103 protein-coding genes and 2 pseudogenes (1 of these 105 running past the window's edge) are annotated in these 113,093 nt (G+C 70.0%); 55 read left to right on the top strand and 50 right to left on the bottom strand.

The features are described from left to right. Positions 1–1,146, bottom strand: partial view of a glycosyltransferase family 1 protein gene (locus tag KTR66_RS14015; RefSeq protein WP_213613392.1) — the 5' portion only. Its footprint begins 195 nt before the window's first position; the window shows 1,146 of its 1,341 coding nt (coding positions 1–1,146); it begins with the start codon at positions 1,144–1,146; its stop codon lies off the left edge, out of view. 97 nt (positions 1,147–1,243) lie between these two features. Between KTR66_RS14015 and KTR66_RS14010 the strand changes: the two genes are divergently transcribed. The 12 genes from KTR66_RS14010 (at position 1,244) to KTR66_RS13955 (ending at position 15,961) form a co-directional block, all read left to right on the top strand. Further along, positions 1,244–2,668, top strand: a complete 1,425-nt coding sequence (locus KTR66_RS14010; RefSeq protein WP_213613390.1) for a mannose-1-phosphate guanylyltransferase/mannose-6-phosphate isomerase — start codon at positions 1,244–1,246, stop codon at positions 2,666–2,668. 14 nt (positions 2,669–2,682) lie between these two features. Further along, positions 2,683–4,458 (top strand): glycosyltransferase, encoded by a 1,776-nt coding sequence (locus tag KTR66_RS14005; RefSeq protein ID WP_213613388.1) that lies wholly within the window; start codon positions 2,683–2,685, stop codon positions 4,456–4,458. A 62-nt stretch (positions 4,459–4,520) separates the two neighbouring features. Then, a complete protein-coding gene (locus KTR66_RS14000) occupies positions 4,521–5,717 on the top strand; it encodes a M20 aminoacylase family protein (RefSeq protein WP_213613386.1) in 1,197 nt (398 codons plus the stop codon). 81 nt (positions 5,718–5,798) lie between these two features. Further along, complete coding sequence (locus KTR66_RS13995; RefSeq protein WP_213613384.1) at positions 5,799–7,586, top strand: peptide ABC transporter substrate-binding protein; 1,788 nt, start codon at positions 5,799–5,801, stop codon at positions 7,584–7,586. A gap of 93 nt (positions 7,587–7,679) precedes the next feature. After that, positions 7,680–9,479, top strand: a complete 1,800-nt coding sequence (locus KTR66_RS13990; protein WP_213613382.1) for a peptide ABC transporter substrate-binding protein — start codon at positions 7,680–7,682, stop codon at positions 9,477–9,479. A 7-nt stretch (positions 9,480–9,486) separates the two neighbouring features. Next, positions 9,487–10,446 (top strand): ABC transporter permease, encoded by a 960-nt coding sequence (locus KTR66_RS13985; RefSeq protein WP_213613380.1) that lies wholly within the window; start codon positions 9,487–9,489, stop codon positions 10,444–10,446. Positions 10,447–10,471: 25 nt separating this feature from the next. Next, on the top strand, positions 10,472–11,344 hold the full coding sequence (locus tag KTR66_RS13980; protein ID WP_371819127.1) for an ABC transporter permease: 873 nt from the start codon (positions 10,472–10,474) through the stop codon (positions 11,342–11,344). A gap of 62 nt (positions 11,345–11,406) precedes the next feature. Continuing rightward, on the top strand, positions 11,407–12,318 hold the full coding sequence (locus tag KTR66_RS13975) for an ABC transporter ATP-binding protein (protein ID WP_213613497.1): 912 nt from the start codon (positions 11,407–11,409) through the stop codon (positions 12,316–12,318). Beyond that, positions 12,315–13,289 (top strand): ABC transporter ATP-binding protein, encoded by a 975-nt coding sequence (locus KTR66_RS13970; protein ID WP_213613376.1) that lies wholly within the window; start codon positions 12,315–12,317, stop codon positions 13,287–13,289. Before KTR66_RS13975 ends, KTR66_RS13970 begins: the two co-directional genes overlap by 4 nt. A gap of 41 nt (positions 13,290–13,330) precedes the next feature. After that, the gene (gene yghU, locus KTR66_RS13965) at positions 13,331–14,209 is read left to right on the top strand and encodes a glutathione-dependent disulfide-bond oxidoreductase (protein ID WP_213613374.1); all 879 of its coding nucleotides are present in this window, start codon (positions 13,331–13,333) and stop codon (positions 14,207–14,209) included. A 58-nt stretch (positions 14,210–14,267) separates the two neighbouring features. Further along, positions 14,268–15,077 (top strand): exodeoxyribonuclease III, encoded by an 810-nt coding sequence (locus KTR66_RS13960; protein WP_213613372.1) that lies wholly within the window; start codon positions 14,268–14,270, stop codon positions 15,075–15,077. Further along, a complete protein-coding gene (locus KTR66_RS13955; RefSeq protein ID WP_213613370.1) occupies positions 15,074–15,961 on the top strand; it encodes a PhzF family phenazine biosynthesis protein in 888 nt (295 codons plus the stop codon). Before KTR66_RS13960 ends, KTR66_RS13955 begins: the two co-directional genes overlap by 4 nt. Here KTR66_RS13955 and holA read toward each other — a convergent pair. From holA to leuS, 3 genes are read right to left on the bottom strand one after another with little or no spacing between them, the layout of a single operon-like run. Next, positions 15,958–16,971, bottom strand: coding sequence for a DNA polymerase III subunit delta (gene holA, locus KTR66_RS13950; RefSeq protein ID WP_213613368.1), 1,014 nt, complete (start codon positions 16,969–16,971; stop codon positions 15,958–15,960). The genes KTR66_RS13955 and holA overlap by 4 nt on opposite strands. Before the next feature lie 2 nt (positions 16,972–16,973). After that, positions 16,974–17,519, bottom strand: coding sequence for an LPS assembly lipoprotein LptE (gene lptE / locus KTR66_RS13945; RefSeq protein ID WP_213613366.1), 546 nt, complete (start codon positions 17,517–17,519; stop codon positions 16,974–16,976). Continuing rightward, positions 17,509–20,085, bottom strand: coding sequence for a leucine--tRNA ligase (gene leuS / locus KTR66_RS13940; RefSeq protein WP_213613364.1), 2,577 nt, complete (start codon positions 20,083–20,085; stop codon positions 17,509–17,511). The genes lptE and leuS overlap by 11 nt, the downstream gene beginning before the upstream one ends. A gap of 98 nt (positions 20,086–20,183) precedes the next feature. Here leuS and KTR66_RS13935 point away from each other — a divergent pair, with 98 nt between their 5' ends. The 7 genes from KTR66_RS13935 to KTR66_RS13865 all read left to right on the top strand — a co-directional run bounded on the left by KTR66_RS13935 (position 20,184) and on the right by KTR66_RS13865 (position 37,348). Next, positions 20,184–21,278, top strand: a complete 1,095-nt coding sequence (locus KTR66_RS13935) for an alpha/beta hydrolase (protein ID WP_213613362.1) — start codon at positions 20,184–20,186, stop codon at positions 21,276–21,278. A 358-nt stretch (positions 21,279–21,636) separates the two neighbouring features. Next, positions 21,637–32,415, top strand: coding sequence for an SdrD B-like domain-containing protein (locus tag KTR66_RS24835; RefSeq protein WP_305799134.1), 10,779 nt, complete (start codon positions 21,637–21,639; stop codon positions 32,413–32,415). A 145-nt stretch (positions 32,416–32,560) separates the two neighbouring features. Beyond that, on the top strand, positions 32,561–33,889 hold the full coding sequence (locus tag KTR66_RS13885) for an aspartate aminotransferase family protein (protein ID WP_213613360.1): 1,329 nt from the start codon (positions 32,561–32,563) through the stop codon (positions 33,887–33,889). Positions 33,890–34,038: 149 nt separating this feature from the next. Then, positions 34,039–35,013 (top strand): GTP-binding protein, encoded by a 975-nt coding sequence (locus KTR66_RS13880; protein ID WP_213613358.1) that lies wholly within the window; start codon positions 34,039–34,041, stop codon positions 35,011–35,013. Next, positions 35,010–36,041: a WD40 repeat domain-containing protein gene (locus tag KTR66_RS13875; RefSeq protein WP_213613356.1), complete on the top strand. Its 1,032-nt coding sequence runs from the start codon at positions 35,010–35,012 to the stop codon at positions 36,039–36,041. Before KTR66_RS13880 ends, KTR66_RS13875 begins: the two co-directional genes overlap by 4 nt. Then, positions 36,038–36,874 (top strand): aldo/keto reductase, encoded by an 837-nt coding sequence (locus KTR66_RS13870; protein WP_213613354.1) that lies wholly within the window; start codon positions 36,038–36,040, stop codon positions 36,872–36,874. Before KTR66_RS13875 ends, KTR66_RS13870 begins: the two co-directional genes overlap by 4 nt. 66 nt (positions 36,875–36,940) lie before the next feature. Beyond that, complete coding sequence (locus tag KTR66_RS13865) at positions 36,941–37,348, top strand: DUF3775 domain-containing protein (RefSeq protein WP_213613352.1); 408 nt, start codon at positions 36,941–36,943, stop codon at positions 37,346–37,348. A gap of 19 nt (positions 37,349–37,367) precedes the next feature. On the opposite strand, the gene KTR66_RS13860 is transcribed toward KTR66_RS13865, so the two are convergent. From KTR66_RS13860 to KTR66_RS13835, 6 genes are all read right to left on the bottom strand, one after another. Further along, positions 37,368–37,964: an SIS domain-containing protein gene (locus KTR66_RS13860; protein ID WP_213613350.1), complete on the bottom strand. Its 597-nt coding sequence runs from the start codon at positions 37,962–37,964 to the stop codon at positions 37,368–37,370. 24 nt (positions 37,965–37,988) lie between these two features. Next, positions 37,989–39,062 carry a hypothetical protein gene (locus KTR66_RS13855; RefSeq protein WP_213613348.1) on the bottom strand — a complete coding sequence of 358 codons (1,074 nt, stop codon included), beginning with the start codon at positions 39,060–39,062 and terminating at the stop codon, positions 37,989–37,991. Next, positions 39,059–40,324 (bottom strand): FkbM family methyltransferase, encoded by a 1,266-nt coding sequence (locus KTR66_RS13850; RefSeq protein WP_213613346.1) that lies wholly within the window; start codon positions 40,322–40,324, stop codon positions 39,059–39,061. The genes KTR66_RS13855 and KTR66_RS13850 overlap by 4 nt, the downstream gene beginning before the upstream one ends. Before the next feature lie 31 nt (positions 40,325–40,355). Beyond that, positions 40,356–41,045 carry a DUF1194 domain-containing protein gene (locus tag KTR66_RS13845; RefSeq protein WP_213613344.1) on the bottom strand — a complete coding sequence of 230 codons (690 nt, stop codon included), beginning with the start codon at positions 41,043–41,045 and terminating at the stop codon, positions 40,356–40,358. Positions 41,046–41,145: 100 nt separating this feature from the next. Continuing rightward, positions 41,146–42,300, bottom strand: a complete 1,155-nt coding sequence (locus tag KTR66_RS13840; protein WP_213613343.1) for a DegT/DnrJ/EryC1/StrS aminotransferase family protein — start codon at positions 42,298–42,300, stop codon at positions 41,146–41,148. A gap of 80 nt (positions 42,301–42,380) precedes the next feature. Then, a complete protein-coding gene (locus KTR66_RS13835; RefSeq protein WP_213613335.1) occupies positions 42,381–44,309 on the bottom strand; it encodes a nucleoside-diphosphate sugar epimerase/dehydratase in 1,929 nt (642 codons plus the stop codon). Between the two features lie 112 nt (positions 44,310–44,421). On the opposite strand from KTR66_RS13835, the gene KTR66_RS13830 reads away from it, so the two are divergent. Next, on the top strand, positions 44,422–45,621 hold the full coding sequence (locus KTR66_RS13830; RefSeq protein WP_213613333.1) for a Zn-dependent hydrolase: 1,200 nt from the start codon (positions 44,422–44,424) through the stop codon (positions 45,619–45,621). Further along, the gene (locus KTR66_RS13825; RefSeq protein WP_213613332.1) at positions 45,614–46,813 is read left to right on the top strand and encodes a Zn-dependent hydrolase; all 1,200 of its coding nucleotides are present in this window, start codon (positions 45,614–45,616) and stop codon (positions 46,811–46,813) included. The genes KTR66_RS13830 and KTR66_RS13825 overlap by 8 nt, the downstream gene beginning before the upstream one ends. Positions 46,814–46,860: 47 nt before the next feature. On the opposite strand, the gene KTR66_RS13820 is transcribed toward KTR66_RS13825, so the two are convergent. The 11 genes from KTR66_RS13820 to KTR66_RS13770 form a co-directional block, all read right to left on the bottom strand. After that, positions 46,861–48,225, bottom strand: coding sequence for a CoA transferase (locus KTR66_RS13820; protein WP_213613323.1), 1,365 nt, complete (start codon positions 48,223–48,225; stop codon positions 46,861–46,863). Then, entirely contained in the window at positions 48,222–49,967 is a 1,746-nt protein-coding gene (gene atzF, locus KTR66_RS13815; protein ID WP_213613321.1) for an allophanate hydrolase, read from the bottom strand. Before atzF ends, KTR66_RS13820 begins: the two co-directional genes overlap by 4 nt. Next, positions 49,964–50,800, bottom strand: a complete 837-nt coding sequence (locus tag KTR66_RS13810) for an alpha/beta hydrolase (RefSeq protein WP_213613319.1) — start codon at positions 50,798–50,800, stop codon at positions 49,964–49,966. The genes atzF and KTR66_RS13810 overlap by 4 nt, the downstream gene beginning before the upstream one ends. Then, a complete protein-coding gene (locus KTR66_RS13805) occupies positions 50,797–51,663 on the bottom strand; it encodes a polysaccharide deacetylase family protein (protein ID WP_213613317.1) in 867 nt (288 codons plus the stop codon). The genes KTR66_RS13810 and KTR66_RS13805 overlap by 4 nt, the downstream gene beginning before the upstream one ends. Continuing rightward, positions 51,660–52,424, bottom strand: coding sequence for an ABC transporter ATP-binding protein (locus KTR66_RS13800; protein ID WP_213613315.1), 765 nt, complete (start codon positions 52,422–52,424; stop codon positions 51,660–51,662). Before KTR66_RS13800 ends, KTR66_RS13805 begins: the two co-directional genes overlap by 4 nt. After that, positions 52,414–53,214 (bottom strand): ABC transporter permease, encoded by an 801-nt coding sequence (locus KTR66_RS13795; RefSeq protein ID WP_213613313.1) that lies wholly within the window; start codon positions 53,212–53,214, stop codon positions 52,414–52,416. Before KTR66_RS13795 ends, KTR66_RS13800 begins: the two co-directional genes overlap by 11 nt. Next, positions 53,211–54,170 (bottom strand): ABC transporter substrate-binding protein, encoded by a 960-nt coding sequence (locus tag KTR66_RS13790; RefSeq protein WP_213613311.1) that lies wholly within the window; start codon positions 54,168–54,170, stop codon positions 53,211–53,213. The genes KTR66_RS13795 and KTR66_RS13790 overlap by 4 nt, the downstream gene beginning before the upstream one ends. A gap of 146 nt (positions 54,171–54,316) precedes the next feature. Continuing rightward, entirely contained in the window at positions 54,317–55,273 is a 957-nt protein-coding gene (locus tag KTR66_RS13785; RefSeq protein WP_213613310.1) for a D-2-hydroxyacid dehydrogenase family protein, read from the bottom strand. 16 nt (positions 55,274–55,289) lie between these two features. Beyond that, positions 55,290–57,086, bottom strand: a complete 1,797-nt coding sequence (locus KTR66_RS13780) for a heavy metal translocating P-type ATPase (protein WP_213613309.1) — start codon at positions 57,084–57,086, stop codon at positions 55,290–55,292. Next, entirely contained in the window at positions 57,083–57,517 is a 435-nt protein-coding gene (locus KTR66_RS13775; protein ID WP_371819125.1) for an acyl-CoA thioesterase, read from the bottom strand. Before KTR66_RS13775 ends, KTR66_RS13780 begins: the two co-directional genes overlap by 4 nt. Beyond that, on the bottom strand, positions 57,514–58,413 hold the full coding sequence (locus KTR66_RS13770) for an ABC transporter substrate-binding protein (RefSeq protein WP_213613308.1): 900 nt from the start codon (positions 58,411–58,413) through the stop codon (positions 57,514–57,516). The genes KTR66_RS13775 and KTR66_RS13770 overlap by 4 nt, the downstream gene beginning before the upstream one ends. Positions 58,414–58,538: 125 nt before the next feature. Between KTR66_RS13770 and minC the strand changes: the two genes are divergently transcribed. Genes minC through KTR66_RS13735 form a run of 7 tightly spaced genes read left to right on the top strand, consistent with a single transcriptional unit; the run spans position 58,539 to position 65,563 of the window. Next, positions 58,539–59,297 (top strand): septum site-determining protein MinC, encoded by a 759-nt coding sequence (gene minC / locus KTR66_RS13765; RefSeq protein WP_213613305.1) that lies wholly within the window; start codon positions 58,539–58,541, stop codon positions 59,295–59,297. A gap of 30 nt (positions 59,298–59,327) precedes the next feature. After that, the gene (gene minD, locus KTR66_RS13760) at positions 59,328–60,149 is read left to right on the top strand and encodes a septum site-determining protein MinD (protein WP_213613303.1); all 822 of its coding nucleotides are present in this window, start codon (positions 59,328–59,330) and stop codon (positions 60,147–60,149) included. Continuing rightward, positions 60,146–60,430, top strand: coding sequence for a cell division topological specificity factor MinE (gene minE / locus KTR66_RS13755; protein WP_213613301.1), 285 nt, complete (start codon positions 60,146–60,148; stop codon positions 60,428–60,430). The genes minD and minE overlap by 4 nt, the downstream gene beginning before the upstream one ends. Further along, entirely contained in the window at positions 60,427–61,467 is a 1,041-nt protein-coding gene (locus KTR66_RS13750) for a serine hydrolase (protein ID WP_213613299.1), read from the top strand. The genes minE and KTR66_RS13750 overlap by 4 nt, the downstream gene beginning before the upstream one ends. Positions 61,468–61,508: 41 nt before the next feature. Further along, a complete protein-coding gene (locus tag KTR66_RS13745; protein ID WP_213613297.1) occupies positions 61,509–63,023 on the top strand; it encodes a YifB family Mg chelatase-like AAA ATPase in 1,515 nt (504 codons plus the stop codon). Between the two features lie 59 nt (positions 63,024–63,082). Beyond that, complete coding sequence (gene ggt, locus KTR66_RS13740) at positions 63,083–64,771, top strand: gamma-glutamyltransferase (RefSeq protein WP_371819124.1); 1,689 nt, start codon at positions 63,083–63,085, stop codon at positions 64,769–64,771. 6 nt (positions 64,772–64,777) lie between these two features. Then, complete coding sequence (locus KTR66_RS13735) at positions 64,778–65,563, top strand: FkbM family methyltransferase (protein WP_213613284.1); 786 nt, start codon at positions 64,778–64,780, stop codon at positions 65,561–65,563. On the opposite strand, the gene KTR66_RS13730 is transcribed toward KTR66_RS13735, so the two are convergent. After that, positions 65,560–66,279, bottom strand: coding sequence for an aspartate/glutamate racemase family protein (locus KTR66_RS13730; RefSeq protein WP_213613282.1), 720 nt, complete (start codon positions 66,277–66,279; stop codon positions 65,560–65,562). The two genes, KTR66_RS13735 and KTR66_RS13730, sit on opposite strands and share 4 nt — an antisense overlap. A 136-nt stretch (positions 66,280–66,415) precedes the next feature. Here KTR66_RS13730 and KTR66_RS13725 point away from each other — a divergent pair, with 136 nt between their 5' ends. The 6 genes from KTR66_RS13725 to KTR66_RS25100 all read left to right on the top strand — a co-directional run bounded on the left by KTR66_RS13725 (position 66,416) and on the right by KTR66_RS25100 (position 72,506). Further along, positions 66,416–68,029 (top strand): ABC transporter substrate-binding protein, encoded by a 1,614-nt coding sequence (locus tag KTR66_RS13725; RefSeq protein WP_213613280.1) that lies wholly within the window; start codon positions 66,416–66,418, stop codon positions 68,027–68,029. 151 nt (positions 68,030–68,180) lie between these two features. Then, positions 68,181–69,134, top strand: a complete 954-nt coding sequence (locus KTR66_RS13720; RefSeq protein WP_213613278.1) for an ABC transporter permease — start codon at positions 68,181–68,183, stop codon at positions 69,132–69,134. 2 nt (positions 69,135–69,136) lie between these two features. Then, a complete protein-coding gene (locus KTR66_RS13715; RefSeq protein WP_213613276.1) occupies positions 69,137–70,036 on the top strand; it encodes an ABC transporter permease in 900 nt (299 codons plus the stop codon). 40 nt (positions 70,037–70,076) lie between these two features. Next, on the top strand, positions 70,077–71,042 hold the full coding sequence (locus tag KTR66_RS13710) for a tripartite tricarboxylate transporter substrate binding protein (RefSeq protein ID WP_213613274.1): 966 nt from the start codon (positions 70,077–70,079) through the stop codon (positions 71,040–71,042). 2 nt (positions 71,043–71,044) lie between these two features. Beyond that, positions 71,045–71,899, top strand: a complete 855-nt coding sequence (locus KTR66_RS13705) for an MBL fold metallo-hydrolase (protein WP_213613272.1) — start codon at positions 71,045–71,047, stop codon at positions 71,897–71,899. Positions 71,900–71,957: 58 nt separating this feature from the next. After that, on the top strand, positions 71,958–72,506 hold the full coding sequence (locus KTR66_RS25100) for a lipid-binding SYLF domain-containing protein (protein WP_213613270.1): 549 nt from the start codon (positions 71,958–71,960) through the stop codon (positions 72,504–72,506). A gap of 8 nt (positions 72,507–72,514) precedes the next feature. On the opposite strand, the gene KTR66_RS25305 is transcribed toward KTR66_RS25100, so the two are convergent. Together KTR66_RS25305 and KTR66_RS13690 are read right to left on the bottom strand one after the other, a co-directional pair. Continuing rightward, positions 72,515–73,153 carry a glutathione S-transferase gene (locus KTR66_RS25305; protein WP_213613268.1) on the bottom strand — a complete coding sequence of 213 codons (639 nt, stop codon included), beginning with the start codon at positions 73,151–73,153 and terminating at the stop codon, positions 72,515–72,517. Between the two features lie 215 nt (positions 73,154–73,368). After that, the gene (locus tag KTR66_RS13690) at positions 73,369–74,781 is read right to left on the bottom strand and encodes a short-chain fatty acyl-CoA regulator family protein (RefSeq protein ID WP_213613266.1); all 1,413 of its coding nucleotides are present in this window, start codon (positions 74,779–74,781) and stop codon (positions 73,369–73,371) included. Positions 74,782–74,969: 188 nt separating this feature from the next. Between KTR66_RS13690 and aceA the strand changes: the two genes are divergently transcribed. Both aceA and KTR66_RS13680 read left to right on the top strand, forming a co-directional pair. Beyond that, positions 74,970–76,250, top strand: a complete 1,281-nt coding sequence (aceA, locus tag KTR66_RS13685; protein WP_249732117.1) for an isocitrate lyase — start codon at positions 74,970–74,972, stop codon at positions 76,248–76,250. A 67-nt stretch (positions 76,251–76,317) separates the two neighbouring features. Next, positions 76,318–76,488 carry a hypothetical protein gene (locus KTR66_RS13680; RefSeq protein WP_213613262.1) on the top strand — a complete coding sequence of 57 codons (171 nt, stop codon included), beginning with the start codon at positions 76,318–76,320 and terminating at the stop codon, positions 76,486–76,488. Between the two features lie 5 nt (positions 76,489–76,493). Here the strand turns inward: KTR66_RS13680 and KTR66_RS13675 are convergent, their stop codons facing one another. Genes KTR66_RS13675 through KTR66_RS13660 form a run of 4 tightly spaced genes read right to left on the bottom strand, consistent with a single transcriptional unit; the run spans position 76,494 to position 79,057 of the window. Continuing rightward, the gene (locus KTR66_RS13675) at positions 76,494–76,922 is read right to left on the bottom strand and encodes a GNAT family N-acetyltransferase (protein WP_371819123.1); all 429 of its coding nucleotides are present in this window, start codon (positions 76,920–76,922) and stop codon (positions 76,494–76,496) included. Then, positions 76,919–77,521, bottom strand: a complete 603-nt coding sequence (tsaB, locus tag KTR66_RS13670; protein WP_213613260.1) for a tRNA (adenosine(37)-N6)-threonylcarbamoyltransferase complex dimerization subunit type 1 TsaB — start codon at positions 77,519–77,521, stop codon at positions 76,919–76,921. The genes KTR66_RS13675 and tsaB overlap by 4 nt, the downstream gene beginning before the upstream one ends. 26 nt (positions 77,522–77,547) lie before the next feature. Then, the gene (locus KTR66_RS13665; RefSeq protein WP_213613258.1) at positions 77,548–78,399 is read right to left on the bottom strand and encodes an ABC transporter permease; all 852 of its coding nucleotides are present in this window, start codon (positions 78,397–78,399) and stop codon (positions 77,548–77,550) included. Further along, positions 78,392–79,057, bottom strand: coding sequence for a cell division ATP-binding protein FtsE (locus KTR66_RS13660; protein WP_213613256.1), 666 nt, complete (start codon positions 79,055–79,057; stop codon positions 78,392–78,394). The genes KTR66_RS13665 and KTR66_RS13660 overlap by 8 nt, the downstream gene beginning before the upstream one ends. Before the next feature lie 83 nt (positions 79,058–79,140). Here KTR66_RS13660 and KTR66_RS25300 point away from each other — a divergent pair. Further along, positions 79,141–79,233: pseudogene (locus KTR66_RS25300) on the top strand (zinc-ribbon domain-containing protein); the annotation flags it as partial. 445 nt (positions 79,234–79,678) lie between these two features. On the opposite strand, the gene KTR66_RS13650 reads toward KTR66_RS25300, so the two are convergent. The 3 genes from KTR66_RS13650 to KTR66_RS13640 all read right to left on the bottom strand — a co-directional run bounded on the left by KTR66_RS13650 (position 79,679) and on the right by KTR66_RS13640 (position 83,144). After that, entirely contained in the window at positions 79,679–81,625 is a 1,947-nt protein-coding gene (locus tag KTR66_RS13650) for a RiPP maturation radical SAM C-methyltransferase (RefSeq protein ID WP_213613252.1), read from the bottom strand. Positions 81,626–81,644: 19 nt separating this feature from the next. After that, positions 81,645–82,505, bottom strand: coding sequence for a hypothetical protein (locus tag KTR66_RS13645; protein WP_213613250.1), 861 nt, complete (start codon positions 82,503–82,505; stop codon positions 81,645–81,647). 204 nt (positions 82,506–82,709) lie between these two features. Further along, entirely contained in the window at positions 82,710–83,144 is a 435-nt protein-coding gene (locus KTR66_RS13640; protein WP_213613248.1) for a DoxX family protein, read from the bottom strand. A gap of 118 nt (positions 83,145–83,262) precedes the next feature. Here KTR66_RS13640 and KTR66_RS13635 point away from each other — a divergent pair, with 118 nt between their 5' ends. Further along, the gene (locus KTR66_RS13635; protein WP_213613246.1) at positions 83,263–84,171 is read left to right on the top strand and encodes a LysR family transcriptional regulator; all 909 of its coding nucleotides are present in this window, start codon (positions 83,263–83,265) and stop codon (positions 84,169–84,171) included. On the opposite strand, the gene KTR66_RS13630 is transcribed toward KTR66_RS13635, so the two are convergent. The 5 genes from KTR66_RS13630 to gloB form a co-directional block, all read right to left on the bottom strand. Continuing rightward, the gene (locus KTR66_RS13630) at positions 84,168–85,148 is read right to left on the bottom strand and encodes a tripartite tricarboxylate transporter substrate binding protein (protein ID WP_213613245.1); all 981 of its coding nucleotides are present in this window, start codon (positions 85,146–85,148) and stop codon (positions 84,168–84,170) included. The two genes, KTR66_RS13635 and KTR66_RS13630, sit on opposite strands and share 4 nt — an antisense overlap. Before the next feature lie 52 nt (positions 85,149–85,200). Then, the gene (locus KTR66_RS13625; protein WP_213613243.1) at positions 85,201–85,806 is read right to left on the bottom strand and encodes a cyclopropane-fatty-acyl-phospholipid synthase family protein; all 606 of its coding nucleotides are present in this window, start codon (positions 85,804–85,806) and stop codon (positions 85,201–85,203) included. 65 nt (positions 85,807–85,871) lie between these two features. After that, the gene (locus KTR66_RS13620; RefSeq protein ID WP_213613240.1) at positions 85,872–86,309 is read right to left on the bottom strand and encodes a cupin domain-containing protein; all 438 of its coding nucleotides are present in this window, start codon (positions 86,307–86,309) and stop codon (positions 85,872–85,874) included. Further along, positions 86,306–86,893: a glutathione S-transferase N-terminal domain-containing protein gene (locus KTR66_RS13615; protein WP_213613238.1), complete on the bottom strand. Its 588-nt coding sequence runs from the start codon at positions 86,891–86,893 to the stop codon at positions 86,306–86,308. Before KTR66_RS13615 ends, KTR66_RS13620 begins: the two co-directional genes overlap by 4 nt. Then, positions 86,890–87,618 carry a hydroxyacylglutathione hydrolase gene (gloB, locus tag KTR66_RS13610; RefSeq protein WP_213613236.1) on the bottom strand — a complete coding sequence of 243 codons (729 nt, stop codon included), beginning with the start codon at positions 87,616–87,618 and terminating at the stop codon, positions 86,890–86,892. Before gloB ends, KTR66_RS13615 begins: the two co-directional genes overlap by 4 nt. A 55-nt stretch (positions 87,619–87,673) precedes the next feature. On the opposite strand from gloB, the gene KTR66_RS13605 reads away from it, so the two are divergent. Continuing rightward, complete coding sequence (locus tag KTR66_RS13605) at positions 87,674–88,402, top strand: methyltransferase domain-containing protein (RefSeq protein ID WP_213613234.1); 729 nt, start codon at positions 87,674–87,676, stop codon at positions 88,400–88,402. Here KTR66_RS13605 and KTR66_RS13600 read toward each other — a convergent pair. Both KTR66_RS13600 and rsmI read right to left on the bottom strand, forming a co-directional pair. Then, positions 88,377–88,700 carry a hypothetical protein gene (locus tag KTR66_RS13600; RefSeq protein ID WP_213613232.1) on the bottom strand — a complete coding sequence of 108 codons (324 nt, stop codon included), beginning with the start codon at positions 88,698–88,700 and terminating at the stop codon, positions 88,377–88,379. The genes KTR66_RS13605 and KTR66_RS13600 overlap by 26 nt on opposite strands. After that, positions 88,697–89,593 (bottom strand): 16S rRNA (cytidine(1402)-2'-O)-methyltransferase, encoded by an 897-nt coding sequence (gene rsmI / locus KTR66_RS13595; RefSeq protein WP_213613230.1) that lies wholly within the window; start codon positions 89,591–89,593, stop codon positions 88,697–88,699. Before rsmI ends, KTR66_RS13600 begins: the two co-directional genes overlap by 4 nt. On the opposite strand from rsmI, the gene KTR66_RS13590 reads away from it, so the two are divergent. From KTR66_RS13590 to KTR66_RS13580, 3 genes are all read left to right on the top strand, one after another. After that, complete coding sequence (locus KTR66_RS13590; protein ID WP_256437578.1) at positions 89,575–90,714, top strand: penicillin-binding protein activator; 1,140 nt, start codon at positions 89,575–89,577, stop codon at positions 90,712–90,714. The genes rsmI and KTR66_RS13590 overlap by 19 nt on opposite strands. Before the next feature lie 74 nt (positions 90,715–90,788). Then, positions 90,789–92,075: an ATP-binding protein gene (locus KTR66_RS13585; RefSeq protein WP_371819130.1), complete on the top strand. Its 1,287-nt coding sequence runs from the start codon at positions 90,789–90,791 to the stop codon at positions 92,073–92,075. Continuing rightward, positions 92,072–92,527, top strand: coding sequence for a GNAT family N-acetyltransferase (locus tag KTR66_RS13580; RefSeq protein ID WP_213613224.1), 456 nt, complete (start codon positions 92,072–92,074; stop codon positions 92,525–92,527). Before KTR66_RS13585 ends, KTR66_RS13580 begins: the two co-directional genes overlap by 4 nt. Before the next feature lie 3 nt (positions 92,528–92,530). Here the strand turns inward: KTR66_RS13580 and KTR66_RS13575 are convergent, their stop codons facing one another. The 3 genes from KTR66_RS13575 to KTR66_RS13565 are packed head-to-tail and all read right to left on the bottom strand — an operon-like array spanning position 92,531 to position 94,905. Then, complete coding sequence (locus KTR66_RS13575) at positions 92,531–92,974, bottom strand: PaaI family thioesterase (RefSeq protein ID WP_213613222.1); 444 nt, start codon at positions 92,972–92,974, stop codon at positions 92,531–92,533. A gap of 21 nt (positions 92,975–92,995) precedes the next feature. Continuing rightward, positions 92,996–93,862, bottom strand: coding sequence for a flagellar motor stator protein MotA (gene motA, locus KTR66_RS13570; protein ID WP_213613221.1), 867 nt, complete (start codon positions 93,860–93,862; stop codon positions 92,996–92,998). Next, the gene (locus KTR66_RS13565) at positions 93,859–94,905 is read right to left on the bottom strand and encodes a flagellar motor protein MotB (RefSeq protein WP_249732111.1); all 1,047 of its coding nucleotides are present in this window, start codon (positions 94,903–94,905) and stop codon (positions 93,859–93,861) included. Before KTR66_RS13565 ends, motA begins: the two co-directional genes overlap by 4 nt. A gap of 302 nt (positions 94,906–95,207) precedes the next feature. Here KTR66_RS13565 and KTR66_RS13560 point away from each other — a divergent pair, with 302 nt between their 5' ends. Genes KTR66_RS13560 through mltG form a run of 3 tightly spaced genes read left to right on the top strand, consistent with a single transcriptional unit; the run spans position 95,208 to position 97,740 of the window. Beyond that, the gene (locus tag KTR66_RS13560; protein ID WP_213613217.1) at positions 95,208–95,450 is read left to right on the top strand and encodes an acyl carrier protein; all 243 of its coding nucleotides are present in this window, start codon (positions 95,208–95,210) and stop codon (positions 95,448–95,450) included. A 40-nt stretch (positions 95,451–95,490) separates the two neighbouring features. After that, on the top strand, positions 95,491–96,774 hold the full coding sequence (fabF, locus tag KTR66_RS13555) for a beta-ketoacyl-ACP synthase II (protein WP_371819122.1): 1,284 nt from the start codon (positions 95,491–95,493) through the stop codon (positions 96,772–96,774). A gap of 6 nt (positions 96,775–96,780) precedes the next feature. Further along, on the top strand, positions 96,781–97,740 hold the full coding sequence (gene mltG / locus KTR66_RS13550; RefSeq protein ID WP_213613209.1) for an endolytic transglycosylase MltG: 960 nt from the start codon (positions 96,781–96,783) through the stop codon (positions 97,738–97,740). 8 nt (positions 97,741–97,748) lie between these two features. Here the strand turns inward: mltG and KTR66_RS13545 are convergent, their stop codons facing one another. The 3 genes from KTR66_RS13545 to KTR66_RS13535 all read right to left on the bottom strand — a co-directional run bounded on the left by KTR66_RS13545 (position 97,749) and on the right by KTR66_RS13535 (position 99,591). Continuing rightward, on the bottom strand, positions 97,749–98,453 hold the full coding sequence (locus KTR66_RS13545) for an AzlC family ABC transporter permease (protein ID WP_213613207.1): 705 nt from the start codon (positions 98,451–98,453) through the stop codon (positions 97,749–97,751). After that, positions 98,450–99,013 carry a regulatory protein RecX gene (locus KTR66_RS13540; protein ID WP_213613205.1) on the bottom strand — a complete coding sequence of 188 codons (564 nt, stop codon included), beginning with the start codon at positions 99,011–99,013 and terminating at the stop codon, positions 98,450–98,452. Before KTR66_RS13540 ends, KTR66_RS13545 begins: the two co-directional genes overlap by 4 nt. A 131-nt stretch (positions 99,014–99,144) precedes the next feature. Next, entirely contained in the window at positions 99,145–99,591 is a 447-nt protein-coding gene (locus tag KTR66_RS13535) for an Rrf2 family transcriptional regulator (protein ID WP_213613203.1), read from the bottom strand. Positions 99,592–99,693: 102 nt separating this feature from the next. Between KTR66_RS13535 and cysK the strand changes: the two genes are divergently transcribed. Together cysK and KTR66_RS13525 are read left to right on the top strand one after the other, a co-directional pair. After that, positions 99,694–100,656, top strand: coding sequence for a cysteine synthase A (cysK, locus tag KTR66_RS13530; protein WP_213613201.1), 963 nt, complete (start codon positions 99,694–99,696; stop codon positions 100,654–100,656). 110 nt (positions 100,657–100,766) lie between these two features. Continuing rightward, positions 100,767–103,208 carry a DNA translocase FtsK gene (locus KTR66_RS13525; RefSeq protein ID WP_213613199.1) on the top strand — a complete coding sequence of 814 codons (2,442 nt, stop codon included), beginning with the start codon at positions 100,767–100,769 and terminating at the stop codon, positions 103,206–103,208. A 55-nt stretch (positions 103,209–103,263) separates the two neighbouring features. On the opposite strand, the gene KTR66_RS13520 is transcribed toward KTR66_RS13525, so the two are convergent. The 6 genes from KTR66_RS13520 to KTR66_RS13495 all read right to left on the bottom strand — a co-directional run bounded on the left by KTR66_RS13520 (position 103,264) and on the right by KTR66_RS13495 (position 107,950). Then, positions 103,264–104,241: a UDP-glucuronic acid decarboxylase family protein gene (locus tag KTR66_RS13520; RefSeq protein WP_213613197.1), complete on the bottom strand. Its 978-nt coding sequence runs from the start codon at positions 104,239–104,241 to the stop codon at positions 103,264–103,266. 85 nt (positions 104,242–104,326) lie between these two features. Continuing rightward, positions 104,327–104,653, bottom strand: a complete 327-nt coding sequence (locus tag KTR66_RS13515) for a YdhR family protein (RefSeq protein WP_371819121.1) — start codon at positions 104,651–104,653, stop codon at positions 104,327–104,329. A gap of 5 nt (positions 104,654–104,658) precedes the next feature. Continuing rightward, positions 104,659–105,510 (bottom strand): fumarylacetoacetate hydrolase family protein, encoded by an 852-nt coding sequence (locus tag KTR66_RS13510; RefSeq protein WP_213613195.1) that lies wholly within the window; start codon positions 105,508–105,510, stop codon positions 104,659–104,661. Positions 105,511–105,579: 69 nt separating this feature from the next. Beyond that, on the bottom strand, positions 105,580–106,332 hold the full coding sequence (locus tag KTR66_RS13505) for an SDR family NAD(P)-dependent oxidoreductase (RefSeq protein ID WP_213613193.1): 753 nt from the start codon (positions 106,330–106,332) through the stop codon (positions 105,580–105,582). 63 nt (positions 106,333–106,395) lie between these two features. Then, entirely contained in the window at positions 106,396–107,262 is an 867-nt protein-coding gene (locus KTR66_RS13500; RefSeq protein WP_213613191.1) for a tripartite tricarboxylate transporter substrate binding protein, read from the bottom strand. 76 nt (positions 107,263–107,338) lie between these two features. Next, the gene (locus KTR66_RS13495) at positions 107,339–107,950 is read right to left on the bottom strand and encodes a pyridoxamine 5'-phosphate oxidase family protein (RefSeq protein WP_213613189.1); all 612 of its coding nucleotides are present in this window, start codon (positions 107,948–107,950) and stop codon (positions 107,339–107,341) included. Positions 107,951–108,019: 69 nt separating this feature from the next. Between KTR66_RS13495 and KTR66_RS13490 the strand changes: the two genes are divergently transcribed. From KTR66_RS13490 to KTR66_RS13455, 8 genes and pseudogenes are all read left to right on the top strand, one after another. After that, positions 108,020–108,763 (top strand): YebC/PmpR family DNA-binding transcriptional regulator, encoded by a 744-nt coding sequence (locus tag KTR66_RS13490; RefSeq protein ID WP_213613187.1) that lies wholly within the window; start codon positions 108,020–108,022, stop codon positions 108,761–108,763. A gap of 1 nt (position 108,764) precedes the next feature. Continuing rightward, complete coding sequence (gene ruvC / locus KTR66_RS13485; RefSeq protein WP_371819120.1) at positions 108,765–109,277, top strand: crossover junction endodeoxyribonuclease RuvC; 513 nt, start codon at positions 108,765–108,767, stop codon at positions 109,275–109,277. Between the two features lie 55 nt (positions 109,278–109,332). Next, positions 109,333–109,956: a Holliday junction branch migration protein RuvA gene (ruvA, locus tag KTR66_RS13480; RefSeq protein ID WP_213613185.1), complete on the top strand. Its 624-nt coding sequence runs from the start codon at positions 109,333–109,335 to the stop codon at positions 109,954–109,956. Further along, entirely contained in the window at positions 109,949–110,980 is a 1,032-nt protein-coding gene (gene ruvB / locus KTR66_RS13475; protein WP_213613183.1) for a Holliday junction branch migration DNA helicase RuvB, read from the top strand. The genes ruvA and ruvB overlap by 8 nt, the downstream gene beginning before the upstream one ends. Beyond that, positions 110,977–111,405: a tol-pal system-associated acyl-CoA thioesterase gene (ybgC, locus tag KTR66_RS13470; protein ID WP_213613181.1), complete on the top strand. Its 429-nt coding sequence runs from the start codon at positions 110,977–110,979 to the stop codon at positions 111,403–111,405. Before ruvB ends, ybgC begins: the two co-directional genes overlap by 4 nt. Positions 111,406–111,482: 77 nt before the next feature. Then, positions 111,483–112,229 carry a protein TolQ gene (gene tolQ / locus KTR66_RS13465; protein ID WP_213613483.1) on the top strand — a complete coding sequence of 249 codons (747 nt, stop codon included), beginning with the start codon at positions 111,483–111,485 and terminating at the stop codon, positions 112,227–112,229. A gap of 4 nt (positions 112,230–112,233) precedes the next feature. Next, on the top strand, positions 112,234–112,767 hold the full coding sequence (gene tolR / locus KTR66_RS13460) for a protein TolR (RefSeq protein ID WP_213613179.1): 534 nt from the start codon (positions 112,234–112,236) through the stop codon (positions 112,765–112,767). Between the two features lie 78 nt (positions 112,768–112,845). Further along, a pseudogene (locus tag KTR66_RS13455) lies at positions 112,846–113,093 on the top strand (hypothetical protein); the annotation flags it as partial.

Raw genomic sequence — 113,093 nt, 5'->3', positions numbered from 1 at the left:
CAGCGCCGCATCGCCCACCACCTCGGGCATGCAGGAGGTGTTGGAGGTCAGCACGGCGGTGCCCGCCTGCATCGCCTCCACCGCCGGCAGTCCGAAGCCTTCATAGAGCGAAGCGAAGCAGAGGGCGCGGGCGTGGCGCACCAGGATCTCCACGTCGAGCTGCGGCACATAGCCGACGTAGCGGATGCGCCCATCGGCCGAGCGCGTTCCGCCCGCCTCGGTCAGCAGCCGCAGCTCCTGCTTGCCGTGATGCGCCATGCCGCCCACGATGATGAAGGGCAGCTGCGAGCCGGAGGCGATGTAGGCGTCCAGCATTCGAGCCAGGTTCTTCCGCGGCTCGATGCGCGAGAGGAACAGGAAATAGCCGCGCGGCTCCAGCTGGTGGGCGCGCCGCAGCCGTGCCACCGACATCTCCTCCGCCATCGCGAACATGGGCGGGAACACGGCCTGGTAGGTGTTGGTCACGCGCTCCTCCGGAACGCCGATCTGCTCGATCAGGTCCCGCCTCGCATGCTCCGAGACGGTGACGATGTGCTCAGCCTGCTGGGCGAGGCGGCGCACGGTGTTGAGCCAGTTCGCCTTGAAATCCAGCGTGGCCCAGGGCAGGCGCAGCGGGATCAGGTCATGCACCGTGTAGATGTTGCGCGTCCCGGCCAGGCGGATGGGGTGGATATGCGTCCAGTGCATCAGCTCCGGCGGGCGCGGGGCGCGCACGGCCATCAGGTTCCGGCGGACGGCGAAATGCAGCTGCGCACGTCCGAAGGCGTCGTCCGCGTTCCACAGCTCGTCCACATCGGGCAGGTTCGCCGTGGCGAAGGTCTCGTAGGTGATGGCGGATGTCGCCGCCGTGTCCACCATGCGCGAAAGCGGGATGAGTTGCGCCATGGGTCCGCGCGGATCGCGCAGCAAGCCGATGAAACGCTGGTGCAGGGGCCGGCCGGGCAGGACGCGGGCATCGAAGAAGCGCACCTCGCGCTCCGCCGGGTCGGCGATGGCGGGAAGCGGCCGGCCGTAGAGCATGCCGAGCGAAACGCCGAGGCGCCGCAGCGTCGCCGCATGGCCGCGCGCATAGGTCGTGATGCCGGTCCCGTGCGAGAGGGTCAGGGGAAAGCCATCCGTCCAGACCCGGGGTGCAAGCGAAGACATGACCGCAACTTGCCTTTCGGGCGACAAGGCGACAAGGGTGCCATGAAATCACCGGGATTCCGTTTCATATGCCCGCCGAGTTCCTGAAAGGTCAGCCATGAGCGTCCCCGACATCGTTCCCGTCATCCTCTCCGGCGGCACGGGCAGCCGCCTCTGGCCTCTCTCGCGCGAATCCAATCCCAAGCAGTTCTGGCCGCTCCTCTCCGAGCGGAGCATGGTGCAGGAGACGGCCCGCCGCGCGACCGGATCCGGCTTCGCGCCGCCCGTGGTGGTGGTGGGTGAGGCGCATCGCTTCCTGGTGGCGGAGCAGCTGCGCGATGGCGGCGTCGCGGACCCGCAGATCGTCCTGGAGCCAGAGGGGCGCAACAGCGCGCCCGCCATCGCCGTCGCCGCCCTTCTGGTGGCGGAGGCTCAGCCCGATGCCGTGCTCTGGATCATGGCTGCCGATGCGGCGATCAGCGACGTCGCGGCGCTGCATGCCGCGCTGGACCGCGCGGCGGCGGCGGCGCGCACCGGCCGCATCGTGACATTCGGCATGCGCCCGACCGAGGCGCATACCGGCTTCGGCTATATCGAGCTTGGCGAGGCGCTGGCCGATGTGCCCGGCGTACAGGCCGTGCAGAGCTTCACCGAAAAGCCCGACCGCGCGACGGCCGAGCGGCTGGTGGGCGGTGGCCGGCATGTCTGGAACAGCGGCATGTTCGTGGCCACCGCGGGCACCCTCATCGCGGAACTGCGCGAGCATGCGCCCGCCGTGCTGGCCGCGGCCCGGGCCGCGCTGGACGGCGCCGTGCGCGACCTCGACTTCATCCGCCTGGGCGCGGATGCCTTCCGCGAGGCTCCGGCCATCTCGATCGACTATGCGGTGATGGAGCGCACGCGCCATGCGGCCGTGGTGCCGGCCGATCTCGGCTGGAGCGATGTCGGCAGCTGGGATGCGCTGTGGGAGGTGACGCCGAAGGATGCCGCGGGCAACGCCGCCAAGGGCCCTGTGGAGCTGCTGGACGCCGAGGGCTGCTATGTCCGCTCGGAGGGCATCCTGACGGCTGTCCTCGGCCTGAAGGACGTGGTGGTGGTCACGACCGACGACGCGGTGCTGGCCATGCCGCGCTCCCGCGCGCAGGATGTGAAGAAGATGGTCGAGCGGCTGAAGGCGCGCGGCCTGAAGCAGGCCAGCGAGCATCGCCGCATGTACCGCCCCTGGGGCCATTACGAGGGCCTGATCATGGGCGACCGCTTCCAGGTGAAGCAGATCGTCGTCCGCCCGGGCGGCCGGCTCTCCCTGCAGAAGCATCATCACCGCGCCGAGCACTGGGTGGTGGTGAAGGGCACTGCGCGCGTGCATCGGGACGCGGAAAGCCTGCTGCTCTCCGAGAACCAGTCGGTCTATCTGCCGCTCGGCTGCGTCCATCGCCTGGAGAATCCGGGCATGATCCCGCTCGCGCTCATCGAGGTGCAGGTGGGCTCCTATCTCGGCGAGGATGACATCGTCCGCATCGAGGACAATTACGGGCGAAGCTGAGCCGGCGCGCCCGCATGTCCACGCCCCGCTTCGTGGTCGACCTCACCGACCTCCTGGATTTCCTGGAGCAGTTCCGCACGCCCATGGGCGTGGCGCGCGTGCAGATGGCATTGCTGGAGGCGGCCCTCGCGCTGGATGAGGAGCCGCTTTTCGAGTTGACCGCCTTCTCGGTGGCGCAAGGGCGCTTCGTGCAGTTCCCGGCGGCGCTGCTGTTGGCGCTGATCCAGGGCGGACGACAGGGCGGGCGCCTGGACGAGCCTGCGTGGCTCGCCCTGCAGGAGGCGCGTGCGGGTGCCTGCCGTGCCGGCGCGCCCTTCGTGTTCCACCCCGGCGACCGGCTGCTTGCCCTCGGCCTCACCGGCCGCAACCCGGCACAGCTCCGCCGCCTGCGCGAGGTGCGGCAGGCCCATCGCGTCCTGGTCTGCGTTCTGTTCTACGACGCGATTCCGCTGGCCACGCCCGAGCATTGCGAGCGGAGCCTGACGCGCAGCTTCGCCGAGCATTTCCTCGGCCTCTGCCTGCAGATGGACCGCGCTGTCGCGATCAGCGCCTGCGCCGCGCGGGATTTTCGCCTCTGGCAGCGGCGCATGCTGCCGCATCTCGACATCCCGGTCGGCGTCATGCCGCTCGATGCCCGCTTCCCGGCGATGACCGCTGCGGCGCCGCCCGAATGGCCCGAGCGCCTCGCTGACGGGCGGCCCTTTGTCCTCTGCGTGGCCACGATCGAATCCCGAAAGAACCATGCGCTGTTGCTGCAGGCCTGGCTCACACTGCTGCGCCGCCATGGCGATGCGGTGATCCCCGACCTCGTGCTGGTCGGCCGCCCCGGCTTCCAGGCGGAGCCCGTGCTGCACCTGTTGCAGGCGGCGCCGGAGCTCCGGCGGCGGGTGATCCACCTCCAGGATGTGGGCGACGCCTTGCTCGCCCAGCTCTACCAGCGCTGCCTCTTCACCGTCTTCAACAGCTTCTACGAGGGCTGGGGCCTGCCCGTCACCGAGGCCCTGGCCCACGGCAAGATTCCGCTGACGCCCGACCACACCAGCCTGCGCGAGGCGGGCGGCGCCGCTGCCCAGTATTTCTCGCCGCAGAGCGAACCGGAGCTGGCCGATCTCGCCTGGAGCCTGATCCGCGATCCGGCGCATCGCCAGCACCTGGAGTCCAGGATCCCCGAGCGCGTGCGCATCCGCTCCTGGCGCGAGGTGGCGGAGGGGCTGATCGCCACCCTCTCGGCCGAGGCGCCCGCCCTGCCGGACCCGGTCCGGCGTCTCTATTTCCCACTCGGCGAGCGAATCGTCTTCGAAGAGCCCGCCGTGCCCGACCTGCCGGCCCTGATGACGCCCTTCAGCCTGCTGCACCAGCTCCTCTGCGAGGGCGAGGGCTGGGCCGAGCAGGAGCGCTGGGCCATCGGCGCCGGCAGCGGCCCCGTGCTGCTTCGCCTTCCGCTCGGCGCGCCGGCGCCGGAAGGCCTCGTCCTCACGCTCGAGATCGCGGCGTCGGTCACTGTTCCCGCACAGTTCCGCCTGCGCGTCCGACGGCCGGAGGAGGCGCCCGGCCCTTGGCTCATGGAGGAGATTCCGACCGGCCAGTTGCAACTGGTCCGGCTCGAGATCCCGGCCTGCCAGGCGGGCGACCTCGTCATCGAGTTCGATACCGGCGCGCCCGTGCCGGAGGAGGGGCGCCGGCCACGGATCTTCTTCACCGGGCTGATGCTCTGCACTGCCACCGACCAGGCGGCACAGCTGCGCTATCTCTCCGCGCGCTCCGGCATCCGCAGCCCGCGCCCCGCCTGAGCCGTCTGGACCTCGCCGCGCGGCGGAGGGATCATCCCGCCTCACGCGACAGGGGAATGCGCATGAGCCGACACATCATCGAGGCGGTCCAGGCCTGGCAGCCGGAGCTGGCGGCGATCCGCCAGGACATCCACGCCCACCCCGAACTCGGCATGGAGGAGGTGCGGACCGCTGGCCTCGTCGCCCGCCACCTCCGCGAATGGGGCGTGGAGGTGACCGAGGGTGTCGGCCAGCTCGGCGTCGTCGGCACCATCCGTGGCACGCGTCCGGGCAACCGCACCATCGGCCTGCGCGCCGACATGGACGCGCTGCCCATCCCCGAGCAGACGGGCCTGCCCTACGCCTCGAAGAACCCCGGCGTCATGCATGCCTGCGGCCATGACGGGCACACCACCATGCTGCTGGGCGCGGCGCGCTGGCTCTCAGAGAATCGCGACTTTGCCGGCACCGTCCACCTGATCTTCCAGCCGGCCGAGGAAGGCCGCGGCGGTGCGCGCGCCATGCTGGCCGATGGCCTCTTCGAGCGCTTCCCCTGTGATGCGATCTACGGCCTGCACAATGCGCCGCGCCGCCCGGCCGGGCATTTCGCCATCCGTCCCGGCCCGACCATGGCGGCGGCGGACCGCTTCACCGTGATCTTCCGCGGCACCGGCGGGCATGGCGGCTACACCCCGCATCTCGCCACCGACATCACCATCGTGCAGGCGCATTTCGTGCTCGCCCTGCAGACCATCATCGGGCGCAACGTGGCGGCCAAGGATGCGGCGGTGCTGAGCGTCGGCGCGATCAGCGCGGGCAACCATATCGGCGCCAATGTGATGCCGGCCGAGCTCACCATCAGCGGCACGGCGCGCAGCTACACGCCGGCGGTGCGGGACCTGCTGGAGCGCCGGATCGGCGAACTCGCGCACGGCCTCGCCGCCGCCCATGGCTGCACGGCCGAGGTCGAGTATCGGCGCGGCGTGCCGGCGACCGTGAACCACCCCGAGCAGACCAAGGTGGCCTATGCCGCCGCCGCCGCCGTGGTGGGCGCGGCCGCGGTGGACCCGAACCCCGATCCCAGCACGGGAGCGGAGGATTTCGCGCTGATGCTGGAACAGCGGCCCGGCGCCTTCATGTCCATCGGCGGCGGCGCGCCGGACGGTTCATCGCCCGCGCTGCACACGCCGCTGTTCGACTTCAACGACGCGACGATTCCGCTCGGCGTCGCCTATTGGGCGAGCCTGGTCGCGCAGGAATTGGGCAATCCGGAGGGCTGAGCCCGCCCCGCGGCGCGAATTCCCTTCGCAACCGGCGCTGAACCTCCGCTAGCCTCGCCCCCGGCGATCCGGGAGCGGGCGATGGACGAGGCGCATCTGCGGGCGATGATCGAAGAGGTCCGGGCGGGCGTGATGACCCGCCGGGCCTTCGCGCGCCGCGTCGCTGGCTGGGGCCTGACGGCGCCCATGGCGACGCAGCTTCTCGCCCTCACCGGTGCGGCGCCGGCCGCGGCCCAGGCCCCCGCCTATCGCCCCACGCGGCGCGGCGGCGGCGGCGCGCTGAAGATCCTCTACTGGCAGGCGGCCACGCTGCTCAATCCGCATTTCGCCATCGGCACCACCAACTCGGATGCGAGCCGCGTCTTCTATGAGCCGCTCGCCGCCTGGGCGCGCGATGCGTCGCTGGTGCCCATCCTCGCGGCCGAGATCCCCTCGCTGGAAAATGGCGGCCTCAGCCCCGATGGCCGCTCGGTCACCTGGAAGCTCAAGCCGAATGCGCGCTGGCATGACGGCGCGCCCGTGACGGCGGATGACCTGATCTTCAACTGGGACTACGCGCGCAACCCGGCGGTGGCCGCCAGCACCTCCGGCAGCTATCGCGACGTGGCGATCACGAAGCTCGACGATCTCACCGTGCGGCTCGATTTCGCCCAGCCCACCGCCTTCTGGGCGGATGCCTTCGTCGGCAATGCCGGCATGATCATCCCGCGCCATCTCTTTGCCGCCTTCAACGGCCCCAATGCGCGCGACGCGCCCACGAATTTCCGCCCCGTCGGCACCGGGCCCTATCGCTTCGTCAGCTTCACGCCGGGTGACATGCTGCGGGCCGAGCTGAACCCGCTCTACCACCAGGACAACCAGCCGCATTTCGACACGCTCGAGATCAAGGGCGGCGGCGACGCCGTCTCCGCCGCGCGCGCCGTGCTGCAGACCGGCGATTACGACTATGCCTGGAACGTCCTGGTGGAGGACGACATCCTGACGAGGCTGGAAGCCGTGGGGCGTGGCCGCGTGGAGGTGACGCCTGGCGGCTCCACCGAGTTCATCCAGCTCAACGTCACCGACCCCAATCGCGAGGTGGATGGCGAGCGTTCGAGCCTCGCCACCACGCACCCCGCCTTCTCCGACCCCGCGGTGCGCCAGGCCATGGCCATGCTGGTGGATCGCGCCGCGATCGAGCGCTTCATCTTCGGCCGCGCCGGCAGCGCCACGGTGAACATCCTCAACAATTCGCGCTTCACCTCGCCCAATGCCGGCCTGCCCTTCAGCATCCAGCGCGCGAATGAGGTGCTGGACGCCGCCGGCTGGGCGCGCGGGCGGGACGGCATCCGCGCCAAGGGCGGCACACGGCTGAAATTCCTGTTCCAGACCTCGGTGAACGCGCCGCGCCAGCGCAGCCAGGCGGTGATCAAGCAGGCGGCGCAGCGCGCGGGGATCGAGCTGGACCTGAAGGGCGTCACCGCCTCGGTCTTCTTCTCGGCCGATGTCGCGAACCCCGACACCTTCTCGAAGTTCTATGCGGACATGCAGATGTACGCGAACGGCCCCTCGGGCGATCCGCAGCGCTACATGAGCCAATTCGCCTCCTGGGAGGCGGCGACGCGTGCCAATGCCTGGCAGGGCCGCAACATCATGCGCTGGCGCAATGCCGAGTATGACGCCGCCTTGCGGGCCGCCGATGTCGAGCTGGACCCGGTGAAGCGCGTCGCCCTCTTCATCCGGATGAATGATCTGGTGGTGGGCAGCCACCACCTCATTCCGCTCCTGGCACGGCCTGGGCTGAGCGCCGCGCTGAACAATCTCCGCACCCATCGGAGCGGCTGGGACGGCACCCTGGCCTTCCTGAGTGGGTGGTGGCGGGAGGCGTGAGGCGGGACTCGCATTGGCGCGCAACCCTGCTATGTGTCCTGGTAATAGTTAATCCAGAACTGAGCGTCGTTTCGATGCGCTGGGAGAATGGGAATGGGTGAAGACGATCTGCGCCAGATGATCGGGCGCGTGAAGAATGGCAGCCTCTCGCGCCGCGGCTTCATGCGCCGCATGGCGGCGGTGGGCCTGACGGCGCCGATGGCGACGCAGCTGCTCGCCATTGCCGGCGCCGGTTCCGCCCAGGCCCAGGGCAGCGTGCCGGCCTATCGCCCGACCCGGCGCGGCGGCGGCGGCCAGCTCAAGGTGCTCTACTGGCAGGCCTCGACGCTGCTGAACCCGCATTTCGCCGTCGGCACCACCAACCAGGATGCGAGCCGCGTCTTCTACGAACCGCTGGCCGGCTGGGCGGCCGATGGCACGCTGCACCCCGTTCTGGCGGCCGAGATCCCCTCGATCGAGAATGGCGGGCTTTCCGCCGATGGCCGCTCGGTCACCTGGAAGCTGAAGCGCGGCGTGAAGTGGCATGACGGCCAGGATTTCTCGGCCGATGACGTGATCTTCAACTGGGAATATTCGCGCAACCCCGCCGTCGCCGCCGTCACCTCCGGCAGCTATCGTGACGTGAACGCGGTGAAGGTGGATGACCACACCGTCCGCGTCGAATTCGCCCAGCCCACGCCCTTCTGGGCGGATGCCTTCGTGGCCGCCACCGGCCAGCTCATCCCGAAGCACCTGTTCCAGGCCTTCAACGGCGCCAATTCGCGCGACGCGCCCACCAATCTGCGCCCCGTCGGCACCGGCGCCTATCGCTTCGTCAGCTTCCTGCCGGGCGATACGCTGCGCGCCGAGCTGAACCCCAACTACCACATGAACAACCGCCCCTTCTTCGACACGCTGGAGGTGAAGGGCGGCGGCGATGCGGTCTCGGCCGCGCGCGCCGTGCTGCAGACGGGCGATTTCGACTATGCCTGGAACCTGCAGGTCGAGGATGAGCTGCTGAAGCGCCTCGAGGCCGCGAATCGCGGCCGCGTGAACATCGTGGAGAGCGGCGGCATCGAGTTCGTGCAGCTCAACTGCACCGACCCGAACCGCGAGATCGACGGCGAGCGCTCGCATATCAGCACGCAGCATCCGGCCTTCAGCGACCCCGCGGTGCGCCAGGCCATGGCGCTGCTGATCGACCGCAACGCGCTGGAGCAGTTCATCTACGGCCGCGGCGGCCCGGCCACCGCCAACTTCCTCAACAACCCGCCGCGCTTCACCTCGCGCAACATGCGCTGGGAGTTCAACATCGCCCGCGCGAACGAGATCCTGGACGCCGCCGGATGGGTCCGCGGGCGGGACGGCATCCGCGCCAAGAACAATGTGCGCCTGCGCTTCATCTACCAGACCTCGGTCAATGCGCCGCGCCAGCGCACCCAGGCGGTGTACAAGCAGGCGGCGCAGCGCGCGGGCATCGACCTCGAGCTGAAGTCGGTCACTGCCTCGGTGTTCTTCTCGTCGGATGTCGCGAACCCCGACACCTTCACGAAGTTCTACGCCGACATGCAGATGTACACGACCACGATGCCGCAGGCGGATCCGCAGCGCTTCATGAACCAGTATGTCTCCTGGGAGCTGTCGACCCGTGCCAATTCCTGGCAGGGCCGCAACATCGTGCGGTGGAGGAACGACGAGTACGACGCCGCCTTCCGCGCCGCCGAGAGCGAGATCGATCCGGTCAAGCGCGCGGCCCTCTTCATCCGCATGAACGACCTCATCGTGGGCAGCAACCACATCATCCCGCTGGTGAAGCGGCCCACCGTCAGCGGCAGCGTGAACAACCTGCGCCACGTGCTGAGCGGCTGGGATGGCACCTTCTGGGCGCTGCAGGACTGGTGGCGCGAGACCTGATCGCCCCGTGGCCCAGTATCTTCTCCGCCGCCTGCTGATCGCGATCCCGAGCCTGCTCGGGATCAGCGTGATCCTCTTCACCGTGCTGGCGCTGGCACCGGGTGACCCCTTCGAGGAATTGGCCACCAACCCGGCCATCCCGCCCGAGGTGCGGCTCGCCCTGCGCGCCAGCCTCGGCATCGATGACCCGGTGCATATCCGCTATTTCCGCTGGCTGACCTCCATGCTGCAGGGCGAATGGGGCTTCTCCTTCGTCAGCCGCGTGGATGTGGACCAGCTGATCTTGCAGCGCCTGCCGGTGACGCTCATCGTCATCGGTTCCTCGCAGATCCTCGCACTCGCCATCGCGCTGCCGGTCGGCATCATGGCGGCGACGCGGCCCTATTCGATCTTCGACCAGGTGGCCAATACGCTCGCCTTTGTCGGCTTCTCGCTGCCCACCTTCTTCACCGGGCTGCTGCTCATCATGCTGTTTTCCATCCACCTGGACTGGCTGCCCTTCGTCTATCGCGCGCAGATCGACGCCACGGGTTGGCAATGGTGGTGGGAGCACATCAAGCAATCCATCATGCCCATCACCGTGCTGGGCCTGTTCCAGGGGGCGGCCTGGACGCGCTTCGTCCGCTCCGCCGTGCTTGACGTGGTGCGCCTGGACTACGTGACGACGGCGCGCGCCAAGGGCATCCCGGAGCGGCGCGTCATCAACCGCCATGTGGTGCGCAATGCGCTGATCCCGGTGGTGACGCTGGTGGCGCTCCAGATGCCGGCCGTCTTCGGCGGCGCCATCGTGACGGAGCAGATCTTCCGCGTGCCCGGCATCGGCTCGCTGCTCATCTCGGCGGTGCTGGCCAATGACACGCCGGTGATCATGGCGGTGACCTTCGTCTTCGCCTGCCTCGTCATCTTCTTCAACCTGCTCGCGGACGTGATCTATGGCTGGCTCGACCCCCGCATCAGCTACAGCTAGCGCGGCTCCTGCCAGGCGCGCGCCGGTGACGCCGGCGGGCGAGGCCTGGCGCCGCTTCCGCAAGCACAAGCTCGCGGTGGGCAGCGCCGTGGTGCTGGGCCTGATGATCCTGGCCGTGCTCTTCGGCCCGCTCTTTTGGACCGTGCCGATCGACGAGATCGATTTCACCGCCCGCTTGCAGGGGCCTTCGCTCGCGCATCCCTTCGGCACGGATGATTTGGGGCAGGATCTGCTCGCGCGCGTGCTCTATGGTGGCCGCATCTCGCTGGCCGTGGGCTTCGCCGCCATGGGGGTCGCCGTCACCGTCGGCGTGCTGGTCGGCGCCATCGCCGGCATGTCCAAGGGGCCGGTGGATGTGGCGCTGATGTGGGTGACGGACCTGTTTCTCTCCCTGCCGCAGCTGCCGCTGCTGCTGCTCATCATCTACCTCTTCCGCGACGCGCTGGCCGATCTGGTGGGGCAGGAGCTCGGCGTCTTCATCATGATCGTGGCCGTGATCGGCCTGTTCAACTGGATGCAGGTGGCCCGCCTCGTGCGCGCGCAATTCTTCTCCCTGCGGGAGAAGGAATTCGTCGAGGCGGCCCGGGCGCTCGGCGCCTCCCGCGTGCGGATCGTGGTGCAGCACATCCTGCCCAATGCGCTGGGCCCCGTGATCGTCGCCGCCTCGATCGACGTGGCGGGCGCGATCCTGGCGGAATCCACGCTCTCCTTCCTCGGCCTTGGCTTCCCGCCCGATACGCCGACCTGGGGGCGCCTGCTCTTCGACGCGAAGGACAATCTGGACTTCGCCCCGCATTGGGCGATCTTCCCCGGCCTCGCCATCTTCCTGACGGTGCTGACCATCAACTTCGTGGGGGATGGCCTGCGCGACGCGCTCGACCCGAGGCGCGTGCAGTGAGCGCCTCTTCCCCCCTGCTCGACATCTCGGGCCTCAAGGTTCACTTCAAGACGGATGACGGCATGGTCCGCGCCGTGGATGGCGTGGACATCGCGGTCAACCGTGGTGAGACGGTTTCGATCGTCGGCGAATCCGGTTGCGGCAAGACCGTCACCGCGATGACGGTGCTGAAGCTCATCGCCATGCCGCCCGGCCGCATCATGGCCGGCAAGATCCTCTTCGAGGGGCGGGACCTCGTCCCCATGGCGCCGGATGAGATGCGCGCCATCCGCTCCAAGCAGATCGGCATCGTCTTCCAGGAGCCGATGACCTCGCTGAATCCGGTCTACACGGTCGGCCAGCAGATCGCCGAGACGGTGCGCCACCATGAGGGCCTCTCCAAGCGCGCCGCCTTCGACCGCGCGGCGGAGATGCTGTCGCTGGTGCAGATCCCGAACCCGCAGAAGCGCGTGCATGATTATCCGCACCAGTTCTCCGGCGGCATGCGCCAGCGCGTGATGATCGCCATGGCGCTCTCCTGCAACCCGAAGCTGCTCATCGCCGACGAGCCCACCACGGCGCTCGACGTCACCATCCAGGCGCAGATCCTGGAGCTGATGGAGGAGATGAAGCAGCGCCTCGGCATGTCCATCCTGCTCATCACGCATGCGATGGGCGTGGTGGCCGAGACCTCGCAGCGCGTCATCGTCATGTATGCGGGCAAGGTGGTGGAGGATGCGACGGTGGAGAACCTCTTCGCCAATCCGCGCCACCCCTACACCCAGGGGCTGATCCGCTCGATCCCGCGCATCGACCTCGCCGCCACGACGCACACCAGGCTGGAAGCGATCCCCGGCACGGTGCCGAGCCTGCTCAACCCGCCCGCCGGCTGCCGCTTCGCCGCCCGCTGCCGCTTCGCGACCGAGGCCTGCACAGAGGCCGAACCGCCGCTGCGTGAAGTGGCGCCCGGGCACAAGGTGGCCTGCATCCTATGACCCAGCCTCTGCTCAGCGTGAAGAAACTGGTGAAGCGCTTCCCCGTGAAGGGCGGGCTGCTGCGCCGCACGGTGGATCACGTGCATGCCGTCAGTGGTGTGAGTTTCGACCTCCAGGCCGGCGAGACGCTGGGCCTGGTGGGCGAATCCGGCTGCGGCAAGTCCACCACCGGCCGCCTCATCCTCCGCCTCATCGAGCCCACCTCCGGCGAGGTGAAGTTCGAGGGGCGCGACGTCACGGCGCTGGATCACGAAAAGCTCGGCGACCTGCGCCGGGACATGCAGATCATCTTCCAGGACCCCTTCGCCTCGCTCAATCCGCGCATGACGGTGGGCAGCATCATCGCCGAGGCGCTGATCATCCATAAGTTGGCCAGGACCGCGCGCGAGCGTGAGGACCGCGTGGTGGAGCTGCTGGAGACGGTGGGCCTCAACGCCGACCATATGCGCCGCTTCCCGCATGAATTCTCGGGCGGGCAGCGCCAGCGCATCGGCATCGCGCGCGCGCTGGCGGTCAAGCCCAAGCTCGTCATCTGCGATGAGCCGGTGAGCGCGCTCGACGTCTCCATCCAGGCGCAGGTGGTGAACCTGCTGGAAGACCTGCAGGAGAAGTTCGGCCTCACCTTCCTCTTCATCGCCCACGATCTCTCGGTGGTGGAGCACATCAGCGACCGTGTCGCGGTGATGTATCTCGGCCGCATCGTCGAGATCGCGAGCGCGCGCGACCTCTACACCAACCCGCTGCACCCCTACACGGAAGCCCTGCTTTCCGCCGTGCCGATTCCGGACCCGACGGTGAAGCGGAGCCGCATCATGCTGAAGGGCGATGTGCCGAGCCCGCTGCGCCCGCCCTCGGGCTGCCATTTCCACACGCGCTGCCCCATCGCCAATGCCGGCCAATGCCGCAGCGAAGCGCCGGAGCTGCGCGAGGTGACGCCAGGCCACTGGGTCTCCTGCCACTTGCGCGGCTGACGCCACGGCCCGACATGAGGGGCAGCACAGGAGCCCCTCGCATGACCGACGCCCCCGAATACACCCCGCCCAAGGTCTGGACCTGGGTGAAGGCCAGTGGCGGCCGCTTCGCCAACATCAACCGCCCCATCGCGGGCCCGACGCATGAGAAGGAGCTGCCGGTCGGCAAGCATCCGCTCCAGCTCTATTCGCTCGGCACGCCCAATGGCGTGAAGGTGACGGTGATGCTGGAGGAGCTGCTGGCCCGCGGCCACAAAGGCGCCGAATACGACGCCTGGCTGATCCGCATCGGCGAGGGCGAGCAGTTCGGCTCCGGCTTCGTGGCCGTGAACCCCAATTCCAAGATCCCCGCGCTGCTGGATCGCAGCGGCCCCAAGCCCATCCGCGTCTTCGAATCAGGCGCCATCCTGATGCATCTCGCGGAGAAATTCGGCGAATTCCTGCCGACGGAGACGGCGGCGCGCGCCGAAACCCTCTCCTGGCTCTTCTGGCAGATGGGCAGCGCGCCCTATCTCGGCGGCGGCTTCGGCCATTTCTACGCCTATGCGCCGACCAAGCAGGAATACCCGATCGACCGCTTCGCCATGGAAGTGAAGCGCCAGCTCGACGTGCTGGACCGCCGCCTGGCCGAGAGCGAGTACCTGGCCGGCCCTGACTACACCATCGCCGACATCGCCGTCTGGCCCTGGTATGGCGGCCTGGTGAAGGGCTGGTCCTATGGCGCGGCCGAGTTCCTCTCGGTGCATGAGTACAAGAACGTGCTCCGCTGGGCCGATCAGATCCATGCCCGCCCCGCCGTGAAGCGCGGCCGCATGGTGAACCGCATGGTGGGCGAGCCCGAGGGCCAGCTGCGCGAGCGCCACGACGCCAGCGACTTCGAGACGAAGACGCAGGACAAGATCGAAGCCGCCGGCGGCTGACTTCCCAAACGGCGCGCAGCGCGGCAAACCAAGGGCTCACGACCAGCGAGTCCTGCCCTTGCCCGCGCTGCGCATCGCCACCTGGAACATCAACTCCGTCCGGCTCCGCCTGCCTTTGCTGGCGGATCTCGACGCCGCGCTGAAGCCCGACGTCCTCTGCCTGCAGGAGACGAAGTGCCCGGATGAGCTCTTCCCGCTGGAAGGCATCCGAGCACTCGGCTTCGAGCACGTCACCATGCGCGGCATGAAGGGCTATAACGGCGTCGCCGTGCTCTCGCGCATCCCCTTCACCGCGCGCGAGGGCGACCCGGACTGGTGCATGAAGGGCGATTGCCGCCATGTCGGCGTGACACTGGCGCTGCCCTCCGGCCCGCTCGACCTGCACAATTTCTACGTCCCCGCCGGCGGCGACATTCCGGACCGCGAGGCCAATCCGAAATTCGCCCACAAGCTCGACCTGATCGCGGAAGCAACCGCCTGGTTCGCGCAGCAGACGCCGCTGCGCCGCGCCGTGCTGGTGGGCGACCTCAACATCGCGCCGCTGGAGCATGACGTCTGGTCCCACAAGCAATTGCTCGACGTCGTCTCCCATACGCCGATCGAGGTGGAAGCCCTGCAGGGCTGGATGCGCGCGGGCGATTGGCATGACGCGCTGCGCCACTTCGTGCCGGCGGAGCAGAAGCTCTACACATGGTGGTCCTACCGCGCGAAGGATTGGGAGGCGGCGGATCGCGGTCGCCGGCTCGATCACGTCTGGGTCAGCCAGGATCTGCGCGGGAGCCTGGCCAGCCACCACATCCTCAAGCCCGCGCGCGGCTGGGAAAAGGCCAGCGACCACGTGCCCGTGATGGTGGAGATGAAGCTGTGAACGCCTGGGATTTCGTGACGCTGGACGTCTTCACCGACACGCGCTTCGGCGGCAATCAGCTCGCCGTCTTTCCCGATGCGCGCGGGCTGACGGATGCGCAGATGCAGTCGCTCGCCGCCGAGTTGAACCTGAGCGAGACCACCTTCGTCCTGCCGCCGGAGAACCCCGGCAACACCGCCCGCGTGCGCATCTTCAACCGCGTGGCCGAGATGCCCTTCGCCGGCCATCCCAATGTCGGCACCGGTTTCGTGCTGGCGGATCGCGCGACCGACGGATTGCTCCGCTTCGAGGAGATCGCTGGGCTCGTCGAGGTGACGGTGCAGCGCGATGCCGCCGGTGCCGTGATCGGCGCCGAGATCGGCGCGCCGCAGCCGCTCTCTCTCGGCCCCGAGATGCCGCCCGCGCTGGTGGCGGGCTGTGTCGGCCTGGCGGAGGCGGATGTGGTGACCAGCGCGCATCGCCCTGTCATGGCCTCGGTCGGCAATTCCTTCGTGGTGGCGGAAGTCACGCCAGAGGCGATGGGCCGCGCGAAGCCGGACCTCGCGCGCTTCGCCGCGGCGGCGCTGGAATTCCCGCATCTCGGCCCGCGCCGCCTGCCGCTCTACCTCTACGCGCATGCGGGGGAGGGGCGGCTGCGCACGCGCATGTTCTCGCCACTCTCCGGCACGGTCGAGGATGCGGCAACCGGCAGCGCCGCCACGCCGCTGGCGGCCTTGCTGCTCTCCCTCACCAGTGCGGAGTCGCTCAGCGTCGAGATCACGCAGGGCGTCGAGATGGGGCGCCCAAGCCTTCTCAGCGCCACCGCGTGTCGTGCGCCCGATGGCGTGCGCGCGCGCGTGGCGGGCCGCTGTGTCCCAGTCTTCGAGGGCCGCTTCCGGCTCTAACGCGCCGCGCTCCGGGCGAGCCCCAGCACCACCTGCCGCGCCACCGTCTCATCCGGCAGCCCGGTCGTCTTCGCCTGCCGCTCCGCGCGCAGCAGCGCGGCGCCCAGCGCCTCCAGCCGTGCCACGGACCAGCGCGAGAGCGCCCGCACCATCGCCGGCTTCGCCTTCCAGAAGACCGGCGGGCGCAGCGCGCCCACCGCTTCATCGGCCGAGGCGCCGCCTTCCATGGCGAGCCGCGCCATGTGCAGCCGCTGCGTGTGGCGCAGGGCGGCGCGGAGCACCTGCACCGGGTTGGCCCCCTCGCCGAAGGCCTTGGCGATGGCGCGGTCCGCCACCGCCACCTCGCCCAGCGAGGCCGCCATCAGCGCCTCGTCCAGGTCCAGCATGCTGCCCTCGCCCAGCAGCTCCATCGCATCCTCGACGGAGATCTTCTGACCGGGCTCGGCATGCAGCGCCAGCACCTCCAGAGCGCGGCGCATGGCCATGCGGTCTTCGCCCGCGCGTTCGGTCAGCCAATCCAGCGCCGCCGGTTCGGCTGCCGCACCCAGCTCACCCAGGATGCGCGTGATGGAGGCGGTCAGGTCCCGCCCGCGTTCGGCATAGCATTCGATCACCTGGCCGCGCGGATCGGCGGCCACCAGCGCCTTCAGCTTGGATTTGCCGGTGAGCCCCGCGCCCTCGATGATGACGAGGCCGGGGCCAGGCCCGGCCAGCGCCGCCTTCACCGCCTCGGCCCAGGCATCGCGCGGATCGCGGATGCGGATCGCCATGCGTCCGCCCATCAGTGGCACGGAAGCCGCTTCGCCGGCCAGCGAGCCCGGGTCGCGCGCCGCCTCGCGCGGCGGCTCCACGATGCAGATGGGGTCATTGCCCGCCACCGCACGCACCAGCGCCGCGGCGCGCTCATTCACCAGGCCCGCATCATCACCGATCAGCAGCACGACGCGGCATTCGGCCGGTGGCTCGGCCAGAAAGCCGGCAAGGCGTCGCGGATCGAGCTTCGCAACCACGGTCAGGTCGCTGCGGGGGACGACATCCGGCGCCGGAGCGCGGCGGCGACGCCCACCGTCACGCGCTGGCTGAGCTCGGCCACCAGGCGGCGCTCCATATCCTCCCGCGAGGCGTCCGAGGCGAAGAACTGCAGGTTGGGCAAGTTATAGGCGTCCACCGTGCGCGCCGAGCCACGATCCACGACTTCGCGCGGAACGGATTGGGTGGCCAGCACCCAGCTGGCTGTTGCGACGATGCGCACGCGCGTCGCCAGGCCGTCGGTCTGGTACCCCAGCACTTCGGTCGCGTAGATCAGCTGCACCTCGAGGTCGTAGCGGGCCTGCACGCCCGGGCGCCCGCCTTCGAGCTGGCGCTGCAGCGCGCGCCGCATCAGCTGCCCGTTGCGTTCGGGGATGAGGCCGACCCGTACCGAAGCCAGGGCCTCGGCGAGGCTTGGCTCATTGGCTCCGACCGCGGCGCCGGTGCCCCCCTCGCCATAGAGAGGCTGGAAGCCGCAAGCGCCTAGGGCAAGCAGCGGGGCGGCGAGCAGGGCGCGTCTAGATGACAAGGTTGACCACCCGGCCTTTCACATGGATGCGCTTCTTCACCGGCTTGCCGTCCAGCGCGCGGATCACGTTCGGCTCGGCCTCGGCGAGGGCGAAGACCTCCTCGTCGCTCGCATCCACCGAGACCTCGATCGTGCCGCGCAGCTTGCCCAGCACCTGAACGGCGAGGGTGGCGGTCTCGGCGCGCAACAGGGCGGGGTCGGCTTCCAGCCATGGCAGTTGCGCGACAAGGCCCCGGCCCGGATTGAGCAGCGCCCAGATCTCCTCGGCGAGATGCGGCATCATCGGAGCGCTGAGGCGCACCAGCGCCTCCATCGCTTCGCGCCGCGCGGCGAGCGGGGCGGTGGCGCTGTCGCCGATGGTGTTGGCGAGTTCGTGGATCTTGGCCACGGCCACGTTGAAGGTGAAGGCCTCCAGCGCCTCGGTCACGGCGGCGATGGCGCGGTGCGTCGCCTGGCGCAGCTTCTTGCCGACCGCCTCGTCCGGCTTGTCCGCCTCGACCATGCTCTGCGCGAGGCGCCAGATGCGGCCGATGAAACGGCTGGCGCCGGCCACGCCGGATTCCGACCACTCCATGTCGCGCTCGGGGGGGTTGTCGCTCAGGATGAACCAGCGCGCCGTATCCGCACCGTAGCGGTTGATGATGGCGCCCGGGTCCACCGTGTTCCGCTTCGACTTGGACATGCTCTCGATACGGCCGACGATCACCGGCTCATTCGTGCCCTTCACGACGGCGGTGCCGTCGCCGAGCTTTTCCACCTCTTCCGGGTAGAGCCAGCGCTGATCCACCGCCGAGCGATAGCTCTCATGCGTGACCATGCCCTGGGTGAAGAGGCCGGCGAAGGGCTCGTCCAGCTTCACATGGCCGGTCGCCTTCATCGCGCGGGTGAAGAAGCGGCTGTAGAGCAGGTGCAGGATCGCGTGCTCGATGCCGCCGATATACTGGTCCACCGGCAGCCAGGCATCCACCGCCGCCTTCGTCACCGGTTCGCCCGCGCGGGGTGAGCAGAAGCGCGCGAAATACCAGCTGCTGTCCACGAAGGTGTCGAAGGTGTCGGTCTCGCGCCGCGCGGGCTTGCCGCAGCAGGGGCAGTTCACGTGCTTCCAGGTGGGGTGGTGGTCCAGCGGGTTGCCGGGCCTGGAGAAATCCACATCCTCGGGCAGCACCACCGGCAGCTGATCGGCCGGCACAGGCACCACGCCGCAATCATCGCAATGGATGACGGGAATGGGGCAGCCCCAGTAGCGCTGGCGGGAGACCCCCCAGTCGCGCAGGCGCCAGTTCGTGACACCCTGGCCCGCGCCCATCTCCTCCAGCTTCGCGATCGCGGCGCGCTTGGCGGCTGGCACGTCGAGGCCATCCAGCCATTGCGAGTTCACGATCACGCCGTCATCGGTATAGGGCTTGGCGGCCACCGAGAAATCGGGCGCGGCGCCCCGCGGCTGCACCACGGGCAGGATGGGCAGGCCATACTTGCTGGCGAATTCGTGGTCGCGCTCGTCATGGCCCGGGCAGCCGAAGAGCGCGCCGGTGCCGTATTCCATCAGCACGAAATTCGCGATCCAGACCGGGAAGCTCTCGCCGGTGAAGGGGTGCACCACGCGGAAGCCGGTGTCGAAGCCCTTCTTCTCCGCCTGCTCGATCACCGCCTCGCTCGTGCCCATGGCGCGGCATTCGGCGATGAAGGCCGCGGCCTCCGGGTTGCGGGCGGCGGCCGCCGCGGCCAGCGGATGCTCGGCGGCCACGGCCAGGAAGCTCATGCCGAAGAGGGTGTCCGGGCGCGTGGTGAAGACCTCGCAATCCGTCATGCCATCCACCGGCTCGGCCAGCTGGAAGGCGAAGCGGGCGCCTTCGCTGCGGCCGATCCAGTTGGCCTGCATCAGCCGCACGCGCTCGGGCCAGCGCTCCAGCGTGCCCAGCGCTTCCAGCAGCTCCGGCGCGAACTTCGTGATGGCGAAGAACCACTGGCTCAGCTTCTTCTTCTCGACCGGCGCGCCGGAGCGCCAGCCCTTGCCGTCGATCACCTGTTCATTGGCCAGTACGGTGCCATCCACCGGGTCCCAGTTGACCCAGCTTTCCTTGCGCTCGACCAGGCCGGCCTTGAGGCAATCGAGAAATAGCTTCTGCTGCTGGCCGTAATACTCGGGGTCGCAGGTGGCGAACTCCCGCTCCCATTCCAGCGAGAGACCCATGCGCTTCAGCTCGGCGCGCATATTGGCGATATTGGCGTAGGTCCATTTCGCCGGGTGGGTGCCGCGCTCGCGCGCCGCGTTCTCGGCCGGCAGGCCGAAGGCGTCCCAGCCCATCGGGTGCATGACGAGGTGCCCCTGCGCCCGCTTGTAGCGCGCCACCACATCGCCCAGCGTGTAGTTCCGCACATGCCCCATGTGGATCTTGCCCGAGGGGTAGGGGAACATCTCCAGCACATAGTATTTCTTGGCGCCGGCCGGCGGGACGTCAGGCACGGAGAAGCAGCGCGCCGCCTCCCAGGCCTGCTGCCAGCGGGGCTCGGCGGCGGCGAAGTCGTAGCGCGTGTCGTGATGGAGCGGTTGGGGTGTGTCAGGCATGATGGAAGGTGAATAGAGCCCCCGGCCGGGCACCTCAAGGCGGCGTTCGGTCTTGCGGCGGGGCAAATTGTGCCAAACTGCACCCCATGCGTCGGCTGATGATCCTCCTGCTGCTGTTCACCCCCCTGGCGGCCGGCGCGGATGAGGCGGCGCATGCGCGCTTCTTCTCGGCCCGAAGCATTCCTGTCCCGCTGCCCTCGACCGGCCTGTCCCTCTCCTTCACCCAGCATTATCGGGGCGCCGTGCCGCATTCCGCCTTCGCTTTCGCGCAGGGAACGGATGGCCGCGCCGCCTGGTCCCTCGTCTCCGGCCATGACAGCCCGGAGGAGGCACAGCGCATGGCGCTGGCCAATTGCAACCGCCAACTCACGCGCATGCGGGGCGAGGGGGTGGGCAGCCCCTGCCGCATCCTCGCCGTGGATGGCGATCTGCGCGGACCGGATGGCCGGCCGCAGCCCGGCGCGCCGAGCGTGAGCCCTGAGCGCGGCGGCATCGGCCCCTTCACACGCAGCCCCTTCCACCTGCACCGCGGCCCGCGCGCGGCGGAAGGCGCCGTGATCTGGGCGCATGGCTATGGCGGCGCCGAGGAGGATCATCGCGGCCACGCCCTGCCCGGGATCATGACGCCGCTGAACGAGGCCGGCTTCGACGTCTTCCGCTTCGACCGCCACCCGGGGGATGACAACCTCTTCGTCACGCTGCCGCGGCTGGTCCGCGCCCTGCCGGCGCTGCGCGAGGCGGGCTATCGCCGCATCGTCCTGGCCGGGCAGTCGCGCGGCGCCTGGCAGGCGATCCAGGCCGCGGCCGAGCGGCCGGATCTGGTGGACACGGTGCTCGCCGCTGCCCCGGCCGCGCATGGCGAGCGGCCCGAGCAGAGGGCCGTGGCGCTGGAGGATTTCCGCCGGGTCATCGCCGGACTCGACGAACGGCGCACCCGCCTCGCCGTCATGCTGTTCGACCGGGACGAGTTCGATCCCTCGCCCGAGGAGAGGGCACAAGCGGTGGCGGCCCTGGCGCAGCGGCGCAGCGTGCCGACTCTGGCGCTCTGGGCCACGGGGCCGGCGCGCGGTCATTCCGGGGTGTCGGACTGGCGCTTCACGCGTGACTACGCCGGCTGCGTGGTGACGTTGGTGCAGGCCCCGCCAGCCTCCGCGCCGCGTGGCCTGCGGCGCGAGGGTTGCGGCGGGGGCTGAGGCGCCCGATCAGCGGCGGCGTCGATGTCTCGAAAATCTGGACGATTGGCCAGAGGAAGCCTCGGCGTCGTCCGCCACAGGAGCTCATCTCGTAACAAAGAAACCGATAAAAAATCGGACAATCCCTCCATGCCCAGGCGAATGAAGGGCCTGGCAGGCCATGTCCTGACAAAGGAAAATACCTTTATTCTGAGACTTCAAGGAGGATTCTGAGGTGGCGCGCGAAGCCGTCTCAAAAATCCGTCTCATGGACAGATTCATTCATTGGAAGGTTGACGGCCAATCTCAAAAACTGTAAAAATCCTCTTAACAGGAGTCCATTGCCGCCCCCGCGGCACCCTGTTCGGAGGCAAAAGCCATGTCAGCGCGCCCGATCGTCTCGTTCCTCGCCGGCTCCACGTTGAACGCCCCGATCGGTGGGCTGCAGACGCTCACGCTCCGCTTTGACAACGTCCCGGATGGCGCGCCTGGCTCCAACGTCGGCTACTCGCCCTACATCAACCTTGTCCTGCCGACGAACGGCGCCGATGGGGCCGGCTTCGGCAGCACGGGCCTGACGTCCAATGACGGCGTGATCTTCCAGGGGGCCACCTATCTCGGCGCCGCGCTCGAACAATGGGTCATCGAATTCCCGCCGAGCGGCTCTGTCACACACCCGTTCAGCAAGGACGCGGCGGGCAACCCCCTCACCATCACCGGCACGCCGGGCGAAACGCTCGTCGTCCTGCGCCTGCCTTTCGGCAGCTTCACGCCCGACCAGACCGCCGCCGACGTCGAGGTGAAGCTTCAGGTTTCGAGCTCGGCCGATCTCGGCACGCCGCTCAACCTCCAGGCCAGCGGCGGCTTCGCCTATGGCCTCGACCCGCTGGTGAACCCCACCACCGATTCGCCCGTCTTCGGCCCCAGCGCCAACCTCGCCATCAACCCCACCGTCATCGCGCTGGACGTGGATTATGTCGGCCCCGAGCAGGAGACGGCGACCGGCCCCTCCTATCCGCGCGAATGGCTGGTGAAGGCGCTGATCGCCGATGGCCAGACCATGACCGGCCTGACGCTGCATGACACCATGCCGGACGGCACCTTCATCAAGTCCGTCTCCATCGTGAACGGCACGGGCACCACCTTCTTCGACAACGCGACGGGCGAGGTCCGCGCCGACTTCACCGGCAGCTACACCGGCGGCGTCGGCGGCGTGCCCACGCTGAAGATCGAGTTCTACGTCCCCGAATTCCTGCGCGACGGCGTGACGCCCGTGCTCGACCCGGTGACCGGCGCCTTCCGCGTGCTGGAGAACAACGCCCGCCTCGACGCCACCTGGGATCCGACGGACGCGCGGGACCCGATCCAGGTCTTCGCAATCAACCCCGTGGGGCCCGAGGACATCATCACGGCGAAGTCCATCGCCGTGCAGAAGTCGGTCGCGCCCGTCACGACGCTCAAGGCCGGCGAGAACCTGGAATGGACGCTGGACGGCCAGGTCTCCAACTACTTCAACATGGACGACCTCGTCCTCATCGACAAACTCGGTGACGGCCAGGTCTTCGATGCGACGAAGCCCGTCACCATCACCATGCGCGAGGGCGGCGCCACGCTGTTCAGCGGCGTCATCGCCGCCGCCAACATCAACGTGGTGCGCGACGCCGCGACGGGCATCTCGACCATCACCTTCAACGTTTCGCAGGAAATGCGGGACCGCGGCATCGATGATGTGCTGAACGGCCGCCCCGGCGGCATCGAGAACCAGGCCACCGTCCTGGTGAAGTTCCAGAGCACGATCGAGCAGAGCTACATCTCGACCGCGCCCGCCCCCTCGAACGAACCGCTGGTGGACCAGGGCGACCCGCTCTCCAACGGCATCGACTTCGGCGGCGTCGTGGATGAGCACGACAACTACAAGGCCGATGTGAGCGGCGCCGGCGTCTCGCTGCCCGTGAGCGAGGTCTCCAAATCCATCTACGCCATCAACGGCAACACCGCCTTCACGCCGGGCCCCGTCTCCGCCGGCGATCAGATCACCTTCCGCCTCAAGCTCGACATGCCGCTGACCGGCGCGCATGACGTGCAGCTGCGCGACTACCTGCCGCTGCCGGTGCTCAAGGCCATTTCCGGCATGACCTTCGCCGACCTTGTGGATGGCGCGACGCCGGGCGTGAATGCCGCCAAGTGGGGCCCGGGCGCCACCTATGACAGCTCGGGCGATCCGACCACGCTGCCCAGCATCAGCTATGACAGCGCCAGCAACTCGCTGACCTTCGACTTCGGCGACGCAGTCGCGCCGGGCAATCCGTCCTCGACCATTGATCTGCTGTTCACCGTCGTGGTGGGCGATGAGGAATTCGGTGACGGGCTGCTGCTGACCAACCAGGTCACCAGCACCGAGACCAACAGCTTCGGCAAGGAGTTCCAGGACAACGCCATCGTCCAGTTCGTGCTGGGTGAGCCCGAGCTGAACATCAAGAAGGGCGTGATCGCCGACACGAACGCGGCGGCGACCACCACGGGCTCCGTCGGCCCCGTCACCTTCACCGCGCCGGGCAGCGCGGGCAACCGCTTCAGCGGCGTGATCAACAGCAACAATCTCGACATCGCGCCGATCGACGCCAATCTGCGCGGCGCGGATGCGGGCGACCGCGTCTCCTTCGCCATCGTCGTCGAGAATACCGGCTCCTCCCTGAAGGGCGCCTTCGACGTCCTGATCCATGACACGCTGCCGCCGGGTTTCGAGATCCCGGCCGGCGGCCTCAACCTGCGCGTCACCGATGGCGCGGGCAATGTGCTGACCTACACCCTGGTCGGTGGTGGCCTGTTCGACACGGCGGGCGGCCTGCGCCTGGATGACGCGACGAACAGCGGCAGCATCGGCGCCTTCCACGCGACCAGCGGCGACAACATCGTCGTCATCACCTACGACCTCGAGCTGGTGGACAATGTCGCCGCCTTCGGCGCGAACCTCACCAACACCGCCACGATCGAGCACTTCGCCGCGATGGAAGGCGGCATTGACCGCACGCCCTATGCGCCCGGCGGCACGCTCACCGACACGGCCGTGGTCACCACCCAGGCGCCCACGCCCATCAAGGCCGTGCTCTCCACCAGCGAGAGCCACACCGGCAAGCTCGCCGGCAATGACGCGCTGGACGACGTGACCATCGGCGAGACGGTCACCTACGTCATCACCGTCACCGTGCCGGAAGGCCGGATGACCGATTTCCGCGTGGAAGACTGGCTGCCCACCAGCAACGCCGCTGGCGGCGGCGTGATGGAGATGCTGGCCGCGCGCTTCGTGGGCGTGACCGGCCTTGGCGGCGGCAGCGTCTTCGACACGACGCCCACCATCACCCTCTCCGACAGCGACGGCATCAACGGAAATGACCGCGCCACCTTCGAATTCGGCGACGTCCTGAACACGGCCAACACGACCGGCACCCAGGCCGCGACCGTGACGATGGAGGTGGATGCCCGCGTCAAGAACTCGGTGGACGCCCTCGCCGCCTTCCTCAATCAGCGCGGCGACGTGCTGACCAACACGGTGAAGGTCAGCGCCGCCAATCCGAACGGCAGCGGCCGCAACGAGACCACGGCGACGTCGCAGGTCGAGGTGGTGGCGCCCAACGTCACCATCAGCAAGACCTCGCCCACCAGCACGGCCGACGCACACGACACGATCAACTACACGATCACCGTCACCAACCCCAACAGGCCGGCCGCCGGCTCCGCCACCAACGACTTCACCGCCCGCGCCTGGGACGTCAGCATCAAGGATGCGCTGACCGACGTGCTGCAGGACGCGACCGTCCAGGGCAATGTGACCATCAGCGGCCCCGCCGGCCGCGTCATCACCGACGTCACCGCCGCGAACCTGCAGGATGTCGACTTCCTGGTCGAATATCTCGACCCGGGCGAGACGGTCACCGTCACCTTCGCCGTGAAGGTGGATGCCGACGCCAATGCCGGCGAGGTGCTGGCCAACACCGCCACCGCGTCGGGCTCCTCCATGGACAATGTGGCGCCGGATGACCGGGTGGTCGACAGCTCCTCCACCAAGAACGTCACCATCGTGGCGCCCACGGTCACCAAGACCATCATCGCCACCTCGCTCATCGATACCCGCGGGCCCGCCGCCGAGGGGATCATCCCGAGCGATCGGCATGATGCGGGCAAGCCCGACCTCGCCATCGGCGAGGAGGTGACCTACGAGATCCGCGTCCGCCTGCCCGAGGGCGACAGCCCCAACCTGCGCATCATCGATGCGCTGGAGGATGCGACGGGCAGCCGCAATGGCTATCTCCAGCTCATCCCCGGCTCCATCGAGGTGGTCTCGGTCGGCTCCGCGCTCACCACCTATTCGGGCGGCGTGATCGGCGCGCCCACCATCACCTCGTCCAATGTCGGCAACAACAGCAGCAACGACACCTGGACGCTGAACTTCGGCAATGTCCGCAACACGCTCGTCAACGGGAATACCGATGCCGAGGTGATCGTGATCCGCCTGAAGGCCATCGTCACCGACGTGGCCGCCAATGGCGACCGTGACCTGCTCTCCAACTCCGCCAGCGCACAGACCGGCATCTCCGGCACGACGCCCACCAGCACCAGCAACATGTCCACCGTGGATGTGGATGTGGTCGAGCCGCTGCTCGTCATCGACAAATCCTCGACGCTCGCCACCCCCGGCCAGCCGCTCGATGCGGGCGCGCTGGTGAACTACAGCATCACCATCCGCCACGACGCGAACTCGGACGCGCCAGCCTTTGACCTGGCGCTGACCGACCTGATCCCGACGGGCATGGTCCTCGTCGCCGGCACGCTGGCGACCTCCGCCGGCATCCTCAGCAATGTCGGCAACGCCATTTCCTGGAGCACGGATTTCTACGCGCTGGGCGCGCCCACGATCACCATCACCTACCAGGCCCGCGCGCTCGATACGGTGACGCCCGGCCAGGTGCTGGCGAACACCGCCCGCCTGACCTACGACACCAACCCGGCCGATCCGGTCGATCCGCTCAACCCGACGGCGGCCGAGGATCTCGCCAGCCGCAGCTACAACATCCAGGACACCGAGAGCCGCACCGTCGTGCTGGCGCCGACCATCGACAAGTCGGTGATCGCGACCGGTGACGCCAATACCGGCTCGGGCTTCGTCAATGCGGGCAATCCGGACGCCGCGCCGGGCGAGACGGTCACCTATCGCCTCACCGTCACGGTGGGCGAGGGCACGCAGCGCCTCGTCGTCACCGACAGCCTGCCGACCGGCCTGACCTTCCTGAATGCCTCGGTCGAGAGCATCGGCTCCACCATCAGCGGCTCCTCGCTCAGCGTGGGCTCGGCCGCCACCTCCGTTTCGGGTGGCGCCTATACCTTCGACTTCGGCACCATCGTCAACATCGGCGACAATGACACGGATGCGGGCGATACCGTCACCATCCTGGTCAATGCCCGCGTCGCGACGACGGCGACCGGCGGCAGCACGCTCACCAACACGGGCCGCGTGGAGACCTTCGCGCCGGGCGGCGGCAAGCCGGGCCTCGGCACCGCCACCGACCCCGCGGCGATCGACATCGTCCGCCCCGACCTCGTCATCGCCAAGGACGTGATCGCGGGCCAGGGCGGCGATGCGGGGGATCTGGTCACCTACCAGATCACGCTGAGCCACGCGCCCGGCAGCACCTCGCCCGCCTACCTGGTGAACCTCTCCGACATCATCCCGGCCGGCATCACGCTGGTGGCGGGCACCGCCACGGCCACGGCCGGAACGGTCACCGAGACGGGCGGCAATATCGACTTCACGCTCAACCAGTTCCTGCTGAGCGCGGCCCCCGTCACCATCACCTATCAGGCGCGCCTGGCCGGCAACATCGTGGATGGCCAGGCCATCACGAACACGGCGAGCGTCACCTACAGCTCCGCCCCCGTGCTCGGCGTCTCGGTCACCGAGACCGATCCGGCGGTGCTGACGACCGACATCGTGAACACGGTGGTGAAGACGCTGGTCTCCACCTCGCTCGGTGCGACGGTCGGCAATGCGGTCGGCATCGGCGAGGAGGCGACCTTCCTGGTCACCGCCACGCTGGGCGAGGGCTCGCAGCGCATCGTGCTGCGGGACGTGCTGCCCACGGGTCTCGACCTCGTCAGCAGCGAGCTGGTCTCGCTCGGCGGCATCACCGGCTCGGCGCTGAGCATCGGCAGCGCCGGCACCTATGATGCCGGCACGCGCACGCTCTCCTTCAACCTGGGCGACATTCACAACGCCTTCGACAATGCCGTCACCGCCAATGACCAGGTGGTGTTCCGCGTGGTGGCCAAGGTGGCCGACATCGCGGGCAACACGGCGGGCAAGGTGCTGGACAATTCCGGCCAGGTCGTCTCCTCCGTGCCGGTGAACCCCTATGCGGTGGCCCCCGGCTCCTCGCCCGTCACGGTGAGCGAGAACGAGGCGGTCCAGGTCGTCCGCGCCTCGCTCGGCGGCATCGCCTTCACCGACGTGAACGGCAACGGCCAGCGCAATGTGGGCGACACGGTGCTGGCCGGCATCACCGTCACGCTGCTGAATGGCGATGGCACCCCCACCGGCCGCACGGCGGTGACGGCGGGCGATGGCTCCTACCTCTTCGATGGTCTGATCCCCGGCAGCTATCGCGTCCGCTTCGACGAGAGCGGCGGCTTCAAGCGCACGCTGGACAACACCGGTCCCGACACCACGGACAGCGACGCGGCGCAGGGCTCCGGCATCACGCCCGTCTACACGCTGGCCAGCGGCGACAATGTCCGCAACGTGGATGGCGGCTTCTACAAGCTCGCCACCATCGGCGACCGCGTCTGGGAGGACATGAACGCCGACGGGCTGCAGAATGACGGCGCGACGGGCATCGTCGGCGCGACCGTGCAGCTGCTGGACGGCAGCAACAATGTCATCGCCACCACCACGACCGGGGCGGATGGCTTCTACCAGTTCACCGGGCTGATCCCCGGCAGCTACTCCGTCCAGGTCCTGCCCGCGGGCTTCACCGCTTCCACGCAGAATGCCGGCGCCAACGCCAATGAGGCGACCGACAGCGACGTGAACGGCACCGGCCGCAGCGACGCCTTCACCCTGGTGAGCGACCAGAACGAGGCGCGGCTGGATGCGGGCTTCTTCAAGGGCGCCAAGCTCGGCGGCACGCTCTTCGAGGATGTGAACGGGGATGGCCTGCAGGGCGGCCCTGGCGAGGGCGGCATCGCCGGCCGCGTCGTGGCCCTGCTGGATGCCTCGGGCAATCCGACGGGCCGCACCACGGTCACGGATGCGAACGGCAACTACCTCTTCGACGATCTGCGCCCCGGCACCTACTCCGTGCAGTTCACGCCCAATGCCGGCACGCCCTTCACCAAGGCCAATATCGGCCTGAACAACGCGTTGGACAGCGACGCGAACGTCACCACCGGCAAGACCGAGACGGTCACGCTGCTTTCGGGTGGCGAGGACTACTCGCTGGATGGCGGTGTCTATCGCCCGGCCTCGATCGGTGACCGGGTCTTCGAGGACATGAACGGCAATGGCCAGCAGGATCCGGGCGAACTGGGCCTGGCCGGCGCCACGGTCCGCCTGCTGAACGCCGATGGCACGCCCGTCGCCGGCGTCCTGCCGATCACGACGGATGCCACCGGCGGCTACAATTTCACGCAGCTCGCCCCGGGCGACTACCGCGTGGAGATCACCCGCCCCGGCTATTTCCCGACGCTGAAGGACAGCGGCGCCGATGGCAGCGACAGCGACATCGCCGCCAATGGCCGCACCGATGTGGTGAACCTCGTCTCCGGCGAGGTGGAGAACACCGTGGATGGCGGCCTCTACCGCACCGGCTCCATCGGCAATTTCGTCTGGCTCGACACCAACAATGACGGTGACCAGGATGCCGGCGAGCTGGGCGTGGCCAATGTCACGGTGCGCCTGCTGCGCGCCGACGGCACGCCGACGGGCCTGACCACCACCACCGATGCGGCGGGCGCCTACAGCTTCACCAATCTCGCCCCCGGCGACTACCGTGTCGAGTTCGTGGCGCCGCTCAACCGCGCCATTGGCAAGCAGGATCTGGGCGGGAATGACGCGCGTGACAGCGACGCCAACCCAACCACCGGCCGCACCGGCATCATCAGCCTGGAATCCGGCGAAAATGATGACAGCGTGGATGCCGCGATCGTCGAACTCGGCGCCCTCACCGGCCGCGTCTGGGTGGACCGCGACGGCGATGGCCTCGAGGAATCCGGCGAGGCCTCGCGCGCCGGCATCACCGTCAACCTGCTGAGCGCCGACGGCACGCCGACCGGCCGCACCACCACCACCAATGCCAGCGGTGAATACCTCTTCGACGAGGTGGTGGCCGGCAACTACCGCGTGCAGTTCGTCATGCCCTCCGGCCTCAAGCTCACCCTGCAGGACCAGGGCGGCAACGATACGATCGACAGCGATCCGAACGCGACGAGCGGCATCACCGGCCTCGTCGCCGTGGTCCCGGCGACGACGACGCGCGACGTGGATGCGGGCGTCTATGTCCCCGCCACGCTGGGCGACCGCGTCTGGCACGACCTGAACGCCAATGGCGTGCAGGATCCGGGCGAGGCTGGCCTGTCCGGCGTCTCGGTCCGGCTGCTCGCGGCCGATGGCGTGACGGAGATCGCCACCACCACCACCAATGCCAGCGGCCTCTACAGCTTCGGCGACCTGGCCCCGGGCCAGTATGGGGTGCGCGTGGTGGCCCCCAGCGGCTACGAAACCTCGCCGATTGACCAGGGCGGCAATGACGCCACGGACAGTGACGCGACGGCGGCGGGCGTGATCGCGCCCACCATGATCTTCTCGGGCGATGCCCGGACGGATCTGGATGCCGGCCTCTTCCAGCGCGTCGCCATTGGCGATCGCGTCTGGATGGACAGCAATGGCAACGGCCTGCAAGACAGCGGCGAGGCCGATGCCCGCGGCGTCACGGTGCGGCTGCTCGACGCGACCGGCACGGTCATCGCGACCACGGTGACCAGCACCAGCGGCGCCTACAGCTTCGCCAACCTGCTTCCCGGCACCTACAGCGTGACCTTCGTGGCGCCCGGCGGCACGGTCTTCACCACGCGCGATGCCGGAAATGATGCGCTGGACAGCGATGCCCAGATCAACAACGGGCGGACGAGCCAGATCACGCTCACCTCGGGCCAGACGAACAACACCCGCGACGCCGGGCTGCTGCTTGCCGGCTCGATCGGTGACCGCGTCTGGGCCGATCTCGACCGGGACGGCCAGCAGGACAGCGAGGAGCCCGGCATCGCCGGCGCCACCGTCCGCCTGCTTGATACCGGCGGCGCCGTGATCGCCACGACGACCACCGATGCCGGCGGCTTCTACAATTTCGGCAACCTCCGCCCGGGGAGCTACAGCGTCGAGTTCGTGACGCCCCCCGGCACCACGCCCACGCTGCGCGACATCGGCAGTGACGTGAGCGACAGCGACGCGGGCGCGGGTGGCCGCACCGGCACCATCACCCTGGTCCAGGGGCAAAACGTAACGACTGTGGATGCCGGCTTCATCCCCAACGTCGTCGGCGCCTGCGACCTGCCGACCACCCTGCTGACCCCGGGCAATGACGGCTTCGTCGGCACCACGGGCTCGGACCATGTGGATGGCCTGGGCGGCAACGACCAGATCCACGGCCTCGCCGGCAATGACTGCCTGCAGGGCAATGACGGCGACGACGCCATCATCGGCCATGCCGGCGACGACAAGATCCAGGGCGGCCGCGGCAACGACAACCTTCACGCCAATGAGGGCAATGACGTCATCTATGGCGGCGACGGCAACGACGTCGTCGAGGGCGGCGACGGCAATGACTGGGAAGAGGGCGGCGCCGGCAACGACAACATGCAGGGTGAGCGCGGCGATGACACCGTGCTCGGCGGCAGCGGCGACGACACGATCGTCGGCAATGAGGGCAACGACATCGTCCTCGGCGGCAGCGGCAACGACATCATCGACGGCGGCGACAACAACGACACCATCGGTGGCGGCACGGACAGCGGCAAGGCGCGGCTGGTCGCCGGTGTCATCACCGGCCTCGTCGTCGGCGACCAGGTGAATGGCGGCGGCGGCGCCGACAACTTCATCTACCAGCGTGGCGACGGTGTGGACCGCTTCGACGGCTTCAACCCAAGCCAGGGCGACACGCTCACCATCTACGGGTATTCCGGCTTCACTGCGGTCCAGGCCGTCAATGGCCAGACGGTGCTCTATTTCGACACCGACAACGCCATCATCATCAACAGCCACTACCCCTATACCAATCCGGCCGGTCCCTTCCCTGGCATCACCTTCGTGCCCGGCACGCCGGTGGCGCCGCTGCCGGTGGAGCGTGCACCCATCCAGGGTGGCGTCGGTCATGACAACCTGACCGGCACCGCGGGCCACGACCTGATCGAGGGTCTGCAGGGCAACGATACGCTGACCGGCCTCGCCGGCAACGACACGCTGGAGGGCCAGCTCGGCGATGACCTGCTGGTCGGCGGCGCCGGCGCGGACGCGCTGGACGGTGGCGCTGGCAATGACACGGCGAGCTTCCAGGACGCGACCGGCGCCGTCACCGCCAATCTCGCCACGGGCGCCGGCACGCAGGGCATCGCCAATGGCGACACCTATGCGGGGATCGAGAACCTGCTGGGCGGCGGCTTCAATGACCGCTTGACCGGCGATGGCGGCGCAAACCGCCTGGATGGCGCGGCGGGCAATGACACCCTTTCCGGTGGTGGCGGCAATGACACGCTGGCCGGCGGCGCCGGGCAGGACTCGCTGACCGGCGGCACGGGCGCGGACCGCTTCACCTGGGCCACGCTCAGTGAAAGCGCAGCGGCCAGCCCGGACCGGGTGGCGGATTTCGCCTGGGCCGAGGGCGATGTCATCGACCTGTCGGCCATCGACGCCAACCTGACCCTGGCGGGCGACCAGGCTTTCACCCTGGTGGCGGGCAACGCCTTCCTGGGCGGCGGCCAGGGCTCCATCCGCCAGTCGCAATCGGGCACCGATACGCGCATCGAGATCGATCAGGGCAATGGCGGCGCGGCGGAGGCGGTCATCATCCTGACCGGCCTGCATGTGCTGGTGAACACCGACTTCGTGCTTTGACCACGGTCCACCGCGGGGCAGCCATGCCCTGCGGTGGGGCCGGCCATCGGCAATTCACGGCGATTTCGGCGGCGGGATATCTGGCCCGGACGGCCCCCTTGGCGCAGTATGGCCGGTATCCGATCCGCTCCAGGAGCCTGCCGCCATGAATGAGATCAGCGTCCCGCGTCCGAACAACCTCGACGCCTTCTGGATGCCCTATTCGGACAACAAGTATTTCAAGGATACCCCGCGCCTGCTCGCCCGGGCCGAGGGCATGCTCTACTTCACGCCCGAGGGCCGCGAGATCCTGGACGGCACGGCCGGCCTCTGGTGCTGCAATGCGGGGCATGGCCGCCGCGAGATCACCGAGGCGATCCAGAAGCAGGCCGCCATCCTCGACTTCGCGCCCACCTTCCAGCTCGGCCACCCCATCGCCTTCGAGGCCGCGGCCCGCGTGGCGGAGATGACGCCCGAGGGGCTGGACCGCGTCTTCTTCACCAATTCCGGCAGCGAAAGCGCGGACACCGCGCTGAAGATCGCGCTCGCCTATCAGCGCGCCCGCGGCCAGGCGCAGCGCGTGCGCCTCGTGGGGCGTGAGCGCGGCTATCACGGCGTCGGCTTCGGCGGCATGTCGGTGGGCGGCATCGGCCCCAACCGCAAGCAGTTCGGCGCCATGCTCCCCTATGTGGACCACCTGCCGCACACCCACCTGCCCGAGCAGAACGCCTTCTCCCGCGGCCTGCCCGCCCATGGCGCGCATCTGGCCGATGAGCTGGAGCGCCTGGTGGCGCTGCATGGCGATACCATCGCCGCCGTGATGGTGGAGCCGCTGGCCGGCTCCACCGGCGTGCTGGTGCCGCCCGTGGGCTACCTCCAGCGCCTGCGCGAGCTCTGCGACAAGCACGGCATCCTGCTCATCTTCGACGAGGTGATCACGGGCTTCGGCCGCATCGGCACGCATTTCGGCTCTGAGCGCCTGGGTGTGACGCCCGACATCATGACCATGGCCAAGGGGCTGACCAACGCCGCCGTGCCCATGGGCGCCGTCGCCGTGAACAACGAGGTCTATGACACGATCATCGGCGGCACCGCGGCCGGCATCGAGTTCTTCCACGGCTACACCTATTCCGGCCACCCGCTGGCCGCCGCCGCGGCACTCGCCGCCATCGACATCCATGTGCGCGAGGACCTGCCCGGCCGCGTCCGCGCCATCGAGGATTACTGGCAGGAGGCCGCGCATTCGATGCGCTCCGCCCCCAATGTGATCGACATCCGCAACCACGGCCTGATCGCGGGCATCGAGCTGGCGCCGCTGCCCGGCAAGCCGACGGAACGCGCCAACCGCGTCTTCCGCCGCTGCTTCGATGACGGGCTGCTGGTGCGCGTGACGGGCGACATCGTGGCGCTCAGCCCCCCGCTCATCATCGAGAAGTCGCATGTGGACCGCATCTTCACCACGCTCGCGGATGCGATCCACAAGGAAGCCGCCTGAGCCGAACGGTCCAGCCTGACCCTGCCACGCGCCCCCGGCCTCCCGCGAGGCCGGGGGCGTTTTCGTTCCGGCCGCCCCCTTGGCCTTCCCCGCCGGGCCAGCCCATATAGGTCCCAGAAAACCTCCCCCCTTCGCGGAGCCCGCCTTCCATGTCCGACCAGATTCCCGTCACCGTCCTCACCGGCTATCTCGGCGCCGGCAAGACCACGCTCTTGAACCGCATCCTCACCGAGCAGCACGGCAAGAAATTCGCCGTCGTGATCAACGAGTTCGGCGAGCTGGGCGTCGACAATGACCTCGTGGTGGATGCCGACGAGGAAGTCTTCGAGATGAACAATGGCTGCATCTGCTGCACCGTCCGCGGCGACCTGATCCGCATCCTCTCGAACCTCATGAAGCGGCGTGAGAAGTTCGACGGCATCATCGTCGAGACCACGGGCCTTGCCGATCCTGCCCCCGTCGCCCAGACCTTCTTCGTGGATGACGACGTGAAGCGCGCCACCAAGCTCGACGCCATCGTGACCGTGGTGGACGCCAAGCACCTTCTGGCCCGCCTCGAGGACAGCAAGGAGGCCGAGGAACAGATCGCCTTCGCCGACCTCATCCTGCTCAACAAGATGGACCTGGTCAGCGAGGAGGAAGCGGCCGAGGTCGAGCGCCGTATCCGCGCCATCAACCCGATGGTGGAGCTGATCCGCAGCACCAAATCCGACGCGCCGATCGAGAGCGTGATCGGCCGCGATGCCTTCAACCTCGAGCGCATCCTGGTGCGCGAGCCTGATTTCCTCTCGGGCGAGGACCATCATGAGCATGACAGCGAGGTGAATTCCGTCTCCTTCGAGGTCTCGCGCCCGATCGACCCCGAGAAGTTCAACACCTGGATGACCGACCTGCTGGCCGCCAAGGGCCAGGACCTGCTGCGCACCAAGGGCATCCTCGCCTATCCGGGCGAGGATCGCCGCTTCGCCTTCCAGGCCGTCCACATGGTTGCCGATGGCGATTATATCGGCCCCTGGAAGGAGGGTGATCCGCGCAAGTCCAAGATCGTCTTCATCGGCCGTGACCTGAATCGCCCGCAACTCCGCCGCGGTTTCGAATCCTGCCAGGTGGAAGCTTCGGCGTGAGCGACGCGCCCGATATCGAGTTCCTGCTGGGCCAGCGCGGCACCTCGCAGGATTTCGGCGCCTGGGTCATCGGCCTCGCCTTCGGGCGCGAGGGGCGCTCGCTCCATGCGGGCCTGGGCGATGGCACGGTGCGCGTGGCGCAGGTCGCCTCGCCCGGCGAATGGCTGACGGTGGAAGCCCATAAGGGCGCCGTCATGTCGCTCTGCGCCGATGCGAAGGATGGCGCGCTGAGCGGCGGCGATGACGGACGGGTGATGCGGATCGCCCCCGACGGCACCGCGACCGAGATCGCGAAGTTCGGCAGCAAGTGGGTGGAGCATGTGGCCGCGCATGAGAGCGGCGTGCGCGCCGCCTCGGTCGCCAAGGCCGTGCACGTGCTGGACGCCAAGGGCGAGGTTCTGAAGTCGCTCGCCCATCCCTCCACCGTCGGCGGCATCACCTTCGACGCCAAGGGCAAACGGATCGCGGCCAGCCACTACAACGGCGCCTCCCTCTGGTTCGTGAACGCGAAGGAGGACAAGCCCCGCGCGCTCGAATGGAAGGGCAGCCACGCCGCCATCGCCATGCACCCCGAGGGCGGGCATGTGGTCACCGCCATGCAGGAGATGTCGCTGCATGGCTGGCGCCTCGCCGATGGCCAGCACATGCGGATGTCGGGCTATCCCGCCAAGACGCACAGTCTCTCCTTCACGACGAAGGGCAAGTGGCTTGCCACCAGCGGGGCCGAGGCCGTCGTGCTCTGGCCCTTCTTCGGCGGCGGCCCGATGGGCAAGGCGCCAACGGAACTCGCGGGCGGCGATGGCGTGATGTGCACCCGGGTGCTCTGCCACCCGGTGCATGAGATGGTCGCCGCCGGCTTCGAGGATGGCCTCGTCCTGCTGGCCGACATCAACACGGGCCGCGTCCTGCCGGTGGCGCCGCCGGGCCATGGCGGCGTCTCGGCGCTGGCCTGGAACCCCACGGGATCCCACCTCGCCTTCGGGACCGAGAGTGGCTTCGTGGGCCTGCTGGACCTCTCCGCCCGATGAGCGTGCCGCTTCTGACAACACCCCGCCTCACCATGCCGGCGCTCGGCCTCGGCACCTGGCCGCTGCGCGGCGCGGAATGCCAAGGCGCGGTGGAGAGCGCGCTGGCCCTTGGCTACCGTCACATCGACACCGCCGAGATGTACGGCAATGAGGACGCGGTGGGCGCCGGCATGGCGGCAAGCGGTGTCGCGCGCGGCGATGTCTTCCTCACCACCAAGATCTGGCACGACAAGCCCGATGGCACGTCCTTCCGCGCCGCCTTCGCCGCCTCGCTGGAGCGGCTGCGCCAGCCTTACGTGGATTTGCTGCTGGTCCATTGGCCATCGCCCGCGCTGAACCTGCCATCGGTGCTCACCGCGCTCGCCCATCTCCAGGCCGAGGGGCTGGCGCGCGCCGTCGGCGTCTCGAACTTTCCGAGTGGGCTGCTGCGCCAGGCCTTGGCGCTGGACATCGCGCCCATCGCCTGCCTCCAGGTGGAGCAGCACGCCATGCTCGGCCAGCAGACCCTGCTCGACATCACGCAGCCGGCGGGCATCGTGATGACCAGCTACACGCCGCTCGGCAAGGGCGAGGTGCTGGAACACCCGGTGCTGACCGGCATGGCGGCCCGCCATGGCGCGACGCCGGCCCAGGTGGCGCTGGCCTGGCTGCTGTCGAAGAAGCTGGTCGCTGCCGTGCCCAAGGCGGCCAGCGCCGCCCGCCAGGCCGAGAACCTCGCCGCGGCCCGGCTCAAGCTGAGCGAGGCCGACCTCGCCGCCATCGCCGCCCTGCCGAAGAATCGCCGCTTCGTGAACCCCGCCTTCGCGCCGACCTGGGATTCGCCGGACGCGTGATCCAGATGTCGCGCCGGCTGCGCCGCGGCATTATGCTGGCCTGAAGGCAGGAGGGAGGCCCCAACGATGTCGCAATCCGAAGAAGAGGGCGAGGAGTTCGATCTCGGCATCAGCCTGGAGATCGTGGCCACCGTCGTGGACCTCGCCAATGCCGTGCAGGACGCCGAGGAGGGCCTGCTCAGCGGCGAGGATGACGACGAGGAAGACGAGGACGAGGACGAGATCAGCGAGGAAATGCTGACCGACTTCATCGACGAGTTGAACGAGGAGCAGCAGGTTGCCCTCATCGCGCTCGCCTGGATCGGCCGCGGCGACTACGAGCCCGAGGAATGGGAGGAGGCGCTGAAGATGGCCGCGGAACGCAATGCCCGCGGCGATGCCAGCACCTACCTGGCCGGCATGGAGGGCCTGGGTGACCTGTTGAGCGAGGGTGTGGGCGCCTTCGGCCTCGCCATCGAGGAAGTGGAGCGCTGAGGAGCGCCCGTATGGGGCCTCAGGCCCCGCGCGGGAACATCGCCGCCTCGATCATCGCGCACAGCGCATGGCCCAGCACCTCATGCCCTTCCTGGATGGAGGGTGTGACGCTGCTGGGCACGCAGATCACGATGTCCGACACGGCGGCCAGTTCCACCGCGCCCGGCCCGTTGCCGGTAAAGCCGATGGTGGTGATGCCGCGCTCCCGCGCCGCGCGCATCGCGGCCAGGATGTTGGGCGAGCGGCCTGAGGTGGTGAGGCCCATCAGCACGTCGCCCGCGCGGCCCAGCGCTTCCACCTGGCGCGCGAAGACCCGCTCATAGCCATAGTCGTTGCCGATCGCGGTCAGGATCGAGCTGTCCGTTGTCAGCGCGATGGCGGGCAGCCCGGGCCGGTCGTAGTGGAAGCGGCTGACCAGCTCGCCCGCCCAGTGCTGGGCGTCCGCCGCGCTGCCGCCATTGCCGCAGATCAGGATCTTGCCGCCGGCGCGCAGTGCCGTGATGCAGGCATGAGCCGCCTCGTTGGCGGCTGCCTGCAAGGTGCCGTCCGCCTCCATGCGCGCGATCAGGGCGGCGGCGGCGCGCAGCGCACCCAGGATGGTCGGCGTTTCCGCCATGGGGTCAGCTCTCCGGATGGCGCCTCACGGCGCCTCGTAGCGCGGCAGCCAATCGAGATCCGCGCAGAACAGGAATTCATCGGCCCGGTCCGGCCGCATCAGCGCCCGGTGCAGCGCCGCGTTGAGGCCCACCTCGTCCAGGATGGGCTGCGGCTCATGCGCCGCGTCGAAGGCCACGCCATGCGGGAAGGCGGCGAGGCACTGGGCCAGCAGCTCGCGGGGGCCAGGGCCGGGCTCGGCCAGCAACTCGGCCAGATCGAAGCGGACGAGCGCCATCGTGCCGCGCTCGCGCAGCCAGGGGGCGATGGCGGGGGCCTGACGCGCCGCGCCCGGTTCGTTCAGGCGCAGCAGATCGAGCCGGGCAGGCTTCTCGCGCTCCATCATGCCGGCGACGGAACCCATGGCGACAGCCCGCATGGCCACCCGCTCCAGGCCGTTATCGGCCAGGTTCTCGGAGAGGGAGGCGGCGCGTCGGATCGAACCCTCATGCGCGATGATCATGGCGTGCCGTGGCGCGCCGGCGGCAAGGCCGAGCGTGGTGACGCCGATGCCCGCACCGGCCTCGACGACAACGCGCCCCTCGCCCTCATTCACCCAGGCCGCGCGCAGCAGGGCGGCGAGGCGGGGGGCGGGGCCGGGGGCAGCGATGAACTCCGGCTCCCGGCTGTCACCCTTGAGGCTGAACTCGCGTCCCAGCAGGCGGATGGTCCGGCTGCGCGGCCCTTCCGGGCGTGGCAGGCGGGACTCGATGGCGGGACAACCGAGCAGGAAGCGCCGCAGGCTTCGCAGGCTCGGGTGGCGCAGCAGCAGCGCCTCGATCTCGGCCGCATCCGGCACCCGGTCCGTGCCGAGCAGGAGGCAGGCCGCGGCGGCCTCCTCGGTGGCGCGGCTCTCCGCCCAGTGGCCACGCTCCACGAAGCCCGCCATCGCCACGGCCGCCATTTCCGGGCTTGTGAGGATGCCGTCGCGCAGACCGGTGAGGTTGGTGGCGTCGCACCAGCCCTGCACGACCGTCTCGTTCTCCGGGTCACGCCCCAGCAGGAAGCGATAGGCCCAGCGCACCACAGCGGGTGTGAGTTCCGCCGTCACGCTGCTCATTCCCATCGCTCCAGCCAGTCGAGATCGTCACAGAGGATCAGGTCATCCACACAGTTGCGCTCGGTCAGGACGGTGTGCAGCACCCAGAGCAGGCCATCATGGTCCACGATGGGCAGGGGGCGTCCATCCGGCCCGAAGGCGACCAGGTGACGGAAGGCGGCGTGCCATTCCTCCAGCACCTCCATGGGGTTGCGCGCCCCGGCGGTCATCTGCGTCCAGGTGTTGAACTCGGTGAAGACAATGGCCCGGTCGCGGGCCAGGGCCTCGCTGGCGCCCAGGATGGCCGGCGTCTCGCCGCCCTCGATGTCGAGCTTGAGGAAGTCCAGCCGCTCGATGCCGAGCTCGGCCAGGACGCTGTCGAGGCGACGGACCGGGACCTGCCGGAAGACCGCGCCGGCCGTCTGGGTGCGGCTATGCGCCTCGGCCAGCGCGCTCGTCGCCGCGTTGCGGGTGCCACAGCGCAGGCGGGCCACGCCGTCGCGCTCGGCCAGCGCGCAATCCAGCACCCGCGCCTGCGGGAAGTCATTGGCATCGAGATTGTGGCGCAGCAGAGGGAGGTTGCGCTCATCCGGCTCGAAGCAGAGGAGTTCGGCGTGGTAGGGTGCCGCGGCGCCCATGACGAGGCTGGTCACGCCGATATTGGCCCCGGCATCCGCCAGCACGCGGCCCGCGCCACCATCCGGGAAGGCGGCCCGCAGCAGGCGGGCCAGCCGCTCCAGGCTCGGGTCAACCGGGCCTGCAACCAAGCCATTCCAGTACCCTTCCTCCCCATCGCCGCGCAGGCGAAAGCTGCGGTCCAGCACCGTCAGCGTGTGGTCTCGCAGGGCGATCACGGGAGGGGCGGACGGCGCAGGCGCTGTGGCGGGGGCTTCCGGCCGGCCCCAGGGAAGCTGCTCCGCCAGTTCGCGCAGTTCGGGCGCGGCGAGGAAGGCTCGGCGGTAGCTCAGCAGATCGGCATGGGCCGCCAGCTCCGCCTGGATCTGAGTGTCGGTCGGCGTTGTGTTGAAGCGCAGCAGCCAGGCGGCACGGATGGCGGATGCGCCCAGCGGTGAGTGCGCCCAGGTGCCATAGGCCGGCGCTCCCGCCATCATGTGAGACTCGGCTTCCGACGAGCGCACGAAGTAATTGAGGATCAGCCGCCCATCCTGCAGCGAAGCCCAGTGAGCCAGCACCGCTTCACTCTCTGCCTCGCGCCCCAGCAGGAAGCGATACGCCCAGCGTACGGCCTCCACATAGGAAATCTGCGTCCCGGTGCGATCCATGCTGCTCTTTTCCGCGCGCACCCCTGCGGCGTCAAGCGATCTCCCGGATCAGCTTGCGGCGCACGGCGGTGCCAAAGGCGTCGAAATCCTCGGCCACGATCATGAAGGCGCCGGTGCCGCCGATGACGCTCTGCTGGAAATACTGGTCGAGCGGGATCTGCGGCATGCGGCCGAAGGTCGGCCGGTCATTGATGATGGGCAGGCCGTTGATGACGATGCCCTGCGCCACCGCCTCGTCGCGCGCCAGTTCCGCCGGGCGCCCCGAATTGTTCACGCCATCGCCCGAGACGTCGATCACGCGGCGCGTGCCCTCGAAGGGCGCCTCGGCCAGGACACGGCGCGAGAAGTCGATGCCGCCCGAGATGGAGGTCCAGGAGAGCGAGGCGCGCGGCGCCTCGGCCAGCGCCGAGGCCCAGGCATCGGCATCCGCCTGGTTGGCGATGCGCGTCCAGGGCAGCACCAGGCGCTGGTACTCGAAGCCCGCCCATTCGACGTAAGCAAGGCCGATGGCGCCGATCATCCCGCGCCGGATCACCTCCACCACGCGCGGGTCGCTCACCGCGTTGCGGTAGCCTTCGCGCTGGAGGCGGGCCTCATCCTCGTCAATGGAACGGCTGACATCCACGGCCAGCACGAGCAGCACATCAACCGGCTCGGGCGCCTGGGCGCGGGCCGTCAACGGCAGGGCGGCGGATGCGGCCAGCAGGGAACGACGACGCATGGCGTTCGACCTCGCGCACAGGGGAGGAACACCATCAAAGCGCCGCGCGCCGGCAAAACGCAATGCCTGGTTGCATGCGCGGGCCGGTTTTTCGCGTGGGTCAGCCCAGGCCGCGCAGCACGGCGGTGCAGACGCGCTCCACCTCGCCCTCATCCAGATAGGGATGCATGGGCAGCGACATGACCTGGTGGCACAGCGCCTCGCTCACCGCGAGCGGGGGCGCGGCCGAGAGCGCCGCCGCATGGCTCGCCGCATAGGCGGGCTGGTGGTGCAGCGGCTTCGGATAGTAGACGCCAAAAGGAATGCCGTCCGCCTTCAGCGAATCCTGGACCCGCGTCCGCTCGGCGGCGTCCCGGCAGCGGATGGTGTAGAGGCCCCAGGCCGATTGCGCCTCATTCGGCACGCGCTGGAGCGCCACCTTGCCGGCGAGGCGCTGCGCATACCAGCCGGCCACCTTGGCGCGATCCTTCAGCTCCTGCGCGAAGAGATCCATCTTGCAGAGCAGGATGGCCGCCTGGATCGTGTCCAGCCGCCCATTCATGCCGATGCGCAGCACCTCATAGCGCCCGCCGCCCTCGCCATGAGTGCGGAGCGAGCGATACAGCGCCGCGCGCTCCTCGGACGGTGTCAGGATGGCGCCGCCATCGCCGTAGCAGCCCAGCGTCTTGGTGGGGTAGAAGCTGAGGGTCGTCGCATCGCTGTGCTGGCCGAGCGACTTGCCGTGCAGTGTGGCGCCGAAGGCCTGGGCCGCGTCATCCAGCGTGAACATCCCATGCTTCGCCGCGATGGCGCGGATGCCGTCCCAATCCGCCGGCAGGCCAAAGAGGTCCACGCCGACGATGGCGCGCGGCTTCAGCTTGCCCTCCGCCAGGACCAGCGCGATCCTGCGCTCCAGGTCGCCGAGGTCCATGTTGAAGGTCTCGGCATCCACATCCACGAAGACGGGCGTCGCACCCAGCACCAGCGGCACCTCGGCCGTCGCGGTATAGGTGAAGGCGGGCAGGAACACCGCATCGCCGCGGCCGATGCCCTCGGCCATCATCGCGATCTGCAGCGCATCCGTGCCGGAGGAGACGCCCACCGCATGCACGCCGGAGAAGGCGGCGAGGCGGGCTTCCAGCTCGGCCACTTCCGGGCCGTTGATGAAGCGGCCGGAGGAGATGACATGCGCCACGCGGCGATCGAGCTCGGCGCGGATCAGCGCCTGCTGCGCCTGCATGTCGAAAAGGGCGATGGGCTTCGGAGTCTGGGTCATCCGCGCTTCGTGAGCCACCCGCCGTCGAGGATCAACCCCCCGGCGATTCAAGCCGTGTGACGGAAGGTGTCAGCCACGTCTCAATGGCCGCTTTTCTGGGCGGCCTTGCCGTCCTGGTGATCGAATTCCGGCACCAGCCGCGCCAGTTGCGCCAGCGCCATGCGCCCATGCCCGCCGCGCGCGGCTGCCGCGATCTCATCCAGCGCGCGGCCGACCAGCGCGGCATCGGCGGTCCGCGGCGTCGCCACCAGCAGCCCGTCGAATTGCGTGGGGCGCGGCGGCTCCTGCCCGTGGAACATTTCCTCGAAGAGCTTCTCGCCGGGGCGCAGCCCGGTGAAACGGATCTCCACATCCTCCTCCGGGCGCAGGCCGGCCAGGCGGATCATGCGCCGCGCGAGGTCCACGATCTTCACCGGGCTGCCCATGTCGAGCACGAAGATGCCGCCTTCGCGCAGCTCAGGTGGCGCGTCGTCGCGGTCCACGGCGCCCACCACGGCGGCCTGCAGCACCAGGCCCACCGCTTCGCGCACCGTCATGAAGTAGCGGCGCATGTCAGGGTGGGTGACGGTCAACGGCCCGCCGCGCTCCAATTGGCGCCGGAACAGCGGCACGACCGAGCCGGTGGAGCCCAGCACATTGCCGAAGCGGACGGTGATGCAACGCATGCCCTGGCTGCTCGCCCGCGCCTCACGGTCGAGCGCCTGGCAATACATCTCGGCGAGGCGCTTGGAGGCGCCCATCACGCTGGTCGGATTCACCGCCTTGTCGGTCGAGATGAAGACCATCAGCGTGCAGCCCACCGCTCGCGCCGAATCGGCCACGATGCGCGTGCCATGCGCGTTGGTCAGCAGCCCCTCCAGCGGGTCGTTCTCGACCATCGGCACATGCTTCAGCGCCGCGGCGTGGAAGACGAGCTCGGGCTTGATCTCCTCCATCAGGCGGCGCATCCGCGCCTCGTCGCGCACATCGGCCAGCATGGCGCGGCGCGGGACGGCGGGGTGGCGCTCCGACAGCTCCAGGTCGATCTCGTAGAGCACGTATTCGCCGTGATCGAGCAGCGTGAGCATGGAAGGGCCAAGGGCCGCCACCTGCCGCGCCAGCTCGCCGCCGATGGTGCCGCCCGCGCCCGTCACCAGCACGCGCTTGCCCTGCACCAGCCGCGCCATGCCCTCGCGGTCCAGCGGCACCTGTGGCCGGTCCAGCAATTCCTCGATGGAGACGGGGCGCAGGTCGATGCGCGCCGCCTCATCTGCGCTGCGCGCCGCATGGCCGAGCGAGGTGGGCTGTGGGGCGCGGCGGATCGGCACGCCATGCCGGTCGGCGGCGTCCAGCACCACCTCCAGCGCCGTGCCGTTCAGATCGGGTGAGGCGAGTACCAGCAGGGCGGGCAGGCGTTGCTCGGCGCGCAGCCGCTCCAGCACCGCATCCGTCTCCTCCAGCGTTCCCAGGATGGGATGGCCCTGGATGCGCCGGCCCGCCTGGCGGGACCGCCGGGCGAGGATGCCTTGCACGCGATAGGCCGGTTGGCGCTGCTGCGCGAGCGCGCGGATGAAAAGGTCCGCCTGGTCCACCCCGCCCACCACCAGCACGGGCTGCGTCTCGCCCTCCAGCGCCGTGCGGCGGATGGTGCGCAGCCGCCCGATCAGCCGCGGCACGCCGAGCAGCCCGGTCAGCGCCACCGCATGCAGGGCGGGGAAGGCCAGGTTGGGCGAATGCCAGAGCCCCGTGACCCAAAGCGTGCCCGTGAAGAGCAGAGCGGCGGCGGTACAGGCGCCCAGCACGGCCAGCAGGTCCTGCACGCCGGAATAACGCCAATATTGCTGCGGCAGGCCGAGCGCCCAGCCCGGTGGCACCAGCGCCAGCACCGCCAGCGGCAGGGCCGCCACCCACCACCCGGCCGGCGGCACGGAGCCCGGCCCAGCCAGTGCCAGGGCAAGCGGCAGCGCCAGGAGCGCGAGCGCCGCGTCCAGCGAGAGGTTGAGCAAAATCCGCGTGGGGGCCCTGGCCATGGGGCGCTTATAGGCCGTTCCGGCCCCACTCTCAAAGGTCACGGCCCGGCCGACGCCGCTTGCCGCATGAAATTCCTCGCCTATCCTGCCCGCCTCGCAACAGGGGTGCAGCATGGCGCAGGTGGATACGGACCGCTTCCTTCGGGATCTCAACGAGCTTCGGAAGATCGGGGAGTTCAAGACCGGCGTTCACCGCCCGACCTATTCGCCGGAGGACATGGAAAGCCGCCATTGGCTGATGGAGCGCATGCGCGAATGCGGCCTGGAAGCCTCGATCGACGGCATCGGCAATGTCTTCGGCCGCCACAAGGGCCCGGGGCCGCATCTGCTGGTCGGCAGCCATATCGAGAGCCAGAACCAGGCGGGCTGGCTGGACGGCGCGCTGGGCGTCATGGCCGGCGTGGCCCTCGCCCGCGCCGGGCTGCCCGTGGATGTCGTGGCCTTCGCCGATGAGGAGGGCCATTACGGCAGCTTCATCGGCAGCCGCAGCCTCATCGGCCTGCTGGAGGAGAGCGAGATCGACACGCTCACCAATCGCTACCACGGCAAGCCGTTGCGCCAGGCGCTGAAGGAGGCGGGCCTCGAAGGCCTGCCCCGCCCACGCCTCGACCCTGCGCGCTACAAGGGCTTCTTCGAGATGCATATCGAGCAGGGCACGCAGCTCGAATCGCAGAATCTGCGCGCCGGCGTCGTCACCGGCATCGTCGCCATCTGGCAGTTCCGCATCGTCATCGAGGGCATGCAGGACCATGCCGGCGGCACCACCATGGCCGAGCGCCGCGATGCCGGCCTCACCGCTGTGCGCATGCTGGCCCGCATCGACCGTGAATTCCCGATGATCTGCGGTCCGCGCACCGTCTGGACCTGCGGCCGCATCGCGCTCGACCCCGGCGCGCCCTCCATCATCCCCGGACGCGCCGAGGTGCTCTTCCAGTTCCGCGACATCGACACCGAGGTGCTGGAGCGCCTGGAGCGCTGCATGCGCAGCGTGGTGCAGGAGATGAACCGCACCGAGCGCACGGTCAGCACCGTGGAAGTGATGAGCCGCAGCAAGCCCGCGCCCTGCGACCCGGCGATGCAGGCGGCCCTGGCCGACGCGGCCACCAAGCACGCGAACGGCCAATGGCAGCACATGCCGAGCGGTGCGGGCCATGACGCGCAATACATGGCGCGCGTGATGCCGGCCGCGATGCTCTTCACCCCCTCCATCGCCGGCATCAGCCACCACTGGGCGGAGGACACGAAGGAGGAGGATCTGGCGCTCAACATCCGCATCCTGGCGGACGCGGCGGAGGCCTTCCTCCGTGGCTGATGTCGATACCGCCCGCTTCCTCGCCGACCTCCACGAGCTCCGCCAGATCGGCAAGTTCAAGACCGGCGTGCATCGCCCGACCTACACGCCGGAAGACATGCAAAGCCGCCACTGGCTGATGGACCGCCTGCGCGAGGTGGGCCTGACGCCGAGCATGGACGGCATCGGCAATGTCATCGGCCGCCATCCGGGCCCCGGGCCGCATCTCCTCGTCGGCTCCCACCTGGAGACGCAGAACGAGGCCGGCTGGCTCGACGGCGCGCTCGGCGTTCTCGCCGGCCTGGCCCTGGCCCGCGCCGGCCTGCCCGTGGATGTCGTCGCCTTCGCCGATGAGGAAGGCCATTACGGCACCTTCCTCGGCAGCCGCAGCCTGATCGGCGACGTCACCGAAGCCCAGATGGACGCCGCGAAGCACAACATGTCCGGCAAGCCGCTGCGCGAGGCGCTGCGCGAAGCCGGCCTGGAAGGCCTCCCGCGCGAGCGCCTGGACCCGTCCCGCTACAAGGGCTTCTTCGAGCTGCATATCGAGCAGGGCACGCAGCTCGAGAATGCCGGCCTGCGGAGCGGCGTCGTCACCGGCATCGTCGGCATCCGCTACTTCAAGATCACGATCATCGGCCAGCAGGACCACACCGGCGGCACCACCATGGCCGAACGGAAGGACGCCGCCGTCGCCGCCATGCGCGTCCTGAGCCTCATCGACGAACGCTTTCCGATGCATATCTCGGAACGCACCGTCTGGACCTGCGGGCGCATCATGCTGGAGCCCAACGCGCCGCATATCATCCCGGGCAAGGCCGAACTCGTCTTTCAGTTCCGCGACATCTCGGAACAGGTGATGGACCGCCTGGAAGCCCTGCTCCACAGCATCGTCCAGGAAGTGGGCCGGCGCGACCGCTGCACCCTCTCCGTCGAATGCCTGAACCGCTCGCCCCCGGCGCTGGCCCACCCGGCGATGCACGAGGCGCTGCGCCAGGCGGCCACCAAGCACGCCAACGGGCAATGGCAGCCCATGCCGTCCGGCGCCATCCATGACGCGCAGCAGATGGCGAAGATCCTGCCGACCGCGATGCTCTTCACGCCCTCCATCGGCGGCATCAGCCACCATTGGGCGGAGGATACGAAGGAAGAAGACCTGACGCTGGCGCTGCGCATCCTGGCGGATGCGGCGGAGAGCTATCTCAAGCAGTAAAAAAAGGCCTCCGGCGGCTGGGGCCGAAAGGCCCCAGACCCCGATCCTTAGGCCCAGCTCGGCGGGGACGCGCCCAACGGCTCCGCGGGGCGCGACCAAAAAGCGGGCGCCAGCGACATGCGCGCCGAATGCGGCAGATGGTGCACCACGCCAAACGCGCCCTCTTCCGTCACCAACCCAGGCGCATGCGCCACGGCGCCAAAGCCATCCTCGATCCGCCCCAGGCTCCGCAACCACAACCCGGTCCGCGCCAGGGTCACCCGCACGCGCCAAGAGCCGCCCTCGATGGCCCGCCGATGCCACGCCGCCACAACGCCCAAGGCCAACAGATACCCCGAGGCGTGATCCAGCGGCTGGCACGGCATCACCTTCGGCGCCGCCACCCCCGCCGCCTCGGCCTCCGCGACATTGAAGCCCGTGGAGGTCTGCACCAGGCTGTCAAAGCCGCGCTTGTTCGCCCAAGGGCCGCCCCAGCCATAGGCGCACAACTCACCCACCACGATCCCGGGATGCCGCGCCGCCAGCGCCTCGGCCGAAAACCCCTTCGCCGCCAGCGAACCCGCGCGATAGGACTGCACGAAGGCATCCGCCCCCGCCGCCAGCCCATCCAGGCGCGCGACATCATCGGCATCGCGCAAATCGAGCATGGCGCAACGCTTGCCGCGTCCCGTATCCACCACCAGCGTCGGAATGCTCGGCAGATGCGGCCCGGTGATGTGCAGAACCTCCGCCCCATGCGCCGCGAGCCCGCGCGCCGCGACCGGCCCCGCGATCACGCGCGTCAGATCCAGCACGCGGAACCCCTCCAGCGGCCGGCTGGCCACAGGCGGCAGGGGGCGCGGGGCCGCATCGCCGATGCGCTCGATCGCCAGCACCGGCGTCGTCGCCAGATGCTGCGCCTGGGGATGCGCATCCCACTCCGCGAAGCTGCGCATGGCCGAGACGCAAAGCCCCGCCGCCGTCGCCTCCGTCTCGAAGGCGATCGCCTTGCGCTTCTCCAGCGCCGCGGCCACCGCCGCCCGGTCATAGGCGCAGCCCAGCAGCTTCAGGATGCCGTCGCGGTGATGCGGGAAATTCGTGTGCAGCCGCACCACGCCGTCATCCGCCGTTCCATAGGCGCCCGCAATCGCATCCCACGGATCCTTCGGCGGCGTATCGCCGATGCGCAGATACCGCTCTGAGTGGAATTCCGCTGCGGCATCGTCCATGGAGACGGCCACGCGCTGCATCGCGCCGCCCCGCGCCGCATGCATCGAGGCGGCCGCGAGCCCGAGGGCCGCGATGGAGGCCTGCGCCGCCTCGCCGATGCGGAAGGAGGAGGGCAGGGCGGGGTCCGCCCCGGTCAGATCCGCCTGCGCGGCGAGGCCGGGCTCCAGCCCCGCGCCCGCCAGCAGGCCAGAGAGCGTGCTCACTTCGCCGCCAGATGCGCGCGCCAGCCGCCGCGTGCCGTGATCTCGGGCGCGGTGGCGACGCCCTCGCTCTCCGCCTGGAAGCCCAGCACCGTGCTGCCATCCTCCAGCGTCACGCGCCCGAAGCCGAGCGGCGGCGGAATGGCCGCCAGGAACGGCCCGATGGAGGCCGCCGGCAGCGCCCAGATCTCACCCAGGATGGAGGCGCCCCCGCTGGCCGCTCGCACCATGCCCGGCCGGTTGCCGAGGTCATACAGCCGGTAGGTGGGCGCCGTGCGGGCCGCGCGCAGGAAGCGCCCGCCGAAACCCAGCACCTGCCCGTTCAGTGGCAGGCCCGACATATGGGCGCCGATGCAGAACAGCCCGATCTCATCCGCCGCCATCTCGGCCGGCGCCGGCGGCATCGGCCCCAGCCCGGCTGCATGATGCATGGCCGCGCCGATCGCCGCGAGGCGCCCTTCGCTGAAGGCCGGCCCCACCAGCGTCACGCCGGCCGGCACGCCATCCGCGCGGAAGCCGGCCGGAATCGCCAGCGCCGAGAGATCGCAGAGATTCACGAAATTCGTGTAGGTGCCGAGGCGGCTATTCGCCGCGATCGGCTCCGCCGCCAGCGTGGCCAGCGTCGGCACGCCTGGGCAGGTCGGCAGCAGCAGCGCATCGCACGTCGCAAACAGCTTCCGCGCCAGCAGCCGCGCCTCCGCCGCCGCGTGGAAATCATCAAACGCATCCACGGTCAGCCGCCCGAGGCCGCCTTCCAGGATGCTCCGCGTCACCGGATGCAGCGCATCAGGCCGCTGGGTCACCCAGTCCCGCAGCGCGGAAGTCCGCTCCGCGACCCAGGCGCCGTCATAAAGCCGCCGCGCGACGGCGAGGAAGGGCGCGATATCCACGCGCGTGACCTTGGCCCCCATCGCCTCCGCCCGCGCCACCGCGCCAGCGAAGAGCGCCGCATCATCCGGCGTGTCGAAGAGGAGCTGCGCCTGTTCCGGCACGGCCAGCCGAAGCACGGGTGGCGCCGCTTCCATGGTGCGCCAGCTGGACGGTGCCGCACGGCCATAAGGGTCCGCCGCATCCGGCCCGGCCGCGATGGCGAGCACGGCGGCCGCATCCGCCACGTTCTGCGCGAAGATGGACACGCAATCGAGCGAGCGGCAGGCCGGCACCACGCCCCGCGTCGGGATCAGGCCCAGGCTCGGCTTCAGCCCCACGATGTTCTGCGCCGCCGCCGGCACGCGGCCCGAACCGGCCGTGTCCGTGCCATAGCTGAAGGCGGCGATGCCGGCGGCCACCGCCGTCGCCGAACCGCTGGAAGACCCGCCGGGGATGAGGTCGGCCCGCACGGCGTTGCGCGGCGTGCCATAGGGGCTGCGCGTGCCGTTCAGCCCTGTCGCGAACTGATCGAGATTGACCTTGCCCAGCAGCAGCGCGCCGGCCGCCAGCAGCCGCGCCACGGCCGGCGCATCCTCTTCCGGCATGCGCGAGAAATCGGGGCAGGCGGCCGTGGTCGGCAGACCGGCCGCATCGATATTGTCTTTCACCACGAAGGGCACGCCATGCAGCGGCCCAGGCGGCAGAGCCGCGGCGCGCGCCAGCAACTCCTCCTCCGGCACGGTGGCCAGGAACAGCGCCGGGTCGTTGAAGGCCTTGATGCGGGAGAGCGCCTCGCGCGCCACCTCCACCGCCGAGCCGCCCGCGGCGTAGAACCCCGCCAGCGCCTCCAGCGTGAAGGCGGCGGGCGGCCTCATCGCAGCAGCTCGGCCGCGAGGCGCAGCAGCGCCCCATCCGGCCGGCGCAGCGCCTCCAGCACGCGGAAATGATCGGCACCCGGGATGGGCCAGAGCGGCCCCGGCGCCTGCGCCTCGCTGCGCAGGCGGTGGAAATCGCGCGACTGGCGGCACAGCTCGGGCAGTTCCGCCGCGCCATAGGCGATGGCGATGGGCTTCTGCACCACCGGCCGCCGCATCGGCGAAAGCTCCACCAGCTCCTCATCCGTCAGCTTCAGCGCGGCGTTCAGGTAGGTGTCGCGGATCGGCCCCAGCTCGAAGATGCCGGAAATGGCGATCGCCGCCGTCACTGCCGGATGCTCCGCCCCCAGCGCCGTCAGATGCCCGCCGGCACTCCAGCCCGTCAGCACGATCGGCCCCGCCAGCCCATGTTCCGCGCCATGCGCCGCCAGCCAGTCGAGTGCCGCATGGATCTGATAGACGATGCGCGTCAGCGTCACCTCGGGGCAGAGGCTGTAACCGCAGATCGCGACATTCCACCCCATGGCCAGCGCGCCTTCCGCCATGGCCGCGAAATCCTCGCGCCGGTTGCGCTGCCAATAGCCGCCATGGATGAAAGCGAGCGTCGGCGCCTGCGGATTCGTCCCCGCATAGAGGTCCCATTGCTCGCGCTGACTTTCGCCATAGGGCAGATCCAGCGCCTTGGCATGCGCGCCGCGGAAAGCGGCGGAGGCCTGGTTGCGCTCCTCGATCAGGCTCGGCGCATCGGGCACCGCCTCATTGTTGTTGTAGGCGGAATCACGTTCGCGCTGGGTCAGGCTGAACCAGTTCGACTTCGTCACATCAAGGCTCATGCGGCTTCCCACCAATCCAGGATCTCGGCCCCCTGAGCGAACACCGCCCCGGGCCGGCTGGCAATGGCATCGAGCGTGGCTTCCAGCACGCCGATGCGATGCGGCACGCCCGAGATATAGGGGTGCACCGCAAGCCCCATGACCTTGCACCCCTCCGTCTCGGCCTCCGCCAGCAGCCGGTCGAGCTGCGCCAGCGTGCGCGCCTGCAACTCCTCCGCCTGGTGGTGCTGCACCATGATCATCGGGATATCGTTCAGCTCGACGGAATAGGGCATGGACCAGATCGGCCCATGCCGCGTCTGCACCGGCACCGGTACGTCATCCACCACCCAATCCGCGCAATAGCGGATGCCGTGCTCGGCCAGGATATCCGTCGTGTCGAGCGTCTGCGTCAGGCCCGGCCCGAGCCAGCCCACGGGCGGCTTGCCGGTGAAGGCGCGGATGGTCTCGACGGCATCCCGCACCATCTCGCGCTGGTCGAGCACCTGGTGCGTCGGGATCTGCTTGAAGCCATGGCCCATGAACTCCCAGCCCGCATCGCGCGCCGCACCCGCCACGCGCGGATAGGCATTGCAGACATTGCCATTGATCGAGAGTGTCGGCTTGATGCCGCGCGCCTCGCAGGCCTTGAACATGCGCCAGAAGCCCACGCGCATGCCGTATTCATGCCAGGCCCAGTTCGCCACATCCGGGATCACGGGCAGGCCGGTCGGCGCCGGCAGCACCTGGCGCGGCATGGGGCGCTCGATGCCCCATTCCTCGATGTTGATGACGAAATAGACCAGCACCTTGGCGCCGTTCGGGCCTGGCCGCGGCGCGCGATCCTGCGGCGCGGCATAGGCGATGCGATCGGTGGGCTTCAATGATGGCCTCCCAGCATGGCCGCGAAGTGACGGCGCAGCGTGTTGAAATCGGGGTCCGTCGGGTCACGCGGGCGCGGCAGGTTCACCCGCTCATCGGCGACGATGCGCCCGGGGCCCGGCGACATGACCACGATGCGGTCCGCCATCAGGATGGCCTCCTCGATCGCGTGCGTGACGAAGATGACGGTGAGCTTCGTGCGCTGCCAGATCTCCAGCAATTCCTGCTGAAGGTTCTCGCGCGTCATCGCGTCCAGCGCGCCGAAGGGCTCGTCCATCAGCACCACTTCCGCCTCATTCGCCAGCACGCGGGCGATGGCCACACGCTGCTTCATGCCGCCCGAGAGCTGGTGCGGATAGGCCTCGGCGAAGCGGGTGAGCCCCACCATGTCCACGAAGCGCTTCGTCGTCTCGGCCACTTCCTTCGCGGGCCGCCCGCGCGCGGCGGGGCCGAAGCCCACATTCTTCGCGACCGTCAGCCAGGGAAACAGGCCGTAATCCTGAAAGACCATGCCGCGATCCGGCCCCGGCTCGCCGATCGGCTTGCCCCACATGTCGAGCTTGCCTTCGCTCGCCGTCTCGAAGCCGCCGATCATGCGCAAGAGCGTTGACTTGCCGCAGCCGGACGGCCCGATCAGGCAGACGAACTCGCCCTTGCGGATGGAGAGCGTCGCGTCCTGCAACGCCACGATCTCCTGGCCCTGGAAGTCGAAGCGCTTCGTGACATGCGTGATGTCGAGGATGTTGAGGGGTTCAGCCGCCATGTTGCGGGCTCCAGCGCAGCAGGCGCTTGCCGATGAGCTGCACGGCGTAGTCCGAAAGGTAGCCGAGCAGCCCGATGGTGATCATGCCGCTGATGACGATCTCGGTGCGGGAGAGCTGCCGCGCCTCCATGATGATCGCACCCAGCCCCGTCTGCACGCCCGTCATCTCACCCACCACGATCACGACCCAGGCGAAGCCGAGGCCGAGCCGGAGGCCCGTGAAGATGGAGGGCAGCGAGGCCGGCAGCACCACCTTCCAGAACAGCGCGGAATTGGAGGTGCCCAGCATCCGCGCCGCCTCGAAGAGCCGCGGCTCGACGTTGCGCACGCCGAAGATGGTGTTCACCAGGATCGGGTAGAAGGCGCCGAGAAACACCAGGAAGAAGGCCGAGCGCGGCCCGATGCCGAAGACGATCATGGCGAGCGGCAGCCAGGCCGTCACCGGGATGGGTCGCATCAGTTGCAGCGTCGGGTCGAGCAGCGCGCGCACCAGCCAGATGCGCCCGATCATCATCCCGAGCGGCAGCGCGAGTGCCGCGGCCAGCGCGAACCCGCCATAGACGCGGCTGATGCTGGCCAGCGCGTGCTCGGCCAGCGTCCGCGAATAGAGATCGTCCCAGACACCGCCGAAGGCGAGGTCCCAGAGCTGCACACCGACATCCATCGGCGGCGGGATGAGGCTGAAGGGCCGCCCCGCCGTGGAATAATGCCAGAAGGCGAGGAAGAGCAGCGGCGCGCAAAGGGCGAGCAACAGCCCCCGCGCGCCGCCCAGTGCGGATGGGTTCTTCACGCCGTGCGCGCCAGCTCGTCCGAGAAGCGGGTGTTGAAGAAGGTATTGAAGTCCGGAATGGCGCGGATCTGCTGCAGCTCCAGCATGTGCTGGGCATAGGTGCGGCTGCGCTCGACCATGAGCGGCGTCATCCGCCAGTTCAGCTCCACATTCTCGATGCTGATCTCGAGTGCCGGGCGCTGCATGCCCAGGCGCTGCACCGCCATCTCGATCGCCGCCGCCCGATTGGCCGAGGCGAATTCCGAGGCGCGGCGATGCACGCCCAGCATGGTGGCGCAGAGCGCCGCGTTGCGCTGCGTCGTCTCGAAATGGGTCGCGAAGATCATGTTCAGCGTGCCCATCGGGGTGGAGTAGGGGAATTCCACCACCTTGCCGATGCCCGTCACCTGGCTGATGCCCGGGCCGGGCTCGGCGCCCACATAGGCGTCGATGTCGCCGCGGGCCAGCGCCGCATGCATCTCGCTGAAGCTGACGCGCACGCTGGTGATGTCGCGGATGTTCATGCCCTCCATCCGCAGGCGCTCGCGGATGAAGACCTCCTGCGTCGAGCCGGGCCAGATGCCCACGCGCTTGCCGCGCAGGTCGGTCAGCGTGTTGATCGGCCCGTCGCGGCGGGCGACGACGGCCATGCCCTTGTCGCAGCAGGAGCCGATGACGGTGACGGGCTCGCGCGCGGCCGCACCCAGGATGCCGGCGGCGATGCCGAAGGCGCCGAAGTCGACCGAGCGCGTGACGACGGCGTTCTTGCCCTCGGTCGGGCTCTCGAAGGGGATGACCTCGATGGTCATGCCCTCGGGCATGAAGCGGTCATAGAAGAAGGGGGTGATGGAGTGGATCAGGCGCAGCGCGCCCATCCGCACCCGCGTGCCCTGGGCGGCGACGATGCCCGGGGCGGCCAAGGGGGCAGCGAGCGTGCCGGCAGAGGCGGCCAGCAGCGTGCGGCGGTGAAGGCTCATGATCGGGCGCTCCCATCGAATTTCGTGACGGGGGCGTTTTTGGCCGGGGCCGGGGGGCGGGCAAGGCCGATTCCCGCCCGGTCTGCGTCTGGCAAGCATCGGGTTGCCTTCCGCACAGGCAATGCGCCCATGCGGAAGGCAACAGCTCAGCCCTTGATGACCCGGATGGGGGCGCCGGCCTGGAAGGCCTCGATCGCTTCCACCGCGCCCTGGAAATAGGCGCGGTAATTCTCCTCCGTCACATAGCCCAGATGCGGCGTCAGCACCGTGTTGGGCGCCTTGAGCAGCGGGTGGTCGGAGGGCAGTGGCTCGATGTCATAGACATCGATGCCCGCGCGGATGCGGCCGGCATGCAGCGCCTCCAGCAGGGCCGGCTGGTCCACCAGCGGCCCGCGCGAGGTGTTCACCAGCATCGCCCCCGGCTTCATCGCGGCAAGCTCGGCGGCGCCGACGATGCCGCGCGAGCGGTCGGAGAGGATGAGGTGCAGCGTCACCACATCGGCCTGAGCGAACAGCTCCTGCTTTTCCACGCGCGTGGCGCCCACGGCGGCGGCGGCCTCGGCCGTGAGGTTGGTGCTCCAGGCGATCACCTTCATGCCCAGCGCCTGGCCCACCTTGGCGACCTTGGTGCCGAGCTTGCCGAGGCCCACCACGCCCAGCGTGCGCCCCTCGAGGCCGACGCCCAGCGCCGTCTGCCACTTCCCCGCATGCAGCGCGGACACCTGCTCCGGAATGCGGCGCGCGAGCGAGAGGATCAGGCCCCAGGTGAGGTCCACCGTCGGCGCGCCGAAGGAGGGCGTGCCGGAGAAGATGATGCCGCGCTCGGCGCAGGCCTCGGCGTCGATGCCGCGATTGCGCTCGCCCGTCGTGATCAGCAGCTTGAGGTTGGGCAGGCGCTCGATCAGCGCGCGCGGGAAGGGGGTGCGCTCGCGCATCGCGAGGATGGCGTCGAAGGGCATGAGGCGCTCCACCAGCGCTTCCCGGTCCGCGATCGTGTCGCGGAAGACAGTCTTCTCGAGGCCCGGCAGCCGGTCCCAGGGGCCCATGGAGAGGGTCACGTCCTGGTAGTCGTCAAGAATGGCGAGGCGCTTCAGTTCGGGCATGTCGTGCTCCCTGGGGTCAGTCGGTCAGGGCGCGAAGGGCATTGAGAATCACCGCGACGTCAATGGCCTCCTGGATCAGGGCGCCCTGCACGGGCGTCAGGTGGCCGAAGGCCGCCAGCACCATGCCGAGGCTGGAAAGCCCGATCCCGATGGTGACGGATTGCAGCGCGATGGCGCGCGCCCGGCGGGCGGCGCTCAACGTGCCAGCCAGGCGCGACAGCCCATCCACCAGAAGCACTGCATCCGCCGCCTCGGCCGCCGCCGCGCCCTTGGTGGCGACGGCCACGCCGACATCGGCGGCCGCCAGCGCCGGCGCGTCGTTCAGCCCATCGCCCAGCATCAGCACGGGGCCCTCCGCGCGGGCAGCCGCGATCAGCGCCACCTTGTCCGCCGGGCTTTGCCGCGCATGGGCTGCATCGGCGCCGATGGCGGCCCCGGCCGCGCGCACCGGGGTATTGGCGTCGCCCGATGCGAGGATGATGCGGCGGATGCCCGCGGCGCGCAGCGTGCCGATGGTTTCGACCGCATCCGCGCGCAACTGGTCGGCGAAGATGAGGGTTGCCGCCTGCGCGCCATCCACCGCGACCGCGCAACGCATGGCGCCTTCGGGAATCGCGCCCACCGGCAAGGCCGGCGCGCCCGTCATCTCCGCCACCCAGTTCGGCCCGCCCACCGCCACGCGCCGGCCTTCGACGAACCCGGTCAGGCCCTCGCCCGGCACTTCATGCACTTCCTCCGGCGCGCTGAGCATGAGCCCGCGCGCCCGTGCGGCGGCGACCAGCGCGCGCGCGATGGGATGTTCCGAGGCCTGGTCGAGCGAGGCGGCGAGGCGCAGCGCCTCGTCATGGCCCGTCATGCTCACCAGCGCGGGCGCACCCGCCGTGATGGTCCCGGTCTTGTCGATGACCAGCACGCGAATCCGCGCCATCGCCTCCAGCACCGCCGCCGACTTCACCAGCACGCCGAGCTTGGCCGTGCGTGACAGCCCGGCCAGCAGCGCGACCGGCACGGCGAGGATGAGCGGGCAGGGGGTGGCGATGACCAGCACCGCCAGCGCGCGTTGCGCTTCGCCCGTCAACGCCCAGGCGCCGCCCGCCATGGCAAACGTCAGCAGGAGGAATCCGACCGACCACTGATCCGCGAGGCGCGCCATCGGCGCCCGGCTGTCGGCCGCCGCCCGCACCATGCGCACGATGCCGGCATAGGTGCTGGCCGCCGCATCGGTGGTGGCGCGCAGGTCGAAGGCGTCGCCCGCATTGGCGCAGCCCGAGAGCATCGCCTCGCCCTCCGTCACGCGCACCGGCATGGGCTCGCCCGTCAGCGCCGCCGTGTCGAGCATGGCCAGCGGCGAGGCCAGCACGCCATCCACCGGCAGCACCGCGCCGCGGCGGATCAGCAGCACATCGCCGACCGCGATCTGCTCGATGGGGATTTCGGTCAGCGCCCCGTCATCATGGCGCAGCGCTGTGCGGGGCTGGCGGGCCAGCAGTGCCGTCATCTCGGCGCCGGCGCGCCTGTGGGCGTAATCCTCCAGATACTGCCCGCCCGCATACATCAGCGCCACGATGCAGGCGGCCAGCGGCTCGCCCATCGCAAGGCCCGCGGCCATGGCGAGGGCCGCGATCAGGTCGAGCCCGAAGGCGCCCTGCCGCAGGCTGCGGATCATCTCCGCAACCAGCAGCACCAGCACGGGCAGCGTGCCCATGGCGAAAGCGATCTCGGCCCGGCCGCCCGCGGCCCAGAGCCAGCCGCCCGCGATCAGCCCCAGCAGCGGACAGGCGACGAGCAGGCGCCGGTCCGCGAGCGGGTTCACGCGCGCACCGCTTCCCCCGCCGCCCGCAGCGCGGCCGGCAGCGGCACCGTCTCGGATTGCGCGGCGCGCTTCACATAGACATGGGTGAAGTGGCCTTCCGCCGCCGCCACATCCTCCTCATTGCGGAACAGCGCCAGCGCATAGGTGATGGAGGAGGAACCCAGCCGGCTCACGCGCAGCCCGCCCGTGATCTCATCCGGGAAGGCGAGCGGCGCGTGGTAGCGGCACCCCGTCTCGACGACGAGGCCGACATGCTCGCTGCTCTTCAGATCCAGTACGCCATGTGCCAGCAGGAAGCGCGCCACCAGCGTGTCGAAGAAGCTGTAGTGCTGGACGTTGTTCATGTGCCCGTAGATGTCATTGTCCATCCAGCGGGTCGGCATGGCCAGGAACCAGCGGTAATCGGCGCGTTTGCCGGGGGGCGCCCTCACGAGAGAGCCTCCGTCACCACCGCCTCATCCACGCAGAGGCCGAAATCCGGGATATGCGGCAGGGCGCCGGCGCGGATCATCGCCTCGCCCAGGGCCTGGAAGGCGGCGCGCGGCATATGCGGCCCATCGGTCCAGAGGCCCGCCGCCTGATAGCGGGCCACGGCGCGCTCGCGAGTCGCAAGCGGCAGGTCGGGGAAGCGCGCCTCCAGCAGCGTGGCGATCTCGGCGGGCGTGGCGCTTTCCATCCAGCGCAGCGTCTCGGCCAGGGCGCGGACCATGGCGCGCATCGCCTCCCGCCGCGCGGCGAGCGTGGCCGTGGTGCTGTAGAGCGAGCTATAGGCCATGGGCCCGGTGCTCGCCTGGCTGAACCAGACCGCGCCGCCCGCCTCCTCCACCTGGGAGGCGAAGGGCTCGAAGACCTGGATCGCGTCGAGCTTGCCTTCCAGCAGCGATGCCACGTTCTGCGCCATGCTGCCGCCCGCGCGGTCCTTCACCGGCCGGCCACCGGCGCGGGCCACCGCATCGGCCAGACACCAGACGGGCGTGGGCACCTCGGTCACCAGCCCCAGCCGGAAGCCGTTGAGTTCCGCCAGATGCATCCCCTCCCGCGCGGAGCGGCCGACGATCAGGAAGGGATCGCGCATGATGACCGCGCAGAAGGCGGTGAGCGGCGAGGCGGGGTCCGCCGCGCGGTGCTGCATCACGCGCATCGGCCCGCTCCAGGCGAGATCGGCGCGGCCGGCCAGCACGGCCTCGGCGGCGAGGGTGGGGGTGCCGGCGGTCTCCATCCGGAGGTCCAGCCCGTTCCGGGTGAAGGCGCCGCGCGCCTCGGCCAGGTAGTAGGGGGCGTAGAACAGGGCGCGGAAGGGCTCGGCGAGGATCAGGGTCTCGGGCATGCCAGCCAGCATGCGGCGGATTCGGCACGGATTCCACTCCCAGACCCGCAGTTGGGGCTTCGCTGCCGGCGCGCGGGCGGCTATCACACCCCTTCACCTGTTTGCCCGGGAAGCCCTTGGACCCCATGACCGCCGAAGCCAGGCCCACCTCCGGCCTGCCGACCGAGACATTCCGGCTGCGCGGCAGCAATTACAGCCTGCTGACGCTGCGACTGCTGACGGGTGACGTCCAGGCGGTGCTGCCAGCGCTGGGTGACCAGTTCCGCAAGGCGCCCGGCTTCCTGCGCTATGCCCCCATCGCCATCAGCCTCGATGATCTGGGCGGCGAGCAGGTGGATTTCCCCGCCCTCGTCGCCGGGTTGCGCGCGCTGGAGATCCTGCCGATCGGTGTGGTGGGCGGCCCCCAGCTGCTGCGCGCCGCCGCCGCCGGCGCCGGCCTGCCCACGCTGCGCCCCGCCGGCCAGCGCGAGACGGAGGTGGAGGCGCCCGCGCCCGTGGCCGCCCCCGCCGTCGCCATCCCGCCGCCGCCCGAGCCCGCGCGCCCGGCGCCCGCCGCGCGCACCATGGTGGTGAACCAGGCCGTCCGCGCCGGCCAGCGCGTCTATGCCGAGGGCAGTGACCTGATCGTCGTCGGCCCCGTGAATGCGGGCGCCGAGGTGATCGCCGACGGCAACATCCACATCTACGGCGCCTTGCGCGGCCGCGCCGTGGCAGGGGCGAGCGAGGACGGCACGGCCCGCATCTTCGCGCAGAATTTTGACCCGGAGCTGGTGGCCATCTCCGGTCTCTATGCGGTGCGCGACGGGGTGCCCCCCGCCGTCATCGGCCGCGGCGTGCAGGTGCGCCTCGACGGCGAGCAATTGCGGTTCGACCCCTTTGGCTGAACCCAGGATCCATTCACGAGGGAAGACAACATGGCGCAGGTGATCGTCGTCACATCGGGCAAGGGGGGCGTGGGCAAGACCACCAGCTCCGCCGCCTTCGCCACCGGCCTCGCGCAGCGGGGCAAGAAGACCGTCGTCATCGATTTCGACGTGGGCCTACGCAACCTCGACCTCATCATGGGCGTCGAGCGGCGCGTGGTCTTCGACATCGTGAATGTGGTGCAGGGCGAGGCGAAGCTCTCCCAGGCGCTGATCAAGGACAAGCGCGTCGAGGGCCTCTCGATCCTTCCGGCTTCGCAGACGCGCGACAAGGACGCGCTGACGAAGGAAGGCGTGCAGGCTATCATCGAGGAGCTGAGCAAGGATTTCGACTACATCCTCTGCGACAGCCCGGCCGGCATCGAGAAGGGCGCGCTGCTGGCGCTCTACTTCGCGGACCAGGCCATCGTCGTCACCAACCCCGAGGTCAGCTCGGTGCGCGACAGCGACCGCATCCTGGGCGTGCTGCAATCGCGCACCAAGCGCTCCGAGGAGGGCAAGGACCCGGTGAAGCAGCACCTGCTGCTCACGCGCTACGACCCCGCCCGCGTCGAGCGCGGCGAGATGCTGAAGCTGGACGATGTGCTGGAGATCCTGGCCATCCCGCTGCTGGGCGTGATCCCGGAGAGCGAGAGCGTGCTCAAGGCGTCCAACGCCGGCAATCCGGTCATCATGGATGCCGAGAGCCAGGCCGGCCAGGCCTATGCCGATGCGGTGGCGCGCTTCCTGGGCGAGGAGAAGCCGCACCGCTTCCTCGAACCCGAGAAGAAGAAGGGCTTCTTCGGCAAGCTCTTCGGCGGGAGGGCGGCATGAGCTGGCTGAACTTCTTCCGCAAGGAGCGCGAGACCAAGGGCACCGCCGCCGCCGCGAAGGACCGGCTGCAGGTCATCATCAGCCATGAGCGCGTCAGCCGCGGCCAGGCCGATTTCCTGCCCAAGCTGCAGCAGGAGCTGGTGGCCGTGGTCGCGCGCTATGTCGCGATCGACCCCGCCAAGGTGCAGGTGAACCTGGAGCGCGGCGGGGATTTCTCGACGCTCGCCATCGATATCGAGCTGCCGGGTCCGGCCGCCGTCACGGGTGGCCGCGCGGCGTGACCGCCGAGCTGAAGGCCGCGACGGATTTCGCCGCGGCGCATGAGACCCCCTGGCCGCGCGACATCCTGGCGCATCTCGAAGGCGGCTATTTCGAGGGCCCGCCCGACAATGCCGTGATCGGCCCCACCGCCCCGCGCGGCGGGCCGAATGGCGTGATCTACCAGCACGGCAAGCGCGTGGCCGAATGGGGCGACCCCGCCCGCGCCGACATGACCTTCAGCGTGGCCAAGAGCTACCTCGCCATGCTGGCCGGCCTCGCCGTGCAGGATGGGCTGCTGCCCGATCTCGACGCCCGCGTCAGTGACCGCGTGCCGCATCAGGCCTTCGCCACCGCACAGAATGCCCCCATCACCTGGCGGCATCTGCTGACCAACACCTCCGAGTTCGAGGGCACGCTCTTCGGCAAAAGCGACCTGATCGATCGCGGCCGGAACCTGGGCGTGGAAGGCCAGGGCAAGAAGCGCAGCCCGCGCCCCATGCAGCCGCCCGGCAGCTATTGGGAATACAACGACGTCCGCGTGAACGCGCTGGCGCTCGCTTTGCTGCACCTGTTCCGCCGGCCGCTGCCCGAGGTCTGGGCGGAGCGGATCATGGCGCCAATCGGTGCCTCCACCGACTGGCAATGGCGCGGCTATTCCACCTCCCAGGTCGAGATCGACGGCCGGATGATCGAGAGCGTCTCCGGCGGTGGCCATTGGGGCGGTGGCATCATCATCAGCGCGGAAGACCAGGCGAAGATCGGCCTGCTGGTCGCGGCCGATGGCGAATGGAACGGCAAGCGCATCCTGTCCAAGGAATGGCTGGATCTCTGCCGCACGCCCTGCGCGCTCAACCCGCATTACGGCTTCCTCTTCTGGCTCAACACCGGCCGCACGAAATGGCCGGCGGCGAGCGAGGGGGCGGTGTGTTTCTCGGGCGCTGGCGGCAACACCACTTGGATGGAGCCGGCCGAGGGGATCGTCGCCGTCTCGCGCTGGCTCGATCCGGCGCATCTGAACGCCTTCATGGGGATGGTGCGGGAAGCGCTCGCCAAATAGCGCTTGCGCGGGACGCTGGCGGGTGAAGACACTGCACCGGCATGAGCCTCGCCCGCATCGCCACCTTCGCCTTCGCCGGCATCAACGCCGTCCCGGTGGAGGTGCAGGTGCAATTGGCGCCGGGCCTGCCGGCCTTTCTGCTGGTGGGCCTGGCCGACAAGGCCGTGGGCGAATCGCGCGAGCGGGTGCGCGCCGCACTCACCGGCCTCGGCCTGGCACTCCCGCCCAAGCGGGTTCTGGTGAACCTCGCCCCCGCCGACCTCGCCAAGGAAGGCAGCCATTACGACCTGCCCATCGCCCTCGCCCTGCTCGCCGCCATGGAGGTGCTGCCGCGCGAGGAACTGGCAGGCTTCGCCGCCCTCGGTGAACTCTCGCTGGACGGCGCGATTCTGCCCGTGGCGGGCGTGTTGCCCGCGGCGCTGGGCGCCTCGCAACGCGGCCTCGGCCTGATCTGCCCTGCGGCACAGGGCGGGGAGGCCGCCTGGGCCGGGCGCGGCGAGGTGCTGGCCCCGCCCGACCTGCCCGCCATCCTCAACCATTTCCGCGGCGTGCAGGTCATGTCCCCGCCCGAGCCGCCGCGCCTGGAGCGCGAAGCCTGGCGCGGCCCCTGCCTCTCCGAGGTGAAGGGCCAGGAAAGCGCGAAGCGCGCGCTGGAGATCGCCGCCGCCGGCGGCCACAACCTGCTGATGATCGGCCCGCCCGGGGCTGGGAAATCCATGCTCGCCGCCCGCCTGCCGGGCCTGCTGCCGGACCTGACACCTGGCGAGGCGCTGGAACTCTCCATGGTGCATTCCGTCGCCGGCCTGCTACGCGACGGCAGGCTGCTGACGCGCCCGCCCTTCCGCGAGCCGCATCATTCGGCGAGCCAGGCGGCGCTGATCGGCGGCGGCGCGCGCGCCAAGCCCGGCGAGATCAGCCTCGCGCATCACGGCGTGCTCTTTCTCGACGAGTGGCCGGAATTCCCGCGCCCCGCGCTGGAGGCGCTGCGCCAGCCCATGGAGACGGGCCGCGCCGTCATCGCCCGCGCCAACGCGCATGTGGAGTATCCCGCGCGCTTCCAGTGCATCGCCGCGATGAACCCCTGCCGCTGCGGCCATCTGGGCGAGGCGGGGCGCGAATGCTCCCGCGCGCCGCGCTGCGGCGAGGAATACGCCGAACGCCTGAGCGGCCCGCTGCTCGACCGCATGGACATCACCCTCCAGGTCCAGGCCGTGCCGCCGGCCGAACTCTCCCGCGCGCCGGCCGGCGAGACGACCGAACGCATCGCCGCCCGCGTGCAGGCGGCGCGCGATGTGCAGCGCGCGCGCTGGGGCGAGGATGGCCCGCGCCACAACGCCGCGGCCGACGGCGCGCTGCTGGAGGAACGCGGCGCGCTTCTGCCCGAGGCCCGGCAATTGCTGGAGCAGGCGGCCGAGCGTCTGGGGCTTTCCGCACGCGGCTTCATCCGCTCCATCCGCCTCGCGCGCACCATCGCCGACCTCGCCGGCAGCGCCGCGATCCAGCGCGCCCATGTGGCCGAGGCCCTGGCCTATCGGGGGCGCCGCCGCGCCATCTGACAAGCCGGCTTGACACCCCCGCGTGACGCGCCCGCCCAAATGGGGCTACACCCGCGGGCGTGATTCGCGCGCCCCTCCTTGCCCTGCTCCTGCTCATGGCCGCACCGGCGGCCGCGCAGCCCGTGGTGGCGCAGAACCACATGGTCGTCGCCTCGCACCCACTCGCGGCCGAAGCCGGCCAGGCCATGCTGCGCGCGGGCGGCTCCGCCGTGGATGCCGCCATCGCCGTGCAGGCGGTGCTGACACTGGTGGAGCCGCAATCCTCCGGCATCGGTGGCGGCGCCTTCCTGCTGCATTGGGACCCCGCCGCGCGCGAGCTTGTCGCCTGGGACGGGCGGGAGACGGCACCGGCGGCCGCGCGTGGCGATCTCTTCCTGCGCGACGGCCGCCCGATGGATTTCTTCGATGCGGCGATCGGCGGCCGCGCCGTCGGCGTGCCCGGCGTGGTCCGCATGCTGGAGGAGGCCCATCGCGCCCATGGCCGGCTGGCCTGGGCCGATCTCTTCGCGCCCGCCATTCGCCTCGCCGAGGAGGGCTTCGACGTCTCGCCCCGCCTTGCGCAGCTGCTCAGCGCCTTCGGCGGCTCTTTGCGGCGTGACCCCGGCGCGCGCGCGATCTACTTCACCGCCGAAGGCGCGCCGCTCGCCGAGGGGGCGCGGCTGCGCAACCCGGCGCTCGCCGCGACGTTGCGTGCCATCGCGGAGGAAGGCGCGGTCGCGCTGCATCGCGGCCCCATCGCGCAGGATATCGTCCGGGCCGTGCGCGGCCATGCCAATCCGGGGCTGATGACGGCGGATGACCTTGCGGGCTATGCGCCGCTCCGTCGCGCCGCCCTCTGCCTGCCCTATCGCGCCTTCACCCTCTGCGGCCCGCCGCCCCCCTCGGGCGCGGCCGTGGTGCTGCAGATCCTGGGCCTGCTCGGCCATTTCGAGATGCCGGCGCTGGAGCCCGGCGGCCTCGACGCCGCCATGCTGCTGGGCGAGGCGGGGCGGCTCTCCTTCGCCGACCGCAACCGCTTCATGGCCGATCCTGGCTTCGTGCCCGTCCCAGTGAGCGGCCTGCTGGATGGCGCCTATCTGACCGGCCGGGCGCAGCTTCTCTCGCCCGATCGCGCCATCGCCGCGCCGCAACCCGGCAATCCGCGCCGCTTCGGCCCGGCGCTCGCCAGCCAGCCGCCACAGCCCGAGGGCGGCACCGCCCATATGTCCATCCTGGATGCCGAGGGCCGCGCCGTCTCGATGACCACCACGGTGGAAAGCGCCTTCGGCTCCCACGTGGTGGTGCGCGGTTTTTTCCTGAACAATCAGCTCACGGATTTCTCCTTCCAGCCGGAGCTGGACGGCAGGCCGGTGGCCAACCGTGTCGAGGGGGGCAAGCGGCCGCGCTCCTCCATGTCGCCCATGCTCGTCTTCCAGCAGGGGCAGCTCGAGGCCGTGGCCGGCTCCCCGGGGGGCGCGCGCATCATCGGCTATGTCGCCCAGGCGCTGGTCGCGATGCTCGACTGGAACCTCGACCCCCAGGCCGCCGCGGCGCTGCCCCATGTCGGCGCGCTCAATGCGATGACCGAGGTGGAGCGCGGCACCGCCGCCGCCGGGCTGGCACCTGGGCTCATCGCGCGCGGCGCACCGGCCGAGGCGCGGGAGATGAATTCCGGCCTGAACCTCATCCGCATCCAACGCCAGGGCGAGGCGCGGCGCCTGCTGGGCGGCACCGATCCGCGCCGCGAGGGGATGGTCGCCGGTGACTGAACGCGCATGAGCCGCAGCCTCGCCCGCTTCCTCTCCGGCGTCGTCCGTACCGCGACAAGCCCCATGCGCCCCCGCCGCGCCGAGGCCACGCGCGCCCTGGTCGCCGAAAACCTGATCCAGCGCCTGACGGTGCCGACCGAAGCCGGCCCGCTGCTGGTGGAATGCCCCTCGGCCCGCGCGCTGCATGACCCGCAGGGCTTCGGCCAGGACGAGCCGGAGACGGTGGCCTGGATCATGTCCCGGCCGGTGGGCAGCGTGCTTTGGGACATCGGCGCGAATATCGGCCTCTACAGCCTCTTCGCCGCGAGGCGCGGACTGCGGGTTCTGGCCTTCGAGCCCTCGGCCTCCAGCTTCGCGGCCATGGTCCGCAACATCGAGATCAACGGTTTTGACGACCGCATCAGCGCCTATTGCCTGGCCTTCGCGGAGCAGACATCGCTCGTCACGCTGAACATGGCCAATACGGCGGCCGGGCATTCCATGCACAGCATCGAGGCGCGGGAGGGCGGCTTCCGCCAGGCCGTGCCTGGTTTCGCGGTGGATGAGTTCATGGCCCGCTTCGCGCCGCCGGCGCCGGATGCCATCAAGCTCGACGTGGACGGCATCGAGCCGCTGATCCTGCGCGGCGCCATGGCGACGCTGCGCCAGCATGTGCGCGAGGTGCTGGTGGAGATCGACGGCGCCAATGCGGCCGCCGGCGGCAATGGCATCCCGGAATTGCTGGCCGAGGCCGGGTTCAGCGAGGCGCCGATGGATGGCGCCGCACGCAACCGCCGCTTCGTGAAGGGCTAACCAGCGAGGCTCGCTGCCAGCGCGTCCGAGAGGCCCACGCTCGGCGCGATGCTGCTCAATTGCCGCGCCGCCGTCGCGGTCTCCGCCGCCTCGATCGCACAGCGCAGCCCATCCAGCACCGGCACCGTGACCTGCGGCGCCACCAGGGCATCGAGGCCCACCAAGCCGGCGCCGCCCAACAGGATCACGCCCGCCCCGCGCGCCACCTCGCCGCGCGCGGTCTCGGCCAGCAGGCCGGCCGCCTTCGCCGGCTCGCGCGCGATCATGTCGCCCGTGGGTGGGATCGCGGCCACGCGCACCTTGTCAGGCCCGAGGCCACGCAACAGGAAAAACTCCTCCAGCATCGGCACCCAGGCCGCCCCCCCGGTCAGCACGCCCACGCGCGGCGCCACGCGCAGCGCCGCGAAGATCGCCGCATCGGCCATGCCGAGAATGGGGATGGGGAAGCACTCCCGCGCCGCCTCCAGCCCCGGGTCGCCGAAGCAGCCGATGATGGCGGCGTCATAGCCCTTGGGATTGTCGCGCCCGATCTCGCTCGCCAGCGAATCGAGCACCGCATGGGCGGCGACCGCCGAGGCGGCGCGCGAGGCGATGTAGCGCGCGCCGAAGCGCGCGGTCAGGGGCACGATCTCATGCGTGCACATGCGCCGCGCCCCCTGCGCCATGCGCTCGGTGATCGCGGGATCGGTGTTGCCGTTGAGGAGGAGAAGCTTCATCGGCGGGCAGTTGTGCCCGGGCCTTGGGCAAAGACAAGGGGGGAGGGGGCGTTCGGGCGGCGGAGAGCGCTTGCCCCGCAGGGTGCCTTCGGCGCTAAGTAACACCGTGAGGAAACCCCAGACAGGGATCAACAACATGCGTTTGCGTCACGTCATCATGGCGGCCTTGCTGCCGCTCGCCCTATCCGCCACCGGACCCGCCGCCGCGCAGGGGACGCTGCGGATCGGCATGACCGCGGCCGACATCCCGCTGACCCATGGCCAGCCTGACCAGGGCTTCGAGGGCAACCGCTTCACCGGCATTCCGCTTTATGACGGCCTGACCGCCTGGGATCTGAGCCGGGCCGATCGCCCCTCCACCGTGATCCCGAGCCTCGCCACCGAATGGACGAGCGACCCGAACGACCGCACGCGCTGGATCTTCCGCCTGCGCCCCGGCGTCACCTTCCACGACGGCAGCCCCTTCAACGCCGATGCGGTGGTCTGGAACGTCCGCAAGGTGCTGGACCGCGACGCGCCGCATTTCGACCCGCGCCAGGTCGGCGTGACCGCGACGCGCATGCCCACGCTGCGCCGCGCCGAGAAGATCGACGACATGACCGTCGCGCTCTTCACCAGCGAGCCGGACAGCCTGCTGCCGATCAACCTCACCAACCTCTTCATGGCGAGCCCGACCCATTGGCAGGCGCTGCGCGCGCAGCACCCGACGGCCGAGGCCACCTGGAACGCCTTCGCCGCGAACCCCTCGGGCACCGGCCCCTTCCGCCTGACGCGCTTTGTCCCGCGTGAGCGCGCGGAGATGACGCGCAACGACAACTACTGGGGCACCAAGGCGAAGCTCGACCGCATCGTGCTGCTGCCGATCCCGGAGGCCAATGCCCGCACCGCCGCGCTGCTCTCGGGCCAGGTGGACTGGATCGAGGCGCCCTCGCCCGATGCCGTGCCGCAGCTGCGCAGCCGCAACATGCAGATCGCGACCAACCCGCAGCCGCATGTCTGGCCCTGGCAGCCCTGCTTCCTGCCCTCATCCCCGCTCAGTGACGTGCGGGTCCGCCGCGCGCTGAACCTCGCCATTGACCGCGAGGGGCTGCGCACGCTGCTGGGCGGCATGATGCAGCCGGCGGTCAGCACCTATCCGGCGGGCCACCCCTGGGCCGGCAACCCGACCTTCCAGATCCGCACCGACAAGGCCGAGGCGCGCCGCCTGCTGGCCGAAGCCGGCTACGGCCCGCAGCGGCCGCTGACGATCCGTGTGCAGATCAGCGCGAGCGGCTCGGGCCAGATGCAGCCGCTCTCGATGAATGAGTTCCTCCAGCAGGATCTCCGCACGGTCGGCGTGAATGTCGAGTTCGACGTGATCGAGTGGAACGCGCTCTTCACCAATTGGCGCAATGGCTGCGGCCATGCCTCGGCGCGCGGCGCGCATGCCACCAATGTCAGCTTCTCGGCGATGGACCCGTTCTTCTCGCTGGTCCGCTTCTACGACAGCAAGATGGCGCCACCCGTCTCCAACAACTGGGGCATGTTCAACGATCCGCGCTTCGACCAGATGGTCGCCGCCGCCCGCACCTCCTTCGAGCCGGCCGAGCGTGACGCGGCGCTGGCCCGCCTGCATGCGGCCGGTGTGGACGAGGCGCTCTTCATCTGGATCGCCCATGACGTGGGCCCGCGCGCGATGAGCCCGCGGGTGCGTGGCCATGTCCAGCCGCAGAGCTGGTTCGTGGATCTGCGTCTCCCTCACATCCAGTAAGCAAAGGACTGGTCATGAGCCTCATGCGCGCCTTCAGAGAATCCGCGGCGAATAGCCGCGGCGGCCGCCTGTGCGGCCGAAGCCAAGCGCGCGGATGCGCGCGCGTCATGCCGCAGGCATGCCGCAGCATGGCGTCTGAGGGCGTCGCATAATGTTCTTCTACCTGATCAAACGGCTCATCTACGCGATCCCCATCGCGCTCGCGGTGGGGTTCGTCTGCTTCATGCTGGTGCAGATCGCGCCGGGTGATCCGATCAACGCGATCGTACCGCCCGACGCGCCGCAGGAAGTGGTGGAGCAGGTTCGCCGCGACTACGGCCTGGACAAGCCGCTGCCCGTGCAGTTCGGCCTCTGGCTGATGAAGGTGGTGCAGGGCGATCTCGGCCGCTCGCTCGCCACCGGCCGCCCGGTCTGGAGCGACCTGCATTCGGCCATCGGCAACACGCTGACGCTCGCTTTCGCCGCCTCGCTCATCGGCTTCGTGCTGGGCTGCATCCTGGGCGGCCTGGCCGGCACCTTCCGCGGCTCGCTGCTCGACCGCATGGCCGTCACCACCGCCGTCGCCGGCGTCTCCGTGCCCCATTACTGGCTCGGCATGGTGCTGGTCGTCATCTTCTCCGTACAGCTGAACTGGCTGCCGGCCATGGGGGCGGGGCCCGGCGGCAGCGCCGACTGGGCCTGGGACTGGGAGCATATCCAGCACCTCATTCTGCCGGCCGTGACGCTCTCCGTGATCCCCATGGGCATCGTGACGCGCACCGTGCGCGGCATCGTGGCCGAGATCATGAACCAGGAATTCGTGGTGGCACTCCGCGGCAAGGGCCTCACCTCCTGGAACGTCTTCCTGCATGTCGTGAAGAACGCGGCGCCGAATGCGCTGGCCGTGATCGGCCTGCAGCTCGGCTACCTGATGGGCGGCTCGATCCTGGTGGAGACCGTGTTCTCCTGGCCGGGCACCGGCCTCTTGCTGAACAGCGCCATTTTCCAGCGTGACCTTCCGGTGCTGCAGGGCACCATCCTGGTGCTGGCGATGTTCTTCGTGGCGCTCAACCTCTGCGTGGATCTCATCCAGACCGCGCTCGACCCCCGGATCAAGCGAGCCTGAGCATGAGCACCTCCGCCGCCACCGCCGAGCTCGCCATCCAGGCGAAAACCGCCGTCCTGCGCTCCGAAGGCTATTGGGCCGGCGTCTGGAAGCGCCTGAAGCGCGACCCGGTGACGATCTTCTGCGCCAGCGTGCTCTTCGTCATGCTGATGATCATCGTCTTCGCGCCCTACATCGCGCCGCACGATCCCTTCCAGGGCAGCATGATCCGCCGCCTGCGCCCCATCGGCACCGAGAATTACCCGCTCGGCACCGATGAACTGGGCCGCGACATGCTGACGCGGCTCATCTATGGCGGCCGTCTTTCCTGGTTCATGGGCATCCTGCCTGTCGCGCTGGCCTTCGTGATCGGCACCTTCCTCGGCGTCATCGCGGGCTTCGTCGGCGGGCGCACGAACATGCTCATCATGCGCGTGACGGACGTGTTCTACGCCTTCCCCTCGGTCCTGCTGGCCGTCGCCATCTCCGGCGCGCTGGGGGCGGGCATCATGAACGCCATCCTCTCGCTCACGCTGGTCTTCGTGCCGCCCATCATCCGCGTGGCCGAAAGCGTCACCACCGGCGTCCGCAACCTCGACTTCGTGGATGCGGCGCGCGCTTCCGGCGCTTCGGCGGTCACGATCGTGCGCGTGCATGTGCTGGGCAATGTGCTGGGGCCGATCTTCGTCTATGCCACCTCGCTCATCTCGGTCTGCATGATCCTGGCCTCGGGCCTCTCCTTCCTCGGCCTGGGCACCCGCCCGCCGGAGGCCGAGTGGGGCCTGATGCTGAACACGCTGCGCACGGCCATCTATGTGCAGCCCTGGGTGGCCGTGCTGCCCGGCGTCTGCATCTTCGTCACCTCCATCTGCTTCAACCTCGTCTCCGACGGGTTGCGGCAGGCGATGGACGTGAAGGGCTGACGGACGATAGCTTCGGGCAGGCCATGACGGAGCCTGCCCGATGATCGCCCGCCGCCTTCTTCTCGCCGGGGCCACTCTCCCCGCCGTCGCGCATGCCCAGGCGCCACGGCCCACCCGCATCCTGGTGGGTTTCCCACCCGGCAGCGGGCTCGACCTGATGACGCGCCTGATCGCCGAACGCTTGCCGGCGCGCCTGAACCGCCCCGTCCTCGTCGAGAACCGCCCCGGCGGCGGCAGCCGTATCGCCGCCGAAGCGCTGGCCCGCGCGCCGGGCGATGGCTCGACGCTGATGATGGCGCCCATCGTCGTGCCGGTCTTCTTTCCCTTCCTCTACGCCCGCCTGCCCTTCGACCCGGTGCGGGACATCGCCCCCGTCGCCATGGTGACGAGCTTCAACTTCGCGCTCGCCGTCCGCGCCGACCATCCGGCCCGCAACCTGGCCGAGTTCGTCGCCTGGGCCCGCGCACAGGGGGACCGCGTGAGCTATGGCTCGCTCTCCGCCGGCACGCCCGCGCATTTCCTGGGCGTGCTGTTCAACCGCGCCACCGGCACGCGGATGGAGCATGTGCCCTATCGCGGCTCCGGCCCCATGGTGCTGGCGCTGCTGGCGGGCGAGATCCCCTGCGGCTTCACCACCACAGCCAGCCTGGTGCCGCATCTGCAGGACGGCTCACTGCGCGCACTGGCCGTCACCGGCGCCAACCGCTCGCCCCTGCTGCCCGATGTGCCGCGCTTCGCCGAGACGGGTCTCGACCTCGGCGAGATGGGCGAGGCGGAGATGTGGTACGGGCTCTTTGCCCCCGGGTCGACGCCGTCCACGGTGATCGAACCCATCGGCGCAGCCACGCTCGCCGTGGTGGCGGAGCCGGAGACGACGGCACGGCTGCGCGCGCTGGACGTGCCGCCCCGGCCGCTCGGCCCCGCCGCCTTCGCCGCCGCCATCCAGGCCGATCTCGCGCGCTGGGGCCCCATCATCCGCGCCACCGGCTTTCGCCTGGAGGATTGAGCATGCCGAGCGTCACCTTCATGGGCACCGGCGGCCCGCGCCGGGATCCGCACCGCCGCGCCACCTCGCTGCTGCTGCGCAGCGGGCAGGAGGAGGTGCTGATCGACAGCGGCCGCGGCGCGCTGCTGGGCCTGGGCGAAGCCCGCGCCAATATCGCTGGGCTGCGGCGGATCCTGCTGACGCACCACCATTTCGACCATATCGGCGATCTCTACGACGTGATCCTGAATTCCTGGCTGGAGGGCCGGCGCCACCCGCTGCTCATCGAAGGGCCGCCCGGCACCAAGGGCATCGTGGATGCGCTGCTGAACCATGTGTACGACCGGGACCTCACCTGGCGCAGCCTGGGCGAGCCCGCCCATGGCGGCTGGGCGCCGGTCGAGGTGCGCGAGATCTGCGCGGGGGAAGCCACCTCCGGCGCCGGCTGGCGCGCGACGGCGCATGAAATGAGCCACGGCCACGGACTGCCCACGCTCACCCCCGCCTTCCTCAGCCGCTGGTTCTGCCATGGCTATCGCTTCGAGGTGGCGGGCCGCGTCTTCGCCTTCACCGGCGACACGGTGGATTGCCCTGGGTTGCGCAAGTTGGCCGCGGGCGCGGACGTGCTGGCCATCTGCTGCTATGCCGCGAGCAGCGAACTCACCTCGGAGCATTTCCGTGTCCTTGCGCGGCATACGCTGGCCTGCGGCGACACGGTGGGAAAGATCGCCACCGCTTGCGGCGTGAAGCAACTCGTCCTGACGCACCACAAGCCGCGGCCGGACGACGCGTGGCAAGCCGCGCTGCTGGAAGAGGTGGCCCGCGATTTCAGCGGGCCCTTGAGCCTTGCCACCGATGGCTTCGAGGTGGCTTTCTGACACTTGGCAAGGCTTGGCATGGCGCCAGATTCCTGCCGAAGCCCGAAGGGAGCCCGCCGTGAACCGTCGTCGCCTGATCGCCCATCTGCCCGCGCTTGCGGCCCTGCCATTGCTGCCCGGCGCCGCGGAGGCCGCCACCCGCCGCGAGATCGACGCGGAGGTGGCGATCGCGCTCGAGACGCTGCGCGGCATGGAGCATGTCCGCCCCCTCTTCCAGGCTGCGCACGCGATCCTGGTGTTTCCGCGCATCATCAGCGGCGGCTTCATCGTCGGCGGTCAGTATGGCGAGGGTGCGCTGATCCGCGGCCATGAGACCGAGGGCCATTACCGCATCGCCGGCGCCAGCTTTGGCCTGCTGGCCGGCGCGCAGACCGCGGGCATCGCCATGTTCTTCATGAACGAAGCGTCGCTTCGGGCGCTGATGGCCGCCGATGGCTGGGAGATCGGCACCGGCCCCAGCGTGGTGGCGCTCGATCATGGACTGCAGGCCAATGCCAGCATCACGACGCTGCGCGAGCCGGTCTATTCCATCACCTTCGGCCAGCGGGGGCTGATGGCGGCGCTCGCCCTCAACGGCACGAAGATCACGCGCTTCCGCCCGGACTGACCGCCGGCTCAGAACAGCGGCGGCGCGATCCATTTCTGAAAGCCTTCGCGCTCGCCCAGCCTTGCGTACCAGGCGGCGAGCCTGGGGAATTTCGGCATGCCGCGCTGCTGCACCTCGGGCCCGAACCAGCGCCGCGCGTAGCAGCCGAGCACGATATCGGCGAGGGTGAAGGTCTCGCCCTCGATGAAGGGGCGCCCATCGTCGAGCCGTGCTTCGAGAATGGCCCAGCAGCGCGCGCTGTTCTTCACCGCGGCGGCCACCGCCGCCATGTCGCGCTTCGCCTCCGGCGTGCGGACCATGTTCCAGAAGAGGTCTCGCTCTGCCGGTGAGAGGGTGGAAAGCTGCCAGTCCAGCCAGCGGTCCACGCTGGCCCGTGCGCCTGCCGCTTCAGGATACAGGCCGCGCGCATCGCCGCCCACCATCATGCAGAGATAGCGGCAGATGCTGTTGCTCTCCCACAACTCCACGCCATCATGACGGAGCGAGGGAATGCGGCCGTTGGGGTTGAGCGCGCGATAGGCCGGCGTGTCCACCACGCCATGCTCCATCCCGGCGTCCTGGCGCTCATAGGGTTGGCCCAGCTCCTCCAGCACCCAGAGGGTCTTCCAGACATTCACGCTGTTCACGCGGCCATAGAGCTCGATCACGGTGCGCGGTCTCCTGGGGCTTGCGCGTCGATCTGCGCAAATTGCCGCCTTCTTCCTTGTGCCGCCAGGGATATGAACGCCGCTGGATCATGATAAATTTTACATGTTTTGCGGGAAATACTCCTGGTCTACATCGCCCGGCACACCCTCCGGGACCGCGCTGGCCGCGGCACCGGCAGCGGATGGTCCGCCCGTCGGTGCGGCCTGGCCGAGGCTCAGCCGCGCGGTGCGGGTTTCGCCTTGGTCTCGAACCGCCAGGGCGACCCGCCATCGTCATTGGCGTCCAGCCGCAGCCGGTGCTCCAGCGGTGGGAAGGCGCGGCTGCGGCAATCCGCCCTGTCGCAGAGCCTGCAAGAGAGGCCGATGCCCACGCGCGCCGTCGTCAGGTCGAGCCCATCCGAATAGACCAGCTCCGCGGCGCGTGAGATGTCGCAGCCGATCGCCACGACATGCGTGGGCGATGGCTCGCCCCAGCGCGGTGTGGGTCCATGCACGGCGCGGGCGATGCAGAGGAAGGCCGCGCCATCCGGCAGCTCCGCCGCCTGCACGCGCACCTGCTCGGGCGTGCCGAAGGCGTGGTGCACCACCCATTTCGGGCAGCTGCCGCCGAACCGCGCGAAGGGAAAGCCCGCCGCCGCGAAGCGCTTGGTCACATTGCCTGCCGTGTCCACGCGGAGGAAGAAGAAGGGCACGCCGCGATGCCCCTCGCGCTGCAAGGTGGAAAGCCGCTGCGCCGCCTGCTCGTAGGAGACGCCGAAGCGTGCGGCGAGCTTCTCGACATCGTGCCTGAGCTCGCGCGCCGCATGCAGGAAGGGCAGATAGGGCATGAGCAGCACGGCCGCCGCGTAGTTCAGGAGGCCGATGCGGATGAGCTGCGTCGCCTCCGCGCTGGAGGGCGGCTCCTCGCCCAAGGTCGCGTCCACCACCTCGCGCGCTTCCATCAGCATGAGCTGGAAGGCCATGCGGAAGCCGCGGGATTCGCGCGGCAGGGACTCGGCGAGCCAGAGGTCGCGCGTGCGCGGGTCGAAGCGGCGGTCGCTCTCGGGCATGGGGGCGACCGTCACGCGCACGCCATGCGCGTTGCGCAGCCGCTCGGCGATGGCGTGGTTCATCTCGGCCGGTGCGGCGCGCAATTCCGCGCCGAGCTTCTCGCCGAAGCGCTCGAGCTCGGGGAAGTGGTTGCCGCGCTCATGGAAGAAGTCGCGCGCCTCCTCCGTCGGCAGCAGCATGCGCCGGCCGGAAGGCAGCGCGATGCCCGAGCTGTCCTCCCGCGCCACGCGCCAGGCGCGATACAGCGCGAGCACGCCGCGCGAGGCATTGGGCGCGGCCGCCGCCATCGCCTGCAGCTCGCCCTCCGGCACGGAATCCAGGCCCAGCACCGGATCGCCCAGCACTTCGCGCAGGCCCGCTTCCAGTTGCCGCTCCGTGTGACCGGAGAGGGCCGCCAGATCCACCCCCAGCGCCTCGGTCAGCTTGAACAGGACGGCGGCCGTCACCGAGCGCTGATCATGCTCGATCAGGTTGAGGTAGCTGGCCGAGATGCCGAGGCGCACGGCCAGCGCCTGCTGCGTCATGCCGCGCTCGGTGCGGATGCGACGAACGGTGCGGCCGATCAGCGGGCGGGCCATGGCGCTCTCCTTTTACACGATTGACTAAATCGGGCTTTGAAACGTCGCCGGATGCACAGTCTTGCCGTGTGTCACCCAGTTTTGCGCGTGACTTGGCGCGGCGCAATGTCAATCTTTCACAGGTCGCCAAGACCTGAGGAGATTTTCCGATGCGCCCCGAAACCACCAAGCTGACCGCGCCCGACGGCATGCCCCCCGGCTCGGGCGGCGAGCCCGGCCGCTTCGACGGCATCCGCCGGGACTATACGCCGGCTGACGTCGCCCGCCTCGCCGGCAGCTTCCGCACCCAGCACACGCTGGCCGAGATGGGCGCCCGCCGCCTCTGGCAGCTGCTGCGCACCGAGCCGCAGGTGACGACGCTGGGCGCCATGACCGGCATGCAGGCGCTGCAGCAGGTGAAGGCGGGACTGAAGGCCATCTACCTTTCGGGCTGGCAGGTCGCGGCCGACGCCAATTCCGCCAATACCATGTACCCGGACCAGTCGCTCTATCCGGTGGACAGCGTGCCCAATGTGATCCGCCGCATCAACAACGCGCTGCGTCGCGCCGACCAGATCGCCACCATGGAGCGGCATGACGGCACGGGCGATGACCGCACGCACTACATGGCGCCGATCATCGCCGATGCGGAGGCGGGCTTCGGCGGCGCGCTCAACGCCTATGAGCTGATGCGCGCGATGATCGAGGCGGGTGCGGCCGGCGTGCATTTCGAGGATCAGCTCGCCAGCGAGAAGAAATGCGGCCATCTCGGCGGCAAGGTGCTGGTGCCCATCAGTCAGCACATCCGCACGCTGAATGCCGCGCGCCTCGCCGCCGATGTCGAGGGCGTCTCCACCGTCCTGCTCTGCCGCACGGACGCGGAATCCGCGCAGCTGCTGACCAGCGACGTGGATGAGCGCGACCGCCCCTTCCTGAGCGGCGAGCGCACGCCGGAGGGCTTCTTCCGCATCACCCCCGGCATGGGCAAGCCATACGCCATCGCGCGCAGCCTCGCCTATGCGCCCTATGCCGATCTGCTCTGGTGGGAGACGTCGGACCCTGATCTCGATGATGCGCGCGACTTCGCGGAGGCGATCCACCGCCAGTTCCCCGGCAAGATGCTCGCCTACAACTGCTCGCCCAGCTTCAACTGGCAGCGGAAGATGGGCGTGGATGCGGCCGCGAAGTTCCAGCGTGAGCTGGGCGCCATGGGCTACAAGTTCCAGTTCGTGACGCTGGCGGGCTTCCACAGCCTCAACCTCTCCATGTTCCGCCTGGCCCGTGGCTACGCGGAGCGCGGCATGGGCGCCTATAGCGAGCTGCAGCAGGCCGAGTTCGCCGAGGAGGTGAACGGCTTCACCGCCGTGCGCCACCAGCGCGAGGTGGGTGTGGGCTATTTCGACGCGATCGCGAATGCGGCGAGCGGCGGGAAGGCCAGCACCACCGCGCTGAAGGACAGCACCGAGGCGGCTCAATTCCATCATGCATAGCGGCCCGGCCTTCCGGAACGCATCGCTTACCTTCGTCCAATCTGTGCCAACCCCAAGGAGACACGCCATGAACGACAACCACGATGACGGCCTGGTGCATTCCCACAACTACGCCTGCAGCGAGCGCGGCCGCATGGCCAATCGCCCGCCGACCACGCGGCCGGAGGAGTACGACGACGGTCTCGTCCACTCGCACAACTACGCCTGTGGCGAGCGCGGCCAGCCCGCCCATCGCTGAGCGGGCTACGCCTCCAGCGAGCGTCGCAGCAGCCAGGCATGGGCGCCCGGCGCGTAATAGTCGCGCCGGCGCCCGGCCCTCTCGAAGCCGGCCTTGGCGTAGAGCGCCATGGCCGGCGCATTATCCTCGGCCACTTCCAGGAACATCACCCGCGCCCCCGCCGCCGCCGTCACCACCGCCGCCGTCTCCACCAGCGCCTCGCCCAGACCCTGCCGGCGATGATCGGGATGGACGGCCAGCGTCAGGATCTCCGCCTCGTCCAGCACGCGCCGCGCGAGAATGAAGCCGCCGGGCGCGGTGAGGCCCACCACGCCCTGCATGCCAAGCAGGGTCGCGATCGTCTCCGCACTCCAGGCCGCGCCGGGCGGGAAGGCGGCCGCATGCAGCGCGGCGAGCGCAGGCGCATCCGCGGCACTGGCGGTGGCGAGCTTCACGTGGTGGCCGGTGGTTCGACATAGAGCGGCTCCAGCGCCAGGGCCGGCACCTCGCCCCGCAGCCGCCGCAAGGCCACGCGCGCCAGCGCCGCCGCCTCGATCCGCCGCGCATCGCCGAGCCCGGCCGGCCAGCCGCGCGCGCGCATCCGCGCGACCGCGCGCGGTGCGCCATCGCCCATGATCCAGGTGTGGCCCTCCGGCCGTGGCAACGCGTCTTCCGCGACCACGCAGGGCAGCGCATCCGGCCGCTCCAGGAAGAGATCGCCGCGCCGGTTCTCCGTCACCGCCCAGGCGGGGAAGGCGGGGTCGCTCATCGCCACCAGCGCCTCGCCCGTCGTCACCGCCACCACGGGAATGCCGCGTGCGAGGCCGATGCCCTGCGCCAGCGCGATCGCCGTCCGCAGCCCGGTGAAGCTGCCCGGACCGACGCCGACCGCCACCGCCTCCACATCGCCCTGCAGCACCGTCTCGACCAGCGGCGGCAGCGCGGCGGCCTGGCCATGCGCGCCCTCATGCACGCGCTCCATCAGCACATGCTCATCCTCCACCAGGGCGGCAAGGCAGCGGGAGAGGGCGGCATCGAGAACGAGAAGGCGCATGCCCCCGCTTGGCACCAAGCGGGCGGTCAGGGCAAGCGCCGCAGCCAGGCGCGCAGCGTGATGAGCGCGGTGAGCCAGCCGATCGTGGCGGCGGTCGGCGGCACCAGCGCCAGCAGCGGCCAGGGCAGGTCGGTGATCTGCGCGTCCCGCGCCAGCACGACAGGCAGCGCCTGCATCGCCAGGAACCACAGCGCGGGCAATGCGATGGCGAGGCCCAGAAGCGCGCCGAGGAAGCAGAGCCAGCCCAGCCGCCGGGCGAAGCGGCCCGCGATGTCGGCATCGCGCGCGCCCAATTCGTGCAGGATGACGATGGTCTCCCGCCGTGCCGCGATGCCCGCGCGTGTCGCCACCGCCACCAGCGCCGCGCCCACCAGCCCGATCAGCCCCAGCATGGCGAGCGAGAGCCCGCGCAGGCCATCCGCCAGGCGCATGGCAAGCCGCACCGCCTCGCTGCGCAATTCGAGCTGCGCGCCGGGAATCGCCTGCACCGCCTCCAGCAACGGCTGGTGATCCGCGCCCCCCGGCAGGGTGATGGCGAGCATGCGGGGCAAAGGCAGGCTCGGCACCTCGCCGAGCCAGGGGGCGAGCAATTGCCGAAGCCGCTCATCCGGCACGGCGGTGACCGAGGTGACGCCAGGCAGCGCCTCCAGCCGCGCGATCACCGTCTCAGGCGCCGTCTCGCGCGGCAATTGCAGCAGCAACTGCCCGGCCTCGCCCTGCTGCCAGCGCTCCGCGAGGCGCCCCGCGCCATCGGCGCCCGCGATGGCGAGTGCGGCCAGCAATGCCATGGCGGCGACCAGCGCCGGCAGCAGCCGGTCGGCCAGCGCACGGCGGAGCCCCAGCGGGTCGCGCCCCTTGAGGCGGCGGCCCTCAGCCATGGCTCACCAGCCGTCCAGCTTCGAGCCGGAGCGTGGGCGCGGGATATTCCTGGGGCAATTCCTCGCTGTGGGTGGCGACGATGACCGTGGTTCCCATGCGGTGCATCTCCCGCAGCAGGCTGATGACGCGCCGCGCCTGAGCGGCGTCCAGATTGCCGGTGGGTTCATCCGCCACCAGCAGGGCGGGCCGCGCCACCACGGCGCGGGCCAGCGCGAGGCGCTGCTGCTCGCCCCCCGAGAGGGTCGAGGGCGGGGCCTCGGCACGGTCCAGCAGGCCCACCCAGCGCAGGATCTCGCGCACATCGGCGGCGAGCCGCGCCTCGGTCAGGCCCTGGATGCGCAGCGGCAGAGCGGCGTTCTCATACACCGAGAGATGCGGCAGCAGGCGGTAATCCTGGAAGACCACGCCGATGCGCCGGCGCAGCGCGGGGAAGGCCCGGCGCGGCAGGCGGCGGATGCGCGAATCCAGCACTTCCACCTCCCCTTCGGTCGCGCGGAGCGAGAGGCTGATGAGGCCCAGCAGGCTGGACTTGCCCGCGCCCGAGGGGCCAAGCAGCCAGGTGAAGCTGCCGGGCGTCAGCGCGAAGCTCACCTCCGAGAGGGTCCAGTAGCCGTCGCTTTCCGGATAGCGCAGCCCAACGCGGGAGAATCGCACCATGGGTCAAGTTTCGCAGCGGCATTCAGGATAAAGCAAACCGCAGGTTGCAGGATGCGCCCCGCCTTGGCACATGCGACACCGAGATGGACATTGCCTGCCCGAATTGCGCCGCAACCTACCGTGTTCCCGAGGCGCTCCTCGCCCAGGGGAAGCCGCTGCGATGCGCGGCCTGCGGCGAGAGCTGGGTGCCCGAGATGCCGCCCGCCGCCCCAATGGCGGCGGCGGACCCGGTGGAGCCCCCGCCTGCCGAACATCCGGGCCTGGATGCCCCTCTTCCTGAGCCTGACCTCCCGGCGGCCGTTCCGTCCGAGGCAGCGGCCCCAGATGCCGTGCCTCCACCGCCCGAGCCTGTCGCCGCCCTTGCCGCGGAACCGCCGCCTTCGGCGCCGGCCCGCCACGCCTCGCCACTCACCCCCCCACCGCTGAACCCACCTGTCCTGCAGCGCCGGCCCGCCGGCACGGGACCGCGCGGCCGGGTCGGAGCACTGCGTCTCGCCTGGGCGGTGAGCGTCGCCACCCTGCTCCTCGGTCTTGCCGGGCTCGTCTTCTATGGCGATGCCATCGCTGCCGCCTGGCCGCCCTTCGCCCGCGTCACCGCACTGCTGGGCGTGTGACCGAGCGTCAGGCGGGGACGGCCTCGGGCAACGTGACGCCGGTGCGATAGCTGCCCTCGCTCGCCGGGGCCCGGGGAAGGACCAGCGAGAGCAACCGATCATCCTCGCGGATCACCATGTCCTCCGCCTCGAGCGCCGCCAACGACGTGGCGATGGCGTCGGCGGGGTAAGCGGCCAGCGCCTCGATCACCGCCGCCTCCGTCACCGGCCGGTCCGTCGCTTCCAGCACGGCCTGGGCCAGCGCGTCGAGTTCGAGTTCGCGTCGCTGCCCGCCGCGGCTGTCGAGGACCACCACGCCGCCACCCTCGCGCGGTCGCAGCACATGCAGATGCGCGAAGAGCTCGTTCTGCGGGATGCCCCAGGCCTTCACCGTGTCATGGATCTGGCCGTAGCTCTGCTGCAGATGCAGCGAATTTTCCCAGCCGCGCTCGAAATAGTAGCAGAAATCCTCGTAGCGGAAGCCGGTGCGCTCGACGTACTCGCGCGAGAAGATCAGCTCATAGGTCGGCCCATGCGCCGCGGGCGGAATGCCGAAGCGCTCGGGCTGCGCCTGCAGCGGCGCATAGCGCGTGACCTGCACCGGCACGCAGGAGACGGGCGGGTCGAAATGCGCGAGCTTGGGCAGCAGCGCCTCCATCCGCCGGTATTCGGGCAGGGTGTCGTCCGGGAAGCCGTAGAGGATGTTGTAGAGGATCCGGATGCCGTATTTCCGGCCGAGCTTCAGCGTGAACACGTTCTGGATGGCGGTGACGCCCTTGTCGATCCGCCGCAGCACCTCGGAGCTGAAGCTCTCGATGCCGGGCTGCACCTCATGGAATCCCGCATCGGCGAGCAGGCGGAAATGCTCCTCCGTCACGTTGGATTTCATCTCGCAGCTCAGGATGAATTTCGGCCGCTCCGCCGCCAGCATGGGCAGCAGCGTCTTGTAGAAGCCGTGCGGCAGGATGTAGTCCGAGAAGCGGAAGCTTGAGATGCCGTGGCGCGCGCGCAATGTGCGCAGCCCCTCCAGCACCGTCTCCGCCGCGCGATGGCGGTAGACCAGGTCCGGCTTGTCGATGCCGCAGAAGACGCAATGGTGCTTCGCCCCCCACCAGCAGCCGCGTGAATTCTCGACCGGGATGGAGGCGGGTGTCAGGTCCACCTGGCATTCGGCCGAAAGGCGCGCCGTGTCGGCGAAGAAATCGCTATAATCTGGCACCGGATTGGCATCGAGATCGGCCTTGGGCGCGGGGGGTGTCGCGATCACCGCGCCATCGGCGCCGCGATGCAGGATTCCGCGCACCGCGGCGAGGGGGCGGGCGCCGCGCGCGGCCTCGACGAGGTCGAGGATGGTGGTCTCGCCCTCGCCCACGCAGATCGCATCCACCCAGGGATGGCTGTGCATCAGCATGCTGCCCGTCGGGTCGCGCACCGCATAGCCGCCGAGCGCCACCAGCTTCTCCGGCGCGCGCGCCTTCACGAGCTTGGAGAGCGCCAGCGAGGCGATGGTCTGGTCGAACATGCAGGTGAAGCCGACGAGGCGCGCGGGCGAGGCGGCGATCTCATCCGCCCAGCGTTCCAGCCAGTGCGGGATGACCTCCGCGCGCAGGTGCAGCAGCCGCTCGATCACCACATCCACCGAGCCCACACGCTCGGGGTCGAGCGCGCCGGCGAAGGCCAGGTCCTCGGCCTTCACGCGCAGATGCCGGCGCTGTGCGTCGGTCACCACCGGGTCGAGCGTGTGGCTGAACAGGAAGTCGTTCAGCGCATAGACGACGCTGATGCCGTCATAGGTGCTGGCCTTCAGGAATTCGAGGGCGAAGAGGTTCAGGTGCAGCACCCGCGCCTCGACGCCCTGTCGCGCCAGGATCGCCTTGAGCAGGGCGAGGCCGAGGCCCGGCTCGATCACATTGGTCCATGGCATGCTGACCAGCAGGATCTCCGGCTCGGGGCGATCCTGCCACGGCTCGGGCAACAGCGCATCCATGGCGCGGCTAGAACTTCTCGACGCCCGAGCGGTCGCGGATCAGGCTGTCGATCGGGTTCATCTGGCCGACGAAGAGCGTGCCGATGGCGATGCAGACGCCCGCCCAGATCACGCCTGCCGCGATCGCGGAGCCGCCATCCGAGAGGCGATCCGCCAGGGAGCCGCGGCCGCCGACGGCGATGATCTTCTCAATCGCGGATTCGCTGATCTTCACCTTCAGATTGTCCGCCACCGCCTTCGGCCGGTCGAACCAGTCGGTCGTGAACCGGCCATCCTTCAGCACGGCGTGGAACAGCTTCATCACCTCCTGGTCCACCGGGTCCTTGATGCGGGCCAGGTTGGAGGGGGCGAGCAGCTGCAGCGCCTCGGCATTCTTGGCGCTGAGCTTGAGGCCGAGTTCCTTCGCGACCGCGGCCGGCTTCTCGAAGACCTGGGTGAGGTCCCGCCCGCCCGCCTTGGCGGTGCGGATCAGTTCCAGCACATCGGCCTCGATCACGCCCTGGCGTACGAGGTCCTGCGGCTCCTTGATGGGGCGCGGCGGCCAGGGGAAGGGGATGGGCGGCTTGCCGGTGCTGCCGCAGGTGAAGCCCCCATCATCGCTCTGGTAGATGATGGCGCGACCGGGATTGAGCGCGCCATATTGCCCCTCCGCGATCTCCACGGCCAGGTTGGCGGCGCCGATCGCCATCTTGGAGAGCTTGGACTGCATGGCGCGCTCCTGCGCCGCGGCGAGGGCCTGGACGAGGCGCCCGGCCGCCTTGATCGAGGAGAGCAGCTCCGGCTTGAGGGGCGGGAGGGGGAGAACCCGTTCCTCCGTGAGGAGCAGGGCCCCTTGGGTGCCGCCACCGAAGACCATGAGTGTTTTCATCTTGCCGTCCTCCAAGCGCTGTCGGGATGATTCCCTTGTGATGCAATCCAGGGTTGTTTGGACGAAACGAATGCAATCATGAAGATTGCGTTCTTTACAACCAAAAATTGTATCTTGTGACCATCGGGCCTGGTGGATGCATGCGCAACGGCGGCCTCCAGCTGCTGGAGGCCGCCTCCGCATCGGGCTCGTGGCCCGCTTGGTTCAGGCCGTGCGGGTGGCCGGTGTCCGGCCCAGCAGGCGGGAGACATCCAGCGCATGGGCGCCGGCGCCGAGGCCCGCCTGGACCAGCATCGCGGCCGTCAGGAAGGCCGGGAACTCCCACCCGCCATTTGGCGCGGTGAACAGCCAGCCATTGCCCGCGTGCATCGCGGTCGCGCCCAGCAGGATGGGCAGGCTGAGGAGCGCCGCCGGCCGAACCAGCACGCCGGTGATGAGCGCCAGGCCCGCCGCGGTCTCGCCAAGGGCGACCACGGCGCCGAGGATGGGCGGGAAGCCGATCGAGCCGAAATAGCCCATGGTGCCGGCGAGGCCGAAGACGCCAAGCTTCAGCCAGGCGCCATGCGCCAGCATGATCGCGCCGAGGGAAAGCCGCAGCAGCAGGGCGGCATAGGGGGTGGTGAGCTGGGTGGAAGGCATTGCGGGATCTCCTTTGGGACTGCGTGTTCCGATGGCGGCAAGCTGCGCCTGTGCGCCGCGCCCTTCCAATCCCGGCTTGGAACGGGGATCATCACCGTGGTGAATGATGGGGCGCGCCATGACTGAACTCTCCCAGCTCGACCTGAACCTGCTGCGCGTCTTCGACGCGGTGGCGCGCGAGCGGCACGTGACGCGCGCGGCGCAGCGGTTGAACCTGTCGCAGCCCGCCGTTTCCAACGCGCTGGCGCGGCTGCGCGGAGCGCTGGGCGATGAGCTCTTTCTGCGCAGGCCCGGCGGCGTGGAGCCGACGGCTCTGGCCAACGCTCTCGCCGCGCCGGTGGCCGAGGCACTGGACCGGCTGGCCGATGCGCTGGCCGTGCAGGCGCCCTTCGATCCCGCGACGGCGCGGCGCGTCTTCACGGTCGCCTTCTCGGAATATGCCGAGGCCGCGCTGGCGCCGCGCGTCCTGGAGCGCATGGCGCGCGAGGCGCCCGATTGCCTGCTCGCCATCCGCCATGCCGACCGCACCAATGCCGAGGCGCTGCTGGAGCGCGGCGAGGCGCAACTCGCGATCGCCGTCCTGCCCGAGCCTGGCGCGCTTTACACGCGGTTACGCCTGCTGCCCGAGGCCTTCCTGACCCTGATGCGCGCAGACCATCCGTTGGCGGAGGGCGAATTGACGCTGGAGCGATTCATCTCGGTGCCGCATCTTCTGCATTCGCCCAATGGCTCGCGCGACGGTGCGCTGGATTCCATCCTGGCGGCCCAGGGGCTCTCCCGCCGGCTCGGCGCCGTCGTGGCCCATCTCTCGGCCGTGCCGGAGATCCTGGGCCGCACCGAGATGATCATGACGCTCTCCGCCCGGCTGGCGCAGCAGATGGCGACGAGCGGGAGCATCGTCACGCGTGAGCCGCCGATCAATGTGCGGCACACGCGGCTTTCGATGATCTTCCACCGCCGCTTCGAGGGCGATCCCGGCCATGCCTGGCTCAGGCGCCTGCTGCTGGCCGAAGCGCGGGAAGTCTAGTCGAGCCTGAGCCCCAGCCGCTGGATGATGGGCTGCCAGGTCGCCGTCTCCTCGCGGATCAGGCGGGCCATGGTCGCGCGATCCTGGAAGCGCGGGATGATCCCCTGCGCGCTGAAGGTGGCCTGCACGCCCGGGTCGTTCACCGCATCGCGGATCGCGTTCTGCAGCGCGATCAGGATGGGCTCCGGCGTGCCGGCACGGCCGACGAAGCCCTGCCAGCCGCGCACCACGAGGTCCGGCATGCCCTGCTCGGAGGCCGTGGGCACATCGGGCATCAGCGGATGGCGCTCGGTGCCGCCGAGGAAAGCGATGGCGCGCACGCGGCCAGAATCCACCTGCGGCTTGGCCAGGTTGATCCCGTCGATCATGAACTGCACGCGCCCGCCCAGCATGTCCTGCAGCGCGGGCGCGCTGCCGCGGTAATGCACCACCTCGATCTGCGTGCCGGACTGCGCGGCGAAGAGCTCGAAGGCGAGCTGCGTGATCGAGCCCTGGCCGGCCGAGCCGAAATTGAGCTGCCCGGGGCGCGCGCGCGCCAGGGCCACGAATTCCGGCAGGGTGCGAATGTTCAGCTCGGCCGGCACCATGAAGAAGAGGCCACCCACGGTGGCGAGCGCGATGGGCGTGAGGTCCCGCGCGGAGTCGAAAGGCAGGTTGCGGTAGAGCAGCGGGTTCACCGCGATCACCGCATTGTTCACATGGCCGAAGGTGTAGCCATCCGGCGCACTCTTCGCGACGGCGTCGAGGCCGAGATTGCCGTTCGCGCCGCCCCGGTTCTCCACCAGCACGGGCTGGCCCAGGCTCTCGCTCATGCGTTGCGCGATGGGGCGCGCGACGAGGTCCGAGCCGCCGCCCGGCGGGAAGCCGACGACAAGGCGGATGGGCCGGGCCGGGAAGGCCTGCGCGAGGGCGGGCGCGGCCAGGATGGGGGTGGCCAGGATGGGGGTGGCGAGAAGGGCGCGGCGCGAGATGGTCATCTGTCCTCCGGGTGTTTTCCGGGAGGCTGGCATGAATTCCACCGCCGCGAAATCAGGGTTTTCGGAGAACGCAGCGAACGACCTCGGCGAGGCCCTGGTGGCGCGGCCCCTCATCCAGCCGCACCGCACCTTCGGTCAGTTCCAGCACCTCGAGCCCCACGAATTCCCGCTCGACGATGGCGCGGTCCCAAAGCAGGGCCGGCATCTTCGGTCCGCCCGAGCGGCGCCCTTCCTGCGCCGGCGAGAAGCACTCGAGCACGAGAAGGCCACCGGGCTTCAGCGCGCGCAGGCAGCCGGCGGTGGCCAGTGCGCGATCCTCGGGGGGCAGGTGCAGGTAGATCCAGGCGATCAGGTCGTATTGCGCCTCGGGCCAGTCCCAGCGCGCCACATCCGCCTGCCGCGCATCGAGTTCGACGCCACGCTTTGCCGCGAAATCCCGCGCCTTCGCGACCGCGACCGCAGACCAGTCGAGGCTGGTGACGGCGAGCCCCAGCTTGGCGAGCCAGACGCCGTTGCGCCCTTCGCCATCGCCCACCGCCAGCGTCGTCATGCCCGGCCGGAACCGCCAGGCCTGGGCGCGGAGATAGTCGTTCGGCGCGCTGCCGAACTGAAACTCGCCGCCTGCGTAGCGTTCATCCCAGGCGAGTGATGTGCTCATGATTGTGCTTCCCCAGGTCCCGGGGTCTGGGGCCTTTCGGCCCCAGCCGCCGGAGGCCCTTTTCCTTACTGCGGTTCCCACCCCGGCGCCGCCAGCTCGAACCCTTCGAAGCGAAAGGCCGGCGCCACCGTGCAGCCGCAAAGCACCCAGCCCTCCAGCGGCGCCGCGGCCTGCCAGACGCCGCGCGGCACCATCGCGAAGGGCCTCTGCCCCGCCGCGATGTCCGGGCCCAGATGCAGGGTCCGTACCGCGCCCCCAGCCCAGAGCCGCAGCGCCAGCGCGCCGCCGCCATACCAGTGCCAGCCTTCATCGGCGTCCACGCGATGCCAATGGCTGCGCTCGCCCGCTGCCAGCAGGTAGTAGATCGCCGTGCTCTCGCCGCGCGCGCCGTCGCTCGGCGTGTGGCGGAAGATCTCACGGAAATGGCCGCCCTCGGGGTGCGGCTGCAGCCCGAGTTCTGCGATCAGCGCGCGCGGATCGAAATGGGGATCAGTGAGCCTCACCCTGCGGGCACCGTCTCAGCGAAGATCGGGTTCGCCATATGCGCCTCGTAGAACGCGGTCAGCTTCGGCCGGCCCGGGCGCCAATCCTCCTCGCCGAAGCGGAAATCGAGATAGCCCAGCGCGCAGACCAGCGTCAGCGTGCCGATGTTCAGAGCGGCCGGCACGCCCTCTGTCTCCAGCAGGTCAAGCGTGCGGGTTACGGCGGCCTGCTGCCGCGCGATCAGGCCGGCGCGCGCCTCCTCGGCCGGCATCAGCGATTGCCCGCGGCGCAGCACGGCCGCGGTCAGGATGCCGTCCGCCAGCGCCGCCAGCCGCAGCGCCGGCCAGCGCGCCTCGCCCGTGGGGTAGAGCTTCGCGGCCCCGCCGATGCTGTCGAGATACTCGCAGATGAGCGGGCTGTCCGGCAGCGTCATGCCCGCATCCGTCACCAGCGCGGGCACTTTCGAGAGCGGGTTGTCGGCCAGCAGCTCGGCAGGGCTCGCATGCGGGTTGCTCCCCACGCGCTCCAGCGGGATGCCGTGGTGCATCGCGGTCGCCACCACCTTGCGGACGAAGGGGCTGGCGGCGGAGTAATGGAGTTTCATCGGAAGCTGTCCTTTCCGGCGCGGCGCGCCGCAAGCTCGGCCACATCCTTCGCGCGCATGAAGGGGTTCACCGCGCGTTCCAGGCCAAGGGTGGTGGGAATGGTGGGCTGCCCCGCCTCGCGCTGCGCCTTGGCCTGCACGGAATAGGCCATCAGCGCCAGGTTCTCGGGCTCCACCGTCAGCGCGTATCGGATGTTCGAAAGCGTGTATTCATGTCCGCAATAGACGCGCGTCGCATCCGGCAGCGGCGCGAAGGCGGCGAGCGAGGCGAACATCTCCTCGGCCGTGCCCTCCAGCAGCCGCCCGCAGCCGACGGCGAAGAGCGTGTCGCCGCAGAACAGCGCATTGTCGGCGGCAAAGCTCCAGGCAATGTGCCCGCGCGTATGGCCGGGGCTGTCCAGGATGCTGGCCTTGCTCTCGCCCAGGGCGAAGCTGTCGCCCGGCTTGAGTGCGGCATCCAGCGGCGGCAGACGCGCCGCGTCATTCGCATTTCCCGCGATCTTCGCGCCGAAGCGCTGGGCCAGTTCCGGGATGCCCGCGATATGGTCGCCATGGTGATGGGTGATCAGGAGCCAATCGAGCCGCCCGCCCTCCGCCATGATGAAATCCGCAACGGGGGCCACCACGGCCGCATCCATCACCGCCGTCATTCCCGTCGCTTCGTCGCGCAGGAACCAGGCGTAATTATCGTCCAGGATCGGAATGGGCTTCACGGTCAGGGTCATGGCTTCTCCATCCGGGGCACTCCCTCGGGGCGGGTTCCTGCCCTATATCCCCCGCATGAGCGGTGAGGTCCACGGTCTGGCGGAGTTCTATCGCGCGCCGCTTGGCCGGGTTGCGGCGCGGCTGCTGCGCGGGCGGCTTCTGGCCCTCTGGCCGGAACTGAAGGGGCTGGATCTGCTGGGCCTGGGCTGGGCCGAGCCCTATCTGACCCTCTGGCCCGGCCAGGATGGTCGGCGCCTCGCCTTCGCCCCCGATGGCCTCGGCCTCCTGCCGGGCTCCGCCCAGGTGCAGGACCGCCACCTGCCGCTGCCCGACCGCTGCGTCGACCGTGTCATGCTGGTGCATGCGCTGGAGGCGAGCGAGGGCGCCCACGCCCTGCTGCGCGAATGCTGGCGCGTGCTGCGCGACGATGGCCGGCTGCTGGTGATCGTCCCCAATCGCCTGGGCTGCTGGTCGCTTTTCGACCACACACCCTTCGGCCAGGGGCGCCCCTATTCGCGCGGCCAGCTGGAAGGGCAGCTGCGCCGCCAGATGTTCGCCGTCAGCCGCCGCGACTCGGCGCTCTTCGTGCCACCGCTGCCCTGGGGCTTCGCGCTGCGCGGCGCCCGCGTCTGGGACCGCCTGGGCCGGGCCGTCCTGCCCCGGCTCGGGGGCGTCACGCTGATCGAGGCCGAGAAGGACCTCTTTGCCGCCATGCCGGCGGGGGCCCCCGCCCTCGGCCGCCGCGTGGTGGCGGAACTTCCCGCCGGCTATGCGCGGGTCAAAGAAAGCGCCCCGGATCGGTGATCCATTCCTCCCGCTCCCAGGCCAGGAAGCCGCGCGTCACGCGGGCGGCCATATAGAGCCAGGTGAGCGCCAGCAGCGGCTCCATGAAGCCGATGCCGGCCGAGGCCAATGCGCCCGCAACGCCCATCAACCCCATCCAGAAGGTCCGCACCGCATAGGCATGCTGCGAGGACCAGGCCGTGCCGCGCGCCCCGCCCCAGAGATGCGCGAGCAAGCCCGCCGCCAGCCAGGGCAGGCCCAGCGCCAGCCCCGCGCCGAAGAGGATATTGATCCAGAGCACGCGGCGGCCCGGGTTCATGCGCCCTCGGCCAACTCCAGCGCGCGGGCATAGACGCGCTTGCGCGGCAGGCCGGTCGCGGCGGCCACATGCGCTGCCGCATCCCGCAGCGTCATCCGTGCCATGGCGGCCCGGAGCGCCGAATCGAGCGTGTCGGCGCTGGGCTCGGCCGGCGGCGGCGCTGGGCCGACGCAGAGCACCACTTCGCCGCGCGCCTCATGCGCCGCGTAATGCACGGCGAGGTCTGCGAGCGAGCCGCGCCGCACCTCCTCGAAGCGCTTGGTGAGTTCGCGCGCCACCGCGGCGGGGCGGTCGGGCCCCAGGCCCTCGGCCAGCGCGGCCAGGGCCTCGGCCACGCGATGCGGCGCCTCGTAGAAGATCAGCGTGGCGGAAAGGCCCGCCGCCTCCATCGCCGCGAGGCGCGCGATCTCGGCCGCGCGGGCGGCGGATTTCGGCGGCAGGAAGCCATGGAACAGGAAGGGATGCGGTGGCAGGCCCGAGAGCGTCAGCGCCATCACCGCCGCGTTCGGGCCGGGAATGGCCGAGACCGGCACCCCCGCCGCGATGGCCGCCCGCACCAAGCGGAAGCCGGGGTCGGATACGAGTGGCGTCCCGGCATCGCTCACCAAGGCCAGCTTCTCGCCGGCCATCAGGCGGCCCACCAGCCGGGGGGCCTCGCTTTCCTCGTTGTGGTCGTGCAAAGCGAGAAGCGGCGCGGCGATGCTGTGCCGGGCGAGCAGACGGGCGGTGACTCTGGTATCCTCACACAGGATGGCGCGGGCCTCGGCCAGCGCCTGCTGCGCGCGGGGAGAGAAATCCGCCAGATTGCCGATCGGCGTGGCCACGAGCGTGAGGCCCGGGCCAAGCTTGGCCGGGGCGGAAGAAGGGGGTTCGGATGGGTCGTCGGTTTCCATGGGGGGTCGCCCTGGCCTCTCTCTGTCTTGTGCTCATCGGCTGCGCCCCGCAACCCCCGCAGCGGGATTTCCGGCGGCCGCAAGCCGCGGTCCAGCCTTGGACGGCGCCCAATGCCACGCCCGCGGGCGGCACCCTGCCTGTCGGGCTGTTGCTCCCGCTGACGGGCGGCAACGCGCCGCTGGGCCAGGCCATGTTGAACGCGGCGCAACTCGCGCTCTTCGACCAGGGCGACCGGCGGATCGAGATCCTGCCCCGCGACACGCGCGGCACGCCCTCGGGCGCCGCCCAGGCGGCCCAGGCGGCGCTGGCCGAGGGGGCGGTGGCGCTCGCCGGCCCGCTCACCCTGGGTGAGACCGCCCAGGCCGTCGGCGCCGCGAGTGGCCGCGTCCCCGTCTTCGCCTTTACCTCGGACGAGGCGCAGGCCGGAGCCAATGTCTGGGTGCTGGGCATCACGCCCTCGCAGCAGGTCCGGCGCATCGTGGCTGCGGCCTCCGAGGCCGGCGCCCGCCGATTCGCGCTGCTGGCGCCGGATGACGCCTTTGGCCAGCGCCTGGCCGCAGCGCTCCGCACTGCCGCGCAAGGCCTGGGGGCGCCGGCCCCCACGGTCATCCTCGCCTCCAACCGGGGCGACATGACGGCCCTGGCCCAGCAGCTCGCCGGCACCCCGCCCGATGCGGTCCTGATCGGCTTCGGTGGCCCCGGCGCGCGGGCGGCGGCCAATGCGATCGCCGCGACCTTCCCCGGCAACACGCCACGCCTGCTCGGCACCAGCCTCTGGGCGACCGACGCGACCCTGGGGCAGGAGGCGGCACTGGCCGGCGCCTGGTTCCCCGGCCCTGACCCGGTGGGGCGCGCCCGCTTCGATTCGCAGTATGACGCTGCCTTCGGCGAGCGCGCGCCGCGCCTCGCGGGTGCGGCCTATGACGCGGTGGCGCTCGCAGCCCGTTCGGCGCGGGAGGGCGCGCCGCCGGTCGGCGCCGCCTTCATGGGGGCGGACGGCCCGATCCGCCTGCTGGAGGCGGGCGCGCTGACCCGTGGCCTCGCCGTCTTCGCCATCCGCCCGGGTGGCGAGGCGGAGCTGGTGCAGCCGGCGCCGCTGCCCGGGGGCGCCGGCAGCTGAAGCAAGGCCCGCTCCTCGCTGCCGCCGCGCTGATCGCCGGCCCGCCTGCCCTCGTGTTGGGCGGGTTGATGGCGGTGGGCGCCTTGGCGACGCGCCCGGGCATTCTGGCGCTCGCGCTCTGCCTTGCGGCGGGCTTCGCCCTCGCCGCCGCCTGGCTGGCCGGCGTTGCGCGCCTCGATGCCGCACTGCGCCGCGCCGCGGAGGAGCAGGGCCCCTTCAGCGCACCCCTGCCCACGCCGCGCCTGCCCGCGCTGGGCGAGATCGAGGAGGGTCTCGCGCGCCTCACCCGCTCGCTTCAGGCCCGGGCTGAACTCGTGGGTCAATTGCGAGCGGCCGACCAGCAGATCGTCGAGGCGCTGCCCGATCCGCTGATCGTCCTGGCCGGGGACCGCACGCCGCTGCGCGCCAACCACGCGGCCCGGCGCCTCTTCGGCCTGGTGGGGGAGGGGCTCTCCCGCGGTGATCTCGGTGCCCTGCTGCGCCACCCGGTGATGGCGACGGCGCTGGACCGCTGCCTCGCCGAGGGCACGCCACAGGCGGTGGAGCTTGCCCTGCCCGGTGCCGTCACGCGCGACCTCTCGGGTCAGGTGATGCTCATGCAGCCGCCCCTGGCCGATGGCGGGCGGCTCGTCGTGATGCTGGCCGACCGCACGGCGGCGCGCGCGGTGGAGCGCATGCGCGCCGACTTCATCACCAATGCGAGCCACGAACTCCGCACGCCGCTCGCCAGCGTCATGGGCTTCATCGAGACGCTGCGTGGCCCGGCGCGCGATGACCCCGAGGCGCAGCAGCGCTTCCTTGCCATCATGGCCGAGCAGTCGGAGCGGATGCGCCGCCTGATCGATGACCTGCTGGGCCTCTCCCGCGTCGAGATGAGCGAGCACCAGCCGCCTTCCGAAACGGCCGACCTCGGGGACCTGTTGCGCGCCGAAGTGGCGGCGATGGAGCCGCTCTATGCCGCACGCGGCATCCGCCTTGTGCTCGCCCTGCCCGAGGGCCCGCTGACCGCCAGCCCCGCCGATGCCGACCAGCTGGGCCAGGTGGCGCGCAACCTGCTCGACAATGCGTTGCGCCATGCGCGCGCCGAGGTGCGGCTCTCGGCCGAAACCGCGCTGCAGGGCGGGCGCGACGGCGTTGCCTTCAGCGTCCAGGATGACGGGCCGGGGGTGGCGCGCGAGCATATCCCCCGCCTGACCGAGCGCTTTTACCGCGTCGACAAGGCGCGCGCGCGCGGCGCCGGCAATACCGGCCTCGGCCTCGCCATCGTGAAGCACATCCTGACGCGCCATCGCGGGCAGCTGGCCATCGAGAGCGAGCTCGGCGCGGGTGCCACCTTCCGTGTCTGGGTGCCGGGGGGATGAGCCTGGTCGTCGCGGTGGAAACCCCGCGTCAGGCGGAAGTAGCGGCGCTCCTTGCCCTCTCCGATTCGATCGCACAGGTTCTCTACCCTGGCGAACCACGCCGTGCGCTGAACCCGGAGACGCTGGACGCGCCTGGCATCCACCTCCTTGTGGCGCGGCGGGAGGGTGCGGCCGTCGGGTGCTGCGCGGTCCTCGCGGGAGGCGATGGAACGGCCGAGCTGAAGCGGATGGTGGTGATGCCGGCGGATCGGCGGCAGGGCGTGGGCCAAGCGCTGCTGCAGGCCGCGGAGGCGCTGGTGCGAGCCCAAGGTGCCATGCGGCTGCGGCTCGAGGTCGGCATCCGCAACAGCGCGGGGGAGGCGCTTTACCGCCGCGCGGGTTTCACCGATTGCGCGCCCTTCGGTGCTTATCGCGCCTCGCCCATCAGCCGCTTTCTGGAGAAGCGGCTGTAGCCGTCACTCCACCGGCACGCCCTCCAGCGTGTGGCTGCCCGCGCGGTAGCGATGGGTGGAGGCGCCGAAGGCGATCAGGTTGCCGGCCTCATCCTTCACCTCGCCGCGCGCGAAGAAGATGTTGCGCCCGGCACTCACCAGCCGCCCTTCCGCGATCAGCACCGCGCCGAGCTTGCCCTGCCCGGTGAAGCGCGTGTCGAGGTCGAGCGTGACCGCATGGCGCTTGCGGCCCGGGGTCGGGCAATAGAGGCCCGCGAAGGCATTGGCCTGGTCCAGCAGCGCCAGCATCACGCCGCCATGCACGATGCCGGAGCGATTCGCGTGCTGCGGTCCCGGCGTGCAGACGAGGCGGGCCAGGCCCTCCTCCCAATGCTGCATCTCGATGCCAAGCAGGCCGTGGAAGGGTGAGAGCGCCTGGGCGCGGATATGTTCGGGCAGATGATCCATGGCGGGACCATGCCCGCCCGCTCAGGTGATGGAAAGCTCCTGCAGCGCGGCCTCGGTCTCGGCGAAGCTCGGCATGAGGAAGGATGGCGCGACCTTCCGCCCGGTCTCGACCGAGACCTGCGGCGCATTGCCGTGCAGATGCGCGACGAGTACGGCGCGGATCACCTCATAATAGGCGGCCTCCTCCTCGACGATGGCCTTCAGCCGCGAGGCGCAGGGCCCCATGATGCCATAGGCCAGGAAGATGCCGAGAAAGGTGCCGACCAGCGCGCCGCCGATCATGCCGCCGAGCACCGAAGGCGGGCTGTCGATCGAGGCCATGGTCTTGATGACGCCCAGCACGGCGGCGACGATGCCGAGCGCCGGCAGCGCATCGGCGGTGCTCTGCATGGCGTGGGAGGGATGCATTTCCTCCTCCTTCAGCTTCTTCAGCTCGCGCGCCATGCTGTCCTCGATCTGGTGCGGGTCATCGGCGTTCATGCCGATCATGCGCAGGTAGTCGCAGATCAGGTCCGTCGCGTGGTGATCCTTCTGGATCTTGGGGAACTTGCTGAAGGCGGGGCTTTCATCGGGCTTCTCGATATGCGGCTCCAGCGCCATGGCGCCCTTGGTCTGCGCGAGCCGCACGAAATAGTAGAGCAGCGAAAGCAGCTCGGTGTAGTCGGCTTTCTTGAAGCGCGGCCCCTTCAGGATTTTGCCGAACCCGCCCAGCGTGTGCTTCACGTCATGCATGGAATTGGCCATGAGGAAGGTGCCGAGCGCGGCGCCGCCGATCATCATCATCTCGAAGGGCAGCGCCTTCAGGATGATGCCGAACTTGCCGCCGGCGAGCATGTAGCCGCCGAACACCATCACCATCACGACGACCAGGCCGAGGATCGTGTTCATCGGCCCGTTCCTTGGCTGGGATGCTCCGCCTGGCGCAGCAGGGTGATGGCGACGCGGCGATTGCCGGCGGCCTGGGGTTGTTCGGGCAAGAGCGGCTCACGGTCGGCCATGCCGGTGACACCACGGATTCGGGTCTCCGCGACGCCCGCCTCGCTCAGCATGCGGCGAGTGGCATTCGCCCGCTCGGCCGAGAGATCCCAGTTGCTGCGCGCGCCGCCGCGGAAGGGCGTGCTGTCGGTATGGCCGGTGACCTGGACCGGGTTGGGCAGGCGGGCGGCGGCCTGGGCGACGCGCTGGATCATCTGCCGCGCGCGCTCCGTCGGCGCGGCGCCGCCGCTCGCGAACATCGGCTGGCCATCGGCCTCGAGCAGCTGGACGCGCAGCCCCTCGGGCGTGATCTCGACCAGCACCTGGCGGGCGAGATCGGCCAGGGCGGGGTCGGCGAGGAAGGTCTGGCGCAGCGCGTCGGCCATCTCCTCGAAGCGTTCCTGCTCGGCGCGCGCCGCCTCCAGCCGCCGGGCGGCCTCGCCCGTCAGGGGCGGCGGGGGCGGCCTTGTGTCCGCGGGCTCGGCGCTCGCCTCATGGGTCGAATCGGGGCGCGGGGCGCTGACCGAATCCACGCGGCTCGCGCGGCTGTCCTCCTCGCCGGGCGGGCCGGGGACGCGGCGCGTCGGCTCGGCCGGGCGGTCGTTGTCGTCCTCCTCCAGCTCCTGCTCCACGGGGCGTGGTCCGCGCTCCAGGCGGATCGCGCCCGTATCGGCCGTCATGTTGCCGGCGCTGTGCGGTGTCATGCCGCCGAAGGGCTGGCCAGACCCCGTGGTGCCGGAGGCGAGGGCATTGGTCGGGTTAAAGAAATCGGCGATGCCGCGGCGTTGTTCCTCGGTGGTGGCGTTGAGCAGCCACATCAGCAGGAAGAAGGCCATCATGGCCGTCACGAAATCCGCATAGGCGACCTTCCAGGCACCGCCATGATGCCCATGGCCGCCCTCCTCGATCCGCTTGATGACGGTGACCCCGCCATCCCCCTTGCCACGCTTGGCCAAGCCGCACCCCATCAGCGGCGTTCTGCCGCGGCAGCACTCTGCCCACGGCGGGTTAACCGAGGGCTAAGGCCGGGAAGACGGGTGGCGTAATCTGGTGAAGCTTGAAGTGAACGGCCCGCCTGCTGCAACGCGGCAGAGAAATTCCAAGTTGCGGGCTTGCCACGGCGCGCGCGGCAGCCTAGTCCGCCCCGCACGATCATGGTAACCGGCCTCGCGGAGCCTGACCGATGGCTCCAGGGGGAATCCCGGCTGGGCCCATGGGACGGATTCCACGGGACCGCTGGCAGCAGGAGAACAGGGTAATGAGCGAGACCGCCGAAAAGGTTAAGAAGATCGTCGTCGAGCATCTGGGCGTCGAAGAGGCCAAGGTGACGGCCGAGGCTTCGTTCATTGACGATCTCGGCGCCGACAGCCTCGACACGGTCGAGCTGGTCATGGCCTTCGAGGAAGCCTTCGGGGTGGAAATCCCGGACGACGCGGCCGAGAAGATTCAGACCGTCAAGGACGCGATCGAGTTCATCGAGAAGCAGCAGGCCTCGGCCTGACCTGCCGCGCCTGACGCCTCGACAGGGATAGGAACGCCACGTGTTCGCGCAGGGTCATGCGCCGCGCCGCGTCGTCGTTACCGGCATGGGAATCGCGAGCCCGCTCGGGCTCGGGATCGACAATGTCTGGAAGCGGCTGATCAACGGCGAAAGCGGCATCTCCAACATCCAGTCCTTCGACGTGAAGGATCTGCCCGCGCGCATCGCCGGCCAGATTCCCGCGGGCGTGAGGGCGGACGGCCGGCTTGACCTTGCCGAGTGGATCCCCGTCAAGGATCAGAAGAAGATGGATCGCTTCATCCAGCTCGCCCTCGTGGCGGCGGTGGAAGCGATCGAGGACTCCGGCTGGATGCCCGAGGATGAGGCCGGGCGTTGCGCGACAGGCGTGATGATCGGCTCCGGCATCGGTGGCCTGGGCACGATCCAGGAGGCGGCGGCGCTGGTCGCGGCCGGCCGCACGCGGCGCCTCTCGCCCTTCTTCATTCCCTCCGCGCTGGTGAACCTTGCCTCCGGCCACGTCTCGATCCGCTACGGTTTCAAGGGCCCGAACCACTCGGCCGTGACCGCCTGCGCCACGGGCGTGCACGCCATCGGCGATGCCGCGCGCCTCATCGCGCTGGGCGATGCCGATGTGATGGTGGCCGGCGGCGCCGAGGCCGCGATCTGCGAACTCGGCATCGGCGGCTTCTGCGCGGCCCGCGCCCTCTCGACCAGTTTCAACGACACGCCGACCGCCGCCTCCCGCCCCTGGGACAAGGACCGTGACGGCTTCGTGATGGGCGAGGGCGCCGGCGTCCTCGTGCTCGAGGAATACGAGCACGCCAAGGCGCGCGGTGCGACCATCCATGCCGAGGTGATCGGCTATGGCATGAGCGGCGACGCCTACCACATCACGTCCCCCGCCGAGGATGGCGATGGCGGCTTCCGTGCCATGAAGGCCGCGCTGCGCGATGCCGGGCTCACCCCGGGCGATGTGCATTATGTGAACGCCCACGGCACCAGCACGCCGCTCGGCGACGACATCGAGCTTTCCGCCGTCGAGCGCCTCTTCGGCGAGAGCGCCAAGGGCGTGGCCATGTCGTCGACCAAGTCCGCCACCGGCCATCTGCTTGGTGCCGCGGGTGCGGTGGAGGCGATCTTCTCCATCCTCGCCATCCGTGACAACGTGGCACCGCCCACGCTGAACCTCGAAAATCCCTCGCGCGAGAGCCCGATCGATCGCGTGGCCAAAGTGGCGCAAGAGCGCAAGATCGACGTGGCACTGTCCAACAGCTTCGGCTTCGGCGGCACCAACGCTTCGGTCATCTTCCGGGGCGCACCCTAAGCGCCGATGCCCCGCCTTCTGAAGCTGGCCGGCGCCGGGCTCTTGGCCCTGGCCCTGCTGGCAGGCGGTGCCTTCTGGTTCGCGGTGCAGCGAATCGCCGCGCCCGGCCCCCTGAGCGATGCCACCAACCTCGTGATTCCCCGCGGTGGCACCGAGAGCATTGCCGCCGTGCTGCGAGAGGCCGGCGTCATCGCCGACGCGCGCCTCTTTGCCTTCGCGGCCTGGCGCAGCCGCGAGGCCGGGCCGCTGCGCGCCGCCGAGTTCACTTTCCCCGCCCGCGCCTCGATCCGGGACGTGCTCGCCATTCTGCGTGAGGGGCGGCCGGTGCAGCGCCGCCTGACCATCCCTGAGGGGCTCACCGCGCGGCAGATCATGGCCCTGCTGGAGCGCACCGACGGGCTGACGGGCGATGTGCCGGCGCTGGCGGAAGGCGCGGCCCTGCCCGAGACCTATGCCTTCACCTGGGGCGACAGCCGGGCCTCCGTCGCGCGCCGTGCCGTGGCGGCGATGGACGCCGCGCTGGCCGAGGCCTGGGCCGGGCGGGCCCCCAACCTGCCGCTCGCCAATGCGCGCGAGGCGTTGATCCTGGCCTCCATCATCGAGCGCGAGACCGGCGTGGCGGGCGAGCGGGCGCTGGTGGCGGGCGTCTTCGTGAACCGCCTGCGGCGCGGGATGATGCTGCAATCCGACCCCACGGTGGCCTATGTGCCGGGGCAGGGCCTGCCGCTCGACCGGCCGCTGACGCGGGCGGATCTCGACCAGCCCCACCCCTTCAACACCTATCGCATCCGGGGGCTTCCGCCGGGCCCCATCGCCTCGCCGGGGCGGGAGGCGCTGCGCGCCGCGACCCGCCCGGCCGAGACGGAGTTCCTGTTCTTCGTCGCCGATGGCACGGGCGGGCACGCCTTCGCCCGCACGCTGGAGGAGCACAATCGCAACGTCGCGCGCTGGCGCGCCTTGCGATAAGCGGCGCGCTACCGCAGCCGATCGCGCCATGCCCCCGCGGCTGCGCCGAGGATGGCGCCAGCCAGCACCGGCCAGGGCTGCCCCAGCCCCAGGCCATGCGAAGCGGTGACGGCGGCCAGTGCCGCCACAGCCCAGGGAAAGATCTCGCCCGCGCCGCGCCAGAGCGGAACCATCAGCGCCACCAGCGTGGCCACGCTGGCGAAGAAGATCGGGTGACCCGGTGGCAGGGCGATCAGGGCGGAAAAGGCATGGCCGAGACCGGTCATGCTCATCCAGAAGACCCAGAAGGTCAGGCCGACACCCAGCAGGAAGGCCGCATCCTTCCCGCCGGCCCGCTGGTCCGCGATGGACATGGCGAAGCTGTTGTCCACGAGGGTCGCCAGCGTGCCCCAGAGCTTCCAGCCCCGCAGCTTGTCGAGCCAGGGGGCCAGGGCCGCGCCCATCGGCGCCAGGCGGAGGTTGATGACGAAGGCCGCGAGTGTGGCGCCCAGGATGGGCGCGGGGTCGGCCCAGAGCTCCAGTGCCACAAGCTGGCTGGTGCCGGCGAAGACCAGGGCGGACATGAGCATGGTCTCGAGCAGGGAGAGCCCCCGCGCATCGGCCAGCACACCCACGATCAGGCCGAAGGGCGCCATGGCCGGCACCATGGGCAGCGAGAGGCGCACCCCGCGCCAGAACCCATGGCGGGTGAAGACGACGCGGCTGCCGCTCATCGGCGGGCCGCCAGCAGGGTCTCGGCCTCGGCGCGGGGGGTGGCCAGCGCGCGGCGTGCCACCTCTCCGCTGAAACCGGCTCGCGCAAGGCTGGCGAGCCACTTGCGGCGGGTCTCGGGTTCGGGCGTGGCGGCGGCGAAGGGGCCGAAGCGGCGCTTGCGGCAGAGGATGAGGGCGGCCGCGAATTCGCCCGGCATATCCTCCTGCGCCAGTGCGGCGCGGGCGGTCTCGCGCGCCACCCCCTTGGCCGCGAGATGGGCGAGGGCTGCCCGCGCCGAGCGGCCGGAGCCCTGCAGCCGCCGCGCACGAGCCTGGGCGAAGAGCGTGTCATCCACCGCGCCGACCTGCACGAGTCTTGCCGCGATGGCGGCTGCCTGCGCCTGTGCCGTGGCGGCCGCAGCGGCGATGGCCTCGGCGTCCTGCCCCTCGGCTGCCGCTTCGCGTGCCCAGCGGCGGATGCGGTTGCCCAGCACCCGGCGCAACCCGGCCTCGGTGGTGGCGAAGCGGGCGAGATGGGCGAGCGCAGCCTCGCGCAGGGCGGTTTCGGTGATCTTGGGCATCGGGGACTAACGCGTGGCAGCGCCCGACGAAGAAATCCAGCCCCGCCGTTCGAGAATCCGGACGAATGGCGGCTGGCGCCGCCCGCCTGACCTGCTGGCCCGGCGCAGCAGCGGCCCGGCGTCAGCGGGCATCAGATCACGAAGTGCAGAGGTTCCGTCACCGGCCGGCGCAGACCCGCGGCCGCAGCGCGCTTCAAAAGATCCTCCAGCGTCATCGCCTTGAGGCGCTTGGCTGTGGCCGCCTCCATCTCCTGCCAGAGGGGCGCGGTCACCAGCGCGGCCAGCTTCCCGGGGGGCTCCGGGGGCGGCTCATCCTCGGTGACGGCGGCGATGATCTCGATCAGCGGCACCTCGCGTGGTGCGCGGGCCATGCGGTAGCCCCCGCGCGGGCCGCGTAGTGAATCGAGCAAGCCTGCCCGCACCAGCGATTGCAGCAACGGCTCGATGCCGCGCCGCGCGGCGCCCAGGCGCTCGGCGATCTCGGCCGCGCCGGTCACCTCGCCCCCGCGGCCGGCGTGGAAGGCGATGTCGAGCGCAATGTCGAGGGCGAGGAGCCCACGATCCTGGCGCAGCAGCATGTTCCTAAATTCTCCCGCGTTCAGGCGTAGAATATCGCCAAATGGCCGAAAATCCAGCCATCAGCCGGTCATGCGCCGGTTTTTTTGTGGTATCGCCCTCGCATGGACGCCGAATCGCCCCCGACCCGCCATCGCCTCCGCGCCAGCATTCTCGACACCGTCGGCGACACGCCGTCCGTTCTCCTGCCCCGGTTGATGGCGGCTGAGGGGCTGAAGGCGCGGCTTGCGCTCAAGCTCGAATTTTTCAACCCGGCCGGCTCGGTGAAGGACCGAATCGGCCTCGCCATGATCGAGGCGGCCGAGGCGGCTGGCGAGATCGCGCCCGAACGCTCGGTCATCGTTGAACCCACTTCAGGCAATACCGGCATCGCGCTGGCCTTCGTGGCCGCGGCCAAGGGTTATCGCCTGATCGTGGTGATGCCCGACGGCGCCTCGATCGAGCGGCGCAGGATGCTGAAGCTGCTGGGCGCCGAACTGGAACTCACGCCCGCCAAGCGTGGCATGGCGGGCGCCATCTCCCGCGCGGAGGAGATCGTCGCCAAGACGCGCGGCGCCTGGATGGCCCGGCAATTCGACAATGGCGCGAACCCGGACATCCATGCCCGCACCACCGCGGAGGAGATCTGGCGGGACACGGCGGGCGAGGTGGATGTGGTGATGGGCGGCATCGGCACCGGCGGCACGCTGACCGGCATTGCCCGCACGCTGAAGCCCCGCAAGCCGGGGCTGCGCGTCATCGGCATCGAGCCCGCGGAGAGCGCGGTGCTGAACGGGGATGAGCCCGGGCCCCACCGCATCCAGGGCATCGGAGCCGGCTTCTGCCCCGGCGTGCTGGAGCTTTCGAACCTGGACGGCGTGGAGCGCGTGGCCGAGCGCGAGGCCTTCGCCGCAGCCCGCCAGGTGGCGCGGCTGGATGGCGTGCCGGTCGGCATTTCCTCCGGCGCCGTTCTGCACGCCATGATCCGCCTGGCGCGGGAGCCCGGGATGGAAGGCAAGCTCATCCTCGGCATCGCCGCCTCCTTCGCCGAGCGCTACCTCTCCACAGAGCTGTTCGAGGGGCTTTAGTCGGTAGCGAAACGCCCCCGGCGCTGTTATCCTGGGCACTCCCCCCGGCGTTTCCCGTGCCTGCCCCCGAAGGCCCGGTCCCTGTGGCGCGTCCCTTTGCCGAGGCTCCGATGAGTGATTCCACTGCCGGCTTCAGCCGCTTCGCCTCGCCTGCCGTCAAGCAGGCGATCGGGCGGCGGGTGAATGAGATCCTTGGCATCCTGCTGGGCTTTGCGGGCCTCGCCCTGCTGGTCGCCGTCGGCACCTATCACCCGGGCGACCCCTCGCTTTCCACGGCAACGAGCGGGCCCACGCGCAATCTGGCCGGCCCCCTGGGCGCGCTGGTGTCGGACGTGCTGTGGCAGGCCTTCGGCTGGGCCGCCTATCTGCCGGGCGCTGTCCTGCTGGGCTGGGCACTGCGCATGATCACGCAGCTCGGCGTCAGCCTGCTGCCGGCGCGCATCGTGGCCCTGATGATCGCGGCCCCCATGCTGGCCGCGCTCTTCGCCCTGCTGCCAGGCACCGATGCCGGCGTGGCCGGCCCCTTGCTCTCCGATGCGCTGCTGCGCGGGCTGGAGGGTGCCTTCGGCCCGCTCGGGCGGCTGACGGCGCAACTCGTCACCGGCGGCCTTGCGGCGATCTTCATCTATCTCGCCTTCGGTGCCTCGCCGAGCGACTGGCGCCGCGCCGCGCGCGTGACAGCCGATGCTGCGCTCGCCACGGCCGACACCGCCGCCCGCGGCATGGGCGAGGCCGCGGTCTATGGCGCGCGCAAGCGCCACCTGCTGGTGCGCCCCTTCGTGGCGCTCGGCGGGATGTTCCGCCGCAAGCCGCGCCCCGCTCCTGCGGCCGACCTGATGGATGTGCTGAAGGAGGCAGACCGCGCCGCCGCCGCACCGCATGTCGCCCCCTATGTGGAACCGCCCGCCGCCACCCCCATGGAGCGCCCGAAGCTGCGCCAGGAGCCGGAGGTGCGCCCCGCGCCGCGCAGCACGCCGCGCGTCGCTCCTACGGCGAAGCCCAAGGCGCCGCCCGAACAGGCCACGCTCGACCTGCCGGTGGAAGGCTGGCGCACGCCGCCGCTCGACCTCCTCTCGCCCACGCCGCCCCGCGTGGCCGGCGGCCCGAGCCCCGAGGCGCTGCAGGCCAATGCCCGCATGCTGGAGCAGGTGCTGAGCGATTACGGCGTGAGCGGCGCCATCACCGAGATCCGCCCCGGCCCCGTCGTCACCCTCTATGAGCTGGAGCCCGCGCCGGGCACCAAATCCTCGCGCGTCATCGGCCTCGCCGACGACATCGCGCGCAGCATGTCGGTGGTCTCGGTGCGCATCGCGACCGTCCCGGGCCGCAGCGTCATGGGCATCGAGATGCCCAATGTGAAGCGCGAGACGGTCTGGCTGCGCGAGATGCTGACCAGCGAGGAATACCAGCGCGCCGGTGCTTCGCTGCCGTTGATCCTGGGCAAGAATATCGGCGGCACGCCCATCATCGCCGACCTCGCGCGCATGCCGCATCTGCTGATCGCGGGCACCACCGGTTCGGGCAAGTCGGTCGGCATCAACACCTTCATCCTTTCGCTGCTCTACAGGCACAGCCCGGCCGAGTGCCGCTTCATCATGATCGACCCGAAGATGCTGGAGCTTTCGGTCTATGACCGCATCCCGCATCTGCTGGCGCCCGTGGTGACCGAACCGCCCAAGGCGATCGGCGCGCTGAAATGGACCGTGCGCGAGATGGAGCGCCGCTATCGCGCGATGAGCCAGATCGGCGTGCGCAACATCACCGGCTATAACGAGAAGGTCTCGGCCGCCTTGGCCCGCGGCGAGGTGCTGACGCGCAAGGTGCAGACCGGCTTCGACCCGGAGACGAACAAGCCCGTCTTCGAGGAACAGGCGCTGTCGCTGCAGAAGCTGCCCATGATCGTCGTCGTCATCGACGAGATGGCGGACCTGATGATCGTGGCCGGCAAGGAGATCGAGGCGGCGGTGCAGCGCCTGGCGCAGATGGCGCGTGCGGCGGGCATCCACGTCATCATGGCGACGCAGCGGCCCTCGGTGGACGTCATCACCGGCACCATCAAGGCGAATTTCCCGACGCGCATCAGCTTCCAGGTGACGAGCAAGATCGACAGCCGCACCATCCTGGGCGAGCAGGGTGCCGAGCAGCTTCTCGGCCAGGGCGACATGCTCTTCCTGCCCGGCGGCGGGCGGATGACGCGCGTGCACGGCCCCTTCGTGGCCGATGCCGAGGTGGAGCGCATCACCGACTGGCTGCGCGAGCAGGGCGAGCCGGATTACGTGGAAGAGGTGACCGAGGTGGAGGAGGATGGCGAGGTCGGCCTCTCCGGCATCGCGGCCGCGTCCGACGCCGACAAGTCGCTGTTTGATCAGGCGGTGGATGTGGTGGCGCGCGAGGGCAAGGCGAGCACCAGCTTCATCCAGCGCCACCTGAACATCGGCTACAACCGCGCCGCCAAGCTCATCGAGCAGATGGAGAAGGAGGGGATCGTCAGCCCCGCCAACCATGTGGGCAAGCGCGAGATCCTGGTGCGACGGACGAACAACGACGACTGAGGCTGATCGCCTTTGGTGAAGTCACCAAAGGCGTGAATCAGCCTCGGGCAAAAGCTCAGGCGGCGAAGCGCGCCGCCCGGCCCGTCTCGAAGTAGCGGCGCCGAAAATCCTCGATGGTGCGGATCAGCCCGGCCTCCAGCGGGATGCGCGGCTCCCACCCCAATGCGGCGCGCGCCTTGGTGATGTCGGGCTGGCGCTGCCGGGGGTCATCCGCGGGCAGGTCACGGAATTCGATACGCGAGGCGGAGCCGGTCAGGCGCAGCACCTCCTCGGCCAGGTGCCGGATGGTGAACTCGCCAGGATTGCCGAGGTTCATCGGGCCGGTCCCCGCGCTGGCGGTTTCCATGAAGCCGACCATCCCCTCCACCAGGTCATCCACGTAGCAGAAGGCGCGACTCTGCCCGCCATCGCCATAGAGCGTGATGGGCTCGCCCCGCAGCGCCTGCATGATGAAGTTGGAGACGACGCGCCCGTCATTGGGGTGCATGCGCGGCCCATAGGTGTTGAAGATGCGCACCACCTTGATCGGCACCTTGTGCTGGCGGTGGTAGTCGAAGAAGAGCGTCTCGGCGCAGCGCTTGCCCTCATCATAGCAGGCGCGGGGGCCGATCATGTTGACGTTGCCACGGTAATCCTCGGGCTGTGGGTGGACCGTCGGGTCGCCATAGACCTCGCTGGTCGAGGCCTGGAGGATGGGCACGCGCAGCCGCTTGGCGAGGCCCAGCATGTTGATGGCGCCAATGACGCTGGTCTTCGTCGTCTGCACCGGGTCGAACTGGTAATGCACCGGTGAGGCCGGGCAGGCGAGGTTGTAGATCTCATCCACCTCCACATAGAGCGGGAAGGTGATGTCGTGCCGCAGCAGCTCGAAGAAGGGATCGTTCAGCAGATGCGCGATGTTCTCGCGCGAACCGGTGAAGAAATTGTCCACGCAGAGCACATGACAATTCCGCGCCAGCAGCGTCTCGCAGAGATGCGTGCCGATGAACCCGGCGCCGCCGGTGACGAGGACGCGCTTTCTGTCACGACGCATGGCCTTCTGCCCCTCCGAGGATGGATCGCGCCGCCTGGCGCGCAGCCTGGAGGATCGGGCGAGAAGGTGAAGAAAGCCTGAAGCGTCAGGCCGGCTTGGTGATGGCGGTCAGCTCGGCATTGATGTCCCAGAGCACGGCGCGGATGTCGGTCGCACCGCGCGCCGTCACGCGCTGCGTGTGCATCGCCTGGTAGGCCAGCGCGTGTTCGCGCGTCGTGAAGGCATAGAGCCCGCCGGCGCGGCCGGCCGCCGCATCCTCGGTCCAGATCTTCCAGACCAGGCCCGGCGTATCCGCCGCGATGGAATGGGCGAGGGGGCGCAGCAGCGCGTTGCGCTCTGCCCCCGGCGCCGGATAGGGGGGCGGCGCCGTCGCGAAGTCCATCTGGAGAATGACGGTCGGGACGGCGCTCACCGGTGTCAGCCCTTGTAGGCCACGGTGCGCGTGACCTGCTCGCCCAGCCCCGCGATGCCGACCTTCACCTCCTGGCCCGCCTTGAGGAACCAGGGCGTCGGCTTCTTGCCGAGGCCCACACCGGGCGGCGTGCCGGTGAAGATCACGTCGCCCGGGAAGAGCGTGATGCACTGGCTGACATAGCTCACCAGCTGCTTCACGTTGAAGATCATGGTCTTGGTGCTGCCATCCTGCTGGCGCACGCCGTCCACATCGGCCCACATCTTCAAATCCTGCGGGTCGGGCACCTCATCCTTCGTGACCATCCAGGGTCCCAGCGGGCCGAAGGTCTCGAAGCCCTTGCCCTTGTCCCAGGTCGGGCCGCGCTCGGCCTGCCATTCGCGCTCGCTCACATCATTGCCGACGGCATAGCCGGCGACGTGATCCATCGCGGCCTCTTCCGTCACGTAGCGGGCGGTGGTGCCGATGACGACGCAGAGCTCGCACTCCCAGTCCGTCTTCACCGAGTTCTTGGGGATGATGATGTCGTCGTAAGGGCCGTTCAGCGCGCCGAGCGACTTGATGAAGACGATCGGCTCCTTCGGCACGGCCGCACCCGTCTCGGCCGCGTGGTCGGCGTAGTTCAGGCCGATGCAGATCAGGTTCTTCATGCCGGTGACGCAGGCGCCGATGCGCGGCGAGCCGGTGACGGCCGGCAGCGTCGCCGGGTCGATCTTCGCGAGCTTGGCCAGCACGCCGGGCGCCAGCGCATCGCCATTCACGTCGGGGATGACGCCCGAAAGGTCGCGGATGGTGCCGGCGGCATCGAGCATGCCGGGCTTTTCCTGGCCCTTGGGGCCGTAGCGGAGCAGTTTCATGGGGTGTTTCCTCCTGAATCGGGCGGCGGGAGATTGCCCGCAAAAATCATCGGCGCGAAGGGTGCCGGCTCAGTGGAACACCCGGCCGGAATCGATCACCACGGTCTGCCCGGTCATGGTCTCCGTCCGGCACATGGTGACCACCATATCGGCGCAATCATCCTTGTCGGCCGCCTTGCCCAGCAACGCGCCGGCGGCCGAGCGCTCGATCTGCTCCGGCAGCAGATTGGCCGTGGCGCGCGTGCCCTCGAGCAGGCCGGGGGCCACGCAATTCACCAGCACTTGTGGTGCGAGGGCGACGGCCATGCACTTCGTCAGGTGGATCAGCCCCGCCTTGGAGACGGCGTAGGCGATGGACGACCCACTCGGCCCCAGCCCCGCGACGGACGAGATGTTCACGATGCGCCCGGAGCCTTGCGCCTTCATCACCGGGGCGACGGCCTTGGTCAGGCGCATGGGGCCGGTGAGATTCACGGCCATGATCTTCTCCCAGACATCCTCGGTCAGGTTGTCCAGGTCGGGGAAGGGGATCGCCTTGTTGAAGGCGGCGTCATTCACCAGGATGTCGAGGCGCCCGAAGCGCGCCGTCACGGCCGTTACCAGCGCCTGCACCGCCGCAGGGTCGGTGATGTCGCAGCCGAAGGCGGTGGCGTTCACCTGATGGCGGGCCGTGATGTCGCGCGCCACGCCCTCGGCCTGCTCGCGGCTTTGCGCATACATGATGGCGAGGTGCACGCCCTCCCGCGCCAGCGCCTCGCAGATCCGTTGGCCGAGGCCGCCATTGCCCCCGGTGACCAGCGCCACCTTGCCCCTGAGTTCCATGCTGTTCCCTCCGTGCTGTGGCCAGGAGAGTGCGGCGCAATCCGCCCGGCCGTCCAGCGGGGCTCAGGGGCCGCTGATGCCCGCCCGCCGCAGCACCTCGGCCATGCGCGGGATTTCGGTGGCGATCAGGGCGGCGAATTCCTGCGGCGTGTTGGCGACCAGAGAGGCACCCAGCCCATCCAGCCGCGCGCGCATGGCGGGCGCGGCAAAGGCCACCGCCACATCGGCATGGATGCGGGCGACGACCGGTGCGGGCGTCGCGGCCGGCGCCAGCAGCCCGAACCAGGCGCTGGCGTCGAAGCCGGGCAGCCCGTGCTCGGCGAGGCTCGTCACATCGGGGAAGGCGGCGAGCCGCCCGGGGGAGGAGAGGCCGAGTGCGCGCAGACGCCCCTCCGTCACCATCGGGCCCGCGACGACGGCCGGCAGGAAGGCGAATTCCAGCCGCCCCGCCATCACGTCCTGCATCACCGCGGGCAGGCTCGGATAGCCCACGCCGTTCAGGGTGAGCCCCGTCATCTGCGCCAGCAGTTCCGAGGCGATCTGGACGGATGTGCCCGGCCCCGCATGGCCGTCGTTGAAGCCGCCCCGTGCCGCCCGTGCGGCCGCCAGGAATTGCGCCAGGTCACGCGGCGCGGCGCTGGCCCGCACCACCACCGCCGCATCGCCTGACATCGCCAGCGTGTGCCCATCGGCGGGGGCGCGCACCATGCGCTCCACGCCGATGCCGCCGCTGGCGCCGGGCAGGTTCTGCACCACCACGGGCTGCCCCCAGCGCTCGCTCAGCACGGGGGCCAGCAGGCGCGTGATCACATCGGCTGCGTTGCCGGGCGCGAAGGGGATGATGATGGTGACGGCCCGGTCCGGCCAGGCGCGCGCGGCGGGCGGCAGCGCCATGCCGAGGAGCAGGAGAAGCAGGATACGGCGGATCATGGGCGTTCCCCGGAGGAGAGACGGGGAGAGCCTGACGCCCGCACCCAACCGGGACAGCGGGCGCGTTCGTTACATATCAGTAAAGATTGGCCTTCAGCCGTGCCGGTGCCGCCTGATCATACTCCGCCGGGTCGATCCCGCCCTTCTTATGGGCCGCGATGAGCTGCCCCATGGTCGGCACCTCGGTCGGGCGCGGCCGCCCGGCCCAGAGGCCAGAGCGCATGAAGGCCTTGGCGCATTGCATGAAGATCTCCCGCACCTCGACGACCAGCACCGTGGTCGGCGTCTTGCCCTGGGCGACGCAGCGGGCGCGGAGCGCCGGGTCGGTCGAGATGGTGGCAAGCCCATGCAGGCGCAGCGTCTCGTTCACGCCGGGCACGAGAAAAAGCAGGGAGACGCGGTTGTCCTCCAGGATGTCGCGCAGCCCGTCCAGGCGGTTATTGCCCTTGCGGTCGGGCAGCATGACGCGGCGGTCGTCCAGCACCTCCACGAAGCCCGGCGCATCGCCGCGCGGCGTGATATGATTGCCGCGGGAGCCCTGTGTGCCCAGGAGGCAGAACGGCGAGGCCGCGATGAAGGCGCGCGTCGGCGCATCCAGCCGGTCGGTGGATTTCGAGGCGGCGACGGGCGTCACCTCGTCATAAAGGGCGCGGAGCTGGTCGAGGGAGGTGACGGCGTGCGGGTCCATGCCCGCATGGTGGCGAAACCTTGCGCCGGGCGCTATACCCCCGGCTTCAACCGATTTCTGAAGTTCACCATGGCTGGGCATTCACAGTTCAAGAACATCATGCACCGCAAGGGCGGGCAGGACGCCAAGCGCGCCCGCGCCTTCGCGAAGATCAGCCGCGAGATCACGGTGGCGGCCAAGCAGGGCCTGCCCGACCCGGCGCACAACCCGCGCCTGCGCGCGGCGCTGGTGGCCGCGCGCCTCGCCAACATGACGAAGGATGTGGTGGACCGCGCCATCAAGAAGGCCCAGGGCGTCGGCTCGGGCGAGGATTACGTCGAGGTCCGCTACGAGGGGCGCGGCCCCGGCGGGGTCGCCATCATCGTCGAGGCACTGACCGACAATCGCAACCGCACCGCGAGCGACCTGCGCTCCATGTTCGGCAAGGCCGGCGGTGCGATGGGCGAGACGGTCGCTTTTCAGTTCGACCGCGTGGGCGCGCTGCGCTTCGGCGCGAACGTCGCGGATGCCGACACCATGCTGGAAGCCGCCATCGAGGCCGGCGCGCAGGATGTGAGCAGCACGGCCGATGGTCATGAGGTGCTGACCCTGCCGGAAGACCTCAACACCGTGCGTGACGCGCTGGAGAGCCGCTTCGGCGAGCCCCAGGCCGCGCGCCTGGAGTGGAAGCCCAACCTGACCGTCGAGCTGGAGGAAGAGGCCGCGGCCAGTGTCCTGAAGTTCATCGACGCGCTGGACGACCATGACGACGTTCAGCAGGTCTATGCCAATTTCGAGGTGAGCGACGCCGTGATGGCGAAGCTCTCGGGTTGATGTGATCGGCGGCGTTCGCATTCTCGGGATCGACCCTGGTCTGACCCATACGGGCTGGGGGGTGATCGAGAGCGCGGGCTCGCATCTGCGTTTCGTCGCGGCAGGCGCCATCAGCACGGGCACGGTGGATGACCTGCCGGCGCGGCTTGTGCAGATCCACAACGCGCTCTCGCACCTGATCGGCGAGTGGCGGCCGGATGAGGCGGCCGTCGAGCACACCTATGTGAACAAGAACCCCGCCGCCGCGCTCAAGCTCGGCCAGGCGCGCGGTGTCGCGCTGCTGGCCCCGGCCATGGCGGGGCTGCCGGTCGCGGAATACCAGGCGATGGAGGTGAAGCGCGCCGTCGTCGGCACCGGCCATGCCGACAAGATCCAGGTGCAGGACATGGTGAAGCGCCTGCTGCCGGGTGCCGTGCTGAAGCGCGCCGATGCGGCGGATGCGCTGGCGATCGCCATCTGCCACGCGCATCACCGCGGGACGCGCAACCTGATGGCGAGGCTCGCACAAGCATGATGGCCGCCGATTCAGCCCTCCGGCGCATGCGCGCCTCCGGCCATCGGAGGGCGGCATGATCGGGATGTTGCGCGGCATCGTGGACAGCGTCGCCGATGGCGCCTGCGTGCTGGATGTGAACGGCGTGGGCTATCTCGTGGCGTGCTCCCGCAAGACGCTGGACCGGCTGACGGCGCGCGAGGGCGTGCAGAAGCTGCTGGTCGAGACGCGCGTCAGCCAGGACGCCATCACCCTCTACGGCTTCCTCGACGCGGCCGAGCGCGAGGCCTTCCGCGCCCTGATCGAGGTGAAGACGGTGGGCCCGCAAAAGGCGCTGCTGGTGCTCTCCGGCCTCTCGCCCGAGCAGCTGGCCCGCGTCATCGCCGCCAAGGAGCGCAAGAAGCTGGCCGAGGTGAAGGGCCTGGGTGCGGCCACCGCCAATCGCGTGATCGACGAGCCGGCGATGCAGAAATGGGCCGTGGGCCGCGCCACGCCGGAGGAGGATGGCGGCGGCGTGACCCTCGCCCCCGTCGCGCCCGAAAGCCCCGAGGCCGATGCGGTGAGCGCCCTTTTGAACCTCGGCCTGAAGCGCCCGGAGGCCGAGCGCGCCGTGGCGCGCGCCAAGGCGCAGCTGCCTGCCGGCTTCGACCTCAACGCGCTGATCACCGCCGCACTGCGGGAATCCGCCCGCCATGTCTGAACGCCTGACCGGCCGCGAGCGCCAGGAGGAGGATGCGGGGGAAGCGAGCCTCCGCCCGCAACTCCTCTCCGAATTCACCGGCCAGAAGCTGCTGCGCGAGAATCTCTCGGTCTTCATCCAGGCCGCCTCCGCGCGGGGCGAGGCGCTGGACCATGTGCTGCTGCACGGGCCCCCGGGCCTGGGCAAGACCACGCTCGCGCAGATCGTGGCGCGCGAGATGGGCGTGGGCTTCCGCGCCACCTCCGGCCCGGTGCTGCAACGCGCGGGCGACCTCGCGGCCATCCTCACCAATCTGCAGCCGCGCGACGTGCTCTTCGTGGATGAGATCCACCGCCTGCAGCCCGCCATCGAGGAAACCCTCTATCCGGCGATGGAGGATTTCCAGCTCGACCTCATCATCGGCGAGGGGCCGGCCGCGCGCACCGTGCGCATCGACCTTCCGCCCTTCACCCTGGTGGGGGCGACCACGCGCTCCGGCCTGCTGAGCACGCCCCTGCGGGACCGCTTCGGCATTCCGCTCCGCCTCAACCTCTACACGCCGGATGAGCTTTTCCGCATTGTCCGGCGCGGCGCGGAGAAGCTGGCCTTCGCCCTTTCCGAGGATGGCGCGCGGGAGATCGCCAACCGCTCGCGCGGTACGCCCCGCATCGCCGGCCGGCTGCTGCGCCGTGTGCGGGACTTCGCCGTGGTGGAGGGCCGCGTGGCCGATCGCGCCATGGCGAACCTGGCGCTGGAACGGCTGGAGGTGGACGCGAAGGGCCTGGACGCGATGGACCGCCGCTACCTCCGCCGCATCGCCGAGCACCACAATGGCGGCCCCGTCGGCGTCGAGACGCTCGCCGCCGCCCTCTCGGAAAGCCGGGACACGCTGGAGGATGTGGTGGAGCCCTTCCTGATCCAGGAAGGTCTGGTCCTGCGCACGCCCCGCGGCCGCATGCTGGGCGAGGCCGGCTGGCGGCATCTGGGCCTCACGCCGCCCGCCGGCAGCACCACGCAGCCGGACCTGCTGGACGGTCCAGCATGACAAAGAGTTACGAGCACCGCCACGCCATCCGCGTCTATTTCGAGGACACGGATGCCGGCGGCGTCGTCTATCACGCCAATTACCTGCGCTGGGCTGAGCGTGCCCGCACCGAAGCCCTGCGCGACATGGGACTCCCCCATTCCGAGATGCAGCGCCTGCACGGCTGCTTCCTGGTGGTGCGCCGCGCCGCCGTGGAGTATGCACGCCCGGCGCGGCTTGATGACGAGGTGGTGGTCGCCACCCGGATTCGCCGCGCGGCCGCAAGCCTGCTGCTGGAGCAGCGGGTCTTTCGGGGGGAGGAGACATTGGCTGTCATCGAGGTGACGCTCGCCTGCGTGGATGCGGCGAGCCTGGCCCCGCGGCGGCTGCCCGAACCCTGGCTGGGCGCGCTGCGCGCCCGGATCGCAACCGAAGCTTCGTCCTGACCCGGAGGCATCGCCCCTTGAAGACCATCCTCGCCGCGGCCATCGCCCTCCCGCTCCTGGCGCTCGGCCTGCCCGCCCTGGCCCAGGGCGTCTCCTCCGCGCCGCTGGCCGCCCCCGCGCATGACCTCTCGCTGATGGGGCTGTTCCTCCAGGCCGACTGGGTGGTGAAGGCGGTGATGATCGCCCTGCTGCTGGCCAGCGTCTATGTCTGGGCCATCGCCTTCGAGAAGTTCACCGCGCTGAAGCGCGCCAAGCGCGAGGCGGACGACTTCGAGGACCGCTTCTGGCGCGGCGGCAGCCTGGACGAGCTGTATCGCGCCCAGGGCGACAATCCCGCCCACCCCATGGCCTCGGTCTTCGTCGTCGGCATGCGCGAATGGCATGCGTCCACGGCCGCCGGCACGGGCGCCATGATGGTCGCCGGCACGCGCGAGCGCGTGGAGCGCGCCATGGCCGTGACGATCCAGCGCGAGATGGAGCGGCTGGAGAAGCGCATGACCTTCCTCGCCTCCACCGGTTCGGCCGCGCCCTTCGTCGGCCTCTTCGGCACGGTCTGGGGCATCATGAACAGCTTCGCCGCGATCGCGGGCATGCAGAACACGAGCCTGGCGGTCGTGGCGCCCGGCATCGCCGAGGCGCTCTTCGCCACCGCGATCGGCCTCGTCGCCGCCATCCCGGCGGTGCTGATCTACAACATGCTGGCCTCGCAGATGGGCAAGTTCGCTGGCCGCATGGAGGGCTTCGCCTCCGAATTCGGCGCCATCCTGGCCCGCCAGACCGAAGCGGCGGCGGCCAACGCGCCCCGCGCCGCGGCGGCGGAATAAGCCCATGGCCGGCCCCCTCATGAAGCGCGGCGCGGGCGCCCGCTACCGCCCGATGGCCGAGATCAACGTGACGCCCTTCGTGGACGTCATGCTGGTGCTGCTGATCATCTTCATGGTGGCCGCGCCGATGATGACCACCGGCGTGCCGGTGGACCTGCCCCGCACCACCGCCCAGCCGCTGAACCAGGAGCAGGAGCCGCTGACCATCAGCGTGGACCCGCAGGGCCGCATCTTCCTGCAGGAGACGGAGGTGCCGCTGGAGGGCCTCGTCGCGCAGCTCCAGGCCATTGCCCGCAACCAGCCGGCCGGCACCGCCGCCGGCAGCGCGCAGGAGCGGCGGATTTTCGTCCGTGGCGACCGCGCCATCAGCTATGGCCGCGTGATGGAGGTGATGGGCACGATCAGTGCCGGCGGCTTCACCCGCGTGGCACTCCTGGCTGAGCAGGCCAACCCGACGGCGCGCCCCCCCGCGCCGGCGGCCGGCGCGCGCCCCAACACTCCCGCCAACCCCCCGGCGCGAGGCCAGGCCCCGCGCTGAGCCATGAGCCGTATTCCCTCGCTCGCGGCGCAAAGGCCCCTGGGGCCGGGGCGCCGTCAGCGCCCCGGGCGCTGAGCCATGGATGACGGGCGTTTCCGCCTCTGGGTCGGCATCTCCTTCGGGGTGCACCTGCTGGTGCTCGTGCTGATCCTGTTCGAGCTGGCGCCCAAGCGCCTGCCCGAGCCGACGGAACAGGCCTTCGCGGTGGAATTCGCCCCGGCGCAGCAGGCCCAGGGCGACACGCCCGCGCCGCGCCCGGCGCCGCCCACGCCCGTGCCCGCGCCGCCCACGCCGACGCCCGAGCCGCCGGAGCCGCCGCGCAACGC

It is taken from the genome of Roseococcus sp. SDR, assembly GCF_019083995.1.
Classification (GTDB): Bacteria; Pseudomonadota; Alphaproteobacteria; order Acetobacterales; family Acetobacteraceae; genus Roseococcus.
The sequence above is the reverse complement of the archived record's forward strand: the minus strand, read 5'-3'. Positions and strand labels throughout refer to the sequence as shown.

Coding starts and splice junctions, on each gene's coding strand:
- KTR66_RS14010 (WP_213613390.1), top strand. CDS start 1,244: ATGAGCGTCCCCGACATCGTTCCCGTCATCCTCTCCGGCGGCACGGGC.
- KTR66_RS14005 (WP_213613388.1), top strand. CDS start 2,683: ATGTCCACGCCCCGCTTCGTGGTCGACCTCACCGACCTCCTGGATTTC.
- KTR66_RS14000 (WP_213613386.1), top strand. CDS start 4,521: ATGAGCCGACACATCATCGAGGCGGTCCAGGCCTGGCAGCCGGAGCTG.
- KTR66_RS13995 (WP_213613384.1), top strand. CDS start 5,799: ATGGACGAGGCGCATCTGCGGGCGATGATCGAAGAGGTCCGGGCGGGC.
- KTR66_RS13990 (WP_213613382.1), top strand. CDS start 7,680: ATGGGTGAAGACGATCTGCGCCAGATGATCGGGCGCGTGAAGAATGGC.
- KTR66_RS13975 (WP_213613497.1), top strand. CDS start 11,407: ATGGTCCGCGCCGTGGATGGCGTGGACATCGCGGTCAACCGTGGTGAG.
- KTR66_RS13970 (WP_213613376.1), top strand. CDS start 12,315: ATGACCCAGCCTCTGCTCAGCGTGAAGAAACTGGTGAAGCGCTTCCCC.
- yghU (WP_213613374.1), top strand. CDS start 13,331: ATGACCGACGCCCCCGAATACACCCCGCCCAAGGTCTGGACCTGGGTG.
- leuS (WP_213613364.1), bottom strand. CDS start 20,085: ATGCCTGACACACCCCAACCGCTCCATCACGACACGCGCTACGACTTC.
- KTR66_RS13935 (WP_213613362.1), top strand. CDS start 20,184: ATGATCCTCCTGCTGCTGTTCACCCCCCTGGCGGCCGGCGCGGATGAG.
- KTR66_RS24835 (WP_305799134.1), top strand. CDS start 21,637: ATGTCAGCGCGCCCGATCGTCTCGTTCCTCGCCGGCTCCACGTTGAAC.
- KTR66_RS13885 (WP_213613360.1), top strand. CDS start 32,561: ATGAATGAGATCAGCGTCCCGCGTCCGAACAACCTCGACGCCTTCTGG.
- KTR66_RS13880 (WP_213613358.1), top strand. CDS start 34,039: ATGTCCGACCAGATTCCCGTCACCGTCCTCACCGGCTATCTCGGCGCC.
- KTR66_RS13870 (WP_213613354.1), top strand. CDS start 36,038: ATGAGCGTGCCGCTTCTGACAACACCCCGCCTCACCATGCCGGCGCTC.
- KTR66_RS13865 (WP_213613352.1), top strand. CDS start 36,941: ATGTCGCAATCCGAAGAAGAGGGCGAGGAGTTCGATCTCGGCATCAGC.
- KTR66_RS13860 (WP_213613350.1), bottom strand. CDS start 37,964: ATGGCGGAAACGCCGACCATCCTGGGTGCGCTGCGCGCCGCCGCCGCC.
- KTR66_RS13855 (WP_213613348.1), bottom strand. CDS start 39,062: ATGAGCAGCGTGACGGCGGAACTCACACCCGCTGTGGTGCGCTGGGCC.
- KTR66_RS13850 (WP_213613346.1), bottom strand. CDS start 40,324: ATGGATCGCACCGGGACGCAGATTTCCTATGTGGAGGCCGTACGCTGG.
- KTR66_RS13845 (WP_213613344.1), bottom strand. CDS start 41,045: ATGCGTCGTCGTTCCCTGCTGGCCGCATCCGCCGCCCTGCCGTTGACG.
- KTR66_RS13840 (WP_213613343.1), bottom strand. CDS start 42,300: ATGACCCAGACTCCGAAGCCCATCGCCCTTTTCGACATGCAGGCGCAG.
- KTR66_RS13835 (WP_213613335.1), bottom strand. CDS start 44,309: ATGGCCAGGGCCCCCACGCGGATTTTGCTCAACCTCTCGCTGGACGCG.
- KTR66_RS13830 (WP_213613333.1), top strand. CDS start 44,422: ATGGCGCAGGTGGATACGGACCGCTTCCTTCGGGATCTCAACGAGCTT.
- atzF (WP_213613321.1), bottom strand. CDS start 49,967: ATGAGGCCGCCCGCCGCCTTCACGCTGGAGGCGCTGGCGGGGTTCTAC.
- KTR66_RS13810 (WP_213613319.1), bottom strand. CDS start 50,800: ATGAGCCTTGATGTGACGAAGTCGAACTGGTTCAGCCTGACCCAGCGC.
- KTR66_RS13800 (WP_213613315.1), bottom strand. CDS start 52,424: ATGGCGGCTGAACCCCTCAACATCCTCGACATCACGCATGTCACGAAG.
- KTR66_RS13790 (WP_213613311.1), bottom strand. CDS start 54,170: ATGAGCCTTCACCGCCGCACGCTGCTGGCCGCCTCTGCCGGCACGCTC.
- KTR66_RS13785 (WP_213613310.1), bottom strand. CDS start 55,273: ATGCCCGAACTGAAGCGCCTCGCCATTCTTGACGACTACCAGGACGTG.
- KTR66_RS13770 (WP_213613308.1), bottom strand. CDS start 58,413: ATGCCCGAGACCCTGATCCTCGCCGAGCCCTTCCGCGCCCTGTTCTAC.
- minC (WP_213613305.1), top strand. CDS start 58,539: ATGACCGCCGAAGCCAGGCCCACCTCCGGCCTGCCGACCGAGACATTC.
- minD (WP_213613303.1), top strand. CDS start 59,328: ATGGCGCAGGTGATCGTCGTCACATCGGGCAAGGGGGGCGTGGGCAAG.
- minE (WP_213613301.1), top strand. CDS start 60,146: ATGAGCTGGCTGAACTTCTTCCGCAAGGAGCGCGAGACCAAGGGCACC.
- KTR66_RS13745 (WP_213613297.1), top strand. CDS start 61,509: ATGAGCCTCGCCCGCATCGCCACCTTCGCCTTCGCCGGCATCAACGCC.
- KTR66_RS13735 (WP_213613284.1), top strand. CDS start 64,778: ATGAGCCGCAGCCTCGCCCGCTTCCTCTCCGGCGTCGTCCGTACCGCG.
- KTR66_RS13730 (WP_213613282.1), bottom strand. CDS start 66,279: ATGAAGCTTCTCCTCCTCAACGGCAACACCGATCCCGCGATCACCGAG.
- KTR66_RS13725 (WP_213613280.1), top strand. CDS start 66,416: ATGCGTTTGCGTCACGTCATCATGGCGGCCTTGCTGCCGCTCGCCCTA.
- KTR66_RS13720 (WP_213613278.1), top strand. CDS start 68,181: ATGTTCTTCTACCTGATCAAACGGCTCATCTACGCGATCCCCATCGCG.
- KTR66_RS13715 (WP_213613276.1), top strand. CDS start 69,137: ATGAGCACCTCCGCCGCCACCGCCGAGCTCGCCATCCAGGCGAAAACC.
- KTR66_RS13710 (WP_213613274.1), top strand. CDS start 70,077: ATGATCGCCCGCCGCCTTCTTCTCGCCGGGGCCACTCTCCCCGCCGTC.
- KTR66_RS13705 (WP_213613272.1), top strand. CDS start 71,045: ATGCCGAGCGTCACCTTCATGGGCACCGGCGGCCCGCGCCGGGATCCG.
- KTR66_RS13690 (WP_213613266.1), bottom strand. CDS start 74,781: ATGGCCCGCCCGCTGATCGGCCGCACCGTTCGTCGCATCCGCACCGAG.
- aceA (WP_249732117.1), top strand. CDS start 74,970: ATGCCCCCCGGCTCGGGCGGCGAGCCCGGCCGCTTCGACGGCATCCGC.
- KTR66_RS13680 (WP_213613262.1), top strand. CDS start 76,318: ATGAACGACAACCACGATGACGGCCTGGTGCATTCCCACAACTACGCC.
- tsaB (WP_213613260.1), bottom strand. CDS start 77,521: ATGCGCCTTCTCGTTCTCGATGCCGCCCTCTCCCGCTGCCTTGCCGCC.
- KTR66_RS13665 (WP_213613258.1), bottom strand. CDS start 78,399: ATGGCTGAGGGCCGCCGCCTCAAGGGGCGCGACCCGCTGGGGCTCCGC.
- KTR66_RS13660 (WP_213613256.1), bottom strand. CDS start 79,057: ATGGTGCGATTCTCCCGCGTTGGGCTGCGCTATCCGGAAAGCGACGGC.
- KTR66_RS13645 (WP_213613250.1), bottom strand. CDS start 82,505: ATGAAAACACTCATGGTCTTCGGTGGCGGCACCCAAGGGGCCCTGCTC.
- KTR66_RS13640 (WP_213613248.1), bottom strand. CDS start 83,144: ATGCCTTCCACCCAGCTCACCACCCCCTATGCCGCCCTGCTGCTGCGG.
- KTR66_RS13635 (WP_213613246.1), top strand. CDS start 83,263: ATGACTGAACTCTCCCAGCTCGACCTGAACCTGCTGCGCGTCTTCGAC.
- KTR66_RS13630 (WP_213613245.1), bottom strand. CDS start 85,148: ATGACCATCTCGCGCCGCGCCCTTCTCGCCACCCCCATCCTGGCCACC.
- KTR66_RS13625 (WP_213613243.1), bottom strand. CDS start 85,806: ATGAGCACATCACTCGCCTGGGATGAACGCTACGCAGGCGGCGAGTTT.
- KTR66_RS13615 (WP_213613238.1), bottom strand. CDS start 86,893: ATGAAACTCCATTACTCCGCCGCCAGCCCCTTCGTCCGCAAGGTGGTG.
- gloB (WP_213613236.1), bottom strand. CDS start 87,618: ATGACCCTGACCGTGAAGCCCATTCCGATCCTGGACGATAATTACGCC.
- KTR66_RS13605 (WP_213613234.1), top strand. CDS start 87,674: ATGAGCGGTGAGGTCCACGGTCTGGCGGAGTTCTATCGCGCGCCGCTT.
- KTR66_RS13600 (WP_213613232.1), bottom strand. CDS start 88,700: ATGAACCCGGGCCGCCGCGTGCTCTGGATCAATATCCTCTTCGGCGCG.
- KTR66_RS13590 (WP_256437578.1), top strand. CDS start 89,575: ATGGGTCGTCGGTTTCCATGGGGGGTCGCCCTGGCCTCTCTCTGTCTT.
- rsmI (WP_213613230.1), bottom strand. CDS start 89,593: ATGGAAACCGACGACCCATCCGAACCCCCTTCTTCCGCCCCGGCCAAG.
- KTR66_RS13580 (WP_213613224.1), top strand. CDS start 92,072: ATGAGCCTGGTCGTCGCGGTGGAAACCCCGCGTCAGGCGGAAGTAGCG.
- KTR66_RS13575 (WP_213613222.1), bottom strand. CDS start 92,974: ATGGATCATCTGCCCGAACATATCCGCGCCCAGGCGCTCTCACCCTTC.
- motA (WP_213613221.1), bottom strand. CDS start 93,862: ATGAACACGATCCTCGGCCTGGTCGTCGTGATGGTGATGGTGTTCGGC.
- KTR66_RS13560 (WP_213613217.1), top strand. CDS start 95,208: ATGAGCGAGACCGCCGAAAAGGTTAAGAAGATCGTCGTCGAGCATCTG.
- mltG (WP_213613209.1), top strand. CDS start 96,781: ATGCCCCGCCTTCTGAAGCTGGCCGGCGCCGGGCTCTTGGCCCTGGCC.
- KTR66_RS13545 (WP_213613207.1), bottom strand. CDS start 98,453: ATGAGCGGCAGCCGCGTCGTCTTCACCCGCCATGGGTTCTGGCGCGGG.
- KTR66_RS13540 (WP_213613205.1), bottom strand. CDS start 99,013: ATGCCCAAGATCACCGAAACCGCCCTGCGCGAGGCTGCGCTCGCCCAT.
- KTR66_RS13535 (WP_213613203.1), bottom strand. CDS start 99,591: ATGCTGCTGCGCCAGGATCGTGGGCTCCTCGCCCTCGACATTGCGCTC.
- cysK (WP_213613201.1), top strand. CDS start 99,694: ATGGACGCCGAATCGCCCCCGACCCGCCATCGCCTCCGCGCCAGCATT.
- KTR66_RS13525 (WP_213613199.1), top strand. CDS start 100,767: ATGAGTGATTCCACTGCCGGCTTCAGCCGCTTCGCCTCGCCTGCCGTC.
- KTR66_RS13520 (WP_213613197.1), bottom strand. CDS start 104,241: ATGCGTCGTGACAGAAAGCGCGTCCTCGTCACCGGCGGCGCCGGGTTC.
- KTR66_RS13510 (WP_213613195.1), bottom strand. CDS start 105,510: ATGAAACTGCTCCGCTACGGCCCCAAGGGCCAGGAAAAGCCCGGCATG.
- KTR66_RS13505 (WP_213613193.1), bottom strand. CDS start 106,332: ATGGAACTCAGGGGCAAGGTGGCGCTGGTCACCGGGGGCAATGGCGGC.
- KTR66_RS13500 (WP_213613191.1), bottom strand. CDS start 107,262: ATGATCCGCCGTATCCTGCTTCTCCTGCTCCTCGGCATGGCGCTGCCG.
- KTR66_RS13495 (WP_213613189.1), bottom strand. CDS start 107,950: ATGGACCCGCACGCCGTCACCTCCCTCGACCAGCTCCGCGCCCTTTAT.
- KTR66_RS13490 (WP_213613187.1), top strand. CDS start 108,020: ATGGCTGGGCATTCACAGTTCAAGAACATCATGCACCGCAAGGGCGGG.
- ruvA (WP_213613185.1), top strand. CDS start 109,333: ATGATCGGGATGTTGCGCGGCATCGTGGACAGCGTCGCCGATGGCGCC.
- ruvB (WP_213613183.1), top strand. CDS start 109,949: ATGTCTGAACGCCTGACCGGCCGCGAGCGCCAGGAGGAGGATGCGGGG.
- ybgC (WP_213613181.1), top strand. CDS start 110,977: ATGACAAAGAGTTACGAGCACCGCCACGCCATCCGCGTCTATTTCGAG.
- tolR (WP_213613179.1), top strand. CDS start 112,234: ATGGCCGGCCCCCTCATGAAGCGCGGCGCGGGCGCCCGCTACCGCCCG.